Below are 112,445 nucleotides of genomic sequence, written 5' to 3' on the forward strand. Positions count from 1 at the left end.
GCGTCTATAGTGCTTTCTTACGCAACAGCCGACTTGGCCGACCGAGAAGGCTGCGATACCATCCGACTCCCCAACGGACTCCCGCCAGGACGACGCGATGAACCGAGTGTTGTACCCAGGTACCTTCGACCCTATTACCAAGGGCCATGGCGATCTGGTCGAACGCGCCGCGCGCCTGTTCGACCACGTAATCATTGCCGTCGCCGCCAGCCCGAAGAAAAACCCACTGTTCCCGCTGGAACAACGTGTGGAACTGGCCCGCGAGGTCACCAAGCACCTGCCTAACGTGGAAGTGGTCGGCTTCTCGACGCTTTTGGCGCACTTTGCCAAGGAAAAGAACGCCAACGTGTTCCTGCGCGGCCTGCGTGCGGTCTCGGACTTCGAGTACGAGTTCCAACTGGCCAACATGAACCGCCAGTTGGCACCGGACGTCGAGAGCCTGTTCCTGACGCCGTCGGAGCGCTACTCCTTCATTTCCTCGACGCTGGTACGGGAAATTGCGGCGTTGGGTGGTGACATCAGCAAGTTCGTCCACCCGGCCGTGGCCGATGCGCTGACCCTGCGCTTCAAGAAATGACCCGCGGGCTGCGACTCGCTTCGCAGCCCGGCACAGCGCAGTCCATCGCGCCCGCGTGCACTGCGCTCGCCAATGCGGCACAATTGCGCCCATACGTTTTCAGATGCCCGGGCTCAACGCCCCGGCAGGAGCCCGCATGTCCCTGATCATCACCGACGACTGCATCAATTGCGACGTCTGCGAACCCGAATGCCCGAACGAGGCCATTTCCCAAGGCGAGGAGATCTACGTCATCGACCCGAACTTGTGCACCCAGTGCGTCGGCCACTACGACGAACCGCAGTGCCAGCAGGTTTGCCCGGTGGATTGCATCCCGCTGGATGAAGCCCATCCGGAAACTGAAGAACAGTTGATGGCGAAATATCGCAAGATTACTGGCAAGGCTTGAGCCAGGTGGCTTTGCAGTGTTTGTGCCGGCCCTATCGCGAGCAGGCTCGCTCCCACAGGGATTAGCTGTGCTCACATAATTTGTGTCTTGAGCAAAATCCCTTGTGGGAGCGAGCTTGCTCGCGATAGGGCCATCAGCAGCACCCAAGATCCAACAGCCAGCCTCACTCCTGCCGCTCGAACCCCTCCCCCACACACCCCAGACACCGCACGAACGTGGCCTTCGCCGGGTCCACCACCAGCGCCTTCCCCGCATCGCTGACCCCGCCGCCCAACGCGGTAAACGGCAGGGACACCACAAATGCCCCGGTTCCAATCACCGTGGCGACGAGCAGCAACGGACGAGCGATCAGCAGGTCGCCGAGCATGGCGAAGGCCGGCGGGTTCTGGATGGTGTAGCGCGGGTCGCCGCTGCCGCTGTTCGCCAGGGCAGGCAAACCGACACTCAGCAGCAGCGCAAGAACGACAGGTCGAAACAGATTCATGGGGCGGTCCTTCGGCTTAGCAGCAGTATGACTACTGACTATAGACCGTAGGACGAATCAGCTCTGGCAGCGCGGACACCAGACGCTAGCGCGCTGGCCCAGGCGAATCTCCCGCAGCCCCGTGCCACAGACCTTGCACAGCTCCCCGCCCCGACCGTAGACGAACAGCTCCTGCTGGAAATAGCCGGGCTGGCCGTCTCCACCGATGAAGTCCCGCAACGTAGTGCCACCGCGCTCGATGGCATGGGCGAGGATGCGCTTGATCTCGATCGCCAGCTTCAGGTAACGCGCCCGGGAAATGCCTCCGGCCGCCCGGCGCGGGTCGATCCCGGCGGCGAACAGCGCCTCGGTCGCGTAGATATTGCCCACGCCCACCACCACCACGTTGTCCATGATGAACGGTTTGACCGCCATGGAGCGCCCCCGCGAGAGCTGGAACAACCGTTCGCCATCGAACAAGTCGGTCAACGGCTCGGGACCAAGGCGAATCAATAATTCGTGATTGAACGGGTCGAGGCTCCAGAGCATCGCGCCAAAGCGTCGAGGGTCGGTGTAGCGCAGGGCCAGGCCGGACTCCAGCTCGATGTCCACGTGCTCGTGCTTGGCGGCAGGCATGCCCACCTCCACCAACCGCAGGTTGCCGGACATGCCCAGATGGCTGATCAACGTACCGACCTCGGCATTGATCAACAGGTACTTGGCACGCCGCTCCACCTGCACGATGCGCTGGCCCGAGAGCCGCACATCGAGGTCTTCCGGGATCGGCCAGCGCAGGCGACGGTCGCGGACCACCACGCGGCTAACCCTCTGGCCTTCAAGATGGGGCGCGATGCCGCGACGGGTGGTTTCGACTTCCGGCAGTTCTGGCATGAGGTTCTCGAGTCAGGCGAAGCTGCGCACTCAACGAGAGGCGAGGTCGCGAATTTCCTGTTTCTGGGTCTGGAAGTCGTATTCCGACAAACCGATGTAATCGAGCACCAACGGCCCGACACACGCCCACTCATGGTCTTCGGCCTGATTGCCGAGCACCCGATGGGACGCACAGATATTCTCGGACATTTTCAGGATCGCCAGCAGGTTTTTCAGCTGGCTGTTATTGCGTGAAGACTCGTCGCTGAAGATCGCCAGGGCGTTGTGGTGGTTGGCGATGGCCTGGCTGACGTGATCCGGCAGGCGCCAGGACTTGGAGGTGTAGTAACCGACCACAGCATGGTTGGTGTTGAACACGCGGTTCTCGGTGTCCACCACCCGGCATTCGGCGCTGGCATTGGCGTAGGCCTCTTCCAACACGCCCATGTAGTTGGGGAACTGCTTGAGCATCAGCGGTACGCCGCAGTCGTGGAACAAGCCCAACGCATAGGCTTCGTCACCATTCTCCAGGCCGACCCGCTTGGCCAGGGTCAGGCTGGTCATCGCCACGTCCTGGGCGGTATCCCAGAAGCGATTCAGGGTGACGATGGCGTCGTCGTGCAGCTCGCCCTTGATCGACTGCGCATTGATCAGGTTGATGATCGAACGGCTGCCCAACAGGTTCACCGCACGCTGGATCGAGGTGATCTTGTTGCGCAGGCCGTAATACGGCGAGTTGACGATCTTGAGCAAGGCCCCCGAGAGGCCCGGATCCTGGGAGATCAACTTGGCGATGGTCTCCAGGTCCGGGTCGGGCATGTACTGTTCCATCTGCAGATCCACCATGATCTGCGGCTGGGGCGGCACACTGATCCCTTGCAGGGACTGTTGGATCTGTTCGGCGGAAAGTTCTTGGGACATGAGTACACACTCTGGGTCAGGTGGGGATTCTAACCCTTAAAGATGGATCCGATACACCGCCGGGTAGATCGGCGGAACTTTCATCCAGGCATCGGCTTCGGACTTTACAGGGCCGACAGCCAAGCCTGCCTACAGGCTTGAGTCGGCAGTCCAGTCACTCAGCTTGAGGAGATTTATTCATGCCAGGCTCCCTGAACAGCAAACGTGTCGCCATCCTGGTGACCGACGGTTTTGAACAAGCCGAACTGACAGGCCCCCAGCAGGCGCTGGAACAGGCCGGCGTCAAAGTGGACATCGTTTCGGCCCGTGAAGGCCAGGTCAAGGGTTGGAACCATGACCAGCCGGCCGACGACTTCCCGATTGACCTGACCTTCAAGGCCGCCAATGTCGAGCAGTACGACGCCGTGGTGCTGCCCGGTGGCGTGCAGAACTCCGACACCATCCGCATCGACCCCGACGCGCAGAAACTGGTCAAGGGTTTCGAGGCGGCAGGCAAGCCCATTGCGGTGATCTGCCATGGCGGCTGGCTGCTGGTGTCGAGCGGGCTGGTCAAGGGCAAGACCATGACCAGCTACAAGACCCTCAAGGATGACCTGGTCAATGCTGGCGCGAACTGGGTCGACCAGGAAGTGGTCAAGGACGGCACGTTGATCAGCAGCCGCCAGCCCGATGACATCCCGGCATTCAACCGCGAGTTGCTCAGCGCGTTGTCCGCTTGATAACTCGAGGCCACTGCCAAACTGTCGAGCCGGGGACACGATGTACCTGTGGCGAGGGGATTTATCCCCGCTGGAGCGCGAAGCGGTCCCCAAAATAGCTGGCTCGGTCAGGCTAATGCATCGCGTTCCCAGGTTTTAGGGCTGCTTCGCAGCCCAGCGGGGATAAATCCCCTCGCCACAGGTTCCGTGTTCGGCTTGCCGACAGGGCGTGCGCCCACGTTTCATCGCCCTTCAAACCCGCCGTACACTTCAACACGGTATACTCCCGCTCTTTTTTCCGGAGCGACGTCATGTCCCTGCCTAGCCTGCGCCTCAAAGCCAACGCCGACCGTCGCCTGCGCGCCGGCCACCTGTGGGTCTACAGTAACGAAATCGATGTAGCGGCCACCCCTCTGCACGGCTTCAAGGCCGGCGACCAGGCCATCCTCGAGGCCGCCGGTGGCAAGCCGCTGGGCATCGTCGCGATGAGCCCCAACAACCTGATCTGCGCCCGCCTGTTGTCCCGTGACGTGAAGCTGCCGCTGGACAAATCCCTGCTGGTGCATCGCCTCAACGTAGCGCTGTCGTTGCGCGAACGCCTGTTCGACAAGCCGTTCTATCGCCTGGTCTACGGCGATTCCGACCTGCTGCCGGGCCTGGTGGTCGACCGTTTCGGCGATATCCTGGTGGTGCAGATCGCCTCCGCCACCATGGAAGCCCACAAGGACGACGTGATCGCCGCCCTGACCCAGGTGCTCAAGCCCAGCGGCATCCTGTTCAAGAACGACTCCGCCGCCCGCGATGCCGAAGGCCTGAACCGCTACGTCGAGACTGTGTTCGGCCTGGTGCCGGAATGGGTCGCCCTGGAAGAGAACGGCGTGAAGTTCGAAGCGCCGGTCATGGAAGGCCAGAAAACCGGCTGGTTCTACGACCACCGCATGAACCGCGCACGCCTGGCACCCTATGCCAAGGGCAAGCGCGTACTGGACCTGTTCAGCTATATCGGCGGCTGGGGCGTGCAAGCCGCAGCGTTCGGCGCCAGTGAAGTGTTCTGCGTCGATGCCTCGGCCTTTGCCCTCGATGGCGTCGAGCGCAACGCCGCGTTGAACGGCTTTGCCGAGAAACTGACCTGCATCGAAGGCGATGTGTTCGAGGCCCTGAAGGAGCTCAAGGCCAGCGAAGAGCGTTTCGACGTGATCGTGGCCGACCCACCGGCCTTCATCAAGCGCAAGAAGGACCTGAAGAACGGCGAAGGCGCCTATCGCCGCCTCAATGAGCAAGCCATGCGCCTGCTCAGCAAGGACGGCATCCTGGTCAGCGCGTCGTGCTCGATGCACCTGCCCGAAGACGACCTGCAAAACATCCTGCTGACCAGCGCCCGCCATCTGGACCGCAACATCCAACTGCTCGAGCGCGGCGGCCAGGGGCCGGACCATCCGGTACACCCGGCCATCGCCGAAACCCGCTACATCAAGAGCATTACCTGCCGGTTGTTGCCCAACAGCTAAGGCCGGGCGGGGCCAGGACAGTCGCCCTGCGCCCCCCTGTCGAGTGACACCCCAATCGCAGCCTTGGCTGCGATTTTTTTTGCGTGTCCGAATAAGTCTGTAGGAAAACCCCCACGCAATTACCAGAGCCGTCCTACTCAATCTCCCCATCACTGGCGGACATGACGCATTAGGATCGAAAACTCCCCTCAGGTACGCCTTGGAGTGCCACATGACTGATCCGCAAAACCGCCTGGCCGCCCGCAAACTGGGCGCCGTCGGCCTGTTGCTGACGCTGACCTTGCTGGGTGTGTTTCCGATAGATGTGGTGCTGCCCTCGTTCCCTGCACTGTCCGAGCATTTTCAGAGCCCATCATCCGATATCGCCCTGTCCGTCAGCCTGTTCGCAGTGGGTATCGCCCTTTCGCAACTACTGATCGGTCCGCTCTCCGACGTCATGGGGCGGAAAAACCTGCTGTTGATCGAAATCACCGTATCAGCCGTTGGAGCAACAGGTTGCATGCTTGCCGACGCCTACTGGTCTTTTTTGCTGTTCCGTATTGTCCAGGCCTTGGGGTGTGGCTGTTTCGTGCTATCCCAAGCGCTGATCCAAGATCTGTTCACCGGTCGGGAACAGCAGCGACTGCGGATCCTCCTGGTCACCTGCGGCGGCATCTTCATTTCCGTTTCGCCCCTGGCCGGCACCGTCCTGCAAAGCTGGATGGGCTGGCGAGGCAGCTTCCTGATGTTCATTGCCTTGGCAATTTGCGTATTCGCATGCGCCTGTCGTTTGCTTGAGCGCTCCCCGGCCGGCAGTCAACCCAGGCATTTCAATTTCATCGCATCCTATCGAAAGGTCTTGGGCGACTTCAGTTTCATGGCTTATTGGCTAACCTCGGCGCTGGCTTTTTCCTGCCACTTTTCGTTCATCGTCATTTCGCCGCTGGTCCTGATCGACCAGTTGCACTTATCGCCCGAGGCTTTTTCGCTGGTACTGCTGGGCTATGGGCTGGCCTATATTGGCGGCGGACTCGTCGCGACCATGCTGAGCAACCGAATCGACCCGCAGACGCAAATCATAATGGGGCTGGGCCTGATCCTCGCCGCAGGTCTCCTGATGCTGGGGCTCGCCAATCACCTGGGCTTGTCAATCACCACTCTGTTACTGCCCATGATCGTGTGCACCGCCGGGACGACCATTGCCCGGGCGGCAGCCAATAACCAAGCCATGACTCTGTTTCCGGCGCAGGCCGGCACGTCTGCCTCAGCCGGCAGCGTGCTGATCTTCATCGTCGGCGGGCTGACCAGTGCAACCATCAGCCTTACCCCGCTGGATATGCAGGTCACGCTAGCCCTGTGCCTGATGTTGCTCAGCCTCCTGGGGCTGGGGCTCAATACCCTGGTCCGACAGCGTAACAGCAGGTTGTTGGTCGGCTGAACCCTGCCAGTCGTCATCCCAAGCGCGACATTGGCGTCCGATCAGCGCTTTGCGTCATTTCATCCTGGCGCCAGCGGTGTAGAATCGCGACATTCATCGCCATTCATCCCCGGCGGGTTTATGAGCTCATGCTGAGGCGCGCAGTGATCCTGCAAAGTCATCGGCCACTTCCGGACACACGGCCAAACCCGGGTGCTCCAGACGTCGACAGAAGCTCACTTCCCCTTTGATATCTGATTAGCCGCCCGGAGTGCTCCATGCCTGATTACCGCTCGAAAACATCCACCCATGGCCGCAACATGGCCGGCGCCCGTGCCTTGTGGCGCGCCACGGGGATGAAGGATGACGACTTCAAGAAGCCGATCATCGCCATTGCCAACTCCTTCACCCAGTTCGTACCGGGCCACGTGCACCTCAAGGACCTGGGCCAATTGGTCGCCCGGGAAATCGAACGCGCCGGCGGCGTTGCCAAGGAATTCAACACCATCGCCGTGGACGACGGCATCGCCATGGGCCACGACGGCATGCTCTATTCGCTGCCGAGCCGCGAGATCATCGCCGACTCCGTGGAATACATGGTCAACGCCCACTGCGCCGACGCCATCGTGTGCATTTCCAACTGCGACAAGATCACCCCAGGCATGCTCATGGCCGCCCTGCGCCTGAACATCCCGGTGATCTTCGTCTCCGGCGGCCCGATGGAAGCCGGCAAGACCAAGCTCGCCAGCCATGGCCTGGACCTGGTCGATGCCATGGTCATCGCCGCCGACTCCAGCGCCTCTGACGAGAAGGTTGCCGAGTACGAGCGCAGCGCCTGCCCGACCTGCGGCTCGTGCTCCGGCATGTTCACCGCCAACTCGATGAACTGCCTGACCGAAGCCCTGGGCCTGGCCCTGCCCGGCAACGGTTCGACCCTGGCCACCCACAGCGACCGCGAACAGCTGTTCCTGCAGGCCGGCCGGACCATCGTCGAGCTGTGCAAACGCTACTACGGTGAGAACGACGAGTCGGTACTGCCACGCAACATCGCCAATTTCAAGGCGTTCGAAAACGCCATGACCCTGGACATCGCCATGGGCGGTTCCACCAACACCATCCTGCACTTGCTGGCCGCTGCCCAGGAAGCCGAGATCGATTTCGACCTGCGCGACATCGACCGCCTGTCCCGTCACGTGCCGCAACTGTGCAAGGTCGCACCGAACATCCAGAAGTACCACATGGAAGACGTGCACCGTGCCGGCGGGATCTTCAGCATCCTCGGTTCCCTGGCCCGTGGCGGCCTGTTGCACACCGACCTGCCGACCGTGCACAGCAAGACCATGGCCGAGGCCATCGCCAAGTGGGACATCACCCAGACCACCGACGAAGCCGTGCATCACTTCTTCAAGGCTGGCCCGGCAGGCATTCCGACGCAAACCGCGTTCAGCCAGTCGACCCGTTGGGAAACCCTGGACGACGACCGTGAAAACGGCTGCATCCGCAGCGTCGAGCACGCCTACTCCAAGGAAGGCGGTCTGGCCGTGCTGTACGGCAACATCGCCCTGGACGGCTGCGTGGTGAAGACCGCCGGCGTCGACGAGTCGATCCATGTGTTCGAAGGCAACGCGAAGATTTTCGAAAGCCAGGACAGTGCCGTGCGCGGCATCCTCGCCGACGAAGTGAAGGCCGGCGACATCGTGATCATTCGCTACGAAGGTCCGAAAGGCGGCCCGGGCATGCAGGAAATGCTCTACCCAACCTCCTACCTGAAGTCCAAGGGCCTGGGCAAAGCCTGCGCCCTGCTGACCGACGGCCGCTTCTCTGGCGGCACCTCGGGCCTGTCCATCGGCCACGCCTCGCCGGAAGCGGCGGCTGGAGGTGCCATCGGCCTGGTGCGCGATGGCGACAAGGTCCTGATCGACATTCCGAACCGCTCGATCAACCTGTTGATCAGCGACGAAGAACTGGCCGGGCGCCGCGTCGAACAGGACAACAAAGGCTGGAAGCCGGTGGAAGTGCGTCCGCGCAAAGTCACCACCGCGCTCAAGGCCTACGCCCTGCTCGCCACCAGCGCCGACAAGGGCGCGGTGCGGAACAAGGCGATGCTCGACGGCCTGTAAGCGTCGTTAGCCGCAATAAAAATGCCCCGCCAAGTGCGGGGCATTTTCTTTGCGGTGATACAGGTCACAGATGATCAACTGTGGGAGCGAGCCTGCTCGCGATAGCGGCGTATCAGCCAAAGAAAATGCCGCTGACCTGACGCCATCGCGAGCAGGCTCGCTCCCACAGGGTTGGTGAGTTCATCCGCAACCCGGGTTTACTGGATATCCTCGGGCTTGACGATCACCCAGTTCTTGTCCGCCGTCACCGGTAGCCCTTCCTTGGCCTGGGCCGCAGCGTGCTTGGCCATCATGCCGTTAATCTGGGTCATGTATTTGTCCTTGCGGTTGACCCACAGGTGAATGCCGCCCTTGGCCACGTCCACATCGTGGAACAGCATGTAGCCGTCACTGCTCGGTGTGTCACCCGCCACCAGCACCGGTTTTTTCCATTCGTCGATGTAGGTCAGGATCGCCGCGTGCTTGCCGGCCATCCAGGTCGCCGGGGTCCACAGATAAGGCGTGTATTCCAGGCCGAGGTTGGCCTTCTCGTCATATTTGCCAGCGGTGATCTGTTTGCGAGCGGTGGTCAGCTCGCCGGTCTTGCGGTCCTTGAGCAGCGTGGTCACACCTATCACGTTCTGCGGCTTGAGGTTGTAGCCGTACTTCGGATCGGAGGCGACCATGCGCACCAGCTCTTCCGACGCCGCGGTCATGACATAGACCTCGATGCCGTTTTCCATCAGCTTGTTGTACAGCTCGGCCTGGCCGGTGAAGATCTTGGGCGGGTTGACGTTGTACTGGACCACTTTGTCGCCGTCGTAATAGGTGGTCGGCACGGGCTTGCCGGACGCCATCAGCTCATCGACATACCCCTTGAGCTCCTTGAGGGTAAAACCGGAAAACACCTGGGCCACCCACGGGTAGCAAACCATGTCGTCCACTTCGCACAGGCGATAGTAATAGCTGAACAGACTTTCCTTGTGGTCAGCCGTGTCCTTGAACGGCATCAGTTTCAAGGACGGGTCCAGGCTTTCACGGGTGATGAGGCCCTTGTTCTCCATGAACGGCAGCAACGATTCTTCAAGGTCGTAGCGGTAACTGGTGTTGTCCATGTCGAACACCGCGTAGTTACCCTTGTTGGCGTTGGCTGCGATCATCGCGTCCAAGGCCTTGGCCTGCTCGGCCGGCCAGTGCTTGAGTTCGGTGGCGAGCACTTGGCCGGCAAGGCCCAGGCTCAAGGCGACAGCGAGAAAACGAGGTACGAGCTTCATCGGCATTCCTCCCAGGTTTGAAGAACTCGACGCTAACAAATGCCTGTGACAGTCCTCGCCTGTGGGCGACCGCTTACATCTTGATAGCGCCAGCGACATACCCGTAAACGTCACTGCCTTATTCCATAAACGACAATCTACATGCGTTTTTAGTATTAATTCATTAGTTATCAGGCTGTTAGGCTTCCCGGCTCACAGTCGCGGCTTCGGGCGACTGGCACGTCTTATCGGAGTCTCTTTAGATGAATCTGCCGCTGATCCTCAATCTGCTGGTATTCCTCGCCTTGCTGTTCGGCCTGGCGCAAACCCGTCACCGCACCTGGAGCCTGGCCAGGAAGGTGCTGCTGGCGCTGGTGCTGGGCGTGGTGTTCGGTATTGCCCTGCACACGATTTACGGCGCCGGCAACCCGGTGCTCAAGGCCTCGATCGGCTGGTTCGACCTGGTGGGCAACGGCTACGTACAGTTGCTGCAAATGATCGTCATCCCGCTGGTCTTCGCCTCGATCCTCAGCGCCGTGGCCCGTCTGCATAACGCTTCGTCCCTGGGCAAGATCAGCTTCCTGACCATCGGCACGCTGTTGTTCACCACCGCCATCGCCGCGCTGATCGGCATCGGCCTGACCAACCTGTTCGGCCTCACCGCCGAAGGCCTGGTGGCCGGTACCCAGGAACTGGCGCGCCTGCAGGTGATCCAGAGCGACTATGCCGGCAAGGTCGCCGACCTGAATATCCCGCAGTTGCTGCTGTCGTTCATTCCGCAGAACCCCTTTGCCGACCTGGCCCGGGCCAAGCCGACCTCGATCATCAGCGTGGTGATTTTCGCCGCGTTCCTCGGTGTCGCGGCGTTGCAGCTGCTCAAGGATGAAGTGGAAAAAGGCCAGAAAGTGATCAACGCCATCGACACCCTGCAAAGCTGGGTGACGCGCCTGGTGCGCCTGGTGATGAAGCTCACCCCGTACGGCGTGCTGGCCCTGATGACTAAGGTGGTAGCTGGCTCCAACTTGCAGGACATCATCAAGCTCGGCAGCTTCGTGGTGGTGTCGTACCTGGGGCTGGGCCTGATGTTCGTGGTCCATGGCCTGCTGGTGTCCGCCGCCGGGATCAACCCGCTGCGGTTTTTCCGCAAGATCTGGCCGGTGCTGACCTTCGCCTTCACCAGCCGCTCCAGCGCCGCGACCATCCCGTTGAGCATCGAAGCCCAGACCAGCCGCCTCGGCATCCCGCGGGCGATTGCCAGCTTCAGCGCCTCGTTCGGCGCCACCATCGGCCAGAATGGTTGTGCCGGTCTTTATCCAGCCATGCTGGCGGTGATGGTCGCGCCGACCGTGGGCATCAACCCGCTGGATCCGCTATGGATCGCGACGCTGGTGGCGATCGTGACGTTGAGTTCGGCCGGGGTGGCCGGGGTCGGTGGCGGCGCCACATTTGCCGCGTTGATCGTGCTGCCGGCCATGGGCTTGCCGGTCGCGCTGGTGGCGTTGTTGATCTCCGTCGAGCCACTGATCGACATGGGGCGTACGGCGTTGAACGTCAGCGGCTCGATCACCGCCGGGGCGATCACCAGCCAGGTGATGCAGCAGACCGACAAGGCCCTGCTGGATGCCGACGAGCATGGGGAGTTGGTGCACGCTTGATTTAGCGGCGCCTGTTAGATCGCTATCGCGAGCAAGCTCGCTCCCACAGTTAACCGAGTTGTACCAGGAAAAATCGGTCGACTGTGGGAGCGAGCTTGCTCGCGATGCTTTTAGCGCTTCTCCCACACCTCAAAGCTGTAGGCTGGCTTGTCCCCTTCGGCCGGGTTCGGCTGGTTCGACACCAGCTTCCACTGGCTCGAATCAAATTGCGGAAACCACGCATCCCCTTCCGGGCTCAGCGCCACGCGGGTCAGGTACAGCCGATCCGCCTGCTCCAGGGCCTGGGCGTACAGCTGGGCACCGCCGATCAACATCAACTCGTCGACGCCCTGTTCCAGCGCCCACGCCTCGGCCCGCGCCACTGCTGCCTCCAAGGAGGAAAACACTTCGGCGCCCTCCAGCACCAAATCCGGCTGACGGCTGACCACGATGTTCAAGCGCCCCGGCAGCGGTCGACCGAGGGAATCCCAGGTCTTGCGCCCCATGATGATCGGTTTGCCCAGGGTGGTGGCCTTGAAGTATTTGAAATCCCCTGGCAGGTGCCAGGGCATGCTGTTGTCGACGCCGATCACACGGTTTTCACCGAGGGCTGCGATCAGGCTTAAGGGGAGAGTTTTGTTCATGGCCGCGAGGATACCAGAGGCTCGGCGTACCCCGACAGGCATCACAGCGGTTATGCTCAACCCTCATTCGAGCAACGGAAGCGCCCGTGACAGCACTGCAGAACCTCTGGTTGACCGAGACAATACGCCTGCGCGAAGAACACGCCGGCCCGCTCGAGGACCAGGAAGCCAATCGCCTGGCCCGTGCATCAGGCGGCGATCTATCCACGCGCATCCGCCACCGCGCCCGCTGGCTGGCCGAGCGCGATGGCCTCACCGAGGCCCTGCGCCATTGGCTGCAAGGGGCACGCCTGGCGCTGATCGCATTGGCGCTGCTCGCCATCATCAGTGGCGCCGGCCTGGGGTTTGCCGCACTTGGCGACGGGCAAACCCCGGTCAACGTGTTCTGGGCCCTGGGCAGCCTTTTGGGGCTGAACCTGATTCTGCTCATCTCCTGGGCCCTGGGCCTGATCTTCGCCGGTGAGCAAGGTGCCGCACTGGGGCGCCTGTGGCTGTGGCTCAGCGAAAAACTCGCCCGCGATGCCAAGGCCGCCCAACTGGCGCCGGCCCTGCTGCTGTTGCTGCAAAGGCATAAACTCAATCGCTGGGCCCTCGGCGTGTTGGTCAATGGCCTGTGGCTGCTGGCGATGCTCAGTGCGCTGGTCATTGTGTTGCTGCTGATGGCGACCCGGCGCTATGGCTTCGTCTGGGAAACCACCCTGCTGGGCAGCGACACCTTCGTCGCCATGACCCAGGCCCTCGGCGCCCTGCCCGCACTGCTGGGCTTCAGTGTGCCGACCGAGGAGATGATCCGCGCCAGTGGCGACGCCGCGCTGAACGTCGAGAGCGCCCGCCAGGCCTGGGCCGCCTGGCTGGTGGGCGTGCTGCTGGTCTATGGCGTGGTGCCGCGCCTGGGCCTGGCGCTGCTGTGTCTGTGGCACTGGCGGCGTGGTCGGGCCACGCTGCGCCTGGATTTGAACCTGCCGGGCTACGCCCAATTGCGTGAACGGCTGATGCCCAGCAGCGAGCGCCTGGGGGTCAACGACGCCGCACCCGCGCAATTGCACGCCATCGAAAATGCGGTCAGTGCAATGGACAGCGACGGCGCGCTGCTGGTGGCGATCGAACTGGACGACCGACCCTGGCCTCCCAAGCTGCCCGAAACCGTGAAAAACGCCGGCATCCTCGACAGCCGCGAGTCGCGCCACAAACTCCTCGAACAACTGTCACGCTTTCCTCCGGCACGACTGGCCATTGCCTGTGATCCACGGCGTTCACCGGATCGCGGCAGCCTGGCGCTGATCGCCGAGCTGGCCCGCAGCGCCAGCGCCACCCGCGTCTGGCTGTTGCAGGCGCCGCCCGGCGAAGCCCTGGACGCCGAACGCCTCGGGGACTGGCACACTGCGCTGCAACAGTTGCAGCTGCCCTTCGCCGACTGCATGCCCTTGAACTGGTTGGAGACCGGCCATGACTGAGCCCATGAAGCCGCTGAAGCTGGCCGTGGTCGGTCACACCAATGTGGGCAAGACCTCACTGCTGCGTACCTTGACCCGCGACGTCGGCTTCGGCGAGGTGTCCCATCGCCCGAGCACCACCCGGCATGTCGAGGGTGCGCGCTTGTCGGTGGACGGCGAAGCGCTGCTGGAGCTGTACGACACACCGGGCCTGGAGGACGCCATCGCCCTGCTCGATTACCTCGAGCGCCTGGAGCGCCCGGGTGAACGCCTGGACGGCCCGGCACGCCTGGCCCGTTTCCTCGAGGGCAGCGAGGCCCGGCAGCGCTTCGAACAGGAAGCCAAGGTGCTGCGGCAACTGCTCGCCAGCGACGCCGGACTGTATGTGATCGATGCCCGGGAACCGGTGCTGGCCAAGTACCGCGATGAGCTGGAAGTCCTCGCCAGTTGTGGCAAGCCGCTGCTGCCGGTATTGAATTTCGTCAGCAGCGCCCACCATCGCGAGCCCGACTGGCGCGAAGCCCTGGCGCGCCTGGGCCTGCACGCCCTGGTACGGTTCGACAGCGTCGCCCCGCCCGAGGACGGCGAGCGACGCCTGTATGAAAGCCTCGCACTGTTGTTGGAAAGTGCCCGTGGGCAATTGGAACGCCTGGTCACTGACCAACAGGCCCAACGCCTGGCCCGTCAACAGAGTGCGGGACGCTTGATCGCCGAACTGCTGATCGACTGCGCCGCCTGCCGCCGCAGCGTAGCCAGCGACGCCGAACTGGAACGCGAGGCCATCAGTGAACTGCGCAACGCGGTGCGCCAGCGCGAGCAGCGCTGCGTCGAGGCCCTGCTCAAGCTCTACGCTTTCCGGCCCCAGGACGCTGCCGCCAGCGATCTGCCGCTGCTCGACGGGCGCTGGGGCGACGACCTGTTCAACCCCGAGACCCTCAAGCAACTGGGCGTGCGGGTCGGCGGCGGGATCGCGGCGGGCGCGGCGGCCGGGGCCGGCGTCGACTTGCTGGTGGGCGGCCTGACCCTTGGCGCCGCCGCCCTGGCCGGGGCCATTGTCGGCGGCACCCTGCAAACCGCCCGCAGCTATGGCAACCGGCTGATGGGCAAGCTCAAGGGGCAACGGGAATTGACAGTGGACGACAGCGTGCTGCGCCTGTTGGCCCTGCGCCAACGCCAACTGCTGCAAGCCCTCAACCAGCGCGGCCACGCGGCGATGGACAGCATCCGCATCGCCACACCCCAGGACAAGACCTGGCGCGAAGGCAAGCTGCCCGAAGCCCTGAACAAGGCCCGGGCGCATCCACAATGGTCATCCCTCAATCCCCAGGCACGGTTGAGCCAGGCGGAGCGGCAGGAGCAGATTGAGCAGTTGGCGCAGCGGCTCTAGATAACACAAATCCTGCTTGGGACCATGGTGCCCCCTGTGGCGAGGGGATTTATCCCCGCTGGGGTGCGAAGCGCCCCCAAATGGTTGGCCACGATTAACCTGACACACCGAGGTGACAGGTTTTGGGGCTGCTACGCAGCCCAGCGGGGATAAATCCCCTCGCCACAAAAGCGATCGGCACCTGAGCAGTTATTCGTTGCTCAAGGCCTTGAGGGCCGCTGCCGCGTCAGCCAATTCCAACTCATTGAACACCCGCACCCCATGGCGCTTGAGCAACGCCGCCGTCACGCCTTCGCCACTGACCTTCACACCGCTGAACGTCCCGTCATAGGTCAACAGGTTTCCGCACGACGGGCTGTTGGCCTTGAGCACGGCGATCTGGATGCCATGGGTACGCACCAATTCCAGCGCTTGATTCGCACCGGACAGAAACTGCGCACTCACATCCTCGCCTTCGGTGGTAATCACCGCCGCCTGGCCGTCGAGCACTTGCCCGCCCTGCCCGCCAGGAATCTCCGCCGCCGCCCGAGGCGTAGGCAAGCCGCCGGCGACTTCCGGGCACAACGGCACGACCCGCCCCTCGTCGAGCCACTGCTGGAGTTGATCGAACGGCCCACTGGCACCACCGTCGTAGCGCACGCGATGCCCGAGCAGGCAGCGACTGACCAGGATCTTTTCCATCGTCAGAACAACTCGTTGCCGCGACGGCGGAACCAACCGGTCAAGGACAGGCGATCGCGGGTGGCGGGCAGGACTTCATGGGGGATGTCGCCCGACAGGAACACCACCAGGCAACCGCCAATGGGCACCACGTCGTGCTCCACGCCATCGTCCAGGTACATGCGTAACTGGCCGCCATGTTCCGGCAACCAATCGTCGTTGAGGTAGAGCACCGCCGACACCGTGCGCCGGTCGTCATCGCGAAAGCGGTCGACGTGCTTGAGGTAGAACGCCCCCGGTGGATAGAGGGCGAAGTGACTTTCGAAATCTTCCAGGCCCAGGAACAGCCCTCGATTCATGGCCTCGCGCAGGCTGCCCATCAGCACCAGGTATTGGTCGCAGGCTTGCGCCTGGCCGGGTTCGATCCACTGGATGCGATCACCCCGGATGCCTTCGCGGATCTCCGAGAACGGCCCGCGCCCGACCGCTGCCGGAGCCAGTTCGCCCTCGGCGGCACGCTGGCGGCATTCGGCCGCCAGGGCACGGGTCAGCGCCTGCGGCAGGAAGAGGTTCTGCTGCGACCAGCCGCGCTCGGCCAAGTCGTCGACGATACGTAACAGCAGCGGGTGATCAGAAGGTATTTGCATGGCGCGCATAGTATGCCTGTGCCTGCAAAACCGACAGCGACGCTCGGCAGGTTTTTTGCCGCCAGATAGCACCGCCGTACGAACTTGATACGAATTCTCGACAAGACCCCACACCCCACGGAGAATAGTCGGCTGCTGACAGGAGTCCCTATGCGCCGTTTGCTTTTCTCACTGTTGATGTTCTGCGTTTTGCCCGCCTGGGCAGACAGCTACGACCAGTTGTACAAGGTCGCCGGTTGGCCGGAACAGCGGGCGCATTTCAATGATGCCTTGAGCGCCGCCCAGCAGCGCTACCAGAGCAGCCTGCCGCCGGCGGTGTTCCAGGCGCTGGTGAACAACAGCAATCAACGTTTCGCCCCCCAGGCCATGGACCAGCGGGCCGAGGCGCAAATGCGCAAGAATCTTCGCGACCCTCAAGCGGCCCTGAACTTTTTCCAATCACCTTTGGGCCGCAAGGTCGTGGCGGCCGAGTTGCTGGCGACCCGACGCGATCAATTGGCGAAAAACGCCAAGGGCCTGCCGAAGATGCAAGCCAGCGACAACCGCCTGTTGATCATCGGTCACCTGGCCCAGGCCCTGCCCGCTCGCGAGGCCGGCGCCGAAGTCAGCCTGGCGATCGCTGGCGTGGCAGCCGACAGCCTGAGTTCGATGATCCCGGGGCTCTTGGGCGCTGGTCAGGCCCAGGGCATGTTGAACGGCCAGCGCCAACGGCTGATGGAACAGATCGGCGCGGACCTGAACAACACGCTGCTGTACGTCTACCGTGACCTCACGGATACCGAGCTGGAAGAGTTCGCCACCTTCGCCGAGTCGACCGAGGGCCAGGCTTATTATCAGGCGGCTTTGGCAGCGATTCGGGCGGGGTTGGCGGTGGGGCAGAATCTCGGGCAGTAGCTCTTCTGTGCCCCTGACACCGCTATCGCGAGCAGGCTCGCTCCCACACTGGGTCTGCGACGATCACAAAACCTGGGTTCACTTAAATACCCTGTGGGAGCGAGCTTGCTCGCGATGGCAATAACCCAGTCACCGCCGAACCCGGCTCATCCGCTTCGTCAAAAACCCAAACATCTCCTTCCGTATCGCCAGCGCCTCATTCGCCAAATGATGACGCCCCTCGGGCAACATCAATATCTGCGGCCGGTCGAACTTGCTGCGCAGCACTTGCAGGTTGTGCACCCAATCCACCGTCATGTCCGCCTGCCCCTGCACGATCAACGGCTGGCGTGGGCTGCTCGGGGCGGCTTCGATACGCTTGATCCATTGCCCCAACGCACCCACCCAAGCGGTGGGCAGGCGCAGAGGTTGCAACGGGTCGGCTTGCAGGAAGGGCAGGAACTGCGGGTCGGTGGAGTTCTCGCTGAAACGCCGGGCGATACCGGTCACGAACGGCTTGAGCAGGTAATAACTCAGGCGCGACCAACCCCAGGCCCGCGGCCGCACCAGGGGTGACAGCAGGATGACCTGGCCTTGGGCCGGGCTCTGTGCGCCCTGGTTAAGCACGTGATCGACGACGATGGCCCCGCCGGTACTTTGGCCGCACAGGTGCCAGGGTTGCGGCAGGTCCAGCGTCCCGGCCTCGGCCAACAGGCCCTGCAAGGTGGCCTGGTACTCGGCAAAATCCTCGATGCTGGCGCGTTCGCCACTGGACAGGCCGTGGCCCGGCAGGTCGCAGGCGATCACTGCGAATTTCTGCTCCAGGGCCCACTCGATCAAGTGCCGGTAAAGCCCCATGTGATCGTAGTAACCGTGGAACACAAACAAAGTCGCCACGGCTTTTTCCGGCCACCAGACCTGGCTGACCAGTTCATAGCCTTTTATCTCGAAACACCCCAACCCCCTGCGCAACGCACGTTGGGGGAAGTCCAGCCCATAGAACCGTTGATAAGCCTGTGCTTGTTCCGACAGGGGTTGCCACTGTGCCAAGGGTTGCAGGCTGGCACGCAGGAGATCGGGGTCGAAAGTGACAGGCATCAAGGTTTCCAGGCATGGGCGCATCGCGCGAAACAGACTTTACAAGCCTGCGATATTCATCTGTCGCGGCAGGCATGGCAAGCTACGCGGCTTCAGAGGATCGACTCCATGCGCCCATCCCACCGCACGACCTTGCTCGCCAGCCTGCTTGCCCTCGGATGCGCCATCGTATTGTGGGCGGCCTACGACTGGTTCCAGGGCCGTTTCCTGCGGGCTTTCAGCCAACACACCGCGGTGTTTTCCGGCGATCCTCTACGCCTGCCTGTCGATCTGGCCGGCCCTGGCGCGATACGCCTGGTGCACTTCTGGGACCCGGCATGCCCGTGCAACGTCGGCAACCAGCAGCACCTTTCCGAGCTGATCGATAAATATGTACCGCAAGGCGTCGAGTTTTATGCGGTACAAAAAGCCGGCAGCCAAGGTCGGCTGCCGGCCACGTTGAGCAGCTTGAAAACCCTCCCGGCGCTTCCCGGATCGAACCAGATTCCCGCCAGCCCGGCCGTGGCAATCTGGGATCGCAGCGGCAAACTGGCGTACTTCGGCCCCTACAGCGAAGGCCTGACCTGCAACTCGAGCAACAGCTTCATCGAACCGATTCTGGAGGCATTGAGCATTGGCCGGGAAGTTGATGCTACTCACACGTTGGCGGTGGGCTGTTACTGCCCATGGTCGGTTTCAAACTGACAAATTAACTACAACACGTATTGCCGGCTTGCTCTTGGGCGACGCCACAAAGTTAAGCCCAGTACTCGCCTCTAGAGCTCTTACTCAAAGTAAAGGCCTGAGCTGAACCGTTTGTCGGATCCAATTTTTCCCCAAGACGCGATTGCCCCTCCTTTTCGGCCTGTGCCCCGTGCCAGGCGGGTTGTGCAGGGCATTTGACGCCTGCCGACCGTTTAGCTGAATCGATTAACAGCGGCCGTGCCAGCATGAACTTTTTTTTAATCTCTTCTCTAAACCTCGTAACCAACAAAATGTTGATTTCCAGTGCAGTCGCGCGGCGGCGCTAACTCGAGGAAGTTTTACACGCCTTTTCATCTTTCAACTTGTCGACCTTCCTAAACCAAACAAGAATGGAATCGTCAGTGATGCAAAAGCTGCTATGCGCTGCACTTTCCAATCCCCATAAAGAAGACGCCCTCAACCTCGAGGCGTTTGTCCAATGTGTCGCCCCGCTCATGATCGACGTGCTGCTGCGCGGCGAAACTGGCACCGGTAAAGACACGCTGGCAGAAAAGATCCATCGCATGTCGGGTTGCTCCGGCAAGTTCGTTGCGATCAACTGCGCCGCCATCCCCGAAACACTCGCCGAGAGCCAGCTCTTCGGGGCCAATACCGGCGCGTATACCGGCGCCAGCCAAAATCGCGCGGGGTTCGTCGAAGCCGCGCATAACGGCACGTTGTACCTGGACGAAATCGACAGCATGCCGTTGGGCCTGCAAGCCAAGCTGCTGCGTGTCCTGGAGTCGAGGACGGTCCAGCGGCTGGGCTCGACCCAGAATATCCCGGTGAACATGCGGGTCATCGCCTCCGCCCAGTGTCCACTGGGGGAAATGGTCGAACGCGGCGAGTTTCGCCGGGACCTTTATTTTCGCCTGAACATCATCAGCCTCAAGCTGCCCCCTCTGCGCAGCCGCAAGGAACGCATCGTGCCGCTGTTCCAGTCGCTGGTGCGGCGGGAGGCCCAGGCACTTGACCGACCCTATGTAGCTCCCTCACCAGCGCTGTTGCGCCAACTGCTCGGCTACTCCTGGCCTGGAAACATCCGCGAGCTGCAATCCGCCGCCAAGCGATATGTGCTCGGCTTGCCGGCACTGCCCCGCGCAGAACCACTGGAACACAACAGTTCAACGCTCAAGTTGAAGGAGCACCTGCAGCAGTTCGAGAAAATCCTCATCGAGGACTGCATGCGCCGCCACCATCATTGCATCGACAAGGTCATCGCCGAACTGGGTATCGCCCGGCGCACCCTGTATTACCGAATGAAGTGCCTGCAAATATCGACGAGTTGAGTGGGATCGGTGGAACCGTTTACGCAACGGTCGCCACTTAACCATCGAGACGCTCACGATCGTCTCGCCATTCCACAACCCGGAGATACGACTATGAGTTTTGGTGGACTTTCTCTCGCGGCTTCCACGGCTGCCATGCAGCAGATGGACGCGACCTCGGCTGCGATGACAACCATGAAATCCGAATTCGACCAGAAGAAACTGGTCGCAGACACCATGAACGCAATCGCGGCAGGGTCGATGGACACCGCAACCAAAGCCATCACCGCCATGGGGGAGGCATCCAAAGGCATACGATTCTGACCCATCCGCTTCAGTCCCCGCTTCGGCGGGGCAACCTCAAGCGCGATGCGCAGGAGGCCCTATGCACATTGACTTGCCAGACAGCCTTCGTGCTCTCAGAGACCTGTCCCATGACGAGCCCACGCGGCGCCCTGCCCAGACTCCACCGGGCCTGGCGAACGTGGTCGCCGAGCACCTGGCATTGCATGGGGCCGGCGACCGGTTGCGGGAGTCGCTCGTCCAGTGGGGCGACGAACAGGGTTCGACGGGCGGACAGTCTCGCTTTGGCTGGCGCAACCCCCAGGACAGATTGGCCGCGGAGACCGCAGACCCTTTGCGCCTGGTGCTGGAAGACATCCTGGAAGAGATCAACAGCGGCACCGGTTCCAACCTCGATGTCGACATCGATGACGCCTATTCCAATGAAGACCTGTTCAACGATCTGGCCCAGATGTTCGCCCATCGCCGGCAACCCATCGGTGACAATGATCTGGACAGCCAAAGCGATTTCGGCAGTGCCAACAACCCCTTCTGTGGCGCGTTGTTCGGTGCCTGGGAAATGGAGGGCGATCACGCCACGCGGCGCGGTCGTCATGACGCGAGCCTGTCGCTGCTGCTCAAGATCATCGCGGTCCTGGGCCGAAGGAAACTGTTGACGCTACTGGACATCGACGAAGGTGACGGCCAGGCGCGCTATGAACCGGACGACCAGGACCTGTTGTTCGAGATCGCGGCATTCATGGACCAGCACCCGACGCGCTATCCCCCACCGGCGACCCTCGACGCAGAACGGTGGACATGGACCGAACGCATTGCCCGCGGCACGGCACTGGACGCTCGCGAAACTCGCTTGTTCCAGCTTGCCCTGGAAGAGCTGGATTTCGCCCTGGCCCGCCTTGCCGGCCAACAGGCCCCGATACGCCAGCGCGTGCGCCGCAGCCGGGAAGAAATCGAGTTTCACCTGAGCGTCACCGGTAGCGCTCGCAACGTCTTGAGGCTGATGTGCGCCTGAAGGCACCCGCTCTTTGAATTCCAGCCATTGAAACAGGAGATATTCCGTGGACGTACATGCCATCGACCCCAGCAACCTCGCCTCCACTTCCGCCAAAACGAGCGCCAGGCCACAGGCCAGTGCCGAAACCAGCGATGTCAGTTGGTTCAACGCACAAATGCGCGAGAAAGCCCCCGCCCCGGACAGCGAAAACAATGTCGCGGCACGCATCATTGACTCGTTGTCGAGTCGCTCCGGCGAATTGCAGCGTCTGGATGATCGCGCCAACCGCGACATGATCAAGGCCGTCCGCACCGCCGACCCGCAAGATATGTTGCAGTCGAACCGGTCATTATCATCCTTCCACCTGGAAAGCCTGATGACCGCGAAAATAGTCAGCAAAGGCTCCCAGGCCATCGAGAAGCTCACCAATCTTCAGTAAAGGGAAGGCCGGTCATGTCCATGCGCGCGTTCTCAACACTGTTGCTGTGTCTGCTGCTCACCGGTTGTGACGAACGGACGGCGCTGCACAGCCATCTTTCCGAACAGGATGCCAACGAAGTGATCGCCGAGTTGGCGAACAAGAACGTGGAGGCGAGCAAGCAAGTCGATAAAGACGGACTGACCGTACTGGTCGAGCCTGCCGACATGAACAGCGCCGTCCAAGTCCTCGAAGCCGCCGGCCTGCCGCGTCGGTCCCGCTCCAGCCTGGGGGAGATCTTCCGCAAGGAGGGGGTCATTTCCACGCCGATGGAAGAGCGTGCCCGCTACATCTACGCGCTGTCCCAGGAGCTCGAATCGACGCTTTCACAAATAGATGGCGTGGTGCTCGCCCGGGTCCATGTGGTCCTGCCGGAACGGGTGGCCCCGGGTGAGCCGGTCCAGCCCGCATCGGCCTCGGTCTTCATCAAGCACACCAGTGCCCTGGACCCCGACAGCATTACCCCGCGTGTGCGTAACCTGGTCGCCAGCGGGATTCCCGGCATGGCCGACGCCACTCAGAACCCGACCAAGTTATCGGTGGTATTCGTGCCCGCCGCACCCTATCAGGAACAGCGCAAGATGGCGTACTTCGGCCCCTTTCTCATGCAGGCCGATGACATCGGTTACTGGCGAACGGTGACCGTGGCGGCAAGCATCGCCTTGCTCGCCATCCTGATGGGCGCCCTCTATGGCCTCTATCGACTATGGCGCCAAGGCGTGTTGGTGCTGCCACGGTTTCTCGAGCACAAGCTCGCCAAGCCAACCGGAGCGCCCGCCGCACCTCAAGGCAGTGCGACACCTGGGCTGTTTGCCGTGAAACCCCCGGGGGCCAAGCCCGGCAGTAACGGTACCGCCGCATGACGGCGGAAATTGAATGGGTTCGCTGGTGGAGCCAGGCTTGGCGCGAAGCAGACCGGGACTGGTATTCATCGACGCTTTGCCTGCTGACCGCACCGCAAATCGACGCCCTCGCCCGGGGGCACCATGCCGCGCTTGCACGTAGCTTCGGCATGACCCCCTGCATGCCACCCCAACCCAGTCCGGCGCTGCAATCACTGTTCTGCGGTACACCGCGGACCTTGTTCCTTGCCTGCGAATTGGTGGCGAGCACTTGCGCACCGTTAACGGCAACGCCGGCACTTTCCACGCAAGACCGGGCCTGGTGCGAGCGCACCGCCAAAGCCCTGCGGCCGGGACACTGGCTCGAACAAGGCCAGGATCCGCTCGCACTGCTGCGCGCCTGGCTGGGTGAACGGGTCTGGGAACGTGCGCGCCTGGCGTTCCCACGCGACAGAATCATCACCATCGAATCGGTGAGCGCCCCTCAACCGCCAGCCGCCAAGCTGAACACGCTTTGGCAGTCCGCCTGCTGGAAGGCTGAGCAAAGCCTGGCAGCCCCGGCCCCTATCCAAACGGAGAAACACGATGCTCGCTCGGCGTTCGCTTGAACTGCGCCCCGATGGCCAAAGCCTGTCGCAGCCCTATATCGCCCGCGAAACCCTGGTGGATTGTGCCCGCGCGCAGGTCGTCCTCGAACAGGCCCAGGCCCAGGTTGCGCAATGGCTTGAACGCGCCAGCACAGAGGCGGACGCGTCCGTGCTTGAGGCTCAAGCTCGATTCTGGGAAAAGGCCGAGACCTTGCTCGCCGCCTGGGAAGCCCAGCGCCAAGCCATGTGGGAGCGGATCGAGACAAGCGCCGCACACCTGGTCAACGAAGCCCTGGGGACGCTGTTGAACGAGGTCCCGGAGCAGGCACGCATCGATGCGCTCGTCCGCCAACTGGCGTCGCGCCAGGACGACCCGGTCAGCGCCACCCTCCGCTGCCATCCCGAAGACCTGGCGAGCCTGACGCAGAGCCTGGGCACCGATGGCAAGCGCCCCTGGACACCGGTGGCGGATGCCGACATGGAACGACATCAACTGAAGCTGGAAACGCCAGGCGGCACATTCCTGCTCGACTGGCCCTCCGCTGTCAAAGCCTTGCGCCTGCCTGATCCACCACACATCCCTGCAAACTGACCCTCCGCTATCGCGAGCAGGCTCGCTCCCACAGGGGATTTGTGCTGGCTGCGATGTCTGTGAACCCCCCGGAAAAACTGTGGGAGCGAGCCTGCTCGCGAGACGGCGGCACATCCAACATCACCGCAAGCTGACCCAACGCTATCGCGAGCAGGCTCGCTCCCACAGGGGATTTGTGCTGGCTGCGATGTCTGTGAACACCCCGGAAAAACTGTGGGAGCGAGCCTGCTCGCGAGACGGCGGCACATCCAACATCACCGCAAGCTGACCCAACGCTATCGCGAGCAAGCTCGCTCCCACAGGGGATTTGTGCTGGCTGCAATGTCTGTGAACACCCCGGAAAAACTGTGGGAGCGAGCCTGCTCGCGAGACGGCGGCACATCCAACATCACCGCAAGCTGACCCAGCACAGTCACCCCCAACGCCAACTGACCCACCATCATCACAAGCAAACCACACTTCCCCAGGTTTTTTTCCTCATATGCGCGGAACCGCCAATGGCATGACCACCACTCACATCGTGAACATGCCTAACCCAGAGGAACCGCCCATGTCTTCCGCCGATGCCGTCCAGCGCCGCCTCGACACCTACTTCCAACGCGCGACCGACAACGTCAACAACGCTGCGATGAACGCGGCAGAAACGCAGTCGCTCGACGACATGCATTCATTCCTGACCAGCATGAACGGCATGTCCGTCGCGGTGAACGCAGCGACTCAACAGACCACTGCCCATCACAACCTCGCCAAGGCGATCATCGATGCAATGCCATGAGCTGCGAACACAGCTCACCCGCTGGAGCGCCAGCGTCGATGGCCCGGAGCACTTCGGCCTTGTCATCGACGATGGCGAGGCGACCTTCAGCAAGCTCGACGAGGCCTTGCTGGTATCGGTCGAGCTGACCGTCCCGATGACCCATGAGGTGGTTCTGGAAGACCTGCTTCGGCTGGCGCACCCAAGCCTCTCGCGATTTCCCGGCGCGCTGGCCCGTTCGCCGCAGGACGGGCGTTTATGGCTGCTGACGCAACTGGCGCCGGACGGGCACATCGACGACCTCATCGAGGCACTCGAAGCACTGCTCAACCAGCGCGATACCTGGCAATCCATTCTCAATAAAGACCAACGTGCCGCTGCGGCGCCTGTAGCGCGACGCCTCTCGCACTCTCACTTGCTCGGAACAGGAAACCGCCATGCCTAACAGGTGGCTTACGCCGTACCGCTTGATGACCGCAGGCAGGGTACACCTTGGCCAGTCGATCCCACGCCGCTGGGCGAAACCTTCGCTGGTCGCACTGGCATTGATCGGTGCGCTGGGCGCGGGCCTGCCGGCACAGGCGGCCATACCGACCGACTGGAAGAACACGCCTTACGCCTACGACGCCCAGAGCACACCGCTGGCCAAGGTACTCGGCGATTTCGCCAACACCTTCGCGGTGCAACTGGTGATCGATGGCACGGTGAAAGGCACCGTCGACGGGCGGATGCGCGCTGAAAGTCCCCAGGCGTTCCTCGACAGGCTCGGCCTGGAAAATCGCTTCCAGTGGTTCATGTACGGCAACACGTTGTACGTCAGCCCCTTGCAGAACCAGGACTCCACGCGCCTGGAAGTGTCCGCTGACGCCGTACCGGACATGAAGCAAGCCTTGACCGACATCGGCCTGCTGGATTCGCGTTTCGGCTGGGGTGAATTGCCCGACGAAGGCGTGGTCCTGGTATCCGGCCCGGAACGCTATGTACGCCTGGTGACGCAGTTTGCCGAAGCACGCAAGACCCCCGAGGAAAAACAGGAAGTGATCAGCTTCCCATTGCGCTATGCCACCGCCGCCGACCGCAACGTCAAGTACCGCGGCGAGACACTGGTCATTCCCGGAGTCGCCAGCATCCTGAAAGGTTTGCTGGAAAGCCGCAGCGCCGTGTCGGGCGGCATGCAGACGGCCTCGCCCCAAGCGTCGTTCCAGAACATGCAGGCCCAGCAATCGGCGACCATGGGCAACATCGAACAATTGGCATTGAACGGCATGGGGCGCCCGAACACCAACCGCGTACCGTCTGGCGCGAGCGGCGGTGGAGGCGGCCGGGGCAAGATCCGCGTCGAGGCCGACGTGCGCAACAACGCGGTGCTCATCTACGACGCGCCCAAGCGGCGGGAAATCTACACGCCGTTGATTCGCGATGTGGATGTACCGCGCAAGCTGGTGGAGATCGACGCGATCATCCTCGACATCGACCGCACGCAACTGGCCGAGCTGGCCTCGAACTGGAACGTCGAGAGCGGCGATCTGATCGGTGGAGCCTCGATGATTCGCCCCGGCGCCAGCTCGACGGTGTTCATTCAGGACTACGGCGATTTTTCCGCGCAACTGCGTGCCCTGGAGGGCCGTGGCCTGGCCTCGGTGGTGGCGAACCCATCGGTTCTGACCCTGGAGAACCAGCCGGCGGTCATCGACTTCAGCCGCACCGAGTACATCTCCGCCATCGGCGAGCGCGTAGCCACCGTCGAGCCGATCACGGCGGGCACCAGCTTGCAGGTCGTGCCCCATGCCATCGAGACCGGGGGGCGCAATCAGATCCAGATGTCCCTGGACATCGAAGACGGCCGCATCGAACCCTCGGAGGTCGGCCAGCAGACGCCCAGCGTACGTCGGGGCGTGGTCAGCACCCAGGCTGTCATGGGGGAAAGCCGGTCGCTGGTGGTCGGCGGATTTCATACCGAAGAGACCGGCGACAACCTCGAACGGGTGCCATGGCTGGGTCGCATCCCGCTGATCGGGCCGCTGCTGTTTTCCTCGACCACCCGCGAGACCAGCCGCCGCGAACGGGTCTTCATCCTGACACCGCGCCTGATCGGCGACCAGGTCGACCCGGCCCGCTATATCTCCGCCCTTGATCGCGAACAGGTCGACAGCGCCATGGCCCGCCTGGAAGAGCGTCGCAACGGCACCCGTCCCATCGGCCGTATCGAAGTCAGCGATGTGCTCGCCCAACTCGCCGACGGCAACATTCCGGCCACGTTCAAGCAGGCTGCGTCGATTCCTTATTCGCCCGACACCTTGTGCGCGCTGCAACCCGGGCTATCGCTGGACGCTGCACGGGCGCAATGGTTCGCAGGTGCCGATTACGGCATCGCCGTGGGCGTGGTACGCAACGACGGCCAGCAGCGGTTGCGCTTCGACGAGGCGAGCTGCGGCAGCCGCTGGGCCCTGGCCACCTCCGCCTGGCCGAAGGTGTGGCTCGAGCCCGGCGAGGAAACCGAAGTGTTCGTGGTCATGAAACAACCCACGCGCACGCCAGGCGGCGAGCGCCCTTCTCTTCTGCAAACCAGTGCGAGGACCCTGCCATGAGTCGGACGCCACTGTTGCTCGTTTTATTGCTGAGCCTGCCGGTGTTCGCCGGCTGCGCGAACCGCTCAGGCTGCCAGGGCGATGCCTGCAGCCGCGCCGAACCGGACAACGGTCGGCTGGTGATCTGGTGGTCGCCCGGCATGCGCGGCGGCCTTGGCTCCCCCGAACACCCACTGGACCATACGGTCGTCCCATTGGAGAACTGAAACGCTATGTCTTTTTCGGTACACAGCGTGAGCACTCGCCAGGCCTTCCAGAAGAACATCATCGCCGGCATCGCGACGTATTGGGAAATAGCCCCGGGCATTGAATTCTGTCTGCGACGCGAGCCTCACAGCGTCGGGCTCGCCTTACAGATACAAAGCCAGGCGCTACGCACAAACCAGATCCAGCATGCGCTCGAACGACGCTTCGCCCACCCGACCGACTACGCGCAGCTGTTCGTGTTTCTCGATCCGCAGCGAGCGCTCGTGGTCTGGCAGGCACTGCCCGAGACGCCGCTGTCCACTGAACTGCTCGATGAAATCCAGTCCAGGCAGTTGTCGCTGCTGGGCCTGGAGGAGCTCGACGATTACTCGGTCACTTATTGAACGACACGATGACCCCTCTTTGGGGACATGTTTAACCTGTGGCGAGGGGATTCATCCCCGCTGGGCTGCGTAGCAGCCCCAAAGAGCTGATCACATCAACCTGATACACCACGGTGGCAGGTTCAGGGCTGCTTCGCAGCCCAGCGGGGATAAATCCCCTCGCCACAACGGTTCATGACATTTTTTGCATTGAGGGAGGTTTCCATGACTGTCGCACCGCTTGCCCAGCGCTTGATCTCGGCCCTCGCGCAACACCTGCATGCGGACTTGCAACTGGAAGGTGGCGTGTGTGCGCTGTATGACACGAGCAACCGCGAAGCCGTGGTCATCGAGCTGCCCGATCACGGCGACGTCGCTATCCTTCATTGCTCGATCGATGTCCCTGCCCACGCCCCCGGCCTGCACAAGCGCTTGCTGGAGCTCAACTTTCGATTGGACCTGCTCGGCGGCAGTTGGCTGGCGCTGGACGATAAGGGCAGCGTTCGCCTGTGCGCCCATTGCCCGCTGGCGATGCTCGACGAGGCGCGGTTCTGCCATTGGATCGTGGGTTTCATCGCCCAGGTCGGCGAGGTTCGTGCGCGCTTGGCGGTGCCTGCAATGCCCAGTGGCCCGCGTCCGGCCTCGCTGAACGCAAGCCGCACCCGACTGGGGTAGACGGTGGTTGGTGCAGATGCACATCGGCCCCATCGGACAACACCCCCGGGGTCGATGTACACCCTCCACCTTATCGAAGCTTCATCGCCTCGCCACCCTCCTGCATGACTTTCCTCGCGCTGTCCATGAAGCCCTTGGTCACCTCGGTCACCGTATCGCTCATCAGCTTGGCCATGTCGGCGGAGCTTTTAATCAGCATCATGGCGCTCTGGCGCTCTTCCATCTTCATCTGTATATCGAACTGCTTTTCCATCAACTCCTTTTGACGGGTTTCCATCTCGCTCATGAAAGAGTCCGGAGTGCGCGATGCCGAAGTGGCGCTGGACGTTTGCGCGTCATCCAGCGGTTGAGCTTCATTCGGCGCCGCCGCGTGGTTGGCGTCCCGCGTGCGGGTACGGCCACGCTGATGCACCGCAGGGGGCGTCGAGGAGGAGCGTCCCCGTGTGTGCAGGCTTTGGCTGCCCTGGCGCTGCTGCGCCTCACGGGGTCGTTGGCTCAGCGAGGGCGAGCGCGAGGGCGATAAGCTGTCGGCGCCGTGCAGGGCACCTGTGCCCCTTAGGGGGTTCGTCAGGGAACTGGGATCAGGCATGGAAATCCTCCACGAGTCGATGTGTGGTGAGCACTGTCGGCAGGCCGGTATCGGCCGGACGAACCTGGCTCACTACCTGAGTGGCAACCACATGTGCATCGGTTCCATCGACCTCAACGCAGGTTCAATTCCGGAATCTCGATCACCTCGCCCTTGGCCTCGTCATCCAGCTCGCGCAGCACCCGATAAATGTGCGCAACCGCCTGGAGCGTTTCCCGAGGGATATAACCGCCGACGTCTTCGCGGTAGATCGTTCGTGCCAGCCAGATGCACTGGATGACCGGGACCCGCGCCGCCTTGGCCCGTTCGATCAGCGCCCGAGCCTCGGCATCGACGCCTTTGACGATCAGTTGCGGCAGCGGCGTTTCCTCGGGGCGATACAAAAGCGCCACGGCAAAGTGGGTGGGGTTGACCACCAGCATGTCGGCCTCCTCCACCGGCTTGGTTTCTTTGTTGACGGGCTGGTCGACCAATTGCCGGGCCAGGCTGCGGCGATGCATTTTCACGTGCGGGTCGCCTTCCATTTCCTTGAACTCCTTGCGCACCTCCTCCTCACTCATGCGCAGGCGCTTGGCGAAGAAATATTTCTGCAGGCCAAAGTCGAGAATCGCCAGCACCAGCAATACACCCAGGCAAACGTGCATGATGTGCCGAAACAGGCTGGCCAACCCGCGCCAATAGCTGTGCAAATCGCCGTTGACCAGGCTGATCAACGAGCCGAGTGCCGGCAGGGTCACCAGATAAATCACGCTGCCGATAAACACGGCCTTGACCAATCCCATGAACAGGTTGATCAGCGCCTGGCCGGAGAACATCTGCTTGGCCTGGTTCATCGGGTTCAAGCGGTTCGGGTCAGGCTGCAGGGCTTCGGGGGCGAACAGGAAGCCGAACTGTATCCAACCGGCCACCAGGCGCGTGACGATCGCCAGCCCCACGGTCATCAAGGTGAAATTGAGCAGCACGCCACCAGCATGAGCCAAGGTTTCCTCGAAGGCCCGTACGAAGTCGACATCCAGCCGGTGCAGCGGGAACGCCACCAGGTCTTCCAACGCCTGCATGCTGTCGTCGGCCTGGGTCAATGCCACTTCGGTGATCGCCGCGAGCACCAGCAGGCTACTCAAGTCCTGGCTCTGGCCGACCTGGCCTTTGTTGCGCGCGTCGCGAATCTTCTTGGGCGTCGCCCGCTTGGTCTTTTCGCCACTGTCTTCGCTCATGGGCGAAGCCCTCCTTCAGGGCGCCTGCAACAACAAATGGAGCAGATGCCGGATTTCGCCATAGCGGCCAAGACGGCCCGTCATCGCGTCCCACAGGGTGGGCAGGTAGAACAGCAGGAAGCCCAGGCCGATCAGGCTCTTGGCCGGCATGGCGAGGACGAATACCTGCAATTGCGGGCTATACAGGCTGAGCAGCGCCAGGCTGAACTCCACCAGCAACAGCAAGCCGATAAAGGGCGCCGCGTAGAGCATCATGTGCATGAACATTTCGGCGAGCAGCCCGAGAAACACGCCGAAGCCATCCGCGCCAGGCAATGGAAACCAGACGGTGGGCGACCACACCAGGTAGCTGTCCCAGATCACCTGGGTCAACGTGCCAATGCCCAGGGTGGCGACCAGCAGCAGGATCGTCATTTCCTTGAACAGGTGGCCCAGGGGGGTGGTGTCGGTGCCGAGCGCCGGGTTCAACTGACCACCGATGAGCGCGCCGCGCTGGTTGTCCAGCAAGGCGCCCACCGATTCGTACAACCAGAACGGCATCGCCAGCAGCACCCCGAGCAAGAAACCCAGCACCAGCTCCTTGAACATCAGACCGGCCAGGGACAGCCAATTGACCTGGGCGTCGATCAGCGCCTGGCGAATACCGGGCGCCGGCAACATGCCCAGGGCAAACACCACGGCATGGCGCGGCAAGCCTCGCAGGTGCTGGAAGCAAAACACCGGGACCAGGTAAGCGACCGGGTAAATGCGCGCCATGCCGAGCGCGATCGACAGCAGCAAGTCGAAGTACGGGACGAAAGCCTGGGCCGTCATCAGGTGTTGGCCATCATTTCGAATGCCCGGCGCAGCAGTCCCAGCAATTCCACGCCGATCCAGCGACCGGTGACCAGCAAGGTCAGCCCGACCGCCACCAGCTTGATGCCGAAGGGCAAGGTCTGGTCCTGGATCTGCATCAAGGCCTGCACCAGGGAGGTCAACACGCCGACGATCACCGCCACGATCAAGGGCGGCGCGGAGAGCAGGACCACCAGCAACATGCCTTCCTTAAACAACGTCAGCGCGTCCATCGCACGTCCTCAAAGATAGGAATAGAAGAGGCTGTCGAGCAATTGCGTCCAGCCCTGCACGAGGACAAAAATCAGCAGCTTGAGCGGCAATGAAATGGTCATGGGCGCGACCATCTGCATGCCCAGCGCCAGCAGCAGGTTGGATACGATCAGGTCGATGACAATGAACGGGATGTAGATCAGGAAGCCCATCTGGAAGCCGGCCTCAAGCTCCGACAGCATGAAGGCCGGGATGAGTAGCATCAGGTCGTCGCGACTGGCCTGCTCGGCGCGTTCCTTGGGCCACATCCGCTGGGTGTTTTCCAGCAGGTGAGCGAGGATGTCCGGGTTGGTATTGCGCGACATGAACGCCTGCAGCGGTTTTATCGCGTTCAGGGCAGAACCTTGCAGTGCCTCGGTACTGCTGAAATCCAACGGTCGCTCCTTCAACTCTTCGGCGATGTTGTGACCGACCGGCGCCATGATGAACAGCGTCGCGGCCAGCGCAATGGCATACAGCGCCATATTGGGCGGCACTTGCTGCACGCCGATGGCGTTACGGGTGATCGTCAGCACGATGGCTATCTTGAGAAAGGCACTGCAGATGATCAGCAGCAGGGGGACCAACGAGATCCCACCGATGAACAGCGCCAGCAGAAAGGGGTCGACCCCCTGGAAGCTCATCCAGCCACATCCACGCGAGCGATCTGCAGGCCCAACCGGCCATCGACCTCCACCAGCTCGCCATGGGCCAGGGCCCGTTCGCCATAGAACAGCGCCGCTGTTCCCGGTGTCACGCCCTGCACTTGCAGCACCGCGCCGGGCGCCAGGTTGCGCAGTTCGCCCAGGGTCAGGCTCAAGTGACCGCAGCGGATCGTAAGCGCCAGCGGCAGGTCGTCGAAGCGCTCGGGCAGATCGGCAGCAGCCGGTTCCATCATCGGCGCCTCCTCGGTTTCAGCGGCGGCATAGTCCAACGCCGGTTGATCGGCCGCCTCGGGGGCCTGGGCCTCAGGTTCGTAGCGGGCGGTATCGTCCCAGTCCGGCGTCAGGATGTCGGTGTCGGCGGTGGTGCTCATAACGGTCTCCTCCAGAGCGAGCAAGGTCAGGCGCAACGGTGCGGCACGGCTGTGTACCCGCACCTGCAAACAATGCCGGCCCAGGCGAATCAGCCCTTGGCCGGATGAGTCGAACAAGGCGGTTTCCGGCACCAGCACATCACCGGGACGCAGCGCCGCCAACTGCCCGGCAGCCAGTGCCAGGCGTCCCAGTTCCAGCGGAACATGCAGCGCAAAACCGTCGATCCCTGGTGCGGTACGCCGCTGCCAAGGGGCGGCGCGAAGCAGCCCCAGCAGGACCGAACCGGGCATTTGCAGATGGCTCGTGACGCGCGCCGCCCCCAGTCTCACGTCGAGCCGGCAGGCGATGCCGGGCACGGCAGGCTCGGCCGTTGGCTTGAGAAAGCCGAAGGCCAGGCGCAGGGGCTCGCTCAGGGTTTGCTGGAACAGCGACCAGAACCACGTGTCGTCCGGGCCGGGTTCGGCGGGCAAGACCACCGGGCATTCCCCGAACAGGCTGAGCACCGCGCCGGGCTCATCCAGGGTGAAAGCACCATGGGCACAGGCCAGCACACACGGCGCTCCCCCAGCGGCGCCGTCCGGCGTCAGTTCCAGCAGGCCCGTGTCACCCGCCACCTCGAAGGGCAAACTGACGCCGATCCCCAATAGCCGCCGGGCAGTGGCGTCCTCGATGCCCACAAGCGGTAGCGCCAGTGCATGGACGGTCATATCGCGCCTGCCTCTTCTTCCCGCGCCACGCGCACGCTCACCGGCTGGCCCAGGCTCTGGGTCAGCGCGTCTTCGAGGCGGCCGGATCGACTCGACAACCGCGCCTGTACGTCTTCATTTTCGCTGTTCAGGCCGATGTCCCACCCGGACGCCCCGCCCAGCCGCCGGGCGGACACCTTGATGCGGCCCAGATTGGGCAGGTGCAGCAGCAGGTCCAATTGCTGGTCGAGCGTGGCGCGCAAGCGTGGCGTGAGCTGGTCGACAAACGCCTCCACTTCGCTGTTCTCCAAACTGACCAGGCCCGCCAGCGAACCGGTGCCCGCGGTGTCGTCCTGGGTACCGCCCCGTGGCGCATCGACCCACTGGCGAAACCAGTAACCGTCACTGCGTCCCGCCATTACGTCGGGGTCGAGCCCGGTTGTAGACACAGAGTCACGCGCCGCCGGACGGATGGCCCGGCTCACCTGGGCGGACGGTTGCTCATACGCCCGAGGCGAATGCCGAACGGGAGCGGCCGGGGGGTTGTTGTGCGGTGTCGGCCCACTGCGCACGGTACGGTCATTCATCGCTGGGGATCTCCACCAAGTGCTCCATCATTGCGCTGAGCTTTTCCAGATCACGCCGGCGCCCTTGTAGCCGCTGCTGGGCGGCGGCCGTGTGCTGTGCCTGCTGCGCCTGTTCAGCGTCCAGTGCCTGCAATGCCTGCGCTTGCTCGGCCAGCTCGCCGATCAAACGTCGCTCCTGGGTACTCCAGGCATTGAGTTCACTCACGCTCAGCGCCCGGCCACAGTGCTCGCCATACAACGCTTCGCGCTGCACCGTCTGCTGCTCGCTGGTCGCCTGCATGCGCGCCCGCGCGGCGACCACCGCCGCTTCGCGCTCGCGCAAAAGCTCACGCTGTTGGCGCCATACTCGTTCAGCTTGCGCTTCACGGTGGCGGCGAATCGGCGCCAGGGCGTCCAGATCAACCCGGGACATAAGCGGTCAACTGCTGCAGGTGAGCGAACGTGGACGCGAACGGCTCCGGCTCACGCAGGTCCTGGCGCAGGAAGGCGTCCAGTGCTCCATGGGACTCCACCGCCAGGTCGGTCAAAGGGTCGGCGCCGGCCTGGTATTCGCCCAAGCGCAACATCAGTTCGATTTGCTCATAGGCCGACAGCAATCGACGCAGATTGATGCCCGCCCGCAGGTGCTCTGCCTCGGCCACGTTGGCCAAGGTTCGCGACAGGCTGGCCAGCACGTCGATAGCCGGGTAGTGGCCGCGCTCGGCGAGCTTGCGCGACAGCACGATGTGACCGTCGAGCAGCGACCGCACTTCATCCGCCACTGGATCGTTCATGGAGTCCTGCTCGATGAGCACCGTATAGAACGCGGTGATGGCGCCCTCGTTGGTCAACCCGGCGCGCTCGACCAGGCGCGGCAGCAAGCTGTAGACCGACGGTGGCAGGCCGCCGCGCCCCAGCGGCTCGCCGGCGGCCAGGCCGATTTCACGTTGGGCCCGGGCGAAGCGGGTCAGCGAATCGATGAGCAACAGGACGCGCTGGCCTCGGGCACGAAAGCCCTCGGCCAAGGCTGTCGCGGTGAACGCCGCACGGGCCCGTTCCATGCTCGATCGGTCGGAGGTGGCGCACACCAGGACCGCACGGGCACGCAGTTCATCATCCAGCTCATGGTCGAGGAACTCGCGCAGTTCGCGCCCACGCTCACCGATCAGGCCGAAGACGATGACATCGCAGTCAACGTTCCGGGCAATTTCCGCCAGCAGCGTGGTCTTGCCGCAACCGGCGCCGGCGAACAGCCCCACACGCTGGCCTTCACCCAGTGTCAGCGGCCCGTCGATGGCCCGTACGCCGGTCATCAAGGGCCGTTGGATACGCGGCCGCGCGGTGGGCGCCGGGGCCTCGCCAATCACCTGTGAAGCTTGCAGCACGTGTGGTCCGGCAAACGCCCCGGCGCCGCCGTCCACCAGCGGCCGGCCGAAGCCATCCAACACCTGGCCCAGCAACTGCGGCCCCACGCACACCCGATGGGGCATGCCCAGCGGCTCCACCGCCGCACCGACCCGGACGCCTTCCAGGCCGCCCAGGGCGCTGAGCAAGGCATCGTGCTGGTCGAAGCCGACGATCTCGGCGAGCAGCGGCTCCCGGGCGTCGCGCTCGACTCGGCAGAGGTCGCCGATCTGTGCCCCTGGCAACCGGCACTGCAACAGGATGCCGCTGACCCGCTGCACCCGCCCACGCACCATGACCGGCGCGAAGCGACGCAGGTGCGCCAGTTGCCCGGCCTCCCAGGCCGCCAGTCGCGCGATGGCCGCCTGCGTCATCACCACGTGACCTCGTAGCGTTGGTCACCCTCGAAGGTGACTTTGCCGCTGTCGATGGCGGTCAAGCGCAGGCCATCGATCTGGTCGCCCAGGAACAGCCGACGTCCATCGGCCGTAACCACATGGCCACGCTTGCCACCGACGATCTGGGCGATCTGGAACGGCAGTTGCGTCAGCCGCTCCTTCACGCTGGCCGTGATCCCGATTGGCGTCTCGTAACGATCGTGGAAACGCTCGATCAAGCGCTCGACCATCGCCAGGCGTGGGCGCGGCAGTTCGCCCACCAGGACCAACTGGTCACCCTGGCTCTCGACCCGCACACCAGCGCCCAGATCACGCTCCTGCAACATGCGATCGAGTTCCAGGCGGACCGCCTCGACATTGTCCAATGCCACTTTGCTGTGCTTGAGCTGCTGGGCCGGGCTGCGCGCCACAGGCTGCGCCGGCTGGCTGGTAAAGGCCCAGGCGCTGGAGGCAACAGTAATCACCGCCGCGGCGATTGCCAGGCGCTTGGGCCACGATGGCCGCACGACGGGTTTCGGGGTTTCCCGCGCCGTCGTCAGATGCGCAGCGTCATCCAACGCCGCCTCTTCGGGCCAGGGCTGATCGGCCGGGGCCAGGCACAGCCAGACGCCTGCCACGGCAAACGGGGCATTGCTCTGCAAGGGCTCGGCCGGCGCCCAAGGTTGGCCTTGTCCATCGCAAACCGTCCCCTCCAGCAGCTCCAGCAGCCATTGGCCCTGCACCTGCCGCAGGCCAACGTGACGCCCACAGATGCCCGGATCGTAAAGCGCCAGGTCGGCATCCTCCGCCGCCCCGATCACCCATTGCTCGCCCACCAGCGGCAACGCCGCACCTCGGTGCAGACCACTCAAGACACGCAGTTCGAACATGGCCAGTTCCTCAAGGGGCGACAGACGCTCGCCCACATTCCGGTTGTACGACGGGGCACCGGCGGCGCCCGTCCTCTGTCACAGCCAGGCCATCGACCGCACCTGGATTTGCATCGTTACGTGGAGGCTGCGCTGCCGGCGCGCCAAGACCTGCCGTCACGCCGCGTCCTCCACTTGTAGTTTTTCCTGCTCGAGGTCAAAACGCCCCAGCACGGTGACCTGGGCATTGCTGTGCAACTCGCTGAAAGCGAGCACGGGCACGTGATTGAATTCGTCGCGCAACAAATCGCGCAGCGGTGCCCGCAGGTCTTGCGCCACCAGCAGCACGGCCACGCGCTTGGCGCGCAACGGGAAGCCTTCGCGCAACTGCATGACCAAGGCGCGGGTATGCAGGCTTTCCAGGGCAAAAAAGGTTTCCGTCTGGGTCTGGCGCAGCGCGTCGCGCAACAGGCCCTCGGTTTCCGGGGTCAACAGCCACACGTGCAGGCCGTCTTCGTCGCGGTACTGGTGATAGATCTGCGACTTCAGGGCGATGCGTGCGTAGTCGGTCAGCGCACCGACGTCACGCTCGTGCTGCCCATGCTCGATCAGGGACTCGGCGATCAGACGCACCGCTCGCAGCGGGACACCTTCGCCGGCCAGGCGCTGGAGCACGGCGGCGAAACGGGCCAATGGCATGGTTCTCTGCAGCTCCTGCACCAGCTCGGGCTGACCCGCTTCGAGCCAACTGAGGATCGACTTGCTCTCCTGGAGTCCCAGGAATTGCGGGCCCGTGGCAAACATGGCGCGGCTCATCCGTTCCACCAGTAATTCGCCGGCAGGCACCGCCTCCACTCGCTCGTCCGCCAGCAGCGGATCGTCAGGCGTCAGCCATAGCCACTGATGCTCGTCACGCACCTCGCTGCCGACCTGCACGTCGCGCGGTTCGAACGGCAGCGGCCCGCGCGCCACGGCCACACGTTCACCGAAAGTGGCGCGCAACATCGGCACCTCGTGCACGCAGAAGCGGAACTCGTCGTCCTCCAGCAGCACGCTGTATTCGATCTCAAAGGGCGGCAGGGTCAGGCCAAAGCCAGCCACCAGGGCATTGCGCTTCTTGCGGATCGCCTGGATGACGTCCTCGGCCGCCGCGTTGCCTTCCATGGCTTTGGAAAACTGCAAAAGATAGGCTCGGGTCGGGTCGAAGCTGCGCAGGTCTTCGGCACCGTTTTGTGCCGGGGCGATGACCTCCGTCGGCTGGTCGCCCTGGCGTGCCTGCCGGGCACGCGCGTACAACTGGAGGATGCCTGCGGTGCCGGTGATCAGGGCAATGACAATGAACACCAGCGTCGGCATGCCGGGCAAGGCCGCAAAGCCGAGCATGCCCACCGACGCGATCACCCAGGCCTTGGGTTCGGCGGTCAACTGCTGGGCGATTTCCTTGCCCACGCTGCTACCCGCCGGCTGCCCTTCCGGCGACACCCGGGTGATGATCATGCCCGCGGTGAGGGAAATCAGCAGTGCCGGAATCTGCGCGATCAGACCATCACCGATGGTCAACACGGCATACAGGTGCATCGATTCGGACGCGCCCATGTCGTGCTGCATCATGCCGACCGAAAAGCCGCCGATGAGGTTGATCACGACGATCACCAAGCCCGCGATGGCGTCGCCCTTGACGAACTTCATCGCCCCGTCCATCGCACCGAACAGCTGGCTTTCCTTGTTCAATTCCTCGCGCCGCCGCCGGGCTTCGCTGACATCGATCAGGTTCGCCCGCAGGTCGCTGTCGATGGACATCTGTTTGCCCGGCAACGCGTCCAGGGTGAAACGCGCCGCCACTTCGGCGACCCGCTCCGACCCCTTGGTAATCACCAGGAAGTTGACCACCGTCAGAATGAGGAAGATCACCAACCCCACCGCCAGGTTGCCGCCCACCACGAAATTGCCGAACGCCTGGACGATATGGCCGGCGTCGCCCTGGAGCAGGATCAATCGGGTGGTCGCCACCGACAATGCCAGCCGGAACAACGTGGTCAACAGCAGCACCGCCGGAAACGAGGAAAACGCCAGCGGCCGTGGCAGGTACAGCGAGAGCACGATCAGCAGACAGGAGATACAGATGTTGATCGCGATCAGCGCATCGACCACCGCGGTCGGCAAGGGCAGGATCAGCATGAAGACAATGCCCAGCACCACGAACGCCCCGACCACCTCGATGCGCCGCACCGCTTCGTTGGCGACTTTGTTCAACAGGGCGATCATGAGCGCGCTCCAATCACCGGCGCGGCGGTCTGGCTTCGGGGCTCGCCACGGGAACGCTCATCGAGCAGCACCAACAGATTCTTCAACGCGGTCTGTCGGCTTTTGCCATCACGCCAGAGGGGGAGCGGCAAACGCTTGAGCAAGGGATACAGACCGTTCAGGGAGACCAGTTGGTCGCGCTCCTGGTCGCCCCCCAGCTCACGCCCGATGCGCCGCACTTCCGCCGCTGACAGGCCACTGCTGACAAACCCCAGCATGCGCTGGAGCAACAACACGGCGGTGAGCTGGCTGGCCGGACAGCTGTAGGCCAGTTGCTCCAGCAAACGGCGACAGCTGTGCAGGACACTGCCCAGTTGCGTCGAGGCCGCCAGGCCGATCAACAACGTGCGCAACAGCGCGGTAGGGCGTGAAGGCGTATGCGCGGCGATGTCGTCAGCCAGTGCCCGGCGCATCATGTCCAGCCCCGGCACGAACGCCGCCTCGCCAAACAGGCCAAGCAATGCTTGCATCATGGTGGGCAATGACTGCTTGAGCACCACGGTGTCGTAGTAGAGCCGCCGTACCGCCTGGCGCAATTCGGGATCGCCGCCCGCAGCGCGCAATGCCTCGGCGATGTTCATGCCCGCCTGGATCTGCGCGCCATAACGCTCGCGCAATAGCTGCAGGTAATCGCGAGCGCGCTGGGCTTCGACGAGACGCCCTTGCACCTCGGCATCGCGCAATGTTTGTTGCAGGATCAGGTCGGTACGGGCCGGGTCTCCACCAGTGGACTGCACCACTTCTTCAAGCACCGGCTCGCCACACAACAACAGACCCGCCTGGGCGGCCATAGCCCCCAGGCTCTGCTTGCCTGGATGACCGAGTTGGTCGTACCACTCCTCCAACTGCTCGCGCGTCTCGACCCGCACCTGGCCCACCTCACTGCGAGCATTGCGAATGCGCCGCTGGCTCAGCGCCTTGGTATTGCGCTCCACGTGATGGCTGAAGGTCATGCCGACCTCTTCCATCGAATTGGACTGCACGGCCTGGAACGATTCGACAGGCTTGCCCATGCCCACGACGGCCGAAGCGGCCTGGGCAAGATTGACGGCAATACGCGCATTGGTCGGGGCTTCTACTTTCATGATGGCCGTGAGCATGGTTTCGGACGCTCAGTGGGTGGCGGTGATCCGGCATTCGGTTCCATCGGCGGCCATGGCCTTTTCTGACCGGTTCGAGAGAGCTTCCCGACCAAGCGTTCGCTCGGTGCAATTTCATGCAGTGGGGCTTGGGACGGCTGTGCATGCCCTTGCACAAATAGAGCAAAAGCACTAGATAAAAACACTTATTTATCAAACAGATAACTAACAAATTTGGCTTGGCACAGGTCCTGCTGACAGGGGAAACGTCGACATTTGCATCGACGCTACGGAACCTACTCAGAGGGATTTATTGATGAACAGCCTGAATCTCATGGCCCCCCCGCAAACCTCCCCGGCACCCACGGGTGCGCCAGGCATCTGCTTCGGCGAGGAACGCAAACTGCGTCTGTTTGTGCAAAAACGCGTACTCAACCAAGACGACGCCGACGACATCATCCAGCTCACCTACCTGGAAGCCTGGCGTAACCAGCAGAAGTTCAAAGGGCTGGCAAAGCAGGACACTTGGTTGTGCGGTATCGCCCTGAACCTGATCCGCAACCATTTCCGCCGCTTCTACGCACAGCCGCCGCTGAGCACTTTCGATGAAAGCGAGTTCAACGAGTCCAGTGACGACATTGATCTGAGTGAACTGTGCGACAACCGTCGGTTGCTGGACCGTACGCTGATCGCCATGGACGCACTGCCCAAGGACATGCGCGATACCCTGTGGACCGCCGTGGACACCGAAAGCAGCTATCGCGACGCTGCCGAACGGCTGGGCGTACCCATTGGCACCGTGCGTTCAAGGTTGTTTCGCGCGCGTGAACAACTCAAGCGAAGCGTCTACGGAGAAGCCCGGCCATGACTCAGAATCGTTTGAACAGCCGGCCCGACCTGCCACGCGGCGTGCGCCGCTACACCCCCGACGACTTGCCGGTGATGACAGATATCTTCAACGAAAGCGCTCTGGGGGGGACCAGTTCCCCTGTACTCAGAGCGTTTTCCCTGAAGGAAATGACGTTCTTCGTCGACTGTTTCGTCAAGGAGGGCGATCCGATCTACGTGCTCGAACGCGCTGGCGAAGTCGTCGCCTGGTTGATCGTCAATCGCTTTTGCTGGGGTGCCCAGGCCTGTCGATTGACCGGTGAAGTGTCGATCTACGTGCGCAACGACCACATCGGCAGCGGCGTCGGCATTCGCCTTGGCCAAGCCGCGGTGGTGTTGGCCAAACGGTATGGTTTCGAGACGCTGGTGGCCTGGATCATCGAGCACAACGAGGCCAGCAAACGCGGCGTACAAGGGCTTGGCGCGACGCAATGGGGACGCTTTCCAGGGATCGCCCGGTTCGCGGATAACCGTGCCGACGTTGTGCTCTATGGACTGCACCTGACGCCAAGCGACACGATACCCACCACCCTTTCAGCGCCGGCGCAAAACGAGGAGGCCAGCCTGGCGTGAGTCCACGGCTCGTCCGGCGGGACGTTGGACGAGCCGTTTTTCTATCCGGCAAAGGCCTGTGCCACTTTCTGCACAGGTCACAAACAACGTTACTCACTCAGGGTTTATTCGGTCCATTGTGGCGAGGGGATTTATCCCCGCCGGGCTGCGCAGCAGCCCCAAAAAGGTTGGCTGCGACCAGCCAGGCACGCCACGGCGGCAGGCTTCAGGGCCGCTTCGCAGCCCAACGGGGATAAATCCCCTCGCCACACACTCATACGCCCTCTCAAGTAAACCGCATGCACCGTCACCAGGGCTTCTCCCGGCAAGCAACCGCTTCAGTCCACCGACCAACACACCGGCAACGCCTCCGGCCCCCTGAAGTTGGGTACGTAGCGCCAACGCACGGCGCCGGGATCGACCGCCAATTGCAGCCCGGGGCAACGCCGAAGAAGCGTATTCAATGCAATTTCCAGCTCCTGCCGGGCCAGCGAGGCGCCCAGGCAGTAGTGAGTGCCCTTGCCGAAAGACATATGTGGGCAGACCGGGCGAGCGATGTCGAGCGTGTCAGGATTTGCACACAGGGCTTCGTCACGATTGGCCGACCCCACCACCGCCATCAGCAGTTGCCCGCGCAACAAACGCTGCCCGCCCAGTTCGGTGTCACGGGTGACGAAGCGGACCATCGCCCGCTCCACCGACGAGTCATAGCGCAAAAGCTCTTCGACCGCGCCGGGCATCAGCGCCGGGTCGTCACGCAAGCGCGCCAGCGCCTTCGGGTGCTGCACGAGCATGTGCACGGCATTGCCGATCATCGACGCCGATGTTTCGTGCCCGGCGATGATCAACAAAGCGATCATGCTGCACAGCTCACTTTGGCTGAGCCTGCTGCCCTCTTCCTCGACCTGCACCAACGCCGAAACGAGGTCGTCGCCCGGCTGCGCCCGACGCTGGTCGATCAACGCAAGCATGTAGCCGGCGAATTCGTTGTAGCAACGCTGCAACTCGCTCAGGTCGTGGCCCACTTGCTGGACGATCATGTGGGACCAGCGGCGGAAATCGTCACGGTCTTGCGCGGGGACGCCAAGCAATTCGGCGATGACGGTGATCGATAACGGGAATGCATATTGGCTCACCACGTCCATTCGCCCGCTCGACCGCACGGGCTCCAGCAACGTCTCGGCGATCTGCTCGATACGCGGCCGCAGGGCGTTCACCGCCTTCAACGTGAAGGCCTTGTTGACCAGGCGACGCAAGCGGCGATGACTGTCGCCATCGCGGTTGAGCATGTGTTCGTTAAGGAACGCGATCGATTGCTCGCCACCGAGCATCGCGGCGAACTGCGCATCGATCCGCGACGGGTCACGGGCGAAGCGCTCGTTATCCAGCAGCACCTCCTCGACCTCCCGGGCTCCGGTGACGTACCACATCGGCAACTGCCCTTGCGCCTGGCTGAGGAACACCGGGGCCGCCTGGCGCAGCGCCGCATAATGCCGATAGGCCTCGCCGCGAAACGCGTCGCTATTGAAATCAAGGGTACGCTCGTAAGCCATGAACACTCTCCGGGGGCATGAATCGTTGCTCCTTGAGTGGCAGGGCTGACCAAAAAGATCCCTGTGGGATCCGGACCTGTCGGTGAACCGTTTGCACGACCAGCGTCACTCAAGGAAAAACACCAACCCTTGCGTGGAGCTGACATGACGCGTGCACTTGCTATCCATGGTCAATGCGACACCCGCTTCGAACCGGTCAAAGAGGCGTTTATCCGACTGATGCAGAGCCCTTTCGAACGCGGTGCCGCCCTTTGCATCCAGATTGACGGCGAAACCGTTATCGACCTGTGGGCCGGCATTGCCGGGCCGGAACCGGACAGCCATTGGCAGCGCGACACGCTGCTCAATCTGTTTTCCTGCACCAAGCCCTTCACGGCGGTAGCGATCATGCAACTGGTCGGTGAAGGGCGCCTGGATCTGGACGCGCCGGTCTGCCACTACTGGCCGGCCTTCGCCAACGCCGGCAAAGCGTCGATCACCCTGCGCCAGGTGCTTTGCCACCGCGCCGGGCTGCCGGCGCTGCGCACGCCCCTCGCACCGGAAACCCTCTACGACTGGAACACCATGACGGACCTGATCGCCGAGGAGCATCCCTGGGCCGCGGCGGGGGAACAGCAGACCTATTCGCCCTTGCTGTTTGGCTGGATCCTCGGCGAGCTGCTACGTCGGGTGGATGGCCTGACGCCGGCGCAAAGCATTCACCGACGCGTGGCAGTGCCGCTCGGGCTGGATTTCCACATCGGTCTGGACGACGCGACCATCGCTCGCTGCGCCTACATGGCGCGCACCAAAGACGAGATCGACGATGAGGCCTTTGGCCGGGTGCTGAACGACGTGCTCACCGCGCCGACCGCCATGAGCGCCCTGGCCTTTGCCAACCCGCCGATGGTGCTGGGGCGCAGTAACGAACCCGGCTGGAAACGCATGACCCAGCCGGCGGCCAACGGACACGGCAATGCCCGCAGCCTGGCGGCGTTCTACACCGGCCTGCTCGACGGGCGCCTGCTGGAGTCGCCGCTGCTCAACGAAATGCTGTGCGAACACAGCGCCGAGTACGACCCGACCATCCAGACTCCAACCCGTTTTGGCCTGGGCGTCATGCTCAACCAGCCGGATGTGGCGAACGGCAGTTATGGCATGGGCAACGAAGCGTTCGGCCACATGGGCGCCGGTGGCACCATCGGCTTTGCCGACCCTGAACGCGGGGTGGCGTTCGGCTTCGCCTGCAACACCATTGGCTCCTACGTCTTGATGGACCCCCGCGCACGCGGCTTGGCCAATGTCGCGATGGGCTGCCTGTAGATCCCGGATGGAAGAATCAGTAGCCCGGCTGGCGCGGATCGATCGTTCCCACGCTCCTGCGTGGGAATGTCGCCAGGGACGCTCCGCGTTCCGCTTCTGGAAGGTGACGCAGAGTGTCACAGGATGCATTCCCACGCAGAGCGTGGGAACGATCGATATGGGGGGATGATCGGCTCAAACTCCTGGCGGCGCGGCCACCTCCGCCACCTGCGGCTCGGCCCCTCCAGTATCGGGTGCGGCGACCACTTGCTCTTCGCTACCGGCCACGTGGGGCAGCGCCGCCTTGCCGATCATGTCCGGTTGAGCCAGCAACCTGCGCGACGCTTCCAGGGGCATCAACAAGCGCCCCCTGGCCCGGCCACGCGCGGCAGGGTTGAGCATGCGCAACTCTCGCTCATGAACACCGGACAACAGCGCCAGGTGCGCCAGGTCCACAGGCTGCGCCAAGGCAACCATCTGGAAGTACGGCTGGTCAGCGATGGGCGCCAGGCTCACGCCATAGTCCGCGGGCGCATTCACCAGTTGCGACAGCGCCAGCAACCGCGGCACATAGTTCTGGGTCTCGCCGGGCAACGACAGGTTCCAATAGTTGGTCGCCAGGCCACGGGCGCGATTGCGCGTGATGGCGTCGCGCACCCGCCCTTCCCCGGCGTTGTAGGCCGCCAGCGCCAGCAGCCAGTCGCCGTCGAAGTAATCGTGCAGGTAGGACAAATAATCCAGGGCAGCCCGCGTCGATGACGGAATGTCCCGGCGCTCGTCGTAATCGCCTCGCTGCTGCAATTGGTAGCGGCGCCCCGTGGCGGGAATGAATTGCCATAGGCCCAGGGCTTGGGCCGGTGATTGGGCATTCGGATTGAACCCGCTCTCGATGGCCGGCAGCAGTGCCAGTTCCAGCGGCATGTTGCGCTTGTTCAGCTCGCCAACGATGAAGTGCAGGTAACGGCTGCCGGCACGCCCGGTCTGGGTGAGAAAAGCCGGGCGATCCATCAGCCAGCGGCGCTGCTCATCGACGCGCGCTACGCCCTGGGTCTTGGCCTGCAAGGAAAACCCCTGGCGCATGCGCGCCCACAGGCTACCGCCGCTTTGCGGGGCTAACTCGCCGATCTGGATGATGGTGTCCGTAGGCGCCGGCTCCAACCAGCGCAGTTGCGAGCGGTAAGGCTCGTTGGCGGAAGGATCGCCGATGGTCAACTGCGGTTCGAGGTGCTGGCAGCCATACAGCAAGGTCCCCATGGCCAGCATGGACAACCCTTTGGGGACGAATCGAAGGGCCGGCAAAGGTGCAAGTGATCGGGACATGGGCGGTCAACCTTGAATGAGGTGGCGCCATTGGGTGGCAGATCACAGGGCAGCGGTTCCACGCAGGTCACCCGGCGCGCCGGCATCGGGCGGCAGCGGCGCTCGGTTGGAACCGAAATGCCGCAGGTGTCACTCACCATGGGCAGCAGGCGCTCGTCGGCGCCTGGATGACAATACGAGGTCAATCATGGCGTCACCCACCTATTGCAAGCTGATCGATCAGCTTTGCGCCCTCACGATGATTCCAACCCCGTCAGCGTTCTACGAACAGGCGAACCTGTCGGTCAAGGATGTCGACTTTTCCCTGAAACACACCCCTGGCGTGGGCGAGGGAGATGTCTTCATCTACTGCAGCTTCGGGCCGTTGCCCGTGGCGAATCGCGAAGCGGTCCTGCAACGGTTGCTGGAAACCAACCTGTACCTGCTGAGCGGGGCGTTCTGCCCGTCCCTGTCTTACAACCGCGACAGCGAACAGGTGATCCTGATCGGCCACGTTCCCCTGGAAAACCTCGCAGCCGAACGCCTGCTCGGGTTGATGGGCGGTGCCGCTGAAATGGCGCTGATTTGGCGAGATGGCTACTTCTTCGACGGCGCCAGCCCAAACGACGCCGCCAAGGCTACCCAGCACAAACCCACCCCCCGTAGCACCGGGCTCAACAGCGCCCTGTCAATCTAGGAGAGCACGACATGCCAGATTTATCAGTAGGACGAAGCACCGGCTCGGCGGCGTTGCACCAGCAGGACGACCGCATAATGCCGGTGGGAACCAGCCTGTCCGAACAGGTTCGCCCCTCCACCAATCCCCTGGTGCCTTATCACTTCGAAGGACAAGCGACCGACAAGACCCAGCAAACACTCAGGACCCGGCAGCAACGCCTGACAGGGCTGGTCAACAGCCTCGGCAAGAAAAACCCCGAAAGCGACCCCATCGGCTATGCACGCGAGCACATGACCCTGGAAGGCACGGCATTGGGCTATGCGCCCGGCACAAGCTATCAAGACATACAAAAGCACCTGGCTGAACTCGGCGGCACGCCTCACCCGATGCTGTCGGGCCAGGAAGAAACCGAAGCATTCGTCCAGGACTTCAACGAGTACCTGGGCAAGAACGATAAGGACAGGAAGGAAAGCGGTGGCTTCGGCGCGGTCTGGGACAAACACTGCGCACGCGTGGGCGATACCCTCGGCGCCTACCATTCGTTATGCCAGGAAGTGATCGACAACACACCGGAAGGTGATCGCCAGCCTCTGCAAAACAGTCATGACGCCTTCCGCGGTTACGCAAAGGGCGTCATGCAAGCCATGACGCAAGAGCTGCCCACGCGCTTGAATACCTTCATGGAAAGCCGAATCGAGCATACGCGCAGTGCAATGAACAACGAGGGCCTTTCCCAGCCCGAACGAGACCAGGCGACCACTGAACTGAACCAGCTGCTCAAGGTTCAGGAGGAGTTTGAAGACTTTCAGGAAAATGAGGACAGCAAGCCTAGCGAGCTGACTAAAGCGACGAAGAAAAACGAAACGTTGGACACGGCGCTGAAGAACGTCGGACGCCAGGACTATGTTGCTGACCTCAAGACCACGAGCGGTTTTGTAACCGGCCTGGCGGTGTTCGCCGGGGCGGGGATCCCGCAGGGCGTGGCCTCTGCGGGCCACTTTGGCGCAATCACTGCGTCGATCGATGAGACAATGGCCGACGCCTCCTACGGCAAGCATGTCGCGGCGACCTCGACTGTCCTTGGCACCGCACACAAAGTGATCAGCGACGGCATCCGTCCATTCGTCCAGGTCGTGGTCGACAAGACCATCGGCGCGGGTCTGGCAAAGGTCGATCCGCTAGCGGTGTACCCCAAGGCCTTGCAAGTCGTCACGCAGAACGGGCAGCGGGTCGCCAACCCTGCACTCGATGCGCGCAATCTCGCGCAGGAGCAACAGCGCAACGAATTCACGCTCAAGCAGAACGCGAACAACTTCGGCACCGCGAGCGGCGACTTCACCGGCTACCTCGCCTTCGGTGCCGCTCACGCAGTGCGGGACACCATCGACCAGTTCACCTCAGTCAACGCTGGTGGCATCGTCGCCCGCACAGCGGCCTCCGCCGTAGGCGGCACCTTCATGGCCGGCGGCCAGGCCGTGGCAAAATACGCCCAGACCCATGGTGACGAGGAGATTCCTACCTACCGGGTCACCAAGGAAAACCGCAACTGGAGCGAACTCCTGCCCAAGGCGTTTTCCGAAGCGACAGGAAAGCTCAACCCACTCAACATGGCCAATGTCAGCGACCTCACCAACCGGATCGTCGGCGTGGGCGAAGGGATCGCCATGCGCACGGCGGTGGGCGACGCCGCCGCGGTGGGTGAGGATCCGGAAGTGCGGGAAAAAATGGAGCAGATCGTCACGACCTTCTTCTCCTCCGGCCTGACCCTGCTCCCATTCTTTGCCAATAGCGTGGCGGCACCGCTCGAAAACAAGGCGCTGGCCGGCAAAGACGACCTGACCCAGCGAGCCAAGGTACCGCTGCAAAACGTTGCACATCCAAACCGGGACAGCCTGCCCCACACCCAGCCCGCAGGCTGGCGGCGGGACCTTGAAAACACCTACCACGTGACGCGCGGCCTTACCCAGATCATTCCGCAAGCCACTATCGCCGGGCTTAACCTGGGGGCCGACAAGATTCAGAGCATGGCAACACGGCCTAAAAATCCTGGCGCCGGCGACAATATGGAGCTGGCGGAACGCGGCGAAGCGCGGCCCCAGGGCGGGCCGTCCAATGAAACTGCACCTACCCCCCGGCCAAGCTGATGAACCCGTCGGGCCTTCCTTCGATGGCTCGACGGTCAACGGCTGAAACCTCCCTTCTATAACCGGCCGCAGGAGCCCCCTGCGGCCGGCCCTCGCGACACACGCCGACTCACATCCCTTTGCGCTTCGACGACGGCAGACGTGATTGCTGTGCCGATCAACGATAGCCTTGCGATTCTCCGCGCCGCTTATACTCCGACCCGCACGACGGTCTGGTGCAAATCCCTCCGACGGGCGATACGCCGGGAAGCAGCCGTATGCTAAACAGGGAATCAACAGCGAGACCATGGGACCGCTGTCACCAGAATAAGGAATCACCATGAAGCGCACCCTCATCGCCTTCCTGTCACTGGTCGTCACCGCGATCATCGTCGCGGGCGGCTACCTCTACAGCAAGCAACCCACCCGCCAGGGCACGGTGCAGTTGCAAGGGCTGCATGGCTCGGTGACGGTGCGCTACGACGAACGCGGGGTGCCGCATATCCGCGCCGAAAACGAAACCGACCTGTACCGCGCCCTCGGCTATGTCCATGCCCAGGACCGGCTGTTTCAAATGGAGATCATGCGACGCCTCGCCCGTGGCGAGCTGGCCGAGGTGCTGGGCCCCAAACTGCTCGACACCGACAAGTTGATGCGCAGCCTGCGCATCCGCGAGCGCGCCGCGACCTATGTGACCGAACAGGATCCACAATCCCCGGCCTGGATCGCCATGCACGCCTACCTGGACGGGATCAACGCCTATCAGGACAGTCACACCCGGCCGGTGGAATTCGATGTGCTGGGCATTCCCAAGCGCCCCTTCACCGCCGAAGACACCGTGAGCATTACCGGCTACATGGCCTACAGCTTCGCCGCCGCGTTCCGTACCGAACCCCTGCTGACCTACGTGCGCGATGTGCTGGGTGCCAACTACCTGAACATTTTCGACCTCGACTGGCAGCCTCAGGGCGTGCTGGCCGAAGGTCGCAAGGGTGGCCTGCCGCTGGCCGCCGCCGACTGGAAAGACCTCAATGCCCTGGCCCGCCTGAGTGAGCAGGCCCTGGCCGACAACGGCCTGCCGCAGTTCGAAGGCAGCAATGCCTGGGCGCTCTCCGGCAGCCGCACCCACAGCGGCAAGCCTTTGCTGGCCGGCGACCCGCACATCCGTTTTTCCACGCCTTCGGTGTGGTACGAGGCGCATTTGTCGGCCCCGGGCTTCGAACTCTATGGGCATTACCAGGCGCTGCTGCCCTTTGCGACGCTGGGCATGAACCGGGATTTCGGCTGGAGCATCACCATGTTCCAGAACGACGACCTGGACCTGGTCGCCGAGAAGATCAACCCGGACAATCCCGAGCAGGTCTGGTATCGCGGCCAATGGGTCGACATGACCCGTAGCGAACAGCAGATCGCGGTCAAGGGCCAGGCGCCGGTGACGCTGGTGCTGCGCCAGTCGCCCCACGGCCCGATCGTCAACGATGCCCTCGGTGCGAACGCCGGCAAGACCCCGGTCGCCATGTGGTGGGGGTTCCTGGAAAGCCGCAACCCGATCCTCGAAGCCTTTTACCAGCTCAACCGCGCCGATACCCTCGCCAAGGCCCGTGGCGCTTCGGCCAAGATCCACGCACCGGGGTTGAACGTGGTGTGGGCCAACGCCAAGGGGGACATCGGTTGGTGGGCCGCCGCGCAACTGCCCAAGCGGCCGGCCGGCGTGAAGCCCGGCTTCATCCTCGATGGCAGCAGCCCGGAGGCGGAAAAGGAAGGCTTCTATCCATTCAGCAGCAACCCGCAGGAAGAGAACCCGGCGCGGGGCTACATCATCTCGGCCAATTTCCAGCCGGTGCCAGCCAGCGGCATCGAGATCCCCGGTTACTACAACCTCGCCGACCGTGGCCAGCAACTCAACCATCAGCTCAGCGACAAGCAGGCGAAATGGGACCTGGAAACCACCCAGAAACTGCAACTGGGCACCACCACCGCCTACGGCCCTCGCCTGCTTGCGCCTTTGTTGCCGGTGTTGCGTGACGTGGTCAGCGACCCTCAGGAGCGCAAATGGGTAGAGCAACTGGCACAGTGGCCGGGCGATTACCCACTGGACTCCACCAGTGCAACGCTGTTCAACCAGTTCCTGTTCAACCTGGCCGACGCGGCCCTGCGCGATGAGCTGGGCGACGGTTTCTTCGACACCGCACTGTCGACCCGGGTGATCGACGCGGCCCTGCCACGCCTGGCGGCCTCCGGGGACTCTCCATGGTGGGATGATCGCACGACCCTTGGCACGGAGACCCGCGCCGACACCGTGAAAAAGGCCTGGGACAAGAGCCTCGTTCACCTGAAGGCCACCCTCGGCGAAGACGCCACGCAATGGCAATGGGGCAAGGCCCACACCTTGACCCATGGCCACCCGCTGGGCCTGCAGAAACCCCTGGACCAGATCTTCAACGTCGGCCCGTTCGCCGCGCCGGGCACCCACGAAGTGCCCAACAACCTCTCCGCCAAGATCGGCCCGGCACCGTGGCCAGTGACCTACGGGCCTTCGACCCGGCGCATCATCGACTTCGCCGACCCGAGCCACAGCGTCACCATCAACCCTGTCGGCCAGAGCGGCGTGCCGTTCGACAGGCATTACGAGGACCAGGCCGAGGCCTACATCGAGGGGCTGTATCACCAGGCGCACCTGGCCGAGGAAGAAGTGACGGCCAATACCCATGGCACCTTGAAACTGCTGCCGGCCCGGGCGCCCTGAATCGGGCGCGCAGGTCTTTTTCATCACCACCCGGGCTTGATCGTCATGGATGGTCAAGACTACAGGGGCTAAATCCCGTCTCTTCCATAGGAGTCAACGCTATGTTCAATAACTGGTCCGAACTGCTGCCCACCATCAAGAGCGCCTTTGGCGCCCTGGGCAAGAGCAATCCGAAGATGGTCAAGGCTTACATGGCCCTGGACGAAGCCGCGGCTGAAAACAACGTGCTCGATGCCAAGACCCGTGAACTGATCTCCATCGCCGTGGCCATCACTACGCGCTGTGACGGTTGCATCGGCGTACACACCGACGCCGCCATCAAGGCCGGCGCCACCCGCGAAGAAATCGCCGCCACCCTGGCCACCGCCGTGTCATTGAATGCCGGCGCGGCGTACATCTACTCCCTGCGAGCCCTGGAAGCCCATGACGCGTTGAAGAAGTGAGGGGCTGACACCTACGCCAGCGCGCCGAAATTCAGCCTGAATCGCTGCGGCGTCACGCCCAACCTGCGATTGAATACGCTGCGCATGTGCTGGGCATCACGAAAGCCGCATTGCCAGGCCACGGTCTTGAGCGGGGCGCGGGTGCTTTCCAGCATCACCCGCGCCGCGTCCACCCGGGCCTGCTCGACGAACTCCGCTGGCGTGATCTTCGCTTCCCGGGTGAACACCCGAGAGAAGCTGCGCGGGCTCATGTTCACGGCATTGGCCAGGTCGGCGATGGTCAGGTCACCGTTCAGGTGCGCCAGTACATAGGCCTGGACCTGGGCCACGGTGGACGTCGGCTCAGCGTGGGGTGCGAGAAAAGGACTGAATTGCGACTGCCCGCCCGCGCGCTGGGTAAACACCACCAGCCGCTTGGCGACACTCAGCGCCACGTCCGGCCCATGGTCCTGGGCCAGCAGGAACAACGACAGGTCGATGCCTGCGCTGACCCCGGCGGAGGTGTAGAGCTGGCGATCCTGCACATACAAACGATCCGCTTCGACCCGGGTCGAGGGACACAGCTGCGCCAGCGCCGCGGCGTCACCCCAATGGGTGGTGACGGTCCGCCCCTCCAGCAATCCAGCCCGGGCCAGCATGAAAGCGCCATTGCAGATCGACCCAAAGCGCCGGGCTCGTCCACAGGCCTCCCGCAGCCAGGCATCGAATCCTGCCCCAAGGTGCATGAACGGCAGCTGCGGCCCGCCCGCGACCAACAGCAAGTCGTAGGCCTGCCGAGCCTCGCTGAAATGCCGATGGGCATTCAGGGACAAGCCGTTGGAGCAGGACATCGCGCCACGCTCGGCGCCGATCACTTCAAGCCGATAGTGATCCTCGGCGACCAGGAACCGATTGGCTTCGCTGAACACGTCCATGGGCCCGGTAACGTCCAGCGACTGGACGCCAGGGAATACCACGACGGCGACGACTTTCTGCATGGTGCTCGCTTGCCTTCGAGTGGAACGACTCCAGCACCCTAGCCAATTCGCGTCCCGGAAGCCATCTGGCACGAAACCCAGGTTTATTGGCAAGGATCGCAGCCATGGGAACATTGTCCGGCTACCTTGCGGCGAACAGACTGGAACCCTCGGCGCCGCACTGGCCCATCGTCAAGAGGAGAACAGCATGAACAGCATCGCCGGCATCAAGATCCCCGACAGCACCCTCGCCCGCGCCACCACCGAATACATCCGCGATATCGAATCCGACTTGCTGTACCACCACTCCCGCCGGGTATTTCTGTTCGGCGCCTTGAGTGGCCAGCGTCGGCAGTTGGCCTATGACCCGGAGTTGCTGTATGTCGGTGCGATGTTCCACGACCTGGGCCTGGTGGAGGGTTATCGCAGCGATGATGAGCGCTTCGAAGTGGATGGTGCGAACGCGGCCGCGGCGTTCCTCAAGCCCTACGGGTTGAGCGATGACGACATTGAGCAGGTGTGGCTGTCGATTGCCTTGCACACTACGCCGGGCGTACCCAAACATCTGCGCCCCACGGTGGCCCTGGTGACCGCTGGCGTGGAAATGGACGTGCTGGGCATGGACTACGCCGCGTTTCCCGCCGCACAGCGCGACGCCGTGGTGCACGCTCATCCGCGTGGGGAAGGGTTCAAGGAGTGCATCATCTGCGCCTTCGCCAACGGTTTGCGGCATCGTCCGCAGACCACCTTTGGCAATGTGAAGACCGATGTGCTGGTGGATCAGGAGCCGGGGTTCAAACCGATGAACTTCGTGGAGGTGATCCGTACTTCGCCTTGGCATTCGTAGCCAGCACGCCCCACCGCTATCGCGAGCAGGCTCGCTCCCACAATGGGATCTGCGTTCGACCGCGGATTTGTAGGCGAACAAAAAACTGTGGGAGCGAGCCTGCTCGCGAAAGCGATGCATCAGCCAACATGAATGTTGGATGTACCTCCGTCTTCGCGAGCAAGCCCGCTCCCACATTAGGCGCCAGTCTCGGGTCAGACCGGTGCGGTCTCGGCCCGGCGGACTTCCGGTTGTTTCCAGGAGTCGGCGGCGCTTTCTTCGATGGCTTGCTGGATCGCGCGCTTGCGATTTTCTTCGGCGCGACGGCTGAAGTACCAGACCAGGAAGGTCACCAGCGACACGGCCAGCAGGATCAGGCTCGCCACGGCGTTGATTTCCGGTTTTACCCCCAGGCGTACCGCCGAGAATACTTCCATCGGCAAGGTCGTCGAACCAGGGCCGGAAACGAAGCTCGCCAGCACCAGGTCGTCCAGGGACAACGCGAAGGACATCATGCCCCCCGCCGCCAGTGACGGCGCGATCATCGGGATGGTGATCAAAAAGAACACCTTCCATGGCCGCGCACCGAGGTCCATGGCCGCCTCTTCGATGGACAGGTCCAGCTCACGCAAGCGCGCCGAGACCACCACCGCCACATAGGCCGCGCAGAACGTGGTGTGAGCGATCCAGATCGTGACGATGCCACGTTCCTGGGGCCAGCCGATCATCTGTGCCATGGCCACGAACAGCAGCAACAGCGACAGGCCGGTGATCACTTCCGGCATCACCAACGGCGCAGTGACCAGGCCACCGAACAGCGTGCGGCCCTTGAAGTGGGTGATGCGGGTCAGCACGAAAGCCGCCAGCGTACCCAGGGCCACTGCGGCAATCGCCGTGTAGCAGGCGATTTCCAGCGAACGCACCACCGAGCCCATCAACTGAGTGTTGTCCAACAGGCCGACGTACCACTTGATCGACCAACCGCCCCATACCGTCACCAGTTTCGAGGCGTTGAACGAGAAGATCACCAGGATCAGCATCGGTGCGTAGATGAACAGCAAACCCAGCACCAGCATCAGGCTTGAAAAACTGAAGCGCTTCATTCCTTGCCCTCCATTTCTTTGGCCTGACTGCGGTTGAACAGGATGATGGGCACGATCAGGATCGCCAGCATCACCACTGCCAGGGCGGATGCCACCGGCCAGTCGCGGTTATTGAAGAATTCCTGCCACAGCACTTTGCCGATCATCAGGGTTTCCGGGCCGCCCAGCAGTTCCGGGATCACGAACTCGCCCACCACGGGGATGAACACCAGCATGCAACCGGCGACGATGCCGTTCTTGGACAGCGGCACGGTGATTTTCCAGAAACTGTTGAAGGTACTCGAACCCAGGTCCGACGCGGCTTCCAGCAGGCTGGGGTCATGCTTCACCAGGTTGGCGTACAACGGCAGGATCATGAACGGCAGATAGGAGTAGACGACGCCGATATAGACCGCCAGGTTGGTGTTGAGGATTTGCAGCGGTTCGCTGATCCAGCCCATGCTCAGCAAGAAGCCGTTGAGCAAGCCGTTGTTGCTGAGGATGCCCATCCACGCATAGACGCGGATCAGGATCGCGGTCCAGGTCGGCATCATGATCAGCAGCACCAGCACCGTTTGCATCTCTTTACGGGCGTTGGCGATGCCATAGGCCATCGGGTAGCCGATCAGCAGGCACAAGACCGTGCTGATCAGGGCCATTTTCAGCGAGCCGAGGTAGGCGGCGATGTACAACTCGTCCTCGCTCAGCATCGCGTAGTTGGCGAGGTTGAGCAGCACCTGCAGTTTCTGGTCGACGTAGCTGTAGATCTCGGTGTACGGCGGAATGGCCACATCGGCTTCAGCGAAGCTGATCTTCAGGACGATGAAGAACGGCAGCATGAAGAACAGGAACAGCCAGAGGAAGGGCACCCCGATGACCAGTTGGCGGCCACCGGGCGTTATTCGGTCGAGTCGGCGTTTGAGTTTGCGCATGTTCATGAGCGAAGCACCACGCCGCTGTCGTCTTCCCACCAGACGAACACCTGGTCGCCCCAGGTCGGCCGCTGACCACGGCGTTCGGCGTTGGCGACGAAGGACTGCACCAGCTTGCCGCTTGGCAATTCGACGTAGAACACCGAGTGACCGCCCAGGTAGGCGATGTCATGGACCTTGCCGCTGGACCAGTTGTTCTCGCAAGTCGGCTGCTCGGCGGTGACCAGCAGTTTTTCCGGGCGAATGGCGTAGGTCACGGACTTGTCCTGCACCGAGGTGCTGATGCCGTGGCCGACGTAGATGTTGCGGTCCAGATCCTTGCAGGTCAGCACCGCGTGGCCTTCAGCGTCGTCCACCACTTCGGTCTCGAAGATGTTGACGTTGCCGATGAACTCGCAAACCAGCCGGCTGGTCGGAGTTTCGTAGATGTCGATCGGGCTGCCGATCTGGGCGATCCAGCCCAGGTGCATGATCGCGATGCGCTCGGCCATGGTCATGGCCTCTTCCTGGTCGTGGGTCACCATGACGCAGGTCACGCCAACCCGCTCGATGATCTCCACCAGTTCAAGCTGCATTTGCGAGCGCAGCTTCTTGTCCAGGGCACCCATCGGTTCGTCGAGCAGCAACAGCTTTGGCCGCTTCGCCAGGGAACGGGCCAGGGCCACGCGCTGGCGCTGACCACCGGAAAGCTGGTGCGGCTTGCGCTTGGCGTACTGGCTCATCTGCACCAGCTTGAGCATTTCGGCCACGCGGGCATCGATCTCGGCCTTCGGGATCTTGTCCTGTTGCAGGCCGAAGGCGATGTTCTGCGCCACGGTCATGTGGGGGAACAAGGCATAGGACTGGAACATCATGTTGATCGGCCGCTCATAGGGCGGCATGTCGGTGATGTCCACACCGTCGAGGAAAATCCGTCCCTCGGTGGGCCGCTCGAAACCGGCCAGCATGCGCAGCAAGGTGGATTTGCCCGATCCCGAACCGCCGAGCAAGGCGAAGATCTCGCCTTTCTTGATTTCCAGGGACACATCGTCCACGGCAATCGTCTCGTCGAACTTCTTCGTGACCCGGTCGATTTTGACCAGCACCTGCTTGGGTGTCTGGTCGCCCTCGAGGGCTTTCTTATAGGCGCCGGAGGCAACTGCCATTTACGAAACTCCCACAGAATTTGCAGTTCGCCCCACGCGGACGAACCTAAGAGTGTTGACGTTATTTACCCGACTTGACCTTGGTCCAGCTGCGGGTCATGAGTCGTTGGATCTTGGGCGGCAACTCGGAGTTGACGTAGAGCTTGTCGACGACCGCTTGCGGTGGATAAACCGCTTCATCGGTGCGTACTTTCTGGTCCATCAGCTCGCCAGCCTTCGGGTTTGGATTGGCATAACCGACGGTGTCGCTGACCTGGGCGATCACCTCAGGCTTGAGCACATAATTGATGAAGGCATGGGCCTGCTTGACGTTGGTGGCATCACGCGGGATCGCCAGCATGTCGAACCAGAGGTTGCCGCCTTCCTTGGGGATCACGTAGGCGATTTCGACGCCTTTGCCGGCCTCGCTGGCGCGGGCGCGGGCCTGGAAGATGTCGCCGGAGAAGCCGGCGGCCACGCAGATCTCGCCGTTGGCCAGATCGGAGATGTACTTGGAGGAATTGAAGTAAGTCACGTAAGGCCGGATCTTGAGGAGCTGGGCCTCGGCCTTCTTGTAGTCTTCAGGGTCTTCGCTGTTGGGGTTCAGGCCCAGGTAGTTGAGCATCGCCGGGATCATCTCGTCGCCCGAATCGAGGAACGAAACGCCGCAGCTGGACAGCTTCTTGATGTTTTCCGGCTCGAACAGCATGGCCCACGAGTCGATCTTCTCGACGCCCAGGACTGCCTTGATTTTCTCGACGTTGTAGCCAATGCCGTTGGTGCCCCACAGGTAAGGCACGGCGTACTGGTTGCCCGGGTCGTTCTTTTCCAGGCGCTTGAGCAGCGCAGGGTCGAGGTTGGCGTAGTTGGGCAACTGCGCCTTGTCGAGCTTCTGGAACGCCCCGGCCTTGATCTGCTTGCCCAGGAAGTGGTTGGACGGCACGACCACGTCGTACCCGGTACGCCCGGCCAACAACTTGCCTTCCAGGGTTTCGTTGGAGTCGAACACGTCATACACCGGCTTGATGCCAGTGGCTTTTTCGAAATCCGCCAGGGTGGTCTCGCCGATGTAGTCCGACCAATTATAAATATGCACGGTGGAGGCAGCCTGGACGCTGACGGCGAGCGTCAGGCCGGCACCGGCCAGCAAGGCGTTGCGTAACAAAGAAAAGACTGGCACGTGGAGGTCCTCTTAAATAGTTGGGCCCAAGTTGCCCCCGTCACTTGGCCAAGAGAGGCCCTGCAACAAAACCGGCGCGCAACTTACCCTCGATAAACCGATCCAGCAAAACTTTTAGTTATTTAATTGCTCCTGTTGCCGCCGCCGCGATGACAGCGACAACAGGAAGATGCTTCCGGCCGGCTTACTTACCGGATTTGATCTTGGTCCAGCTGCGGGTCAGGATCCGCTGGGTCGCGGACGGCAGATCGCTGATGGCATACAGCTTGGCCTTCACTTCATCCGATGGATAAATGCTCGGGTCACCGGAGATTTCCTTGTCCACCAAAGCGGTGGCAGCCTTGTTGCCGTTAGGGAAGCGCACGTTGTCGGTGATCTCCGCCATGATTTCCGGCTGCATGATGAAGTTCATCCATTTATAGGCGGCTTCGACATTCTCGGCATCCTTGGGAATGGCGACCATGTCGTAGAACGAACCGGCACCTTCCTTGGGAATGGTGTAGGCCACTTTCACTTTGCCGCCAGCCTCGGCAGCACGGCTCTTGGATTGCTCGATATCACCCGAGTAGCCCACGGCTACGCAGATGTTGCCGTTGGCCAGGTCGGAAATGTATTTGGACGAGTGGAAGTAACCGATCGATGGACGCAACTTGAGGAACAGCGCTTCGGCCTCGGCCAGTTGCTTCTTGTCCTGGGTGTCGGTCGGGTAGCCAAGGTAATGCAGGGCCACCGGAATCATTTCGGTTGGCGAATCGAGGAAGCTCACGCCGCAGCTCTTGAGCTTGGCGATGTTCTCCGGCTTGAGCAGGGTGTCCCAGGAATCGATCTTGTCCACGCCCAATGCGGCCTTGACCTTCTCGGGGTTGTAACCGATGCCGATGGTGCCCCACATGTAAGGGAAGGCATGTTTGTTGCCCTGGTCGCTGGCATCGCCGACAGCCTTGAGCAGGTCGGTGTCCAGGTTCTTCCAGTTCGGCAGCTTGGACTTGTCCAGCTCCCGGTAGACACCGGCCTTGATCTGCTTGGCCAGGAAGTTGTTCGACGGCACCACGATGTCATAACCGGACTTGCCGGCCAGCAACTTGGCTTCCAGGGTTTCGTTGCTATCGAACACGTCGTAGACAACTTTGATCCCCGTTTCTTTCTCGAACTTGGCAACAGTGTCCGGCGCGATGTAGTCGGACCAGTTGTAGACGTGCAGCACTTTATCGTCCGCCTGAACGGCACCCGCCATCACGCCCATCAGGGACATGGCGAGGAGGGTCTTGCCAGCTATCTTCATACCTAATGTCTTCATGCCTAATGCCTTCATGAAAAAGTGCTCCAGTTATTCTTCTTAGCCACAGTTCAGTAGCCGACTCTCTGGCAACTTGAACAGGCGGTAGTCTGGCAAGTTACAGGGCAGGCTTTCAACACAAGCCCGGCCTTTTGTTCACGCCGGGCGAGGCCCTTGCAGGCACCTCGCTCAGAGCCTAGCACTTAGCCTTGCAACGCACTGAGCGTCAGGTCCAGGCATTGCCGCGCCTTGGTCACCAACTCATCGATCTCGGCCTTGCTGATTACCAGTGGCGGCGCAATGATCATGGTGTCACCCACCGCGCGCATGATCAGCCCGTTATCGAAACAGAACTGCCGGCAGATCATGCCCACGCCCTTGCCTTCGTAGCGCTTGCGCGTGGCCTTGTCCTGGACCAGTTCGATCGCACCCAGCAAACCGACCCCGCGCACTTCACCCACCAGCGGATGATCGTTCAGCTCCCGCAAACGCTTCTGCAAATAGGGTGCCGTTTCAGCATGGACACGCTCGATGATCTTTTCGTCGCGCAGGATGCGGATATTTTCCAAGGCCACCGCAGCGGCCACCGGGTGACCGGAATAGGTAAACCCGTGGTTGAAGTCACCGCCTTCGTTGAGCACCGCGACCACGTCGTCGCGCACGATCAGACCGCCCATGGGGATATAGCCGGAGGTCAGGCCCTTGGCGATGGTCATCATGTGCGGTTTCAACCCGTAGTGATCGGTACCGAACCACTCACCGGTACGGCCGAACCCGCAGATCACTTCGTCGGCCACGAACAGGATGTCGTACTTGGCGAGGATTTCCTTCATGCGCGGCCAGTAGCTGTCGGGCGGCACGATCACGCCGCCGGCACCCTGGATCGGCTCGGCGATGAAGGCACCGACGTTGTCCACGCCGATCTCCAGGATCTTTTCTTCCAACTGGTTGGCCGCCCAGACGCCGAACTCTTCGGGGCTCATGTCGCCGCCTTCACCGAACCAGTAGGGTTGGGCGATGTGGACAATGCCCGGGATCGGCAGGTCGCCCTGTTCGTGCATATAGGTCATGCCGCCCAGGCTCGCGCCGGCCACGGTCGAGCCGTGATAACCGTTCTTGCGGCTGATGATGACTTTTTTGTTCGGCTGGCCCTTGATTGCCCAATAGTGGCGGACCATCCGTAGCATGGTGTCGTTGCCTTCGGAGCCGGAGCCGGTGAAGAACACGTGATTCATGCCTTCAGGGGCGATGTCGGCGATGGCTTTGGACAATTCCAGCACCGGCGGGTGAGCGGTCTGGAAGAACAGGTTGTAGTACGGCAGCTCGCGCATCTGCTGGCTGGCGGCATCGGCCAGTTCTTCGCGACCGTAACCGACGGCCACGCACCAGAGCCCGGCCATGCCGTCGAGGATCTTGTTGCCTTCACTGTCCCAGAGATACACGCCTTTGGCGTGAGTGATGATGCGCGGGCCTTTCTCTTTGAGCTGCTTGAAGTCGCTGAACGGCGCCAGGTGGTGATCGTTGCTCAGGGCCTGCCATTCACGGGTTTGCGGGTTATTGCGGGTCATGCCAATTCTCCTGTTATCGGTGGGGGCGAAGCTGCCTCAGGCAGCTCCGCCCGGCGCTTCAGACGGCAAAGAGCAGGAATTCCCGCTCCCACGAACTGATCACGCGCTTGAAGTTTTCATGCTCGGCCCGCTTGACCGCGACGTAGCCTGTGATGAATTTCTTGCCCAGGTATTTCTCGATGGTGGTGCTGTTTTCCATGCGTTCCAGAGCGTCTTCGATGGTCAGCGGCAAACGCAGGTTGCGGCGTTCGTAGCCTCGGCCCACCACCGGCGCGCTCGGGTTGATGCCTTCGACCATGCCGATGAAGCCACACAGCAGGCTGGCGGCAATCGCCAGGTACGGGTTGGCATCGGCGCCCGGCAAGCGGTTTTCCACCCGACGGTTCTGCGGCCCGGCATCCGGCACGCGCAGGCCCACGGTGCGGTTCTCTTCGCCCCACTCCACGTTCACCGGTGCCGAGGTGTCGGGCAGGAAGCGGCGGAACGAGTTGACGTTGGGGGCGAACAGCGGCAACAGCTCGGGAATGAACTTCTGCAGGCCACCGATGTGGTGCAGGAACAGATCGCTCATGGTCCCGTCGTCATTGGAGAAGACGTTCTTGCCGGTTTCCTTGTCGATGATGCTCTGGTGCAAGTGCATCGCGCTGCCCGGCTCGCCGGTCATGGGCTTGGCCATGAAGGTGGCCGCCACGTCATGCTTGAGCGCCGCCTCGCGCATGGTGCGCTTGAACACCAGGATCTGGTCGGCCAGGGACAGGGCATCGCCATGACGGAAGTTGATTTCCATCTGCGCCGTACCGTCCTCGTGGATCAAGGTATCGAGGTCCAGCTCCTGCAATTCGCACCAGTCATAGACGTCTTCGAACAGCGGGTCGAATTCGTTGGCCGCTTCGATCGAGAAAGACTGACGACCGGTTTCCGGGCGGCCGGAACGGCCAATGGGCGGTTGCAGCGGAAAGTCCGGGTCGTCGCTGCGCTTGGTCAGGTAGAACTCCATTTCCGGCGCGACGATCGGCTGCCAACCCTTGTCGGCGTAGAGCTTGAGCACCTTCTTGAGCACGTTGCGCGGCGACAGCTCGATGGGATTGCCCTGCTTGTCGTAGGCGTCGTGAATGACCTGGGCGGTGGGCTCGATGGCCCAGGGCACAAGGAACACTGCGTTCTCGTCCGGGCGACAGATCATGTCGATGTCGGCTGGGTCGAGCAGTTCGTAATAGATGTCGTCTTCGACATAGTCGCCCGTAACGGTCTGGAGCAGAACGCTCTCGGGCAGGCGCATGCCTTTCTCGGCGATGAACTTGTTGGTCGGCGAGATCTTGCCCCGGGTGATACCGGTCAGGTCGCCAATCATGCATTCGACTTCTGTGATCTTATGGTCTTTCAACCAATCGGTGAGCTGGTCGAGGTTGTTACTCATAAATGCCTCTAGGCGTGAGTTTCCTGACTGCTATTAGTCGTCAGGCGTTGTTTGACGCATCGGCGTCGCGTTGTGTTGCCCTTGCTCGGCAGGCATCGCCAAATGCCTGGAAAATCGCAAGGTAGTGCGGGTTAGAGCTTACCTCCCATTCAGGGTGCCATTGCACACCTAAAGCAAAAGCCTTGCCTCCTGGCACCGAAACAGCCTCGATCAGGCCATCGGGCGCCACCGCTTCGACCCGTAACCCGGGCGCCAGCCGCTCGATGCCCTGGCTGTGGATCGAGTTGACCTCTATCAGTTGGGGCAGACCCAGGCCTGCCAGTACACCGCCGGGCTGGATATGCACGGCGTGGGCAGGACCGTATTGGACATCCACCGCTTGAGTGTCGTCTTCACGATGATCGATGAAGGTTCCGACTTCATGAACTTTCTGATGCAGGCTGCCGCCAAAGGCTACGTTCATCTCCTGGAACCCACGGCAGATGCCCAGCACCGGAATGCCGGCAGCGACAGCGGCGCGGATCAGCGGCAAGGTGGTGGCATCCCGTGCAGGATCATGAGCAGTGCCCGGCGCGCTGGCGGGGCCCTGATAATGAAAAGGTTCTACATTAGAAGGAGAGCCGGTAAAAAGAATGCCGTCCAGGGCGTCCAGAATATCGGACGGCGTGAACAGATCCGCCAGGGACGGAATCAGCGCTGGCAAGCCCTTGGCGGCTGTCGCGACAGCCCGGGAATATTTATCGCCACTGATGTGATACGCATGCAGACCAATCTGCCTGGAGCAGGTGGTGACGCCGATTAACGGCAGGCGAGACATGAAGCACCCCGGTATTATTGCTGTTATGGGTTTGAATCGAGCTTAGCCTTGTTCATTTTTTTACACAACACCCCCGTAAAAAATACAACACGGCCCGCTCAAGCCTGCGGGCGCCAAGCCCGACAAAGGGGAAAAAACGCCCTAAATTGCCTCAAAAAAGCCCCACAGGTGCTTTTTTAGGGCAAAAAAGGCCCTGCTTGACTTCGGCATGCCGTTCGGGTTGACTGGGTTTCGAAGAGATCAATGATTGATATTTTTAACAACAAAGGTGTTGCATCATGTCGGTACCCCCGCGTGCCGTTCAGCTTAACGAAGCGAACGCGTTCCTTAAGGAACATCCTGAGGTTCTGTACGTTGACCTTCTGATTGCGGATATGAATGGTGTGGTGCGCGGCAAGCGCATAGAACGCACCAGCCTCCACAAGGTTTACGAGAAAGGCATCAACCTGCCGGCCTCCTTATTTGCCCTGGATATCAATGGCTCTACGGTGGAAAGCACCGGCCTGGGCCTGGACATCGGCGATGCTGACCGAATCTGCTATCCAATCCCTGACACCCTGTGCAACGAGCCTTGGCAGAAGCGCCCCACCGCGCAACTGTTGATGACCATGCACGAACTCGAAGGCGAGCCTTTCTTCGCCGACCCGCGTGAAGTCCTGCGCCAGGTCGTGACCAAGTTCGATGAACTGGGCCTGACCATCTGCGCCGCATTCGAGCTGGAGTTCTACCTGATCGACCAGGAGAACGTGAATGGACGCCCACAACCGCCCCGCTCGCCGATCTCCGGCAAACGCCCGCACTCGACACAGGTCTACCTGATCGATGACCTCGACGAATACGTCGATTGCCTTCAGGACATTCTGGAAGGGGCCAAGGAGCAAGGCATTCCCGCCGACGCCATCGTCAAGGAAAGTGCCCCGGCGCAGTTCGAAGTGAACCTGCACCACGTGGCCGACCCGATCAAGGCCTGCGACTACGCGGTCCTGCTCAAGCGCCTGATCAAGAACATCGCCTACGACCATGAAATGGACACCACCTTCATGGCCAAGCCGTATCCGGGCCAGGCGGGCAATGGTCTGCACGTCCACATTTCGATCCTGGATAAAGAGGGCAAGAATATTTTTGCCAGCGAGGATCCCGAGCAGAACGCCGCACTGCGTCACGCGATCGGCGGTGTGCTCGAGACCCTGCCCGCGCAGATGGCTTTCCTCTGCCCGAACGTCAACTCCTACCGTCGTTTCGGCGCACAGTTCTACGTGCCGAACTCGCCGACCTGGGGCCTGGACAACCGCACCGTGGCCTTGCGCGTTCCTACCGGCTCGGCCGATGCCGTGCGCCTGGAACATCGCGTTGCCGGCGCCGACGCCAACCCGTACCTGCTGATGGCCTCCGTGTTGGCGGGCGTGCATCACGGCCTGGTCAACAAGATCGAGCCCGGTGCGCCGGTGGAAGGCAACAGCTACGAGCAGAACGAGCAAAGCCTGCCGAACAACTTGCGCGATGCCCTGCGCGAGCTGGACGACAGCGAAGTCATGGCCAAGTACATCGACCCGAAATACATCGATATCTTCGTGGCCTGCAAGGAGAGTGAGCTGGAGGAGTTCGAACACTCCATCTCCGACCTTGAGTACAACTGGTACCTGCATACCGTGTAAGCGGTTGCGGTAAAAAGAAACGCCGCAGGCCTTATGGCCTGCGGCGTTTTTTTATGTATTTGGGTGAATGGCCGCCTTCGGCGGATCGCGAGCAAGCTCAGCTCCCACAGGGGTTCTTTGTGATCATTTGACCTGATTCACAATGTATTGCTCTATGGGAGCAAGGCTTGCCCGCGATGAGGGCTCGGCAGACAACACAGAAATCGACTCGTACAATGCCCGGCAGCCCCGCAGGAGAGCTTCATGACACGCATCGCCACACCCCGCAAACCCCGCGCACGCAGCCAGGCCCGGATCGACACCATTCTGGATGCCGCCCGTGCGCTGCTTGCCGCCGAAGGCGTGGCCAGCCTGTCGATCTACAGCGTCGCCGAGCGCGCCGGGATCCCGCCCTCTTCCGTGTACCACTTCTTCGCCAGCGTCCCGGCCCTGCTCGAAGCCCTGACCGCCGACGTCCACGCTGCCTTTCGCGCCTGCCTGCAAGCACCGATCGACCACGCCGCGTTGAACCACTGGCACGACCTGTCACGGCTGGTGGAGCAGCGCATGCTGACCATCTACAGCCAGGACGCCGCCGCCCGCCAATTGATCCTGACCCAGCATGGCCTGACCGAAGTCACCCAGGCCGACCGTCAGCATGACCTCGAACTGGGCGCCCTGATGCATAAGGTTTTCGACCACCATTTCGAGCTGCCAAGCCTGCCCGGCGACGTCGACGTGTTCGCCCTGGCCATGGAGCTGGGCGACCGTGTCTATGCGCGCTCGGTACAACAACACGGCCAGATCACCCCGCGCATGGCCGAAGAAGGCATGCGGGTGTTCGATGCGTACCTGGGGCTTTATCTGCCACCGTATTTGCCCAAGCGCCCTGATTGATCGTTCCCACCCAGAGCGCGGGAACGAAAAAGCCCCGAAGGGCTCACGCCGTCCGGGGCTGTGGGTGGAGCATCGCTCACAACTTGGCGATAGACACCTCGGTGGATTTGACGAAGGCGATCACTTCGCTGCCGATCGCCAGCTCCAGCTCTTTGACCGAGCGTGTGGTGATGACCGAAGTGACGATGCCCGAAGCGGTCTGCACATCGATTTCCGACAGCACGTCGCCTTCGACGATTTCCTTGATGGTGCCTTTGAACTGGTTGCGTACGTTGATGGCTTTGATAGTCATGGTGTCGATTCCTGTCTGGATGAAGTTATTGCGCCCAACGCAGTTGCGTGGGCAAGGGTGAAACGGGTTCGGGTTCCGGCGGTTGGCCGGGCAAGGACAGCACTCGGTTGAGGACTTCGGTTTCCAGGCTCGCCAGGCGATGAGAGCCGCGAACCCGTGGGCGTGGCAGGTCGATAGCCAGGTCGAGGCCGATCTGGCCGTCCTCGATCAGGATCACCCGGTCGGCAATCGCCACCGCCTCGCTGACGTCGTGGGTCACCAGCAACACGGTGAAGCCATGCTGCTGCCAGAGATTTTCGATCAGTTGCTGCATTTCGATACGGGTCAGGGCGTCCAGCGCCCCCAAGGGCTCGTCGAGCAGCAACAGGCGTGGCTGATGAATCAGCGCACGGGCCAGGGCCACCCGCTGTTTCTGTCCGCCGGAAAGCGCCGCCGGCCACTCATGGGCGCGGTCGGCCAAGCCCACCGCCTCCAGTGCTTGCAACGCTTGGGGACGCCAGTTGCCCTTTAGCCCGAGGCCGACGTTATCGATGATTTTTTTCCAGGGCAGCAATCGCGCTTCCTGGAACATCAACCGCGTGTCCTGTTGCGCGGCACTCAACGGTGCCGAACCCGCCAGCAATTGGCCGTCGGTGGGTTGATCGAGGCCGGCCAGCAAGCGCAGCAAAGTACTTTTGCCACAGCCACTGCGACCAACCACGGCCACGAACTGCCCGGCCGGGATATGCAGGTCGATGTCCCTCAGCACTTGGCGCGAGCCGAAGGTTTTTTGCAGCTTGCGCACAGCCAGCGGAATGCCTCGCAGCAGGCGCGGAGGTTGTTGGGCGGTCATACGGCACCTCCCTTGTTCACTTGATACGCCGGATGCCAGCGCAACCAGACCCGCTCAAGCCCGCGGGCGGCAAGATCGGCCAATTTGCCCAGCACGGCGTACAGGAGAATCGCCAGCACCACCACATCGGTCTGCAGGAACTCCCGGGCATTCATCGCCAGATAACCAATTCCGGAACTGGCCGAGATGGTTTCCGCCACGATCAGCGTCAGCCACATGAAGCCCAGCGCAAACCGCACGCCCACCAGGATCGAAGGCAAGGCGCCCGGCAGGATCACTTGGCGAAACAGGCTGAAGCCGGACAAGCCATAGCTGCGGGACATTTCCACCAGCGCCGGATCGACGTTGCGAATCCCGTGATAGGTGTTGAGGTAGATGGGAAACAGCGTGCCCAGGGCCACCAGGAAAATCTTCGCCGACTCATCGATGCCGAACCACAGGATCACCAGCGGAATCAGCGCCAGGTGCGGGACGTTCCGGACCATTTGCACGGAGCTGTCCAGCAAGCGTTCGCCCCATTTCGACAAGCCGGTGATAAAGCCCAGGGTAAGGCCGATGCCGCCGCCAATCAGGAAACCGACCGCGGCCCGCCAGCCGCTGATGGCCAGGTGCGTCCAGATTTCGCCACTGCGCACCAGGTTCACCCCAGCTTCGATCACCGCCACGGGTGCCGGCAGGATCCGCGTGGATAACCAACCCGCCGACACCGACAGTTGCCAAACCGCCAGCAATAGCAGCGGCACCGCCCAGGGCGCGAGATTGTGGATAATTTTCTTCATGGCCGCCTCAGCTCTGGGACGCGGCTTTGGGAAGAATATCGTTGGCGACCATTTCACCGAACGGGCTCACATAGCCCTGGCTCTTCGGCAACTCCGGGCGCTCCACGTCCAGGTGCGGGAACAACAGTTCCGCCACGCGATAGGACTCTTCCAGGTGTGGATAACCGGAGAAGATGAAGGTATCGATGCCAAGGTCGGCGTATTCCTTGACCCGCGCCGCCACGGTCGGGCCATCACCCACCAACGCCGTTCCGGCACCGCCGCGCACCAGGCCGACACCGGCCCAGAGGTTGGGACTGACTTCCAGCTTGTCGCGACTGCCACCATGCAAGGCGGCCATGCGTTGCTGGCCCACCGAATCGAAGCGCGCCAGGGAGGCCTGGGCGCGGGCGATGGTGTCGTCGTCCAGGTGAGAGATCAGCCGGTCGGCCGCTTGCCAGGCTTCGGCGTTGGTTTCCCGCACGATCACATGCAGACGGATGCCGAAGCGTACGGTACGGCCGAGCTTCGCGGCCTTGGCCCGCACTTGTTCGATCTTTTGCGCGACGGCTGCGGGTGGCTCGCCCCAGGTCAGCACCATTTCCACCTGTTCGGCGGCCAGGTCCTGGGCAGCTTCCGACGAACCGCCGAAATACAACGGCGGACGCGGTTGCTGGATCGGCGGATAGAGCAGCTTGGCGCCCTTCACGCTGATGTGCTCACCGTCATAATCCACAGTCTCGCCTTCCAGCACCCGGCGCCAGATGCGGGTGAATTCCACTGACGCCTGGTAGCGTTGCTCGTGGTCCAGGAACAAGCCGTCGCCAGCCAGTTCGTCCGGGTCGCCGCCAGTCACCAGGTTGAACAGCGCACGTCCGCCGGACAGCCGGTCGAGGGTCGCGGCCTGGCGCGCCGCCACCGTCGGGGAAATGATCCCGGGGCGCAGGGCAACGAGGAACTTCAGGCGCTGGGTCACCGGAATCAACGAAGCGGCCACCAGCCAGGAATCCTCGCAGGAACGCCCGGTGGGAATCAGCACGCCGCCGAAACCCAGTCGATCCGCCGCCTGGGCGACCTGCTGCAGGTAGCCGTGATCGACGGCGCGGGCGCCTTCAGCGGTGCCAAGGTAATGGCCGTCGCCGTGGGTAGGCAGGAACCAGAAAATATTGAGGCTCATGGAGTGGTCTCCTAAGGAATCGAATTACTGCGCTTTCGCAACGGCCGCCGGCGGCGTCCAGATCACGTCCTTGATGCTCAAGGGCTTGGGAATCAATTTGAGCTGGTAGAAGCTGTCGGCGATTTTCTGCTGCGCCGCCACCACTTCCGGCGTGAGGAACAACGCCCCATAGCCTTGGCGTTTCACCGACGTCAGGGTGATGTCCGCCGGTAGGCCGAGCAGTGGCGATACCTGCTTGGTCACGTCTTCAGGGTTGGCCTTGGACCACTCCCCCACTGCGCGCACTTCTTCCACCAGCGTCGTGATGACCTGGGGATTTTTTTGCGCATAGGGTTTGGTGGCGAGATAGAACTGGTGGTTATCGACGATGCCTTTGCCATCACGCAGGGTGCGTGCCTGCAACTGTTGTTCAGCGGCAGCCTGGTACGGATCCCAGATCACCCAGGCGTCCACGCTGCCACGTTCGAATGCGGCGCGGGCGTCGGCCGGCGGCAGGAAAACGGTCTGGATGTCGGAATACTTGAGGCCGGCATCCTCCAGCGCCCGCACTAACAGGTAGTGGACGTTGGAGCCTTTGTTCAACGCGACTTTCTTGCCCTTGAGGTCTTGCACCGACTGGATCTCCGACCCCTTGGGCACCAGGATCGCCTCGCTGGTAGGCGCTGGCGGTTCGTAGGCGACGTAGAGCAGATCAGCGCCTGCGGCTTGGGCAAATACCGGCGGGGTTTCACCGGTCACGCCGAAGTCGATGGAACCGACGTTCAAGCCTTCCAGCAGCTGCGGACCGCCGGGGAATTCAGTCCATTGCACATCCACGCCTTGGGCGGCGAGACGTTTTTCCAATGAGCCCTTGGCCTTGAGCAGCACCAGGGTGCCGTACTTCTGATAACCGATCCGCAAGGTTTCGGCTTGGGCTTGGGTGATGACGCCGAGGGACACAGCCGCAGCAAACAGAGCGACCAGCCCGCGACGCAAAATGACAGTGCGCATGGCGCCTCTCCTTTTTGCTGTGGGGTTTTGGCTGCACCTGCTTGGCCGTTGGCGGCTGAGTAAGGTGAGTGAATCAGTGGTGTTCCGGGTTCAAATGCTCCAGCGAGCACTCAACAAACGTTCGTTCAATACACTGGGGTCCAGCGGCCTGGGCCGACGGGCCATGGCGCTGAAAAACTGTTCCAGCGCTTCGTCCAGGCGCTGTTGCAGGGCCGGCGCCAACTGCGCCTGGGCGCTGCCTTCGCCATAAGCGATCTGGCTGTCTTCGGCAAAGATCCCGTGGAGCATTTCCTGGGCCTTGAGCGCCGACAACACTGGCTTGAGGGCGTAATCCACCGCCAGCATGTGGGCGATGCTGCCGCCGGTTGCCATCGGCAACACCACTTTATGGGCCAGGGCGCGCTCAGGCAGCAAGTCCAGCACGGTCTTCAGCGCACCGGAAAAAGACGCCTTGTACACCGGCGTGGCGATCAACAGGCCGTCGGCATTTTCGATTTGCTGGAGCAGATCGACCACCTTCGGGCTATCGAAACGGGCATGAAGCAGATCTTCGGCCGGGAAATCGCGCACCTGATAGCTCACAACCTCCACACCTTGCTGCTGCAACCAGCGTTGCGAGCGCTCCAGCAGCACCCCGGAGCGGGAGCGTTGGCTGGGACTGCCACCAAGTGAGACGACCAACATGCCTACCATTCCTTAACTGTCACGTGCGATTCGCGGCGGGCGATCTCGCTGCATGGGTCAAACCATAACAGGGGATTAATATATCTTTAAATCATATTTATTCATTTGGTTATTCGATATAGAGATATATAAATTGCCTTATTCAAGGCATTAAAAAAGGCCGTCGGAACGGCCAAAACCCTTGGTGCACAGAAATCCCTTTGTGGGAGCGAGCCTGCTCGCGATGGCGTCGGATCTGCCAGCAGCGATGTCGACTGATAGACCACTATCGCGAGCAGGCCCGCTCCCACAGGTCCAGGTTTTGCGTCAGCGATTGGGCTGCGGGGTGAGGCGCAGGTAGGGCTTCACGGCGCGGTAGCCCTTGGGAAAGCGCTGCTTGAGTTCCTCTTCATCCTTGAGCGACGGCACGATCACCACTTCATCACCGTCCTGCCAGTTGGCCGGGGTGGCGACTTTGTAGTTATCGGTCAGTTGCAGGGAATCGATCACTCGCAGGATTTCGTTGAAATTGCGCCCGGTACTGGCCGGGTAGGTGATGGTCAGACGAATCTTCTTGTTCGGATCGATCACGAACAGTGAACGCACGGTCAAGGTGTCGCTGGCGTTGGGGTGGATCAAGTCGTACAGGTCCGATACCTTGCGGTCGGCATCAGCCAGGATCGGAAAATTGACCACGGCGTTCTGGGTCTCGTTAATGTCCTCGATCCACTTGTGGTGCGAGTCCACCGGGTCCACCGAAAGAGCAATGGCCTTGACCCCGCGCTGGGCGAATTCGTCCTTGAGCTTGGCGGTCAGGCCCAGCTCGGTGGTGCATACCGGCGTGAAGTCCGCCGGGTGGGAAAACAGCACACCCCAGCTGTCGCCGAGCCATTCGTGGAAGCGAATCTTGCCGGCGCTGGAATCCTGTTCGAAGTCGGGGGCGATGTCGCCAAGTCTGAGGCTCATGGTGCGGCTCCTGGATGAGGTTGTTGTGAGCCCAACTTTGCACCGGTTTTGATTGCTTTAAAAAGAATAAATATCCATTTATCTAGATCTTTAGTGAATATAAAAAACTGTTCACTGGCACCATTCCGCATACCGGCCCAAGATCGATTCCGAGGTTTCGAGAAGGCCTCGAGTTGCTGAAAGAGGAGAAGTTTCGAGGAAGGCTACAGGGGTGGGCCCGACTCGAAAACGTAAAAGCCCCGCCCGGCGTGTTGCCGGGCGGGGCTTTTTTTGTTTTGTACCCACACTACGGAAATTATTGAGGCGATTTCAGGACGAGCGGCTAGGATAGGCAGGATGAACACTCAAGCCTTGCTGACTCATCTGCAAAACCATCTCCCTGGACTGCTGGCGGTTTACCTGTTCGGTAGCCATGCACAGGGCACCGCTGGGCCTGACAGTGATGTCGATTTGGCTGTGCTCTTGTCCGGCGAAGTTGATCCTGTGTCGTTATGGCAACTTTCAGGTGATTTGGCGGATATCGCCGGCAGTCCGGTGGATCTGATCGATCTACGCGCGGCAACGACCGTCATGCAATACCAGATCGTGACCCGAGGCCAGAGACTCTGGGCCAGAGACGTACAGGCGGGATTGTTCGAGTGTTTCATTCTCAGCGAAAAAACCGCTCTCGATGAAGCTCGGGCGGGATTGCTCAAGGATATTCAGGAAGAAGGCAGCGTGTATGGCCGATGACGTACTGATCAATAAAGCCGCCAGTATCGAACGTTGCGTCGCCAGGGTACGGGAGGAATACGAGAAGGATCCCGCTACGTTTGCCACCGACTTCACTCGCCAGGATTCGGCAGTCCTGAACATTCAGCGTGCGTGTGAAGCGGCACTGGATATGGGACAGCATTTGATTCGCCGTGAACGACTGGGTGTCCCGCAAAGTGCCCGCGATACATTCGAGTTGCTTTTCCAAGGGGGCTGGATGCAAGAGGGTCTGGTGAAAAACCTGAAGAACATGGTGGGTTTCAGGAATATCGCCGTGCATGACTACCAAGCCCTGCAACTGCCGATCATGGTCGCGATCATCACCGGACATCTGGATGATTTTCTAGCGTTCAGCGCATTCATTCTGCGTAAGGACGCGCTGGAGTCCAAGGTATAAAGCGAGCTCCGGCTCGTTGAGCCAAAAACGCAAAAGCCCCGCCCGGCGTGCTGCCGGGCGGGGCTTTTTTTACTTCGCTACGTCTTACATGAAGTTGTAAGTGTAGTTGAAGATCAGGCGGGTCTGATCCTGGTCGGCAATACCGGTGCTGCTGCCACGGTATGTACCGTGACGCAGGGTGGTGCCGAAGCCTTTCAGAGGGCCTTGCTGGACGACGTAGTCCAGGCGCATGTCACGTTCCCACTCGGACGAGTCGCTGCCGCCGGTAGCCGACTTGATGTCATCACCGTGCAGGTAGGCAATCGAAGCCTTCAGGCCTGGGGCACCCAAAGCCGTGAAGTCGTAGGAGTATTGACCGAAGGTGGTGTTTTCACCGGCACGGACAAACGCGTTGATCATGCTGTCGGTGAACAGGTAGAAGCTGGAACCACCCGCGCCTTCGTTACGACCGGCGTCATTGAGCAGGCTGCCCTGGTTCAGGTAGACGAAGCCACCATCATCACCGACTTGTTGGTGACCCAACAGGAACGCGCTGCCACCCAGGGTGTAAGTGAACATGGCGCTCCAGGTCTTGTTATCGACCTCGCCTGGGTTCTTGGCATAGCCACCGTTGTTGTTGAAGCGATAGCCCGCATCGCCGTTGCGGCCATCCGAGCTGCTGTCGAAGTAACGCAGGTCAGTCTTGAAGGACTGGCCTTCGCTGATCGGGAAAACATGTACTGCGCCCAGGAAGTGCTGCTTGTAGTAATCCTGCAGGTTGGCGTAGTAGTACTGCAGCGTCAGGTCCTTGGTGACCTTCCAGTCGGCACCGGCATAACGGAACTGGTTGCTGTCCTCAGTACCACCGGCCACTGCCAAGCCTGTGCTGTTGCTGCCCGCACGGCCCACGGCGTGTTCCAGCTGACCGGCGTTGAACGTCACGTTGTCCAGGTCCTTGGAGGTGATGGTGCCACCTTCGAAGGTTTGCGGCAGCAGACGACCGTCGCTGGCGACCAGGATCGGCAGGTTAGGCGCCAGGGCACCACCCAGGTGGGCTTCGGTCTTGGAGAAAAGCGCCTTCACGTTGCCAGACAGACGGCTCCAGTTGTGTACGGCAGAGCCATCTGAATCGCTTGGAACGAAGGAGTTGTTATCCGGGTGATGGCCTTTGCCGCCATCGAGGTGGATACCGACCAGTGCCTGGGCATCGATACCGAAACCAACAACACCTTGAGTGAAGCCGGACTTGTAGTCGAACTTCAGGCCAGTGGCCGTCTCACGCTGGTCATTGCCGCCTTCGCGGTTATCGTTATCAAAGTAAAGGGTGCGGGAACTGACAGACGCTTTGCTGTCTTCGATAAAACCAGCGGCGCCTGCCTGCTGCGCCAAAACCCCAACGGCCACAGCCAGGGCCAAGGTGGACTTCTTCATGCTTCGCTCCTCTCGTTTTCTAATTCTTGTGTGTCTTTGGTTCCGGATCGAACGCCCGGATTCCGCGGATGCGCGATTAGCGCCAGACCGTGACTGACAAGTCAATCGTAACCATTTGTGAGTACGACTATGGTCTAACCCCCACTACACCGGTCCGCAGGATAATGGATTCTCTATAATTCCAAAAAGAATTGTTTCAACAGTTTTCAGCTCTTTTCGACATATGGTTGCCATCAAAGCGTCATCAAGCCGAGACAAGGCTTATCGGCGCCGTTGAGGAATCCTGAAGCGTGTTTCGTCGCAACGGTGGTCAGGCGTACCAACGCTCGTACATGCCGCGATCTTGAGCCCTCCCAGACTAGTCGCTCATTGTCTGAAATCAAGAAGACCGCGGCAGCACGGGTTTTTAGACGGGTCGCTCAGAGCGCTTTTTCGAAGATCTTCGAATTACGCTGATAGTTGTAGAGCGACGCCCGCGCGGCCGGCAGACGGTCGACGCTGCTGGGCTCGAAACCGCGTTCGCGGAACCAGTGGGCAGTCCGGGTCGTCAGTACGAACAGCGTCTTGAGCCCTTGGGCGCGGGCCCGGGTTTCGATCCGTTCCAGCAGCTCATCGCCCCGGCCACCGTGGCGGTACTCCGGGTTCACTGCCAGGCAGGCCAGCTCCCCGGCATCCGAATCGGCGATCTGGTACAGCGCCGCACAGGCGATGATCATGCCTTCGCGTTCGACCACGCTGAACTGTTCGATCTCGCGCTCCAGCACTTCGCGGGAGCGACGCACCAGGATCCCCTGCTCTTCCAGCGGGCTGATCAGGTCCAGCAGCCCGCCGACATCCTCAATGGCCGCTTCGCGTACCACTTCGAATTGCTCCTGGGCCACCAGCGTGCCGCTGCCATCGCGGGTGAACAGCTCAGCCAGCAGCGCACCGTCCTCGGCATAACTGACGATATGGCTGCGCGCGACACCGCCACGACAGGCCTGGGCCGCCGCATCCAGCAGTTCGGCCTGATAGTCGCTGCCCAGGCGCTGCATATGGCCCGGAACCTGTTGCGGACGCAATTCGCGAACCAGCCGCCCGTCCTCACCGATAAGCCCCTGCTCGGCCCCGAACAGCAGCAGCTTGTCGGCCGCCAGGTCGATGGCCGCCCGGGTGGCGACGTCTTCGCAGGCGAGGTTGAAGATCTCCCCGGTGGGTGAATATCCCAACGGCGACAGCAGCACGATGGAGCGTTCGTCCAAAAGGCGATTGATGCCCTTGCGATCGACCCGACGCACTTCACCGGTGTGGTGATAATCCACGCCTTCGAGCACACCAATGGGACGTGCGGTGACCAGGTTGCCGCTGGCGACCCGCAGCCGCGAGCCCTGCATGGGCGAGGACGCCATGTCCATGGACAGGCGTGCCTCGATAGCGATGCGCAGTTGGCCGACCGCATCGATCACGCATTCCAGTGTGGCGGCATCGGTGATGCGCATGCCGTGGTGATAATGGGGCGTCAGCCCCCGTGCAGCGAGGCGGGCCTCGATCTGCGGGCGCGAACCGTGGACCAGCACCAGGCGCACGCCGAGGCTGTGCAGCAGCACCAGGTCATGGACGATATTGCCGAAGTTAGGGTGTTCCACCCCGTCGCCGGGCAGCATGACGATGAAGGTGCAATCGCGGTGGGCGTTGATGTAGGGCGAAGCGTGACGAAGCCAATTGACGTATTCGGGCATGAACCTGGACCTGTAATAAATAACAGCCAAAAAAAGACGAAACAGAACGCACAACGGGCTGGTGGTTATCGTCGGAACAGGCTTGGCGACACGCGCGCTCTCCTCATGTGATGAATACGGGCCCGCAAGGGGGCAATTTAACCGGCCGTGGCCGGCGTCAGACAGTAATGACCGATCAACTGCCGCAACAGCTGTACGGTAGGTAGCAAACGTGACATTTCAAGGTACTCGCCCGGTTGGTGGGCACAGGCGATATCGCCGGGACCGAGTACCAGGGTTTCGCAGCCAAGGCGCTGAAGATAAGGCGCTTCGGTGCCGAACGCCACTGCTTCGGCTCGATGGCCGGTGAGTCGCTCGGCCACCCGTACCAGTTCGCAGTCCTCGACCTGCTCGAACGGCGGCACTTCGGGGAACAGCGGGGCGTAGTCGATCTTGACCTTATGGCGCTCGGCGATGGGGTCGAGCTTCTGCTGGATCGCCGCACGCAACACTTGCGGGTCCATGCCGGGCAAGGGCCGCAGGTCGAATTCCATGGAGCACTGCCCGCAAATCCGGTTGGGATTGTCGCCGCCGTGGATGCAGCCGAAGTTCAGGGTCGGCTGCGGTACGGTGAACTGCGGGTTACGGAATTCACGCTGCCATTGCAGGCGCAGGCCACGCAGTTCGCCCATGGCATCGTGCATGGCTTCCAGCGCGCTGTGGCCCAGGCTCGGGTCGGAGGAATGACCGCTGCGCCCAAGAATATCGATGCGCTCCATCATCACGCCTTTGTGCAGGCGAATCGGCCGCAGGCCGGTCGGTTCACCAATCACCGCCGCGCGCCCCAGTGGTCGTCCGGCATCGGCCAGGGCCCGGGCGCCGGCCATGGAGCTTTCTTCGTCGCAGGTGGCGAGGATCAGCAGCGGTTGCTTGAACGGTTGGTCCAGCAGCGGCTTGACCGCTTCAATGACCAGGGCGAAAAAACCCTTCATGTCACAACTGCCCAGGCCGACCCAACGGCCATCGACCTCGGTGAGCTTCAACGGGTCGGTCTGCCAAAGCGCGGCGTCGAACGGCACGGTGTCACTGTGACCCGCCAGCACCAGGCCGCCGGGACCGCTGCCGAAACTGGCCAACAGGTTGAACTTGCCCGGGCTGACCTGCTGGATATCGCAGGAGAACCCAAGCTCCGTGAGCCAGCCTGCCAACAGCTCGATCACGGTGCTGTTGGACTGGTCGAGCCCAGGCTGGGTACAACTGACCGAAGGCGCGGCGATCAGGGCAGCGAATTGATCTTTCATGGACGGCAAAGGCATCGCTGACTCCGGGCTTACAGATTGATGTCCATCATAGAACCATCTGGCGCAAGGAATAAACCGCCGCAGCACCTAGGGTGGACGAGTCCTGTACACTGCACGACCTTGGCAGCCACACCTTCCCCCGGCTGCACACCCGATCCCTGGATTTTCCGGCCATGCAGAAAGAAACCGAAATCAAACTCCGCGTCAGCCGCGAGACCCTGGCAGCCTTGCGCGAGCATCCGCTGCTGAAAAAACGCAACAAGAGTGGCTGGGAACGCCACGAACTGATGAACCAGTATTTCGACACGCCAGAGCGTGACCTGGCCCGGGCCAAGGTCGCCCTGCGCTTGCGTCGCGACGGCGAAGACGTGATCCAGACCCTCAAGACCCGCGGCCAGAGCGTCGCCGGCCTGTCCGAGCGCAATGAGTACGACTGGCACCTGCCCAAGGCCAAGCTCGACCTGAAGAAGCTCGACGGCGAATGCTGGCCCGAGGCCTTGACCGAACTGGACAAGAAAACCCTCAAGGCCATCTTCACCACCGATTTCGTTCGCGAACGCGCTGAAATCGCCTGGGGCCGTGGCAAAAGCAAGGTGGTCATCGAAGCCGCCCTGGACCTGGGCCATGTCGTGGTCGGCAAGCAGAAGGAAGAGATCTGCGAGCTGGAGCTGGAGCTGCGCGAAGGCGAACCCGCCGCCCTGCTGGAACTGGCAGCCGAACTGGCCGCGACCCTGCCGTTGATGCCTTGCGACATCAGCAAGGCCGAGCGTGGCTATCGCCTGTATGACGCAGGCAGCTATGCCCTGAGCCTGCCGGCCCCGCAACTGACCGCCGAAACGCCGCTGGACGACGCCTTCGCCGCGCTGAGCTGGCATTTGCTCGGCAGCAGCCAGCGCCTGGCCGAGCAATACCGCTTCAACGGCCACTGGCGCCTGTTGCAGGACTGGGTGGAAAACCTCGCCGAACTGCGCGCCCTGCTCAGCAGCCTCGGCCAGGCCGCGCCGCGCCAATCGACCCACGACTTGCGCCTGGCCCTGGACGCGTTGCTGGAAGACTGGCGCCCGCTGGTCCAGGCCGGCCTGGATGATGAAGACGTGCGCAAGGCCGCGCCGGAACAGTTCCTCGAAGAGCTGCAAGACCCGCGCTGGGGCCTGTTTTCCCTCAACACCTCACGCTGGCTGCTGGCTCGCAGTTGGGCCGCCGAGCGCAACACCCGTGGCAATCGCCAGGGCGCGGCGCAACTGGGCAGTTGGCTGTCGCGCCTGCTGGGCGAAGAGTCCTCGTCCCTGCAATTGCAACGCTATCAGCAGCAGCCGGAAGACCTCGCCGAGCAACTGCCGCGCATCGAACGCATCCAGGCCTGGCTCCACCACGCCCGTCATGTGCTGGAGATCCCGGAAATGGACCGCCTCTACGGCGAGTTGAACAAACTGGCGCAACTGGCCAACCAGCCGATCACCGACGAAACGCTGGATGCACGCAAGCAACAGGCGATTGCGGTTTATCAGAATCGGGCTTGGAAGACTTTGCTGCGTCTGTAACATCGCCATCGCGAGCAGGCTCGCTCCCACATGGGATCTCTATTTGCCGAAGATCCATTGTGGGAGCGAGCCTGCTCGCGATGTGGCCAGCACAGACACCGCAGGACAGCTCAGCGCACCACCGGCAAACTCGTCGTCGACTTGATCTCCGACAGCGCCACGATCGAGTTCACCTCCTGGATCCCCGGCACCATCGACAGCTTCTCGAAAAAGAATCGCTCATAGGCCTCGATATCCGCCGTGACGATGCGCAGCAGGAAATCCACCGAGCCCATCAGCACGTAACACTCCAGCACCTCGGGAAAGCCGCGAATCGCCTCGGTGAACTCGGTGAAATTCGAACGTCCATGGGCGTTGAGTTTGATTTCGGCGAAGATCTGCGTATTGAGGCCGATTTTCTTGCGATCCAGCAGCGTCACCTGACCACGAATGATGCCCTCCTCCTTCATCCGCTGGATCCGCCGCCAGCACGGCGATTGCGACAAACCCACCTGCTCGGCGATCTGCGCACTGGACAGCGAGGCATCTTCTTGCAGCAGTGCCAGTATCCTGCGGTCGTAGGCGTCCAACTCACTATGCATAATCAAACCCACAATGATTGATTTAGAGAATCAGGCAATTCGAAACACCGCCAATTTCACGCATCTTAGATAAGAAATACCCCACGACGCATGTAAATATTTCTCCCGCCCCCAAGGAGACCGAACATGCCCCCACTCGAAGCCGTTGCCCTTGCCCCGACCCGCGCCGATGCCTGGCACGCCGCCAATACCCATTGCCGGGCGCGGTACCAACTGCTGGCCGAAGCCGAGCCGGACTTACTGTGCCGGGCGTTGAACCTGTTTGCCTTGCAGGGCCTGACGCCGCAGCAGGTTCATGTCGAGCGCCTCGACGATCTGCTGTCGCTGGACATCGTCATGGACGGGCTGAGCTGGCACCGTGCCCAAGTCATCGCGGAAAAATTACGTAACTTGATCAGCGTCTGCTCGGTGGACCTGCAAGATGCTGATATTGCACGGGTTGGGCCGGCCCAAGCAGCGGGATGAACCTCCACGGGCAAGATTTCGCAACGCATTGGTCGGGTAGTGGCCCAACGGTCCATAGGGTCGGGACTATTCTTTTGCACACCGAGCGAGGACGCCGAAGCGTCTGTATCGCGGCTTTGCTGCAATTGTCCAATAGGAACCCGCATGTCCACCAAACACGCCACTCAGGACCGCTGGCTGGACCTCAACGATCTGCTGCGCCAACTGGTCGCCCAGGGCTTCATCAGCCAGGATTCAGCCGAAACCGCGCTTAACGCCCGCCGACGCCACAGCGCCAATGCCCAGTTGCATCCCCTGGAGTTCATCGCCAACCAGCACCTGGACGACCTCAGCCGCCCCGGCAAGCGCCTGGACCTGGAGAGCCTGACCCTATGGTTGTCCCAGCAGGCCGGCCAGCCCTACATGCGCATCGACCCGTTGAAAATCAACGTCGCGGCCGTGACGCCCTTGATGTCCTATGCCTTTGCCCAGCGTCACAAGATCCTCGCGGTGGCGGTCGATCGTGACGCCGTCACCGTCGCCAGCGCACAACCTTACGTCAGCAGTTGGGAAGCCGACCTGACCCACGTGCTCAAGCTGCCGATCAAGCGGGTGGTCGCCAACCCGGTGGACATCCAGCGCTTGAGCGTGGAGTTCTATCGCCTGGCCAAATCGGTCAGCGGCGCCACCACGGTCGACCAGCAGCCGAGCAACCTGAGCAATTTCGAACAGTTGCTCAACCTGGGTGCCAGCGACCAGGAGCCGGACGCCAATGACGCCCACATCGTCAATATCGTCGACTGGCTGTTCCAGTACGCCTTCCAGCAGCGCGCCAGTGATATCCACATCGAACCGCGCCGCGAGCAGGGCACCGTACGGTTTCGCATCGACGGGGTGCTGCACACCGTCTATCAGTTCCCGCCGCAGGTCACGATGGCGATCGTCAGCCGCCTCAAGAGCCTGGGGCGGATGAACGTCGCGGAAAAACGCAAACCCCAGGACGGCCGGGTCAAGACCAAGACCCCGGACGGCGGCGAAGTGGAATTGCGCCTGTCGACCTTGCCCACGGCGTTCGGTGAAAAAATGGTCATGCGGATCTTCGACCCGGAAGTGTTGCTCAAGGACTTCGACCAGCTCGGTTTCTCCGCCGACGACCTGCGCCGCTGGCAGGACATGACCCGCCAGCCCAACGGCATCATCCTGGTAACCGGGCCTACCGGTTCCGGCAAGACCACCACCCTCTACACCACCCTCAAGAAACTGGCGACGCCGGAAGTGAACCTCTGCACCATCGAAGACCCGATTGAAATGGTCGAGGCATCCTTCAACCAGATGCAGGTCCAGCACAACATCGACCTGAGCTTCGCTGCCGGGGTGCGAGCGCTGATGCGACAAGACCCGGACATCATCATGATCGGCGAGATCCGCGACCTGGAGACCGCTGAAATGGCGATCCAGGCGGCGCTCACCGGGCACCTTGTGCTGTCGACGCTGCACACCAATGACGCGCCGAGCGCCATCAGTCGCCTGCTGGAGCTGGGTGTGCCCCATTACCTGATCAAGGCCACCGTGCTCGGGGTCATGGCCCAGCGGCTGGTGCGCACCCTATGCCCGCAGTGCAAGGCCCCCCTGACCCTGGATGAAGATGACTGGCAGACCCTGACCCGGCCCTGGCAGGCACCGCTGCCGAGCAATGCCCAACAAGCCGTCGGTTGCCTGGAATGCCGCGACACCGGTTACCGCGGCCGCGCCGGCGTCTACGAAATCATGCAACTGACCGACAGCGTCAAGGCCTTGATCCACCCCGACACCGACCTGTTGGCGGTGCGCCGCCAGGCCTTCAAGGAAGGCATGCGCAGCCTGCGCTTGTCGGGGGCACAAAAGGTGGCGGCTGGCTTGACCACAGTCGAGGAAGTGCTGCGGGTTACGCCACAGAGCGAGCAGAAGTAGTTGTGGCAGCACCTGTGGCGAGGGGATTTATCCCCGCTGTGGGAGCAAGGCTTGCCCGCGATGAAGATAACGCGGTCTCCCTGGGAAGCAAGGCGCCTGCATCGCGAGCAAGCGTTGCTCCCACATAGGGAAGATAGTGGCCGCTTGCCCTACACTCAGGGCTCACAGGTCCAACTCAATTCGCACAGGGAACCGTCATGCAGATCGGTAGCGTACTTCTACTTTTCATCGGCCTCGTGGTCGCCATCCTGTTCATGGGTTTCAAGGTCGTGCCCCAGGGCTACCAATGGACTGTCGAGCGGTTCGGGCGCTACACCAACACGCTCAAGCCCGGCCTGAACATCATCATCCCGGTGATGGATCGCATCGGGCGCAAGATCAATGTCATGGAAAGCGTACTGGACATCCCGCCCCAGGAAGTCATTACCGCCGACAACGCCACAGTGCAGATCGACGCCGTGTGCTTCTTCCAGGTGGTCAATACGGCCCAGGCGGCCTACGAGGTCAACAACCTCGAACACGCCATCCGCAACCTGTTGCAAACCAACATCCGTACCGTGCTGGGGTCCATGGAGCTGGACGCGATGCTGAGCCAGCGTGACGGTATCAACGAAAAACTGCTGCGCACCGTCGATGAAGCCACGGCGCCATGGGGCATCAAGATCACCCGGATCGAGATCAAGGACATCAGCCCACCGGCCGACCTGATGGCCGCCATGTCGGGGCAGATGAAAGCCGAACGTATCAAGCGTGCCCAGATCCTCGAAGCCGAGGGCCTGCGAGCGTCGGCGATTCTCACCGCCGAAGGCAAGAAGCAGGCGCAAATCCTCGAGGCCGAGGGCAGCCGCCAGGCCGCGTTCCTGGAATCCGAGGCCCGCGAGCGCCAGGCACAGGCCGAAGCACTGGCCACCCAGGTGGTGTCTCAGGCGATTGCCGACGGCAACGTCCAGGCCGTGAACTATTTCGTCGCGCAGAAATACATCGATGCGCTGGGCAAGCTGGCTTCGGCCAACAACAGCAAGGTGATTCTGATGCCGCTGGAAGCCAGCCAGGTCATCGGTGCGGTCGGCGGCATCGGCGAGATCGTCAGGGCCACCTTCGACAGCAAGAAAGCCTGAGGCGCGCCTATGTGGGAGTTTCTGCAACACATGTCGTATTGGGACTGGCTGGCGCTGGGCGTCATCCTGCTGATCCTTGAAGTGTTCGGCGCCGGCGGCTACTTGCTGTGGATCGGCATGGCCGCCGCCGCGGTCGGCGTGCTCACGTTCATCCTGCCGCAGATGTCGTGGGAGATGCAGTTCCTGTTGTTCGGCCTGTTCGCTATCGCGACAGCACTGTACTGGTGGCAGCGCCAGCGCAGCGCTGTGCGCCAAAGCGACCAGCCGCACCTGAACCTGCGCGGCCAGGAGCTGATCGGCAAGGTTTTCCCGGTTCATGAAGCGATTGTCGATGGCCGTGGCAAGATCAAGGTGGCCGACAGTGTCTGGCTGGCCAAGGGGCCCGAGTCGGCCGTTGGCACGCGGGTCAGGGTAGTGGCACAGGAAGGCGCGGTGCTGCAGGTGGAACGGGCTGACTGACAAGTCATGGAACTGAATAGAGGCGCAGGTAATCCAAAGTCATAGTTAACCCAGTGGAGTCACCTATCATGCGTCTCAAACTTGCTGTCGCTACCCTAGCCTTGCTGTCTCTTCCTGTTGGCTCGGCAATGGCCGACACGTTTTGGCGTAACGTCATCTCATCCGGCGCGACCACCGGATCCACCTACCTGACCTTCAAGGATCACAAGCTGATCGTCGCTGCCCAGGACGATGCCGGTAGCTTCGTTGCCAGTGATGGCGGTATTCGTGGCCCCTACCTGGAAGCGGCGATGCAAAAAGTTCGTGCCGACAACCCAGGCCTGCAAGCCACCGACATGGAGCTGGCCAACGCGATCCTGGCGAAAAACGCCGTCGCCCAGGACTGATTCCCAGCCCATAAAAAATGCCGCTCGATGAGCGGCATTTTTTTGCCCGGTGAACATCCCAAGGCTGCCCCCAATATCCTGTGGGAGCGGGCTTGCTCGCGAAAGCGGCGTATCAGTCAACAATACTGAACCTGACACACCGCTTTCGCGAGCAAGCCCGCTCCCACATTAGATCCGGGTTATTCGCCGATAGCGGACTTATAGCCGGCCGCGTCGAGCAACTTGTCCAGGTCGGCCTTGTTCTCTGGCTTGAGCTTGAAGATCCAGGCGCTGTACGGCTCGGAGTTCAGCAGTTCCGGCGAACCGCCCAACTCCTCGTTGACCGCGATCACTTCACCTGCAATCGGGGAATAGATATCGGAAGCGGCCTTGACCGACTCAACCACACCGGCCTGGTCATTTGCGGAAAACACCTTACCAACCTCGGGCAACTCGACAAATACCACATCGCCCAAGGCTTCCTGCGCATGATCGCTGATGCCCACGGTGACGCTACCGTCAGCTTCCAGGCGTGCCCACTCATGGCTTTCGGCAAAATGCAAATCGGTAGGGATAAAACTCATACTCTGTGTCCTCAAGAGAAGTGTCAGCGGCCAGCGGCCCGCCGCAAAAGGTTAGATCAGGGTTTTGCCATGGCGGACGAAGGTCGGCTTGACCACCCGTACCGGATACCACTTGCCGCGAATTTCTACCTCGGCACGGTCGGCGGTAGCCATCGGAACACGTGCCAGGGCGATCGACTTGCTAAGCGTAGGAGAAAAACTACCACTGGTGATCTCCCCTTCGCCAACATTGGCGATGCGAACCACCTGATGGGCGCGTAAAACGCCGCGTTCTTCCAGCACCAGCCCGACCAGTTTGTGCTGCACGCCGCTGGCAAGCTCGGTTTCCAGCGCACTGCGCCCGATGAACTGACGGTTCGCCGGTTCCCAGGCGATACTCCAGGCCATGTTCGAGGCCAACGGTGAAACATCCTGGTGGATGTCCTGGCCGTAGAGGTTCATGCCGGCCTCCAGGCGCAAGGTATCGCGGGCGCCGAGGCCGATGGGCGAAATGCCGGCACCTACCAGGTCGTTGAAGAAACTCGGCGCCTCCTGGGCAGGCAGGACGATTTCCAGGCCATCCTCGCCGGTGTAGCCGGTCCGGGCAATGAACCATTCGCCGTCGGCGCGACCTTCGAAAGGCTTGAGTTGCTGGATGATTTGCCCACGCTGTTGCGTCACCAGTTCAGCGATCTTCTGCCGGGCCTGGGGGCCCTGGATCGCCAGCATCGCCAGTTCGGGTCGCTCATGCAGCTGCACATCGTAGTCACCGAGCTGTGCCTGCATCCAGGCCAGGTCCTGATCGCGGGTCGAGGCGTTGAAGACCAGCCGATAACCGTCTTCGACACGGTAGACGATCATGTCGTCGACGATGCCGCCGCGCTCGTTGAGCATCGCGCTGTACAGGGCACTTCCTGCGTCCTGCAAACGATCGACGTCATTGGCCAGCAAACGCTGGAGCCAGGCCTTGGCCTGGACGCCTGCGACATCGATCACGGTCATGTGGGAGACATCGAACACACCGCAGTCGCGACGCACCTGATGGTGTTCTTCGACTTGCGAGCCGTAGTGCAAAGGCATATCCCAACCGCCAAAATCGACCATCTTCGCGCCGAGGGCGAGATGAAGGTCATACAGAGGCGTACGCTGTCCCATGGGTTTCTCCTTCCGGGCTTGGCGAAGGTGCGGACGGGCACTGCGTAGCGCGAACGCCTGAAAAAAGGAGTTTTCTGACGCTCTCAGTTGCCCGGTCCGACAGACGGACCGCACCGAATGCCGCGCATTGTAGCCGCATGAGGTAGGACTGGCACCTAGCTGTTTCGATGGGCCGAACGTCGTATCAATCCGATGACCGGCAATAACCCAACCAACACCAGGGTCAGCGCCGGCAGCGCGGCCCGGGCCCACTCCCCTTCGCTGGTCATTTCGAAGATCCGCACCGCCAGCGTGTCCCAGCCGAACGGGCGCATCAGCAGGGTCGCGGGCATTTCCTTGAGCACGTCGACGAACACCAGCAACGCCGCGCTCAAGGTGCCGGGCAACAGCAACGGCAGATACACTTTGAAAAACAGTCGTGGCCCACTGACCCCAAGGCTGCGTGCCGCTTCGGGCAAGGACGGGCGAATTCGCGCCAGGCTGCTCTCCAACGGTCCGTAGGCCACGGCCAGGAAGCGCACCAGATACGCCAGCAACAGTGCCGACAGGCTGCCCAGCAACAACGGCTTGCCTGCACCGCCGAACCAGGTCGACAGCGGGATGACCAGCTCACGGTCCAGAAAGCTGAATGCAAGCATGATCGACACCGCCAGCACCGAACCGGGCAAGGCATAGCCCAGGTTCGCCAGGCCGACGCCAGCACGAATGGGGCGGGTCGGCGCGAGCCGCCGGGCGAACGCCAGCAACAAGGCGACGCAAACGGTGATCAGGGCGGCCAGGCCTCCCAGGTAGAGGGTGTGAAGGATCAGCCCGGCATAACGCTCGTCCAGGTCAAAGCGACCGCGCTGCCAGAACCACACCACCAACTGCACCACCGGAATGACAAATGCACAGGCAAAGACCAGGAAGCACCAACTGCTGGCTGCCACGGCCTTGAGGCCGCGCAACGTGTACAGAGCCTTGACCCGGGGCCGCTCGTTACTGGCTCGGTGGGCACCGCGGGCCCGGCGTTCACCGTAGAGCACCAGCATCACTGCCAGCAACAACAGGCTGGCCAGTTGGGCGGCGCTGGAGAGGCTGAAGAAGCCGTACCAGGTCTTGTAGATGGCGGTGGTGAAGGTGTCGAAGTTGAAGACCGATACCGCGCCGAAATCCGCCAGGGTTTCCATCAGCGCCAGCGCCACGCCCGCACCGATAGCCGGCCGGGCCATCGGCAACGCCACGCGCCAGAACGCCTGCCACGGCGACTGCCCGAGCACCCGGGCAGCTTCCATCAACCCCTTGCCCTGGGCCAGGAAGGCACTTCGCGCCAGCAGATAGACATAAGGGTAAAAGACCAGCACCAGTACCAGGATCACCCCGCCGGTGGAGCGCACCCGGGGCAGGCGCAGGCCGCTGCCGAACCATTCACGCATCAGCGTCTGCACGGGGCCGGCAAAATCCAGCAGGCCAACGAAGACAAACGCCAACACGTAGGCCGGAATCGCGAACGGCAGCATCAAGGCCCAGTCGAGCCAACGTCGCCCCGGGAACTCACACAGGCTGGTGAGCCAGGCGAGACTGACACCCAGTAACGTCACCCCGAAACCCACCCCGAGGATCAATGTGAGGGTATTGCCCAACAGACGTGGCATCTGGGTGTCCCACAGGTGGGACCAGATCTGTTGGTCGATGCTCTGCCAGGACAGCAGCAGGACGCTCAGGGGCAACAGGACCAGCGCGGCGATGGCGAAGACCAGGGGGTACCAGCGGCGTTGGGCGGGGTGGGCCAAGGAAAACTCTCATTAAACAAATAGTCACGTGGCGAGGGAGCTTGCTCCCGCTGGGCTACGAAGTAGCCCCCAAAGTTCCGGACCATGGCCCGCAGATACTCTGGGAGGGCTTCGCCCTCCAGCGGGAGCAAGCTCCCTCGCCACATGTTATCAATGAACTGAACAGGACTGGTCTCAGTTCCAGCCAGCGCGATCCATCATGCGAATGGCTTCAGCCTGGCGTTTACCCGCGACTTCCACCGGCAGGGTATCGGCCTTGAACTTGCCCCAGGCTGCCACCTCCCTGGAAGGCTCCACCTTCGGATTGGCCGGGAACTCCTGGTTCACGTCGGCGAAGATGCTCTGCGCCTCTGGCGTGGTCATCCATTCCACCAGCTTCTTCGCGGCCTCCGGATGCGGTGCATGCTTGGTCAAGCCTATACCCGAAAGGTTGATGTGCACGCCACGGTCGGCCTGGTTCGGCCAGAACAGCTTCACCTTCAGGTCCGGCTTCTGCTGGTGCAAGCGGCCGTAGTAGTAGGTGTTGACGATGCCGACATCGCACTGGCCAGCATTGATCGCTTCAAGCAGTGCAGTGTCGTCGGAGAACACGTCGGTGGACAGGTTCCTGACCCAGCCCTTGAGGATTTCCTCGGTTTTTTCCGCGCCGTGGGTTTCGATCAGCGTGGCGGTCAGGGACTGGTTGTAGACCTTTTTCGAGGTCCTCAGGCACAAGCGGCCTTCCCACTCTTTGCCAGCCAACGCTTCATAGGTGGTCAATTCATTCGGTTTAACCCGGTCGGTGGAGTAGACAATGGTCCGGGCCCGCAGGCTCAAACCGGTCCAGGCGTGGGAAGAAGCACGGTATTGAGAGGGGATGTTGGCGTCGATCACCGGGGAGGTGAACGGCTGGAGAATGCCCATCTGCTCGGCCTGCCAGAGGTTGCCGGCGTCGACGGTGAGCAGCAGGTCGGCGGTGGCGCTCTCGCCTTCGGCCTTGATCCGCTGCATCAGCGGCGCTTCCTTGTCGGTGATGAACTTCACCGACACGCCGGTCTTCTTGGTATAGGCATCGAAGACTGGCTTGATCAGCTCGTCGATACGCGAGGAGTAGACCACCACCTCATCGGCGGCCTGGGCAGCAGTCGTACCGATCAGGGTCAAGGCGAGGGCGGACAGCAGGCGCTTGGGTGCCGACATGGGGGCGGTCTCTCGAGGATGAAGTGCGCAAATGATAAGGACTCACATTTGGCTTCTCAATCGAACAGTGGGTGGACACATTTCCAAATGTTGCAGCTATGAGATGTACTGTGTTTTTGCATCCGCAATCGCGGGCAAGCCTTGCTCCCACAAAAGCTCGTCCCACAATGCACACCAGTGGGAGCAAGGCTTGCCCGCGATGAGGCCTTTGCCCCCAACAAAAATCTAAGCCTTGGCCAAATCCGGCAAATCCCCAATCAACCCCAGCGCTTCGCGCACGAACAGCGCCTTGGCCTCAGGCATGCGGTCTACCAGCTTCAGCCCGGTATTACGCAACCAGCGCACCGGCAACGGATCGGCCTGGAACAACCGCTCGAACCCCTCCATGGCCGCCATCAGTGCCAGGTTATGGGGCATGCGTCGCCGCTCGTAGCGGCTCAACACCTTCACATCCGCCAGCCGTTCGCCACGTCCAGCCGCTTGCAACAGCACTTCGGCCAGTACGGCGGCGTCGAGGAAACCCAGGTTCACGCCCTGCCCGGCCAAAGGGTGAATGGTATGGGCGGCGTCGCCGATCAGCGCCAGCCCTTCGGCCACGTAACGCTTGGCATGCCGTTGGCGCAGGGGCACGCAAAGTCGCGGGTCGGCACTCACGACCGTACCGAGCTGGCCTTCGAAGGCCCGTTCCAGTTCGTTGCAGAACGCTGTGTCGTCGAGCGCCATCAAGCGTTGCGCTTCACCAGGGGTGGTGGACCAGACGATCGAGCACCAGTGGTGCTGGCCATCACGCTCAAGTGGCAGGAACGCCAGCGGACCGTTGTCGGTGAAGCGCTGCCATGCCGTCATTCGATGGGGCCGGGCGCTACGCACGCTGGTGACGATGGCGTGGTGCAGGTAATCCCATTCCCTCGTCGCCACACCGGTCAGGCGCCGCACAGCTGAATTCGCGCCGTCGGCGGCAATCACCAGCGGTGCTCGCAAGGTACGGCCATCGGCCAGGGTCAGCAGCCAGTCGTCACCGGAACGGCGCATCCGTTCCAGCCGGGCATTGGCCAGCAGGCCCAGGTCGCAGTCATGCAATCGATCCAGCAAGGCGTCCTGCACGACGCGGTTTTCAACGATGTGCCCAAGCGCCTCGGCATGCAGGCTGGCGGCCGAAAAATGGATCTGCCCAGTGCCGCTGCCGTCCCAGACGTGCATATCGGTGTAGGGGCTGGCCCGCCGGGCGGTGATACCGTCCCAGACGCCCAGGCGATCGAGAATCCGCTGGCTGGCCGTCGACAAGGCACTGACCCGGGGCTCGAACGCGGCCTGGGCATCGAAGGGTTTGACGCTCATCGGGCTGCCGTCGAGCAGAAGCACTTGCAGGCCACTGCCCTGCAACGCCAGCGCCAGGGCGCTGCCGACCATACCGGCGCCGACAATCAGCAGATCTGCACGCAATTCCATGCTCTAAGCCTGTTTTGCTGGCGACATCAGCCGCCCATGAAAAGAAATGACAGCCCCGTCCTCAAACATCGGGACGCGTCCCCAGCCCCATGGCCTGGCGGGCGAACCAACGCTTGGCCGGAGGCAGCAGGTCGAGGCCCAGCAGGCCGAGGTTACGCCCCAGGGACACCAATGGCAGGCTGCTGGCGAACAAGCGCGTGACCTGGTCGGAAAACCCGACGGTCAGGGCCTGATCCATTCGCTGGCGCTCGCGGTAGGCTTGCAGCACGGCAAAATCCCCAGGCTCGCTTTCACTGTCGAGCAAGGCATCGGCCAGGGCCTGGGCGTCGCGCAGGGACAGGTTGAACCCCTGCCCGGCAATCGGGTGCAGGCTGTGGGCGGCGTTGCCGAGGATCGCCAAGTGCGGACGTACCTGCTCTTCGGCCTCCACCAGTGCCAGCGGATACAGATGTCGCACGCCCACCTGCTTCAGCGTACCCAGGCGATAACCGAACACACCCTGCAATTCGCTGAGGAAGCTGCGCTCGTCGAGGGCCGCCAGCCGTTGCGCGTCCATGCCCTGACGGGTCCAGACCAGCGCGCAACGATTCTCCGGCAGCGGCAACAAGGCCATCGGGCCGTCATCGGTGAAGCGTTCGAAGGCCATGCCGTTGTGGGCTTCGCTGGGGGTGATGTTGGCAATCAACGCACTCTGGTCATAAGGCCGATTACGCACGCCGACGCCCAGTTGCTCGCGCAGCCCGGAGCGGCCGCCATCAGCCAGTACGGCAAGGTCGCACTCCAGGGTGGTTTCGTCGTCGAGGGTCAGGCGATAACCGCCGACCAGCGGTTCCATCCGAGTGACCTGCGCCGGGCAGCGCCAACTGACCACTTCGTTATCCAGAGCTTGCCACAGGCACTGTCCGAGCCAGGCGTTCTCCACCACGTAACCCAGGGCCGGCACGCCTTCTTCCATGGCCGACAGGCGCGCCGTGGAGAATCGCCCGCGATCGGACACGTGGATCTGTTTGATCGGCTCGGCGCGACGGGAAATTTCCTGCCAGACGCCCAAGCGTTGATAGATCTGCCGGGCCCCGTAGGACAACGCCGAAGAACGGGCGTCGTAGCTCGGCTGCCAGGCATGGCCGGGGGCGAAGGGCTCGATCAGCATGATCTTCCAGCCCCGGGCCTTGGCACCGGCCTGCAGCGCCAGGGCCAGGCTCGCACCGACCAGGCCGCCGCCAATGATCGCCAGGTTGACCCGGCTCATGCCGCTTGAGTCCGGGCGGCGGCCATCAGGGCCTCGATGTCGGCGACCGTTTTCGGCACGCCCTGGCTCAGGATTTCACAACCGGTTTTGGTCACTACCACGTCATCCTCGATGCGCACGCCAATGCCGCGCCATTTTTTCGCTACGCTGCGGTTGTTCGGGCTGATGTAGATGCCCGGCTCCACCGTCAGGGTCATGCCGATCTCCAGTACCCGCCACTCGCCGCCGACCCGGTACTCGCCCACGTCATGCACGTCCATGCCCAGCCAGTGGCCGGCGCGGTGCATGTAGAACGCCCGGTAGGCTTCGCTGGCGATCAGTTCGTCCACTTCGCCTTGCAGCAACCCCAGGCGCACCAGGCCTTCGGTAATGACCCGGACTGTCGCTTCATGGGCCTGGTTCCAATGCTTGTCCGGCGCGATCTGGGCAAACGCGGCTTCCTGGGCGGCCAGCACCACTTCGTAGATCGCCTTCTGCTCGGGTGAAAACTTGCCACTGACCGGCCAGGTACGGGTGATATCGCTGGCATAGCAGTCGATTTCACAGCCGGCGTCGATCAGCACCAGATCGCCATCCTTGAGCGGCGCGTCGTTCTGCTGGTAATGCAGGATGCAGCTGTTGCGCCCCGACGCGACGATCGAGCCATAGGCCGGCATCTTCGCCCCGCCCTTGCGGAACTCATAATCGAGCTCGGCTTCGAGGCTGAATTCATGCAGCCCCGGGCGAGCCGCCTGCATCGCCCGGACATGCGCCTGGGCGGAAATCCGCGCCGCTTCGCGCATCACTTTCACTTCTGCCGCCGATTTATACAGGCGCATGTCATGCAGCAGATGATCCAGGGCAACGAATTCGTTCGGCGGCTGGGCACCGAGGTGAGCCTTGGAGCGAATCACGTTGATCCACTCCATCAGGTGTCGGTCGAATTCAGGGTTGCTGCCCATGGCCGAATACACCCGGTCGCGGCCTTCGATCAGGCCCGGCAGGATGTCGTCGATGTCGGTGATGGGAAATGCGTCGTCGGCACCGTAGTCACGGATCGCGCCTTCCTGGCCGGCGCGCAGGCCATCCCACAACTCACGTTCGGCGTTGCGCTCGCGACAAAAGAGGATGTATTCGCCATGGGCCCGGCCGGGCATCAGCACCAGCACCGCTTGCGGTTCGGGAAAGCCGCTGAGGTACTGGAAGTCGCTGTCCTGGCGGTAGACGTGCTCGACGTCACGGTTGCGGATCGCAACGGCGGCGGCGGGCAGGATTGCGATGCTGTTGGGTTCCATCTGCGCCATCAGGGCCTTGCGGCGACGGCTGTATTCCGATTTCGGGATATGAATCATGGGCAGACGGTGTTCCCTCTAAAAATTAATGCAAGGATGGCTTGGGGGCCGCTGCATCGGTTTTCTTGGTCTCGGTGAACAGCAGCAATGGCGCGACCCGCAGGTACTCCATCACTTCCATGTAGTCGCTTTCGCCGTCATCGGACTCTTCCAGGGCATCCTGGACCTGGGAGATCGCCGCCAAGTCCTGCAACACTTCCTTGGCCTCTTCGCTCAAGGCGTATTCGCGGCGGGTCAAGCCAAAGCCGGCGAGGAAGCCCTGGCACCACTGGCCCAGCGCAACGGCGCGTTCGGCCAGGGGGGCGTCGTCAGTGGGCAGCAGCAGGACGACGGTCATGTCGTCGCTGGTCAGTTCGCCCTTGACCATTTCCTGCAGGCCGATGAGCGCGTTACGGACGTTGTCCGCCGGCTCGCCTTCCAGCAGCTCGGCGGCGTCGGCCAACCAGCCGTTGGCATCGAAACCGGCGCCGGCGCAGCTGCGACCGAGCAGCAGGCCATGCAGTTCGGCAGGCGAGACAGGATGACCGCTGGTGCTCAGCAGGGTGGCGAATGCTTGATACGGGGAATTCTGAATGGGCATGGGCAGCTAGGCGCCAGACGGCGCTATGTCTAGAATGGAGGCCTTGTATCCTACATCGACAGACTCGCCAAGACTATCAGAGGCTGTACGACCTACATCCCTCCATCAGACACAATCTTCAGTGGACACAATGGAAGACACCGACCTGCAAGCGCTGATGGCCAGACTCGAGTTGCTAATTGACCGGGTCGAGCAACTTAAGAGCCAAAACGGACTCCTATTAGCTCAGGAAAAGACCTGGCGCGAGGAACGCGCGCACCTCATTGAAAAAAACGAAATCGCCCGGCGTAAGGTCGAATCGATGATTTCGCGCCTCAAGGCCCTGGAGCAAGACTCATGAGTTCAAGCAATAGCGTTACCGTGCAGATCCTCGACAAAGAATATTCGATCATCTGCCCCCAGGAAGAGCGCAGCAACCTGGTGAGCGCCGCCCGCTACCTGGACGGCAAGATGCGTGAGATCCGCAGCAGCGGCAAAGTCATCGGCGCCGACCGCATCGCCGTGATGGCCGCCTTGAACATCACCCACGACCTGTTGCATCGCCAGGATACGCCAGACGTACAGGTCAGTGGCTCGACCCGTGAACAGGTGCGCGACCTGCTCGATCGGGTGGATCTGGTGCTCGCCACCGATCCAGACGTCAGCAAGGGCTGATTCGCGAGGCTGCCTGGGGTATACTCGCCTCACTCCCTGGGGTGCTTGCCAGTTGGTGATGTCCCTGAGCCGATACGCACAACCACGGGGGTTGCACGTTGGGGCCGGTGTGCATGTCCGCTTGACGGAAAGCCTTAACGCCCCCTGCAACTTCCACCTTGAACTTTCGGGTTCAAGGGCTAAGCCGACAGCGGTTCATCCGGGGAGCCTGACTCCAGACAATGCCAGTCCATGCGGACTGGCATTGTCGTTTCTGGCGCAGGCATTTCTGAGCGTCCTGTTTTGCGGTTACGCTGTGCTCCGTCGCCGACTCCGTGAAGCATCGATATGACCGAACCCGCGCTGCTGCCCCGCCCGCAACTTCGACGCCTGCTGCGCCAGGCCCGTCGTGCCCTGACACTCGCCCAGCAACGGCAAGCCGCCCGCGGGCTGTACAGACAACTGGCCCAGCATCCGCTGTTTCGCCGTGCGAAACACATCGCCCTGTACCTGCCCAACGACGGTGAGATCGACCCGCGCCTGCTGCTGCGCGCGGCCCAGCGCCGGGGCAAGGCCACTTATCTGCCGGTGCTCAGCCCGTGGCCACAGACCAAGATGGTGTTCCAGCGCATCCACGCTGGCGAAAAAATGCAGCCCAACCGCTTTCGTATTCCTGAACCGCGCAAGAACATCGCCCGCCAGCGCAAGGTCTGGACATTGGATCTGGTGTTGTTGCCACTGGTGGGGTTCGACGATGCGGGAGGCCGGCTGGGCATGGGCGGTGGCTTTTATGACCGTAGCCTGGCGTATCTGGCGCGACGCAAGCAGTGGCGCAAGCCGACGCTATTGGGGCTGGCCCATGAATGCCAGAAAGTCGAACGATTGGCGCAGGCAAGCTGGGACGTGCCGCTGCAGGGAACGGTCAGCGACAGGCATTGGTATATCGCGGGGTAGGCGCCGCGGTAATCAGCGGCGCCAGGAAAGCAGGCTCAGCGTTTGAGCGATGGCGCGGGTTGGGTGATATCCACCGGCGCCTCGGTCTTGTTGGCCCACAGGCTTTGGGCGTAACCCGTGGTCACGACACCCAGACCGAACAGAATGACCAAGATCCACAACAAATCCGGTTTGCGTTTCATCGATTGCCCCCCTCAAGGCATATCACACACGATGACAGCAGCGGTTTTCTTATTGGCCGTGCAGCAGCGTCAAGCTTGGAAGGCCGGCATTTTGCGGCAACCTGCGGCGACACGCAAACTCTGGCGTCAACCGACTGTCGGTTTGTCATAAAATCGCTGAACTATTTTTTTCAACACCGCCAAGGAGTAGCAATCATGGCCTATTGGCTGATGAAATCCGAGCCCGACGAATTATCCATCCAAGGTTTGGAAAAACTCGGCCAGGCCCGCTGGGACGGGGTTCGCAACTACCAGGCGCGTAATTTCCTGCGGGCCATGGCGGTGGACGATGCGTTCTTTTTCTATCACTCCAGCTGCCCCGAGCCAGGCATTGCCGGAATCGGCCGGATCGTCCGCGCGGCCTACCCTGACCCAACGGCGCTGGAATCCGACAGCCATTACTTCGACCCCAAGGCCAGCCCGGATAAAAACCCCTGGACCGCGATCGACGTGGCCCATGTCGAGACCTTCCCCCGCGTGCTGAAGCTCGACTACCTCAAGCAACAGACTGCCCTGGCTGAAATGCCGCTGGTGCAGAAAGGCTCGCGGCTGTCGGTGATGCCTGTCACGGCCGAACAATGGGCAGCGGTCATTGCGCTACGCTGATCGCCGATGAGTTGATGGATATCAAGCGCGGTCGGTCGTTGATCCTGCAGACTTCGATGCTACAGCCGCAGGATGCCGGACATGTCGACGAACCATCGTACCTCTCGCTTTTTTGCCCTCGCCTTGATGACCGTGTTGCTGGCCGCCGGCGGTTTCGGCTATTGGAAATCGCGCCACGATCGCCTGCCGGAAGGCCTGAGCATGGGCAACGGCCGCCTTGAGGCCACCGAGGTCCAGATCGCCAGCAAGACTCCCGGGCGCCTGGCCGAAGTTCAGGTCGACGAAGGCGACAGCGTCATCAAGGGCCAAGTGCTGGCGCGCATGGACACCCGCACCCTGGAGGCCCAGCGCAACCAGGCCGAGGCCGAAGTCGTGCGGGCCCGGCAGAACCTCGCCGCCACCGAAGCCAACGTGCAACTGCGCCAGAGCGAACAATTGCTCGCCCATCAAGAACTCAAGCGAACCCAGGAACTGTTCAAGCGCGGTTACGCCAGCGGCCAGGTCCTCGACCAGCAACAAGCTAGCGTCGACACCGCCAACGCTGCGGTCAACGCCGCCCGGGCCCAGGTATCGGCGGCGAATGCGGCCATCGGCGCGACCCTGGCCCAGGTGGCCCAGCTCACCAGCGAAATAGATGACAGTACGTTGCGCGCGCCCCTCGACGGTGTGATCCAGTTGCGCCTGGCCGAGCCCGGTGAAGTGCTGGGGGCAGGCGGTCGAGTATTGCTGATGATCGATCCGAACGACCAATACATGAACCTCTATCTGCCGGCGTCGGTGGCGGGGAAATTGGCAGTGGGCGACGAAGCACGGCTGTTGCTCGACGCCCTGCCCGAGCGACCGTTACCAGCCAAGATCAGCTTCGTCGCGGCCAAATCCCAGTTCACCCCGAAAGAAGTCGAGACCCGTGATGAGCGGCAGAAACTGGTGTTCCGCGTCAAAGTCCGCCTGACCCGCCCCGGCGAAGTGCCCCAGGCCAAACCCGGCATGCCCGGCGCCGGCTATGTACGCACCACCCCCATCGACTGGCCGGCCAACTTGCAATGAGCGCCCCCGCCGACGAGGCATTGCGCGTCTCGGGTCTCGAACACCGCTACGGCCAGCATGTGGCGCTGAGCGATATTACCTTCAGCCTGCCCGCCGGCACTCGCTGCGGCCTGATCGGCCCGGACGGTGCCGGCAAATCGAGCCTGCTGGGTCTGATTGCCGGGGTGAAGAAGCTCCAGCACGGCCAACTGGACGTGCTCGGCGCCTCGATCGATGATCGACGCCATCGCAGCACCCTCTACCGACGCATTGCCTTCATGCCTCAAGGGCTGGGGGGCAACCTTTACCCGGACCTGTCGATACGCGAGAACATTCAGTTCTTCGGCACGCTGTTCGGGCTATCACGGGCTGAATGCGAACAACGCATGGGCACCTTGCTGCTGGCCACCGATCTGCAGCGTTTTGCCGACCGCCCGGCGGGCAAACTGTCCGGCGGCATGAAACAAAAGCTCGGCCTGTGTTGCGCGCTGATCCATGAACCGGATCTGCTGATTCTCGATGAACCCACCACGGGTGTGGACCCGCTGTCCCGCCGACGCTTCTGGGAACTGATCGAGGACGTGCGCCGACAACGGCCGCAACTGACCCTGCTGGTCGCCACGGCGTACATGGAAGAGGCCGAGCAATTCGAGCACTGCCTGATGCTCGACAATGGTCGCTTGATCGCCAAGGGCTTGAGTGCGGAACTGGCCAAGGTTTCACCGGACGGCAAGCTCGATTCGGCCTTCACCCATTTCCAGGGCGACAGCGGCCATGACGCCGAACCGCTGGTGATCCCCCCCAGGACCGCCAACACTACCGACATTGCCATCCAGGCCCACAACCTCACCTTGCGCTTCGGCGATTTCACCGCTGTCGATAACGTCAGCTTCGCGATTGGTCGCGGTGAAATCTTTGGCTTCCTGGGTTCCAACGGTTGCGGCAAGACCACCACCATGAAGGTGCTGACCGGGCTGATCCCCGCCAGCGAAGGCAGTGCCCGGCTGCTGGGCAACCCGGTCAACGCCAAGGACCTCGCCACCCGCAAGCGAGTGGGGTTCATGTCCCAGAGCTTTTCGCTCTATGGCGAACTGAGCGTGCGCCAGAATCTGGAACTGCACGCCAAGCTGTTCGATCTGCCCACTGCGGACAGCCGCCAGCGCATCGACGAACTGATCCAGCGCTTCAACCTCCAGGAACTGGCGGACCAAACGTCCGGCGCGCTACCTCTGGGCCTGCGCCAGCGTCTGTCCTTGGCGGTGGCGGTGTTGCATCGCCCGGAAGTCCTGATCCTCGATGAGCCGACCTCAGGTGTCGATCCGGCGGCGCGGGATGATTTCTGGCGGCTGTTGATCGAGTTGTCTCGCGAACAGGGCGTGACGATTTTCCTTTCCACGCACTTCATGAACGAGGCCCAGCGCTGCGATCGCATTTCGCTGATGCATGCCGGCAGGGTCCTGGCCTGCGACACGCCAGCGGCCTTGCAGGCGCAGTTCAACGGGCAGACGCTGGAAGCCGCGTTCGTCACCTGCCTGGAAAACGCCCAGGGCCAGACGCAACAAGACGCCGCCCCCGTGACCCTCGACAGCGCCAGCGCCCCCCGGGACCGGCGCGGCCTGAGCCTCGGTCGCCTGTGGGCCGTCGCCAGCCGGGAAGGCAAGGAGCTGCTGCGCGACAAGGTGCGGATGGCATTCGCCTTGCTGGGCGCCTTGTTCATGATGGTGGTCTTCGGCTTCGGTATTTCCCTCGATGTAGAGAAACTGGCCTTCGCCGTGTATGACCAGGATCAGAGCCCGCAAAGCCGAGCCTACCTGGAAGCGTTCCGCAGCTCACGCTACTTCGAGGAGCAGCCGATCATCCGCGACGCGAAGGAGCTGCATCGACGTTTGCAGCGCTCGGAGATCAAGCTGGCCCTGGAAATCCCCCCCGGTTTCGGTCGTGACCTTTACGCCGGCCGCCAGCCGACGGTGGGCGCCTGGCTGGACGGCGGCATACCGTTTCGAGCCGAGACCAGTCGCAACTACGTCCAGGCGGTGCACCAGGCCAACCTTGAGCAACTGGTTGAATCCAGCAGCCGCGCGCCCATCCGGCAACCCAGTGCGAAGCTGGAGACGCGCTTTCGCTATAACCAGGACGTGGTCAGCGTCAACGCCATCGGCCCGGGGGTCATGGCACTGATCCTGGCATTCATTCCGGCCATGTTGACGGCGCTGGGCATCGTGCGGGAGAAGGAGCTGGGCTCGATCACCAATTTCTACGCCACGCCGCTGACCCGCCTGGAATTCCTGCTGGGCAAACAAGCGCCCTACCTGGCGGTCAGCCTGATCAACCTCGCCCTGCTGACAGCGATGAACCGCTGGCTGTTCGGCGTGCCGTTCAAGGGCAGCGGCCTGACGCTGGCGGTGGGCGGCCTGCTCTATGTACTGGCGACCACCAGCATGGGGCTGCTGATCTCGGCGTTCACCCGCACCCAGATCGCGGCGATCCTCGGCACCATGATCATCACCAGCCTGCCGACCATCCAGTTCTCGGGGCTGATCGTGCCGCGCTCATCCCTGGAGGGTGCCGCTTCGGTGATGGGCCAGTTGTTTCCCGCTGGTTACTTCCTGGATATCGCTGTCGGCACCTTCACCAAGGCCCTGGATCTGCGCCAGCTATGGCCGCAATGCCTGACGCTGGGCGGTTTTTTTCTGGGCTTCACCGGGCTCAGCCTGATCATGCTGAAAAAGCAGGAGGCCTGATGCACACGCTTTCACATATCTGGCGTCTTGGGCTCAAGGAACTGACCAGCCTGCGCTACGACTCCGTTCTACTGCTGTTCCTGGGCTACGCCTTCACCGTGGCGATCTACATGCCGGCCGCAGGCTCAGTGATCGGCGTGCACAACGCCAGTGTCGCCATAGTGGACGAAGACCAGAGCCATCTCTCGCGCCAACTGGCCCAGGTCCTGCAACCGCCGGAGTTCCAGAGCCCGGTAGCACTGCCCTACGCCGAACTGGACAAGGTCATGGACAGTGGCCGCTACACCTTTGTCATTAACGTGCCCGCCAACTTCCAGGCCGACCTGCTCGCAGGACGCGAACCGACGCTGCAACTCAACGTCGACGCCACGGCCATGAGCCAGGCGTTCATGGGTGCCGGCTACATCGGACGGATTTTCCAACAGGAACTGACAACCTACGCCGGCCAGGCACAAACGAGCGAAGCAACGCCCGTGAGGCTGACCACGCGTTCGCTGTTCAATACCAATCTGGAAGGTGGCTGGTTCCTGGCGGTGATCCAGATCGTCAACAACATCACGATCCTGGCCATCATCCTGACGGGCACGGCGCTGCTGCGCGAGCGCGAGCACGGCACCCTCGACCACTTGCTGGTGCTGCCGCTGACAGCATTGGAAATCATGTTGGCGAAAATCTGGAGCAACCTGCTGGTGGTGGTGCTGTGCACCTGGGCGTCGCTGGAAATCATCGTCAAGTTCGCCCTGGGGGTTCCACTCGCCGGCTCCATGGTGCTCTTCCTGCTGGTGACCGCACTCTACTTGTTCGCCAGCACCTCACTGGGCGTCTTCCTCGCCACCCTCGCCCGTTCGACGCCGCAATTCGGTTTGCTGGCGATCCCGGTCATCATCCCGATGCTGCTGTTGTCGGGCGGCAGTACACCGCTGGACAGCATGCCGCAATGGTTGCAATGGGTGATGCAGGGCTCACCCTCGACGCATTTCGTCAGCCTCAGCGCGGCGATCCTGTTCCGTGATGCCGGCCTTGGCGTGATCTGGCCAGACCTGCTGGCACTGGCGGCCATCGGGTTGTTGTTCTTTGCAATCGCCCTGGGCCGGTTTCGGAAAAGCCTGGCGTCTTGACGAAAAAAAGCAGCCGTTGGCGGCGCCTGGATATCCGGGCACTGCCAAAGGCTGCGATAAAGGCGGTTTATTGAATGATCAGGTTGTTGAACAACAGATCGTCGACCATCGGCTTGCCGGTTTCGTCGTTCATGACCTGCTGGGTCTGCTTCAACGCTTCCTGGCGCAATTTTTCCTTGGCTTCGAGGTTGTTCATCGTCTCGGTGGTCTGCTGGGCGAACAACGCCACCAGCTGGTTACGAATCAGCGGCTCGTTGGCCTTGACCGCCGCAGCCGCGGCGTCACCGGTCACGCGCAGGGCCACATCGGCCTTGTAGACCTTCAGCTTTGCCGTGCCGTCCAGGCCATAATTGCCCACGAACGGCGGGCTGAGGGTGATGTAGCTGACTTTCGGCGCCTCGCCCTCTTTCGCTTCCTTGGCCTCTTCGGCCATCGCCGCCACAGGCAACGACAGGGCCAGCATCAACATGATCCACGCTTTCACAATTGATTCCTCATCCGGTTTGCGGCCCAGCATACCGCCCCGCCGTTCAAGCACAAGCTTATGGCCGGCTATCAGGGCGAGGCATGCTCGTTGACCCGTTGTCTCTCACACCTACACTTATCGGCCATCACTCCCAAAGGAATAGCCCTGATGAAAGCCGTGCTGTGCAAAGAATTCGGCCCCGCCGAATCGCTGGTGCTGGAAGACGTCGCCAGCCCCATCGCGAAGAAGAACGAAGTGCTGCTGGACGTGCATGCCGCGGGGGTGAATTTCCCTGACACGCTGATCATCGAGGGTAAATATCAATTCAAGCCACCCTTCCCGTTTTCCCCTGGCGGCGAAGCGGCGGGTGTCGTCAGCGAGGTGGGAGAGAAAGTCAGCCACTTGAACGTTGGCGACCGGGTGATGGCGCTGACCGGCTGGGGCAGCTTTGCCGAACAGGTGGCGGTGCCTGGCTATAACGTGCTGCCGATCCCCGCGTCCATGGACTTCAACACCGCGGCCGCTTTCAGCATGACGTACGGCACCTCGATGCACGCCCTAAAGCAACGGGCCAACCTGCAACCCGGCGAAACCCTGTTGGTGCTCGGCGCCTCCGGCGGTGTCGGCCTGGCGGCCGTGGAAATCGGCAAGGCCATGGGCGCCCGGGTGATCGCCGCCGCCAGCAGCGCGGAGAAACTCGCTGTGGCAAAAGCGGCCGGCGCCGATGAACTGATCAACTACAACGAAACCAGCCTGAAGGATGAAATCAAGCGCCTCACCGACGGCCAGGGTGCCGACGTGATCTACGATCCGGTGGGTGGCGACCTGTTCGACCAGGCCATCCGTGCCATCGCCTGGAACGGTCGGCTGCTGGTGGTCGGCTTCGCCAGCGGGCGCATCCCCGAACTGCCGGTGAACCTGGCCCTGCTCAAGGGCGCCGCCGTGGTGGGCGTGTTCTGGGGCTCCTTCGCCCAACGCCAACCCCAGGACAACGCCGCCAACTTCCAGCAACTGTTCGGCTGGTTCGCCGAGGGCAAGCTCAAGCCGCTGGTGTCACAGGTGTACCCGCTGAGCAACACCGCCCAGGCGATCAATGACCTGGGGCAGCGCAAGGCGGTGGGGAAGGTGGTTGTGCAGGTGCGTTGAAACAGCGCCGGACAAAAAGGCCAGAGCCACCGATGAGGTGGCTCTGGCCTTTTTCTTTTTAATTACCCCCCACTGGAATTCTCAGCAGCATAAATAAAAACTGATTTGGCGGTAGATATATACCGCATCCTCGCCGAAAAAATACGCAAACCTTCTTCGCACACAACAGCACCCCGCAGCAGCAGGGCGCCATTCAGTAACGGATAAGCTGACATGGATAAGTCATATGTGCGATGCAAATACATATTTAGGGCCTCATAAACAATTGGGACCCGGCTCATACGAAATCGGTCCTTTATCGATCAAAGGTAAAAATTTCACTGGGGGATATTTCCAAGGAGCTTGGGGGCCGTACGAGGGACCTCCTAGAGGGGTCACTAGAAGTTCAAAGAGACACAACGCGTCTATCCCCTACGCGTGGGACGACATTATGAGAGAGCGTATAGCCAATAGCGAAGCCATCGATGCCGAGTATCGCAACACTTTCATAAAACTTACCGAAATAACTACAAAAGAACTCGAACAGGCAAAAAGATCAGCGATAGGCGCCCGCCCACTTTCACCGTTGGAAAAAGCAAAGACTGAGCAAGAGGCAACGCTAAAGGTTATTCAGTCCAAAGAGTCCGAGTATCAGGCACGCACCAAAAGCGCTTACTCGCTGTATGGTCACAATCCATTCTTCCTGATGAAGGAGTTGTCTTTCAAAAGAATAATGGAAAGCCTGCAAACCTCCCCACCCAATATCGTCGTCGCTTACTCAGCGATCGATAACGCGTACCGATCAGCGTTAGAGCTGAAACGGCTTTCATTGCAAAAAGACATTCTTGCTGGACAACTGGAACAGGCATCAAAAAAGTCGAGCAGGCTGCTGTCATAGCTGGGCAAAAGGACTCCGCATCAGCAGTAAATGAAAACCTTAGGATTATCAATCAAGAAAAAAACATTCACCTCCAGCTTCTACCAAGCCTCTTACTAAACAAAGTCTCATCGACACTGGGCGCAACAGGCGGGCTAACCACCTCCCAGTCGCTTAGAAACTACAAAGCAGCCTTAACCAAGATCATTACAACTGAGCGAGCAGCTATCGCCGCTTTTGCGAAAGCCAATCCGAACATCAAGCCTCCCTTGAGCAAACCTGAACTCGAAGCCCTCAACAATCTTGTTGCGCTACAGGCAAAAACAAATTTAGGAAAGCGATGGCAGGATTATCATGTATCTCTTCTTCACTCAGAATCCGTTCGACATTTAATAAAAACAACTAACGCCTTTACCGGACTCATCGACCGGGCTTTAGCAGCCGAACGCTTACAAGAACAGCTACGCGTTGCAGCCGAGAAAAAAGCACAAGCACTAAAGCAAGCGCAAGCCCGAGCTGCGGCGCAACGAGCCGAACAAGAACGAAAACAGAACATCGCGGCGGCATTGGCGGACCGTTTCAATGAGCTGCTCCATCAGTTCAACCACGCCCAGCCTGAAGACATCAATCAAAAACTGCCTTGGATGCAGCAAAAACATCGGGAACTGTCTATCGCGCACCAGGACGCAACCGAAGCAGAGCATGCAGCGGGCGATCTTTACAATGTATCGCGGAGTGATTCACGAAGGACGTCGCTGCGTAAAGCACAAGCCGATATCGACGCGACTTTTCGGTTGAAACATCACATCGAAAATATACAGCTATCCACCGTCAGCGGCGCGATGGCCTCTGCGCGGCCACTCATGACGACTCCCGATGGCCTGATCGCTGGGTTTGAGGGTTCACCCGTTTCGCTGCAAGGCGCCATCGATCTACTGAAGAAAGCGAGTACCACCCTGGCGGGTGGTCCATTGGCGGTATTTGGCGTGGCAATATCCTATTCTCCGACAATCGGCAATAGCGAGCTTCAGCGTAATCCAGTGGTGATTAGCATTCCGCTGTCCCAACTGGATGAGAATTTCAAACTAACCCCAAATACTGAAACAGACCATTTACCGCTTCGCGTCGTGTCATCGGTTCGTGGGGAGCATACTCAGCTTTATCTTTCACCGACCGGTGGAAATTTATCCAGCGAGGTTCGGATCAGATACGTAACACTTGATCCAAACACCAATCTTTTCACTTTTACCACAGAAGGGATTCTTCCAAGAACGCTGACTTGGACACCAAACAACCCACCAGGGGATAACCTTCTTGGATCAACCGAGTTACCTGCGACGCAGCAGGAAATCAAGATCCTTCCAGGGGCCAGAATTACCCAGATAGAGGGAAGAATAAACGAGCATCCAACCTGCGATGACGCTGACATTGACGATTATGTGCTGGTATTCCCAATGGAATCGGGAATTCAGCCAGTCTATGTCATGGCGAGTCGTACCGGGCCGCGTTATGAGCCAGGGACAGTGACTGGAGCAGGTGCGGAGGTTGGGGAAGATTGGCTAGGAAGTAGCGAGCACGGCGCTGGTGCCCCCATTCCTCGCGAGATAGCAGATCTACTTCGGGGTCAGGACTTCAGAGACTTTGATGCCTTCCGAGAAAAATTTTGGAGGTGGGTAGCCGATGATGAAAAACTATCAAAACAGTTTAGTAGATCCAATCTGAAACTAATGCGTAATGGCTCTGCCCCGTTCACAACTCCAGACGGCCACGCAGGTGAAAGGAACAAATTTGAAATTCATCATATACAATTGATTTCCAAGGGCGGAGCAGTTTACGATTTGGACAATCTAAGCATCATGACACCTAAAAAACACGTTGAGCTTCACAAAAAAGGAACGAAGCCATGATCTTTAAAGAAAAAATCGAGGACTATACCGAAGCGGAGTTCCTATCCTTTCTTAAGGAATTTTTCGAAGACAATAACCAACTTACTGGAGATGAGCTCGGTGAGTACACCAGTAAACTTGTAAAGCATTTTGAAAAGGTTACTGAGCACCCGGAAAAATCCGCACTTATTTTCTACCCTAAACAAGGTCGAGAAGACAGTCCGGAAGGAATTCTGAATGAAATTAAAATCTGGCGAGAACAAAACGGAAAACCCGGTTTCAAGCCAGAGTAAACAATGGCGTCATCACCCTCGCGATGACGCCCCTCACTACCAAGACTAAAGCAATTCGCGAATCTCCTTCGGCAGCATCCGCATATACCGTGCTGCAGGGAAACTCCCGCAGCGCTGCACAATTGAAGGCAAGAGCCTGTTGAACCGGGCGATCAAGGCCAGGCGCTCGGTTTCCGGTAGCTGTTTAACGAGAAACGCATTGGATAGGTAAAGGCGCGTGTAGTGGAACGGGAGCAAGTCCTGTACCCATAGCTGGTCCTTGGCGTGTGCGTTGATGTCCGAGCATTTCCAGGTCTTGATCCATTTATTGGCATCTAGTTGCAAGCCATCCAGGCGGAACTCGAAAGGCGCTACGACCTGCGTCTGCGCCGGGTGTTCGTGATCCACCGTCCAGGGCTTGAAGCGCCATTGGCTCACGGCCTCCCGTGCGGCCTCGGCAAATTCCGGATGATCGCTGTGCAGGATCGCGATCTCATCGACACGGCCATCGGCATGCACCATGAAACCGATCCGGGCCACACCCGTTATCCCCTTCTGGTACAGGGACGTCGGGTAATCCGGCTTCGGATTGTGTTCGGGCACCAGCAACACCTCAGTTGCCCCGCTCATGCCTGACAAGCACAGCAACAGCATCACCACACACCACCTCATACCCCTACCCCTCACCTGAATTCAGAGACGTAAAGGGTAAAGACCATGACTCATGGGCCCTATAGCGAGACTTCCCATTTGGGCGAAGGATGTTTCCCACCGCTTTGCCCCGTTTTCACCGATACGGGGCATGAAAGGGCTTTGCGAAGACATTTCCTACGGCGCCCTTCGCTTATGCCTGAGCAATATGTTCACTTAAGAACATGACTAATCGAAATTTCCGCTGTTTATGCGACAACGAGCAATGCTATTTTCGGTAACGAAACTGTAACATTCGCATCCGCCACCATAACAAGAACCTGGAGCACTTGAATGTTTGCTTTCTTTCGTCCCGCCCCCCATCAGGCAGCCCTGCCTGATGAAAAAATAGACAGCACCTACCGACGCCTTCGCTGGCAGATCTTCGCCGGGATCTTCATTGGCTACGCCGGCTATTACCTGCTGCGCAAGAACTTCTCTCTGGCCATGCCGTACCTGATCGACGAGGGTTACACCCGTGGCCAGCTGGGCCTGGCCATGTCGGCCATCGCCATCGCCTACGGGCTGTCGAAGTTCCTGATGGGCCTGGTGTCCGACCGCTCCAACCCACGCTACTTCCTGCCCTTCGGCTTGTTGGTCTCGGCGGGGGTGATGTTCGTGTTCGGTTTCGCGCCTTGGGCAACCTCCAGCGTGACCATGATGTTCATCCTGCTGTTCATCAACGGCTGGGCCCAGGGCATGGGCTGGCCGCCAAGCGGACGGACCATGGTGCATTGGTGGTCGCAGAAAGAACGCGGCGGCGTGGTGTCGGTGTGGAACGTGGCACACAACGTCGGCGGCGGCCTGATCGGCCCGTTGTTCCTGCTGGGAATGGGCTGGTTCAATGATTGGCACGCGGCCTTCTATGTGCCCGCCGCTGTAGCGCTCGCCGTTGCCGTGTTCGCCTTCGTGACCATGCGCGACACCCCGCAATCGGTGGGCCTGCCGCCGATCGAGAAATACAAGAACGACTATCCGGAAGGCTACGACGCCAGTCACGAGAACGAATTCAGCGCCAAGGAAATCTTCGTCAAATACGTGCTGCGCAACAAAATGCTCTGGTACATCGCCATGGCCAACGTATTTGTCTACCTGCTGCGCTACGGCGTGCTGGACTGGGCGCCGACCTACCTCAAGGAAGCCAAGGGCTTCACCGTGGACAAGAGTTCCTGGGCCTATTTCTTCTACGAGTGGGCGGGTATTCCCGGCACACTGCTGTGTGGCTGGATGTCGGACAAGATCTTCCGCGGCAACCGTGGCCTGACGGGCATGGTGTTCATGGCCCTGGTGACCGTGGCAACGCTGGTGTACTGGCTGAACCCGGCCGGCAACCCGACCGTCGACATGATCGCCCTGGTTTCCATCGGTTTCCTGATCTACGGCCCGGTGATGCTGATCGGTTTGCAGGCACTGGAACTGGCGCCGAAGAAAGCCGCCGGTACCGCCGCAGGCTTCACTGGCTTGTTTGGTTACCTGGGTGGTTCGGTCGCGGCCAGTGCCGCCATGGGCTACACCGTGGATCATTTCGGCTGGGACGGTGGTTTTGTGCTGCTGATCGGTGCCTGCCTGCTGGCGATGGCATTCCTCGCGCCAACCTTGTGGCACAAGCAAATCGCCAGTCAGAGCCGCGAAGCGGTGGCCTGATCCAGCGCTGATTTGCAGCGCTTGAGCCGCGCCTCCAGATTCCGATCTGGCATGGCGTGGCTACGCAGGGCGTGGATGGTCTGCTCGACGTAATCGCGAGTGGTGCCGTAACGCCCGCAGGCGCTTTCGAACACCTGGCTCAGCACATGGTCCGGCAAGTTGCCGGCATAGCTGGGCAGGTGCCGCTCCAATACAAACCCCAAGGCTTGCACCCGGCTGCCATCCTCGAGACGGCAACTGAGCCAGTGCGGGCGATAGGACGGGACCGGCATCTCGCGCTGCCAGAGGGCAAACAGCGAATCCTCGAGATTCTCCTGCGGCAACCGGTAGGCGAAACCGCTGCACGAACCGCCGCGATCCAGCCCGAACACCAACCCCGGCAACTCCGGCGTACCACGGTGTTCGTGAGACCACAGGTACAAACCGCGATGATAACCATGGACCCGGCCACGCATCCGCTCCACCGCCGTGCATTCCGGCCGCCAGATCAATGAACCGTACGCGAACAGCCAGACCGGACCGCCCTGGTGGAGACTCATGGTCGATTGCATCGAGGCGAGCAATTGCTCACGGGTCAGTTGAGGCCCCAGGTCGAGCCTTGGTGGGTACAAGGCACAGGTAATGGCGGATTCGATAGCGGTCATGGCCGGTAGCGGTTGGCTCCTCGCAGGTTGAAAAGTAAATGGGGGTCGTCATGGGGTTGACGTTCACGGGGATCAAGGCAAGTTAAATGCCATCCACTCCCTATATACGTTATCGGTATCTGGCCCAAGGACTAAATATCGAAACGAAATATATGAAGTTATATCGATGAGTGGACAGTGGCGAGGGAGCTTGCTCCCGTTCGGTTGCGCAGCGACCGCAAAGTGTCGGGGCCGCTACGCAGCCCAGCGGGAGCAAGCTCCCTCGCCACAAAAGCACTTCTCAAGAGGGAGGGGGTGCGGTTTATGCCCGCGGCGCATACGCAAACACATCGGCACGCATCTGGTGGGCGTCCATCCCGGCTTCCACCAGCGCATCGAGCGTGGCGTAGATCATGGCCGGCGAGCCACTGGCGTAGACGTGGACGCCGGAAAGATCGCTGATGTCCTCGCACACGGCTTCATGGAGCATTCCGCAGCGACCTTCCCAACCGCACAAATCGCTGACGACTTTGTGCAGGAACAGGTTCGACAGTTTTTTCCATTCATCCCAATGCTCGATTTCATAGAAATCTTCCGGCCGCCGCACGCCCCAATACAGATGCACCGGATGCTTGAAACCCGCGGCCCGGCAATGCTCGATCAGGCTGTGCATCTGCGCCATGCCGGTGCCGGCGGCGATCAGCACCAACGGGCCGTCCGGCAGCTCGGACAAATGCGTGTCGCCAAAAGGCATTTCGACGCGCACGCTGGGGTTGCGTCGCAGTTGCTCCAGCAGCGCCTGTGCACTGCTTTCGCGCACCAATACATGCAACTGCAGTTCGCGCCCGGAATGCGGCGCCGAGGCCAGGGAGAACGCCGATTTTTCGCCGTTTTCCCGTTCGATCATCAGGTACTGCCCGGCGTGATAACGCGGTGGCTTGCCCGCCGGCGCACGCAGGCGCACTCGCCAGACATCGCCCCCCACGTCGGCACACTCGATCACCTGGCACGCCAGGTTGCGTACCGGCAGTTCACCCGGCGCCAGCACGCCATCCCACAACACCACGCAGTCCTCCAGCGGTTCGGCGATGCAGGTGAAGATCTCACCGTGATCGCGCACCTCGCCAGCCTGTTCCACACGGCCCTCCACCAGCAACGCACCACAGACGTGGCAGTTGCCGTTGCGGCAGCTTTGCGGGCATTCGTAGCCCAGGCGCCGCGCGCCATCGAGAATCCGCTCGGCGGGCCGTATCTCCAGCACCGCCCCGGAAGGCTGCAAGGTTACACGCATCAATCTATTCCTAACTGATTCCAGATGGCATCGATCCGTTGGGTAACGGCTTCATCCTTGACGATAACCCGGCCCCACTCACGAGTGGTTTCACCGGGCCATTTATGCGTGGCATCGAGCCCCATCTTCGAACCCAGGCCAGACACCGGCGAGGCGAAGTCGAGGTAGTCGATCGGCGTATTCTCGATCATCACCGTATCGCGCTTGGGGTCCATGCGCGTGGTGATGGCCCAGATCACGTCGTTCCAGTCCCGTGCGTTGATATCGTCGTCGGTGACGATAACGAACTTGGTGTACATGAACTGTCGCAAAAACGACCAGACCCCAAGCATGACCCGCTTGGCGTGCCCCGGATACGACTTCTTCATGGTCACCACGGCCATCCGGTACGAACAGCCTTCCGGCGGCAGGTAGAAATCGGTGATTTCCGGAAACTGCTTCTGCAGGATCGGCACGAACACTTCGTTCAGCGCCACGCCGAGAATGGCCGGTTCATCGGGCGGACGGCCGGTGTAAGTGCTGTGGTAAATCGGCTTGATCCGATGGGTGATGCGCTCGACGGTGAACACCGGGAAGCTGTCGACTTCGTTGTAGTAGCCGGTGTGGTCGCCGTACGGGCCTTCATCGGCCATTTCGCCGGGATGGATCACCCCTTCGAGGATAATCTCGGCGGTGGCCGGTACTTGCAGGTCATTGCCACGGCACTTCACCAGCTCAGTACGGTTGCCGCGCAACAGGCCGGCGAACGCATATTCGGAGAGACTGTCCGGCACAGGCGTGACGGCGCCGAGGATGGTCGCCGGGTCCGCGCCCAGGGCTACCGACACCGGGAATGGCTGGCCGGGGTGTTTTTCACACCACTCGCGGTAGTCCAATGCACCGCCGCGATGGCTCAGCCAGCGCATGATGACTTTGTTGCGGCCTATCACCTGCTGACGATAGATGCCCAGGTTCTGGCGGTCCTTGTTCGGGCCTTTGGTGACAGTCAGGCCCCAGGTGATCAGCGGCCCCACGTCGCCCGGCCAGCAGGTCTGCACCGGGAGCATGGCCAGGTCGACATCGTCGCCCTCGATCACCACCTCCTGGCAGATCGCGTCCTTGACGACCTTGGGCGCCATGGCAATGATCTTGCGGAAAATCGGCAGCTTGGACCAAGCGTCCTTCAGGCCTTTCGGCGGCTCGGGCTCCTTGAGGAACGCCAGCAGCTTGCCGATTTCGCGCAGCTCGCTGACGGCTTCGGCCCCCATGCCCAAGGCCACGCGCTCCGGCGTGCCGAACAGGTTGCCCAGCACTGGAATGTCATAACCCGTCGGGTTTTCGAACAACAGCGCCGGGCCTTTCGCGCGCAGGGTGCGGTCGCAGACCTCGGTCATTTCCAGGACGGGGGACACCGGCACCTGGATGCGCTTGAGTTCGCCGCGCTGTTCCAGACCGCTGATAAAGTCGCGCAAGTCGCGATACTGCATGCAAAAGCCTCATGGTGGCCGTGGCGTTCGGGGGCCCGAGTTTAACGCCGCCCGTCCAGAATAGTGAATGCACAGATAGCAAAAAGCCGGGTTTCCCCGGCTCTTGCTGGCCTGTCTTGGCGATTTACTTGCGTTTCATCGACAGGAAGAACTCATCGTTGGTCTTGGTCGTCTTCAGCTTGTCGACCAGGAACTCGATGGCGGCGACTTCATCCATCGGATGCAGCAGCTTGCGCAGGATCCACATGCGCTGCAACTCGTCGTCGGCGGTCAGCAACTCTTCGCGGCGCGTACCGGAACGGTTGATGTTGATGGCCGGGAACACACGCTTCTCGGCGATACGGCGATCCAGAGGCAGCTCCATGTTGCCGGTGCCCTTGAATTCCTCGTAGATCACTTCGTCCATCTTCGAACCGGTTTCAACCAGCGCGGTGGCGATGATGGTCAGCGAACCGCCTTCCTCGATGTTCCGTGCGGCACCGAAGAAACGCTTCGGCTTTTCCAGCGCATGGGCATCGACACCACCGGTCAGCACCTTGCCGGAGCTCGGGATCACGGTGTTGTAGGCACGGGCCAGACGGGTGATGGAGTCCAGCAGGATCACCACGTCTTTCTTGTGCTCGACCAGGCGCTTGGCCTTCTCGATCACCATTTCGGCAACCTGCACGTGGCGGGTCGGCGGCTCGTCGAACGTCGAGGCGACCACTTCGCCGCGCACGGTGCGCTGCATCTCGGTCACTTCTTCCGGACGCTCGTCGATCAGCAGCACGATCAGGTGAACTTCAGGGTTGTTACGGGCGATGTTGGCCGCGATGTTCTGCAGCATGATCGTCTTGCCCGCCTTCGGCGGCGCCACGATCAGGCCGCGCTGGCCTTTGCCGATGGGTGCGCACAGGTCGATGACACGACCGGTGAGGTCTTCGGTGGAACCGTTGCCGGCTTCCATCTTCATGCGCACGGTCGGGAACAGCGGGGTCAGGTTCTCGAAGAGAATCTTGTTCTTCGCGTTTTCCGGACGGTCGAAGTTGATGGTGTCGACCTTGAGCAGCGCGAAGTAGCGCTCGCCTTCCTTCGGAGGGCGGATCTTGCCAACGATGGTGTCACCGGTGCGCAAGTTGAAGCGACGGATCTGGCTCGGCGAGACGTAGATATCGTCTGGGCCGGCAAGATAGGAAGCGTCTGCGGAGCGAAGGAAGCCGAAGCCGTCCTGGAGAATCTCCAGCACGCCATCACCGGAGATTTCCTCGCCGCTTTTCGCGTGCTTCTTGAGCAGGGAGAAAATCACGTCCTGCTTGCGCGAACGGGCCATATTTTCTATGCCCATCTGTTCGGCCAATTCGAGCAGTTCGGTAATCGGCTTTTGCTTGAGTTCAGTCAGATTCATATAGGAATGACGTAATCATTTATGGAGGGGGGAAATTAAGCTTTTGGCTTAATGAGGCCGCGCCGCAGAGAAGGCGACAGGATCGCGTACTTATTCGAAAGGAGAGCGTCGGCGACGGCTTGCAGGGGGCAATGGAGAAACCAGTGCGGGGCCGAATGTACCACCTGGGTTTGCAAGCGTCTAGCCCCGAATAACGAAAAAGCCCCGCGATTTGCGGGGCTTTTTCAGTGGCATTCGGCGCTTAGATGTTGGCGTCGAGGAAAGCAGCCAGTTGCGACTTCGACAGCGCACCCACTTTGGTGGCTTCGACGTTGCCGTTCTTGAACAGCATCAGGGTCGGGATACCACGCACGCCGTGCTTGGCCGGAGTCTCCTGGTTTTCATCGATGTTCAGCTTGGCAACGGTCAGCTTGCCTTTGTAGGTCTCGGCAATCTCGTCCAGGACCGGGGCGATCATTTTGCAGGGACCGCACCACTCAGCCCAATAGTCGACCAGTACCGCGCCTTCGGCCTTGAGTACGTCAGCCTCGAAGCTAGCGTCGCTAACGTGTTTGATCAGATCGCTGCTCATGGAAATCTCCGGGGTTGTCAGCAAAAAAACGTGGCCCATCATAGCGGCCCTTCCCAGGTTCAGGAAGCCGCAGTTGATTGAGTCTCGCTATGGCGGTCAATGGCGTTGGGTATCGCCGCCGTCACGAAGCAGTGGGGGCGACGAAGGAAATCCCGGTACGCAGCGCAGCGTTACGTACATGTTCCTGCATGGCTTTTTGCGCGGCGCCCGAAGCGCGACGGGCCAGGGCGCGAAGGATCTTGCGATGCTCCTGCCAGGTCTCCATCGCCCGCTCCGCCCTGATGAACGGTAGTTTCTGGCTTTCCAGGAAGATGTCGGCGCTGGCGGTGAGGATGCTCAGCATCGCCTGGTTGCCGCTGGCCAACAGGATCCGTCGATGAAATTCGAAATCCAGTCGTGCGGCGGCGTCGAAATCCCCGATCTTCAACTCCCGGCGCATGGCCTCGATATTGTCTTGCAGCGCGTCGAGCTCG

The 112,445-nt window shown here is 61.7% G+C and carries 113 protein-coding genes and 1 other RNA gene (1 of these 114 running past the window's edge); 55 read left to right on the forward strand and 59 right to left on the reverse strand.

The window, feature by feature from the left end:
* The first annotated feature begins 97 nt into the window (after positions 1–97).
* Together coaD and PBDP_RS28145 are read left to right on the forward strand one after the other, a co-directional pair.
* Positions 98–577, forward strand: coding sequence for a pantetheine-phosphate adenylyltransferase (coaD, locus tag PBDP_RS28140; protein ID WP_109752438.1), 480 nt, complete (start codon positions 98–100; stop codon positions 575–577).
* A 136-nt stretch (positions 578–713) separates the two neighbouring features.
* Positions 714–965, forward strand: coding sequence for a YfhL family 4Fe-4S dicluster ferredoxin (locus PBDP_RS28145; RefSeq protein WP_003206534.1), 252 nt, complete (start codon positions 714–716; stop codon positions 963–965).
* A 163-nt stretch (positions 966–1,128) separates the two neighbouring features.
* On the opposite strand, the gene PBDP_RS28150 is transcribed toward PBDP_RS28145, so the two are convergent.
* From PBDP_RS28150 to PBDP_RS28160, 3 genes are read right to left on the reverse strand one after another with little or no spacing between them, the layout of a single operon-like run.
* A complete protein-coding gene (locus tag PBDP_RS28150; protein WP_176688962.1) occupies positions 1,129–1,449 on the reverse strand; it encodes a multidrug transporter in 321 nt (106 codons plus the stop codon).
* A 57-nt stretch (positions 1,450–1,506) separates the two neighbouring features.
* Positions 1,507–2,319 carry a bifunctional DNA-formamidopyrimidine glycosylase/DNA-(apurinic or apyrimidinic site) lyase gene (gene mutM, locus PBDP_RS28155; RefSeq protein WP_212801580.1) on the reverse strand — a complete coding sequence of 271 codons (813 nt, stop codon included), beginning with the start codon at positions 2,317–2,319 and terminating at the stop codon, positions 1,507–1,509.
* Positions 2,320–2,349: 30 nt separating this feature from the next.
* Positions 2,350–3,165: an HDOD domain-containing protein gene (locus tag PBDP_RS28160; protein ID WP_162893932.1), complete on the reverse strand. Its 816-nt coding sequence runs from the start codon at positions 3,163–3,165 to the stop codon at positions 2,350–2,352.
* 233 nt (positions 3,166–3,398) lie between these two features.
* On the opposite strand from PBDP_RS28160, the gene PBDP_RS28165 reads away from it, so the two are divergent.
* The 4 genes from PBDP_RS28165 to ilvD all read left to right on the forward strand — a co-directional run bounded on the left by PBDP_RS28165 (position 3,399) and on the right by ilvD (position 8,941).
* The gene (locus PBDP_RS28165) at positions 3,399–3,938 is read left to right on the forward strand and encodes a type 1 glutamine amidotransferase domain-containing protein (protein ID WP_163856274.1); all 540 of its coding nucleotides are present in this window, start codon (positions 3,399–3,401) and stop codon (positions 3,936–3,938) included.
* A 290-nt stretch (positions 3,939–4,228) separates the two neighbouring features.
* Complete coding sequence (locus PBDP_RS28170; protein WP_003206543.1) at positions 4,229–5,425, forward strand: class I SAM-dependent rRNA methyltransferase; 1,197 nt, start codon at positions 4,229–4,231, stop codon at positions 5,423–5,425.
* 211 nt (positions 5,426–5,636) lie between these two features.
* Positions 5,637–6,842: an MFS transporter gene (locus PBDP_RS28175; protein ID WP_212801581.1), complete on the forward strand. Its 1,206-nt coding sequence runs from the start codon at positions 5,637–5,639 to the stop codon at positions 6,840–6,842.
* Between the two features lie 257 nt (positions 6,843–7,099).
* Positions 7,100–8,941: a dihydroxy-acid dehydratase gene (gene ilvD / locus PBDP_RS28180; protein WP_109752447.1), complete on the forward strand. Its 1,842-nt coding sequence runs from the start codon at positions 7,100–7,102 to the stop codon at positions 8,939–8,941.
* 197 nt (positions 8,942–9,138) lie between these two features.
* On the opposite strand, the gene PBDP_RS28185 is transcribed toward ilvD, so the two are convergent.
* Positions 9,139–10,194: an HAD family hydrolase gene (locus PBDP_RS28185; RefSeq protein WP_116833675.1), complete on the reverse strand. Its 1,056-nt coding sequence runs from the start codon at positions 10,192–10,194 to the stop codon at positions 9,139–9,141.
* Between the two features lie 242 nt (positions 10,195–10,436).
* Between PBDP_RS28185 and PBDP_RS28190 the strand changes: the two genes are divergently transcribed.
* Complete coding sequence (locus PBDP_RS28190) at positions 10,437–11,828, forward strand: L-cystine transporter (protein ID WP_212801582.1); 1,392 nt, start codon at positions 10,437–10,439, stop codon at positions 11,826–11,828.
* Positions 11,829–11,938: 110 nt separating this feature from the next.
* Here the strand turns inward: PBDP_RS28190 and PBDP_RS28195 are convergent, their stop codons facing one another.
* On the reverse strand, positions 11,939–12,451 hold the full coding sequence (locus PBDP_RS28195) for a dihydrofolate reductase (RefSeq protein WP_212801583.1): 513 nt from the start codon (positions 12,449–12,451) through the stop codon (positions 11,939–11,941).
* A gap of 86 nt (positions 12,452–12,537) precedes the next feature.
* Between PBDP_RS28195 and PBDP_RS28200 the strand changes: the two genes are divergently transcribed.
* Positions 12,538–13,905 (forward strand): DUF2868 domain-containing protein, encoded by a 1,368-nt coding sequence (locus PBDP_RS28200; RefSeq protein WP_212801584.1) that lies wholly within the window; start codon positions 12,538–12,540, stop codon positions 13,903–13,905.
* Positions 13,898–15,271, forward strand: coding sequence for a GTPase/DUF3482 domain-containing protein (locus PBDP_RS28205; RefSeq protein ID WP_212801585.1), 1,374 nt, complete (start codon positions 13,898–13,900; stop codon positions 15,269–15,271). Before PBDP_RS28200 ends, PBDP_RS28205 begins: the two co-directional genes overlap by 8 nt.
* Positions 15,272–15,460: 189 nt before the next feature.
* Here PBDP_RS28205 and PBDP_RS28210 read toward each other — a convergent pair whose 3' ends face one another.
* Together PBDP_RS28210 and PBDP_RS28215 are read right to left on the reverse strand one after the other, a co-directional pair.
* Entirely contained in the window at positions 15,461–15,952 is a 492-nt protein-coding gene (locus PBDP_RS28210; RefSeq protein ID WP_212801586.1) for a 2-thiouracil desulfurase family protein, read from the reverse strand.
* A gap of 2 nt (positions 15,953–15,954) precedes the next feature.
* The gene (locus tag PBDP_RS28215; RefSeq protein ID WP_212801587.1) at positions 15,955–16,587 is read right to left on the reverse strand and encodes a 2OG-Fe(II) oxygenase; all 633 of its coding nucleotides are present in this window, start codon (positions 16,585–16,587) and stop codon (positions 15,955–15,957) included.
* 141 nt (positions 16,588–16,728) lie between these two features.
* On the opposite strand from PBDP_RS28215, the gene PBDP_RS28220 reads away from it, so the two are divergent.
* On the forward strand, positions 16,729–17,472 hold the full coding sequence (locus tag PBDP_RS28220) for a DUF2059 domain-containing protein (protein WP_109752461.1): 744 nt from the start codon (positions 16,729–16,731) through the stop codon (positions 17,470–17,472).
* A 129-nt stretch (positions 17,473–17,601) separates the two neighbouring features.
* On the opposite strand, the gene bipL is transcribed toward PBDP_RS28220, so the two are convergent.
* Positions 17,602–18,549, reverse strand: a complete 948-nt coding sequence (gene bipL, locus PBDP_RS28225; protein ID WP_212801588.1) for a phospholipase BipL — start codon at positions 18,547–18,549, stop codon at positions 17,602–17,604.
* 108 nt (positions 18,550–18,657) lie between these two features.
* On the opposite strand from bipL, the gene PBDP_RS28230 reads away from it, so the two are divergent.
* From PBDP_RS28230 to PBDP_RS28295, 14 genes are all read left to right on the forward strand, one after another.
* Positions 18,658–19,233, forward strand: a complete 576-nt coding sequence (locus PBDP_RS28230) for a DUF6436 domain-containing protein (RefSeq protein ID WP_109752464.1) — start codon at positions 18,658–18,660, stop codon at positions 19,231–19,233.
* A 404-nt stretch (positions 19,234–19,637) separates the two neighbouring features.
* A complete protein-coding gene (locus PBDP_RS28235; protein WP_116833683.1) occupies positions 19,638–20,561 on the forward strand; it encodes a sigma 54-interacting transcriptional regulator in 924 nt (307 codons plus the stop codon).
* A gap of 93 nt (positions 20,562–20,654) precedes the next feature.
* A complete protein-coding gene (locus PBDP_RS28240; RefSeq protein WP_109752469.1) occupies positions 20,655–20,864 on the forward strand; it encodes a type III secretion system major pilin HrpA in 210 nt (69 codons plus the stop codon).
* A gap of 61 nt (positions 20,865–20,925) precedes the next feature.
* Positions 20,926–21,855 (forward strand): type III secretion protein, encoded by a 930-nt coding sequence (locus PBDP_RS28245; protein ID WP_204334233.1) that lies wholly within the window; start codon positions 20,926–20,928, stop codon positions 21,853–21,855.
* Positions 21,856–21,901: 46 nt separating this feature from the next.
* Complete coding sequence (sctI, locus tag PBDP_RS28250) at positions 21,902–22,276, forward strand: type III secretion system inner rod subunit SctI (RefSeq protein ID WP_109752471.1); 375 nt, start codon at positions 21,902–21,904, stop codon at positions 22,274–22,276.
* A gap of 14 nt (positions 22,277–22,290) precedes the next feature.
* Positions 22,291–23,178 carry a type III secretion system inner membrane ring lipoprotein SctJ gene (sctJ, locus tag PBDP_RS28255; RefSeq protein WP_212801589.1) on the forward strand — a complete coding sequence of 296 codons (888 nt, stop codon included), beginning with the start codon at positions 22,291–22,293 and terminating at the stop codon, positions 23,176–23,178.
* Positions 23,175–23,765: a type III secretion protein gene (locus PBDP_RS28260; RefSeq protein WP_163856264.1), complete on the forward strand. Its 591-nt coding sequence runs from the start codon at positions 23,175–23,177 to the stop codon at positions 23,763–23,765. The genes sctJ and PBDP_RS28260 overlap by 4 nt, the downstream gene beginning before the upstream one ends.
* The gene (gene sctL / locus PBDP_RS28265; protein WP_134926259.1) at positions 23,743–24,336 is read left to right on the forward strand and encodes a type III secretion system stator protein SctL; all 594 of its coding nucleotides are present in this window, start codon (positions 23,743–23,745) and stop codon (positions 24,334–24,336) included. The genes PBDP_RS28260 and sctL overlap by 23 nt, the downstream gene beginning before the upstream one ends.
* A 550-nt stretch (positions 24,337–24,886) precedes the next feature.
* A complete protein-coding gene (locus PBDP_RS28270) occupies positions 24,887–25,111 on the forward strand; it encodes a type III secretion protein (protein WP_109752478.1) in 225 nt (74 codons plus the stop codon).
* On the forward strand, positions 25,098–25,535 hold the full coding sequence (locus PBDP_RS28275) for a type III secretion system chaperone (protein WP_109752480.1): 438 nt from the start codon (positions 25,098–25,100) through the stop codon (positions 25,533–25,535). Before PBDP_RS28270 ends, PBDP_RS28275 begins: the two co-directional genes overlap by 14 nt.
* The gene (gene sctC, locus PBDP_RS28280; protein WP_109752481.1) at positions 25,528–27,678 is read left to right on the forward strand and encodes a type III secretion system outer membrane ring subunit SctC; all 2,151 of its coding nucleotides are present in this window, start codon (positions 25,528–25,530) and stop codon (positions 27,676–27,678) included. Before PBDP_RS28275 ends, sctC begins: the two co-directional genes overlap by 8 nt.
* Positions 27,675–27,884 (forward strand): HrpT family type III secretion system protein, encoded by a 210-nt coding sequence (hrpT, locus tag PBDP_RS28285; RefSeq protein WP_024619913.1) that lies wholly within the window; start codon positions 27,675–27,677, stop codon positions 27,882–27,884. The genes sctC and hrpT overlap by 4 nt, the downstream gene beginning before the upstream one ends.
* A gap of 6 nt (positions 27,885–27,890) precedes the next feature.
* Positions 27,891–28,268 (forward strand): hypothetical protein, encoded by a 378-nt coding sequence (locus PBDP_RS28290; RefSeq protein ID WP_212801590.1) that lies wholly within the window; start codon positions 27,891–27,893, stop codon positions 28,266–28,268.
* Between the two features lie 204 nt (positions 28,269–28,472).
* Positions 28,473–28,922, forward strand: a complete 450-nt coding sequence (locus PBDP_RS28295; protein WP_109752485.1) for a type III secretion system chaperone — start codon at positions 28,473–28,475, stop codon at positions 28,920–28,922.
* Between the two features lie 70 nt (positions 28,923–28,992).
* On the opposite strand, the gene PBDP_RS28300 is transcribed toward PBDP_RS28295, so the two are convergent.
* The 12 genes from PBDP_RS28300 to PBDP_RS28355 form a co-directional block, all read right to left on the reverse strand.
* On the reverse strand, positions 28,993–29,511 hold the full coding sequence (locus tag PBDP_RS28300) for a type III effector (protein ID WP_176688952.1): 519 nt from the start codon (positions 29,509–29,511) through the stop codon (positions 28,993–28,995).
* 113 nt (positions 29,512–29,624) lie between these two features.
* Entirely contained in the window at positions 29,625–30,725 is a 1,101-nt protein-coding gene (sctU, locus tag PBDP_RS28305; RefSeq protein WP_116833690.1) for a type III secretion system export apparatus subunit SctU, read from the reverse strand.
* Between the two features lie 15 nt (positions 30,726–30,740).
* A complete protein-coding gene (gene sctT / locus PBDP_RS28310) occupies positions 30,741–31,538 on the reverse strand; it encodes a type III secretion system export apparatus subunit SctT (protein WP_109752489.1) in 798 nt (265 codons plus the stop codon).
* Positions 31,538–31,792, reverse strand: coding sequence for a type III secretion system export apparatus subunit SctS (sctS, locus tag PBDP_RS28315; protein ID WP_003206603.1), 255 nt, complete (start codon positions 31,790–31,792; stop codon positions 31,538–31,540). The genes sctT and sctS overlap by 1 nt, the downstream gene beginning before the upstream one ends.
* Positions 31,793–31,801: 9 nt before the next feature.
* Positions 31,802–32,455: a type III secretion system export apparatus subunit SctR gene (gene sctR / locus PBDP_RS28320; RefSeq protein ID WP_116833691.1), complete on the reverse strand. Its 654-nt coding sequence runs from the start codon at positions 32,453–32,455 to the stop codon at positions 31,802–31,804.
* Positions 32,452–33,555: a type III secretion system cytoplasmic ring protein SctQ gene (gene sctQ / locus PBDP_RS28325; protein ID WP_212801591.1), complete on the reverse strand. Its 1,104-nt coding sequence runs from the start codon at positions 33,553–33,555 to the stop codon at positions 32,452–32,454. The genes sctR and sctQ overlap by 4 nt, the downstream gene beginning before the upstream one ends.
* The gene (locus tag PBDP_RS28330; RefSeq protein ID WP_212801592.1) at positions 33,552–34,121 is read right to left on the reverse strand and encodes a type III secretion protein; all 570 of its coding nucleotides are present in this window, start codon (positions 34,119–34,121) and stop codon (positions 33,552–33,554) included. Before PBDP_RS28330 ends, sctQ begins: the two co-directional genes overlap by 4 nt.
* Positions 34,114–34,533: a type III secretion system stalk subunit SctO gene (sctO, locus tag PBDP_RS28335; RefSeq protein WP_109752496.1), complete on the reverse strand. Its 420-nt coding sequence runs from the start codon at positions 34,531–34,533 to the stop codon at positions 34,114–34,116. The genes PBDP_RS28330 and sctO overlap by 8 nt, the downstream gene beginning before the upstream one ends.
* Entirely contained in the window at positions 34,520–35,878 is a 1,359-nt protein-coding gene (locus tag PBDP_RS28340) for a FliI/YscN family ATPase (protein ID WP_109752498.1), read from the reverse strand. The genes sctO and PBDP_RS28340 overlap by 14 nt, the downstream gene beginning before the upstream one ends.
* Positions 35,878–36,771, reverse strand: a complete 894-nt coding sequence (locus PBDP_RS28345; RefSeq protein ID WP_163856249.1) for an FHA domain-containing protein — start codon at positions 36,769–36,771, stop codon at positions 35,878–35,880. The genes PBDP_RS28340 and PBDP_RS28345 overlap by 1 nt, the downstream gene beginning before the upstream one ends.
* Before the next feature lie 156 nt (positions 36,772–36,927).
* A complete protein-coding gene (gene sctV, locus PBDP_RS28350; protein ID WP_109752501.1) occupies positions 36,928–39,015 on the reverse strand; it encodes a type III secretion system export apparatus subunit SctV in 2,088 nt (695 codons plus the stop codon).
* Positions 39,012–40,154: a TyeA family type III secretion system gatekeeper subunit gene (locus tag PBDP_RS28355; protein WP_178082467.1), complete on the reverse strand. Its 1,143-nt coding sequence runs from the start codon at positions 40,152–40,154 to the stop codon at positions 39,012–39,014. The genes sctV and PBDP_RS28355 overlap by 4 nt, the downstream gene beginning before the upstream one ends.
* A gap of 295 nt (positions 40,155–40,449) precedes the next feature.
* On the opposite strand from PBDP_RS28355, the gene PBDP_RS28360 reads away from it, so the two are divergent.
* Positions 40,450–41,001, forward strand: a complete 552-nt coding sequence (locus PBDP_RS28360) for an RNA polymerase sigma factor (RefSeq protein WP_109752503.1) — start codon at positions 40,450–40,452, stop codon at positions 40,999–41,001.
* On the forward strand, positions 40,998–41,594 hold the full coding sequence (locus tag PBDP_RS28365) for a GNAT family N-acetyltransferase (RefSeq protein ID WP_109752505.1): 597 nt from the start codon (positions 40,998–41,000) through the stop codon (positions 41,592–41,594). The genes PBDP_RS28360 and PBDP_RS28365 overlap by 4 nt, the downstream gene beginning before the upstream one ends.
* A 317-nt stretch (positions 41,595–41,911) precedes the next feature.
* Here PBDP_RS28365 and PBDP_RS28370 read toward each other — a convergent pair whose 3' ends face one another.
* Positions 41,912–43,126 carry a cytochrome P450 family protein gene (locus PBDP_RS28370; RefSeq protein WP_109752508.1) on the reverse strand — a complete coding sequence of 405 codons (1,215 nt, stop codon included), beginning with the start codon at positions 43,124–43,126 and terminating at the stop codon, positions 41,912–41,914.
* 144 nt (positions 43,127–43,270) lie between these two features.
* Here PBDP_RS28370 and PBDP_RS28375 point away from each other — a divergent pair, with 144 nt between their 5' ends.
* The gene (locus PBDP_RS28375; protein WP_116833696.1) at positions 43,271–44,428 is read left to right on the forward strand and encodes a serine hydrolase domain-containing protein; all 1,158 of its coding nucleotides are present in this window, start codon (positions 43,271–43,273) and stop codon (positions 44,426–44,428) included.
* A 174-nt stretch (positions 44,429–44,602) separates the two neighbouring features.
* On the opposite strand, the gene PBDP_RS28380 is transcribed toward PBDP_RS28375, so the two are convergent.
* A complete protein-coding gene (locus tag PBDP_RS28380; protein ID WP_212801593.1) occupies positions 44,603–45,727 on the reverse strand; it encodes a transglycosylase SLT domain-containing protein in 1,125 nt (374 codons plus the stop codon).
* Positions 45,728–45,914: 187 nt separating this feature from the next.
* On the opposite strand from PBDP_RS28380, the gene PBDP_RS28385 reads away from it, so the two are divergent.
* The 4 genes from PBDP_RS28385 (at position 45,915) to PBDP_RS28400 (ending at position 51,697) form a co-directional block, all read left to right on the forward strand.
* Positions 45,915–46,403: a type III secretion system chaperone family protein gene (locus PBDP_RS28385; protein WP_109752514.1), complete on the forward strand. Its 489-nt coding sequence runs from the start codon at positions 45,915–45,917 to the stop codon at positions 46,401–46,403.
* Between the two features lie 11 nt (positions 46,404–46,414).
* Entirely contained in the window at positions 46,415–48,529 is a 2,115-nt protein-coding gene (locus PBDP_RS28390; protein ID WP_212801594.1) for a type III effector, read from the forward strand.
* Between the two features lie 319 nt (positions 48,530–48,848).
* The gene (locus PBDP_RS28395) at positions 48,849–51,254 is read left to right on the forward strand and encodes a penicillin acylase family protein (protein ID WP_212801595.1); all 2,406 of its coding nucleotides are present in this window, start codon (positions 48,849–48,851) and stop codon (positions 51,252–51,254) included.
* Positions 51,255–51,355: 101 nt separating this feature from the next.
* Positions 51,356–51,697 (forward strand): carboxymuconolactone decarboxylase family protein, encoded by a 342-nt coding sequence (locus PBDP_RS28400; RefSeq protein ID WP_014340738.1) that lies wholly within the window; start codon positions 51,356–51,358, stop codon positions 51,695–51,697.
* An 11-nt stretch (positions 51,698–51,708) separates the two neighbouring features.
* Here PBDP_RS28400 and PBDP_RS28405 read toward each other — a convergent pair whose 3' ends face one another.
* Positions 51,709–52,674 (reverse strand): GlxA family transcriptional regulator, encoded by a 966-nt coding sequence (locus PBDP_RS28405; RefSeq protein ID WP_163856239.1) that lies wholly within the window; start codon positions 52,672–52,674, stop codon positions 51,709–51,711.
* A 187-nt stretch (positions 52,675–52,861) separates the two neighbouring features.
* Here PBDP_RS28405 and PBDP_RS28410 point away from each other — a divergent pair, with 187 nt between their 5' ends.
* Positions 52,862–53,500 (forward strand): HD domain-containing protein, encoded by a 639-nt coding sequence (locus PBDP_RS28410; protein WP_109752521.1) that lies wholly within the window; start codon positions 52,862–52,864, stop codon positions 53,498–53,500.
* A 194-nt stretch (positions 53,501–53,694) separates the two neighbouring features.
* On the opposite strand, the gene PBDP_RS28415 is transcribed toward PBDP_RS28410, so the two are convergent.
* The 8 genes from PBDP_RS28415 to PBDP_RS28450 all read right to left on the reverse strand — a co-directional run bounded on the left by PBDP_RS28415 (position 53,695) and on the right by PBDP_RS28450 (position 62,875).
* Entirely contained in the window at positions 53,695–54,582 is an 888-nt protein-coding gene (locus tag PBDP_RS28415) for an ABC transporter permease subunit (protein WP_109752523.1), read from the reverse strand.
* Positions 54,579–55,499, reverse strand: coding sequence for an ABC transporter permease subunit (locus tag PBDP_RS28420; RefSeq protein WP_212801596.1), 921 nt, complete (start codon positions 55,497–55,499; stop codon positions 54,579–54,581). Before PBDP_RS28420 ends, PBDP_RS28415 begins: the two co-directional genes overlap by 4 nt.
* Positions 55,496–56,638, reverse strand: a complete 1,143-nt coding sequence (locus PBDP_RS28425) for an ABC transporter ATP-binding protein (protein WP_109752527.1) — start codon at positions 56,636–56,638, stop codon at positions 55,496–55,498. Before PBDP_RS28425 ends, PBDP_RS28420 begins: the two co-directional genes overlap by 4 nt.
* Before the next feature lie 61 nt (positions 56,639–56,699).
* Positions 56,700–57,797, reverse strand: coding sequence for a polyamine ABC transporter substrate-binding protein (locus PBDP_RS28430; protein WP_109752529.1), 1,098 nt, complete (start codon positions 57,795–57,797; stop codon positions 56,700–56,702).
* A gap of 184 nt (positions 57,798–57,981) precedes the next feature.
* Positions 57,982–59,079 (reverse strand): polyamine ABC transporter substrate-binding protein, encoded by a 1,098-nt coding sequence (locus PBDP_RS28435; protein ID WP_109752530.1) that lies wholly within the window; start codon positions 59,077–59,079, stop codon positions 57,982–57,984.
* 197 nt (positions 59,080–59,276) lie between these two features.
* The gene (locus tag PBDP_RS28440; RefSeq protein ID WP_014340744.1) at positions 59,277–60,641 is read right to left on the reverse strand and encodes an aspartate aminotransferase family protein; all 1,365 of its coding nucleotides are present in this window, start codon (positions 60,639–60,641) and stop codon (positions 59,277–59,279) included.
* A 58-nt stretch (positions 60,642–60,699) separates the two neighbouring features.
* Positions 60,700–62,058 carry a glutamine synthetase family protein gene (locus PBDP_RS28445; protein WP_109752532.1) on the reverse strand — a complete coding sequence of 453 codons (1,359 nt, stop codon included), beginning with the start codon at positions 62,056–62,058 and terminating at the stop codon, positions 60,700–60,702.
* A gap of 40 nt (positions 62,059–62,098) precedes the next feature.
* Entirely contained in the window at positions 62,099–62,875 is a 777-nt protein-coding gene (locus PBDP_RS28450; RefSeq protein ID WP_212801597.1) for a gamma-glutamyl-gamma-aminobutyrate hydrolase family protein, read from the reverse strand.
* 278 nt (positions 62,876–63,153) lie between these two features.
* Between PBDP_RS28450 and PBDP_RS28455 the strand changes: the two genes are divergently transcribed.
* Complete coding sequence (locus tag PBDP_RS28455; RefSeq protein ID WP_109752536.1) at positions 63,154–64,530, forward strand: glutamine synthetase family protein; 1,377 nt, start codon at positions 63,154–63,156, stop codon at positions 64,528–64,530.
* Positions 64,531–64,773: 243 nt separating this feature from the next.
* Positions 64,774–65,406, forward strand: coding sequence for a TetR/AcrR family transcriptional regulator (locus PBDP_RS28460; protein ID WP_212801598.1), 633 nt, complete (start codon positions 64,774–64,776; stop codon positions 65,404–65,406).
* Positions 65,407–65,482: 76 nt separating this feature from the next.
* Here PBDP_RS28460 and PBDP_RS28465 read toward each other — a convergent pair whose 3' ends face one another.
* The 7 genes from PBDP_RS28465 to PBDP_RS28495 all read right to left on the reverse strand — a co-directional run bounded on the left by PBDP_RS28465 (position 65,483) and on the right by PBDP_RS28495 (position 71,084).
* Positions 65,483–65,698 carry a TOBE domain-containing protein gene (locus tag PBDP_RS28465; RefSeq protein ID WP_003177394.1) on the reverse strand — a complete coding sequence of 72 codons (216 nt, stop codon included), beginning with the start codon at positions 65,696–65,698 and terminating at the stop codon, positions 65,483–65,485.
* A gap of 25 nt (positions 65,699–65,723) precedes the next feature.
* Positions 65,724–66,530 carry an aliphatic sulfonates ABC transporter ATP-binding protein gene (gene ssuB, locus PBDP_RS28470; RefSeq protein WP_116833702.1) on the reverse strand — a complete coding sequence of 269 codons (807 nt, stop codon included), beginning with the start codon at positions 66,528–66,530 and terminating at the stop codon, positions 65,724–65,726.
* Positions 66,527–67,309: an aliphatic sulfonate ABC transporter permease SsuC gene (ssuC, locus tag PBDP_RS28475; RefSeq protein WP_212801599.1), complete on the reverse strand. Its 783-nt coding sequence runs from the start codon at positions 67,307–67,309 to the stop codon at positions 66,527–66,529. Before ssuC ends, ssuB begins: the two co-directional genes overlap by 4 nt.
* Before the next feature lie 7 nt (positions 67,310–67,316).
* Positions 67,317–68,465 carry an FMNH2-dependent alkanesulfonate monooxygenase gene (gene ssuD / locus PBDP_RS28480; protein WP_109752544.1) on the reverse strand — a complete coding sequence of 383 codons (1,149 nt, stop codon included), beginning with the start codon at positions 68,463–68,465 and terminating at the stop codon, positions 67,317–67,319.
* 24 nt (positions 68,466–68,489) lie between these two features.
* Positions 68,490–69,455 carry a sulfonate ABC transporter substrate-binding protein gene (locus PBDP_RS28485; RefSeq protein ID WP_212801600.1) on the reverse strand — a complete coding sequence of 322 codons (966 nt, stop codon included), beginning with the start codon at positions 69,453–69,455 and terminating at the stop codon, positions 68,490–68,492.
* Positions 69,456–69,545: 90 nt separating this feature from the next.
* Entirely contained in the window at positions 69,546–70,139 is a 594-nt protein-coding gene (gene ssuE, locus PBDP_RS28490) for an NADPH-dependent FMN reductase (RefSeq protein ID WP_063323891.1), read from the reverse strand.
* 306 nt (positions 70,140–70,445) lie between these two features.
* Positions 70,446–71,084, reverse strand: a complete 639-nt coding sequence (locus PBDP_RS28495; protein ID WP_024617266.1) for a peroxiredoxin — start codon at positions 71,082–71,084, stop codon at positions 70,446–70,448.
* 336 nt (positions 71,085–71,420) lie between these two features.
* On the opposite strand from PBDP_RS28495, the gene mntA reads away from it, so the two are divergent.
* Positions 71,421–71,816, forward strand: coding sequence for a type VII toxin-antitoxin system MntA family adenylyltransferase antitoxin (mntA, locus tag PBDP_RS28500; RefSeq protein ID WP_109752548.1), 396 nt, complete (start codon positions 71,421–71,423; stop codon positions 71,814–71,816).
* A complete protein-coding gene (gene hepT, locus PBDP_RS28505) occupies positions 71,806–72,234 on the forward strand; it encodes a type VII toxin-antitoxin system HepT family RNase toxin (RefSeq protein WP_109752550.1) in 429 nt (142 codons plus the stop codon). The genes mntA and hepT overlap by 11 nt, the downstream gene beginning before the upstream one ends.
* An 84-nt stretch (positions 72,235–72,318) precedes the next feature.
* Here the strand turns inward: hepT and PBDP_RS28510 are convergent, their stop codons facing one another.
* The 3 genes from PBDP_RS28510 to argE all read right to left on the reverse strand — a co-directional run bounded on the left by PBDP_RS28510 (position 72,319) and on the right by argE (position 76,657).
* Positions 72,319–73,644, reverse strand: coding sequence for an OprD family outer membrane porin (locus tag PBDP_RS28510; RefSeq protein WP_116833703.1), 1,326 nt, complete (start codon positions 73,642–73,644; stop codon positions 72,319–72,321).
* A gap of 419 nt (positions 73,645–74,063) precedes the next feature.
* Entirely contained in the window at positions 74,064–75,362 is a 1,299-nt protein-coding gene (gene argA / locus PBDP_RS28515) for an amino-acid N-acetyltransferase (protein ID WP_109752554.1), read from the reverse strand.
* Positions 75,363–75,499: 137 nt separating this feature from the next.
* Positions 75,500–76,657, reverse strand: coding sequence for an acetylornithine deacetylase (gene argE, locus PBDP_RS28520; RefSeq protein WP_116833704.1), 1,158 nt, complete (start codon positions 76,655–76,657; stop codon positions 75,500–75,502).
* 158 nt (positions 76,658–76,815) lie between these two features.
* Between argE and PBDP_RS28525 the strand changes: the two genes are divergently transcribed.
* Positions 76,816–78,183, forward strand: coding sequence for a CYTH domain-containing protein (locus tag PBDP_RS28525; RefSeq protein ID WP_109752558.1), 1,368 nt, complete (start codon positions 76,816–76,818; stop codon positions 78,181–78,183).
* Between the two features lie 110 nt (positions 78,184–78,293).
* Here the strand turns inward: PBDP_RS28525 and PBDP_RS28530 are convergent, their stop codons facing one another.
* Positions 78,294–78,764 carry an Lrp/AsnC family transcriptional regulator gene (locus PBDP_RS28530; RefSeq protein ID WP_109752560.1) on the reverse strand — a complete coding sequence of 157 codons (471 nt, stop codon included), beginning with the start codon at positions 78,762–78,764 and terminating at the stop codon, positions 78,294–78,296.
* 126 nt (positions 78,765–78,890) lie between these two features.
* On the opposite strand from PBDP_RS28530, the gene PBDP_RS28535 reads away from it, so the two are divergent.
* From PBDP_RS28535 to PBDP_RS28555, 5 genes are all read left to right on the forward strand, one after another.
* Positions 78,891–79,229, forward strand: coding sequence for an ACT-like domain-containing protein (locus tag PBDP_RS28535; RefSeq protein ID WP_109752561.1), 339 nt, complete (start codon positions 78,891–78,893; stop codon positions 79,227–79,229).
* Positions 79,230–79,373: 144 nt separating this feature from the next.
* A complete protein-coding gene (gene tfpB / locus PBDP_RS28540) occupies positions 79,374–81,158 on the forward strand; it encodes a type IV pilus assembly ATPase TfpB (RefSeq protein WP_109752563.1) in 1,785 nt (594 codons plus the stop codon).
* Positions 81,159–81,355: 197 nt separating this feature from the next.
* The gene (locus tag PBDP_RS28545) at positions 81,356–82,276 is read left to right on the forward strand and encodes an SPFH domain-containing protein (RefSeq protein WP_014340768.1); all 921 of its coding nucleotides are present in this window, start codon (positions 81,356–81,358) and stop codon (positions 82,274–82,276) included.
* Positions 82,277–82,285: 9 nt separating this feature from the next.
* Positions 82,286–82,735, forward strand: coding sequence for an NfeD family protein (locus PBDP_RS28550; RefSeq protein ID WP_109752565.1), 450 nt, complete (start codon positions 82,286–82,288; stop codon positions 82,733–82,735).
* A 65-nt stretch (positions 82,736–82,800) separates the two neighbouring features.
* Positions 82,801–83,121 (forward strand): DUF2388 domain-containing protein, encoded by a 321-nt coding sequence (locus PBDP_RS28555; RefSeq protein ID WP_170846005.1) that lies wholly within the window; start codon positions 82,801–82,803, stop codon positions 83,119–83,121.
* A gap of 179 nt (positions 83,122–83,300) precedes the next feature.
* On the opposite strand, the gene gcvH is transcribed toward PBDP_RS28555, so the two are convergent.
* The 8 genes from gcvH to PBDP_RS28595 form a co-directional block, all read right to left on the reverse strand.
* Entirely contained in the window at positions 83,301–83,684 is a 384-nt protein-coding gene (gene gcvH / locus PBDP_RS28560; protein ID WP_109752567.1) for a glycine cleavage system protein GcvH, read from the reverse strand.
* A 51-nt stretch (positions 83,685–83,735) separates the two neighbouring features.
* Positions 83,736–84,818 (reverse strand): glycine cleavage system aminomethyltransferase GcvT, encoded by a 1,083-nt coding sequence (gene gcvT / locus PBDP_RS28565; protein WP_109752569.1) that lies wholly within the window; start codon positions 84,816–84,818, stop codon positions 83,736–83,738.
* A gap of 155 nt (positions 84,819–84,973) precedes the next feature.
* Positions 84,974–86,590, reverse strand: coding sequence for an ABC transporter permease (locus tag PBDP_RS28570; protein ID WP_109752571.1), 1,617 nt, complete (start codon positions 86,588–86,590; stop codon positions 84,974–84,976).
* 174 nt (positions 86,591–86,764) lie between these two features.
* Positions 86,765–87,769, reverse strand: a complete 1,005-nt coding sequence (locus tag PBDP_RS28575) for an extracellular solute-binding protein (RefSeq protein ID WP_109752573.1) — start codon at positions 87,767–87,769, stop codon at positions 86,765–86,767.
* A gap of 225 nt (positions 87,770–87,994) precedes the next feature.
* A complete protein-coding gene (locus PBDP_RS28580; RefSeq protein WP_212802547.1) occupies positions 87,995–89,212 on the reverse strand; it encodes a 2-octaprenyl-3-methyl-6-methoxy-1,4-benzoquinol hydroxylase in 1,218 nt (405 codons plus the stop codon).
* 67 nt (positions 89,213–89,279) lie between these two features.
* On the reverse strand, positions 89,280–90,467 hold the full coding sequence (gene ubiH / locus PBDP_RS28585) for a 2-octaprenyl-6-methoxyphenyl hydroxylase (RefSeq protein WP_109752576.1): 1,188 nt from the start codon (positions 90,465–90,467) through the stop codon (positions 89,280–89,282).
* The gene (gene pepP / locus PBDP_RS28590) at positions 90,464–91,798 is read right to left on the reverse strand and encodes a Xaa-Pro aminopeptidase (protein WP_109752578.1); all 1,335 of its coding nucleotides are present in this window, start codon (positions 91,796–91,798) and stop codon (positions 90,464–90,466) included. The genes ubiH and pepP overlap by 4 nt, the downstream gene beginning before the upstream one ends.
* A 25-nt stretch (positions 91,799–91,823) precedes the next feature.
* Complete coding sequence (locus PBDP_RS28595; protein ID WP_212801601.1) at positions 91,824–92,378, reverse strand: YecA/YgfB family protein; 555 nt, start codon at positions 92,376–92,378, stop codon at positions 91,824–91,826.
* Positions 92,379–92,508: 130 nt separating this feature from the next.
* Here PBDP_RS28595 and PBDP_RS28600 point away from each other — a divergent pair, with 130 nt between their 5' ends.
* The 4 genes from PBDP_RS28600 to PBDP_RS28615 all read left to right on the forward strand — a co-directional run bounded on the left by PBDP_RS28600 (position 92,509) and on the right by PBDP_RS28615 (position 93,965).
* Positions 92,509–92,718: a TIGR02449 family protein gene (locus tag PBDP_RS28600; RefSeq protein WP_003177365.1), complete on the forward strand. Its 210-nt coding sequence runs from the start codon at positions 92,509–92,511 to the stop codon at positions 92,716–92,718.
* The gene (locus PBDP_RS28605; protein ID WP_039590276.1) at positions 92,715–93,032 is read left to right on the forward strand and encodes a cell division protein ZapA; all 318 of its coding nucleotides are present in this window, start codon (positions 92,715–92,717) and stop codon (positions 93,030–93,032) included. Before PBDP_RS28600 ends, PBDP_RS28605 begins: the two co-directional genes overlap by 4 nt.
* A 30-nt stretch (positions 93,033–93,062) precedes the next feature.
* A non-coding RNA gene (gene ssrS / locus PBDP_RS28610) (6S RNA) lies at positions 93,063–93,242 on the forward strand.
* Between the two features lie 117 nt (positions 93,243–93,359).
* Positions 93,360–93,965 carry a 5-formyltetrahydrofolate cyclo-ligase gene (locus PBDP_RS28615; protein WP_212801602.1) on the forward strand — a complete coding sequence of 202 codons (606 nt, stop codon included), beginning with the start codon at positions 93,360–93,362 and terminating at the stop codon, positions 93,963–93,965.
* 35 nt (positions 93,966–94,000) lie between these two features.
* Here the strand turns inward: PBDP_RS28615 and PBDP_RS28620 are convergent, their stop codons facing one another.
* Complete coding sequence (locus PBDP_RS28620; RefSeq protein ID WP_162893876.1) at positions 94,001–94,147, reverse strand: hypothetical protein; 147 nt, start codon at positions 94,145–94,147, stop codon at positions 94,001–94,003.
* Between the two features lie 195 nt (positions 94,148–94,342).
* Here PBDP_RS28620 and PBDP_RS28625 point away from each other — a divergent pair, with 195 nt between their 5' ends.
* The 4 genes from PBDP_RS28625 (at position 94,343) to PBDP_RS28640 (ending at position 99,677) form a co-directional block, all read left to right on the forward strand.
* A complete protein-coding gene (locus tag PBDP_RS28625; RefSeq protein WP_109752580.1) occupies positions 94,343–94,792 on the forward strand; it encodes an EVE domain-containing protein in 450 nt (149 codons plus the stop codon).
* Between the two features lie 81 nt (positions 94,793–94,873).
* Positions 94,874–95,839: an HlyD family secretion protein gene (locus tag PBDP_RS28630; RefSeq protein ID WP_212801603.1), complete on the forward strand. Its 966-nt coding sequence runs from the start codon at positions 94,874–94,876 to the stop codon at positions 95,837–95,839.
* A complete protein-coding gene (gene rbbA / locus PBDP_RS28635; protein ID WP_212801604.1) occupies positions 95,836–98,559 on the forward strand; it encodes a ribosome-associated ATPase/putative transporter RbbA in 2,724 nt (907 codons plus the stop codon). The genes PBDP_RS28630 and rbbA overlap by 4 nt, the downstream gene beginning before the upstream one ends.
* Positions 98,559–99,677: an ABC transporter permease gene (locus PBDP_RS28640; RefSeq protein ID WP_109752583.1), complete on the forward strand. Its 1,119-nt coding sequence runs from the start codon at positions 98,559–98,561 to the stop codon at positions 99,675–99,677. Before rbbA ends, PBDP_RS28640 begins: the two co-directional genes overlap by 1 nt.
* 67 nt (positions 99,678–99,744) lie before the next feature.
* Here the strand turns inward: PBDP_RS28640 and PBDP_RS28645 are convergent, their stop codons facing one another.
* Entirely contained in the window at positions 99,745–100,161 is a 417-nt protein-coding gene (locus tag PBDP_RS28645; RefSeq protein WP_109752954.1) for a flagellar basal body-associated protein FliL, read from the reverse strand.
* A 150-nt stretch (positions 100,162–100,311) separates the two neighbouring features.
* Between PBDP_RS28645 and PBDP_RS28650 the strand changes: the two genes are divergently transcribed.
* The 4 genes from PBDP_RS28650 (at position 100,312) to PBDP_RS28665 (ending at position 104,324) form a co-directional block, all read left to right on the forward strand.
* Positions 100,312–101,289 (forward strand): NADPH:quinone oxidoreductase family protein, encoded by a 978-nt coding sequence (locus tag PBDP_RS28650; protein ID WP_109752584.1) that lies wholly within the window; start codon positions 100,312–100,314, stop codon positions 101,287–101,289.
* Positions 101,290–101,719: 430 nt separating this feature from the next.
* The gene (locus PBDP_RS28655; protein WP_212801605.1) at positions 101,720–102,166 is read left to right on the forward strand and encodes a hypothetical protein; all 447 of its coding nucleotides are present in this window, start codon (positions 101,720–101,722) and stop codon (positions 102,164–102,166) included.
* Between the two features lie 248 nt (positions 102,167–102,414).
* On the forward strand, positions 102,415–104,052 hold the full coding sequence (locus tag PBDP_RS28660; RefSeq protein WP_212801606.1) for a pyocin-S2/colicin E7-DNase domain-containing protein: 1,638 nt from the start codon (positions 102,415–102,417) through the stop codon (positions 104,050–104,052).
* On the forward strand, positions 104,049–104,324 hold the full coding sequence (locus PBDP_RS28665; protein ID WP_025569754.1) for a bacteriocin immunity protein: 276 nt from the start codon (positions 104,049–104,051) through the stop codon (positions 104,322–104,324). The genes PBDP_RS28660 and PBDP_RS28665 overlap by 4 nt, the downstream gene beginning before the upstream one ends.
* A 45-nt stretch (positions 104,325–104,369) precedes the next feature.
* Here PBDP_RS28665 and PBDP_RS28670 read toward each other — a convergent pair whose 3' ends face one another.
* Positions 104,370–104,957 (reverse strand): energy transducer TonB, encoded by a 588-nt coding sequence (locus PBDP_RS28670; protein ID WP_349306135.1) that lies wholly within the window; start codon positions 104,955–104,957, stop codon positions 104,370–104,372.
* A 330-nt stretch (positions 104,958–105,287) separates the two neighbouring features.
* Here PBDP_RS28670 and glpT point away from each other — a divergent pair, with 330 nt between their 5' ends.
* On the forward strand, positions 105,288–106,637 hold the full coding sequence (gene glpT, locus PBDP_RS28675; RefSeq protein ID WP_109752590.1) for a glycerol-3-phosphate transporter: 1,350 nt from the start codon (positions 105,288–105,290) through the stop codon (positions 106,635–106,637).
* Here glpT and PBDP_RS28680 read toward each other — a convergent pair.
* The 6 genes from PBDP_RS28680 to PBDP_RS28705 form a co-directional block, all read right to left on the reverse strand.
* A complete protein-coding gene (locus tag PBDP_RS28680; RefSeq protein ID WP_109752592.1) occupies positions 106,613–107,281 on the reverse strand; it encodes a gamma-glutamylcyclotransferase in 669 nt (222 codons plus the stop codon). The genes glpT and PBDP_RS28680 overlap by 25 nt on opposite strands.
* A gap of 301 nt (positions 107,282–107,582) precedes the next feature.
* Entirely contained in the window at positions 107,583–108,551 is a 969-nt protein-coding gene (locus PBDP_RS28685) for a CDP-6-deoxy-delta-3,4-glucoseen reductase (protein WP_212801607.1), read from the reverse strand.
* Positions 108,551–110,017, reverse strand: coding sequence for a 4-hydroxy-3-polyprenylbenzoate decarboxylase (gene ubiD / locus PBDP_RS28690; RefSeq protein WP_014340789.1), 1,467 nt, complete (start codon positions 110,015–110,017; stop codon positions 108,551–108,553). Before ubiD ends, PBDP_RS28685 begins: the two co-directional genes overlap by 1 nt.
* 124 nt (positions 110,018–110,141) lie before the next feature.
* Positions 110,142–111,401 carry a transcription termination factor Rho gene (gene rho / locus PBDP_RS28695; RefSeq protein ID WP_003206716.1) on the reverse strand — a complete coding sequence of 420 codons (1,260 nt, stop codon included), beginning with the start codon at positions 111,399–111,401 and terminating at the stop codon, positions 110,142–110,144.
* 241 nt (positions 111,402–111,642) lie between these two features.
* A complete protein-coding gene (gene trxA / locus PBDP_RS28700) occupies positions 111,643–111,972 on the reverse strand; it encodes a thioredoxin TrxA (protein ID WP_003206727.1) in 330 nt (109 codons plus the stop codon).
* 121 nt (positions 111,973–112,093) lie between these two features.
* A protein-coding gene (locus tag PBDP_RS28705; protein WP_109752596.1) for a FadR/GntR family transcriptional regulator crosses the window boundary here: on the reverse strand, positions 112,094–112,445 show its final stretch. It continues 356 nt past the right edge of the window; the window shows 352 of its 708 coding nt (coding positions 357–708); its start codon lies off the right edge, out of view; its stop codon occupies positions 112,094–112,096.

The sequence above is a fragment of the Pseudomonas sp. St290 genome (assembly GCF_018325805.1).
GTDB lineage: Bacteria > Pseudomonadota > Gammaproteobacteria > Pseudomonadales > Pseudomonadaceae > Aquipseudomonas > Aquipseudomonas bijieensis.

Coding starts and splice junctions, on each gene's coding strand:
- coaD (WP_109752438.1), top strand. CDS start 98: ATGAACCGAGTGTTGTACCCAGGTACCTTCGACCCTATTACCAAGGGC.
- PBDP_RS28145 (WP_003206534.1), top strand. CDS start 714: ATGTCCCTGATCATCACCGACGACTGCATCAATTGCGACGTCTGCGAA.
- PBDP_RS28150 (WP_176688962.1), bottom strand. CDS start 1,449: ATGAATCTGTTTCGACCTGTCGTTCTTGCGCTGCTGCTGAGTGTCGGT.
- mutM (WP_212801580.1), bottom strand. CDS start 2,319: ATGCCAGAACTGCCGGAAGTCGAAACCACCCGTCGCGGCATCGCGCCC.
- PBDP_RS28165 (WP_163856274.1), top strand. CDS start 3,399: ATGCCAGGCTCCCTGAACAGCAAACGTGTCGCCATCCTGGTGACCGAC.
- PBDP_RS28170 (WP_003206543.1), top strand. CDS start 4,229: ATGTCCCTGCCTAGCCTGCGCCTCAAAGCCAACGCCGACCGTCGCCTG.
- PBDP_RS28175 (WP_212801581.1), top strand. CDS start 5,637: ATGACTGATCCGCAAAACCGCCTGGCCGCCCGCAAACTGGGCGCCGTC.
- ilvD (WP_109752447.1), top strand. CDS start 7,100: ATGCCTGATTACCGCTCGAAAACATCCACCCATGGCCGCAACATGGCC.
- PBDP_RS28185 (WP_116833675.1), bottom strand. CDS start 10,194: ATGAAGCTCGTACCTCGTTTTCTCGCTGTCGCCTTGAGCCTGGGCCTT.
- PBDP_RS28190 (WP_212801582.1), top strand. CDS start 10,437: ATGAATCTGCCGCTGATCCTCAATCTGCTGGTATTCCTCGCCTTGCTG.
- PBDP_RS28195 (WP_212801583.1), bottom strand. CDS start 12,451: ATGAACAAAACTCTCCCCTTAAGCCTGATCGCAGCCCTCGGTGAAAAC.
- PBDP_RS28205 (WP_212801585.1), top strand. CDS start 13,898: ATGACTGAGCCCATGAAGCCGCTGAAGCTGGCCGTGGTCGGTCACACC.
- PBDP_RS28210 (WP_212801586.1), bottom strand. CDS start 15,952: ATGGAAAAGATCCTGGTCAGTCGCTGCCTGCTCGGGCATCGCGTGCGC.
- PBDP_RS28215 (WP_212801587.1), bottom strand. CDS start 16,587: ATGCGCGCCATGCAAATACCTTCTGATCACCCGCTGCTGTTACGTATC.
- PBDP_RS28220 (WP_109752461.1), top strand. CDS start 16,729: ATGCGCCGTTTGCTTTTCTCACTGTTGATGTTCTGCGTTTTGCCCGCC.
- bipL (WP_212801588.1), bottom strand. CDS start 18,549: ATGCCTGTCACTTTCGACCCCGATCTCCTGCGTGCCAGCCTGCAACCC.
- PBDP_RS28230 (WP_109752464.1), top strand. CDS start 18,658: ATGCGCCCATCCCACCGCACGACCTTGCTCGCCAGCCTGCTTGCCCTC.
- PBDP_RS28235 (WP_116833683.1), top strand. CDS start 19,638: ATGCAAAAGCTGCTATGCGCTGCACTTTCCAATCCCCATAAAGAAGAC.
- PBDP_RS28240 (WP_109752469.1), top strand. CDS start 20,655: ATGAGTTTTGGTGGACTTTCTCTCGCGGCTTCCACGGCTGCCATGCAG.
- PBDP_RS28245 (WP_204334233.1), top strand. CDS start 20,926: ATGCACATTGACTTGCCAGACAGCCTTCGTGCTCTCAGAGACCTGTCC.
- sctJ (WP_212801589.1), top strand. CDS start 22,291: ATGTCCATGCGCGCGTTCTCAACACTGTTGCTGTGTCTGCTGCTCACC.
- PBDP_RS28260 (WP_163856264.1), top strand. CDS start 23,175: ATGACGGCGGAAATTGAATGGGTTCGCTGGTGGAGCCAGGCTTGGCGC.
- sctL (WP_134926259.1), top strand. CDS start 23,743: ATGCTCGCTCGGCGTTCGCTTGAACTGCGCCCCGATGGCCAAAGCCTG.
- PBDP_RS28270 (WP_109752478.1), top strand. CDS start 24,887: ATGTCTTCCGCCGATGCCGTCCAGCGCCGCCTCGACACCTACTTCCAA.
- PBDP_RS28275 (WP_109752480.1), top strand. CDS start 25,098: ATGCAATGCCATGAGCTGCGAACACAGCTCACCCGCTGGAGCGCCAGC.
- sctC (WP_109752481.1), top strand. CDS start 25,528: ATGCCTAACAGGTGGCTTACGCCGTACCGCTTGATGACCGCAGGCAGG.
- hrpT (WP_024619913.1), top strand. CDS start 27,675: ATGAGTCGGACGCCACTGTTGCTCGTTTTATTGCTGAGCCTGCCGGTG.
- PBDP_RS28290 (WP_212801590.1), top strand. CDS start 27,891: ATGTCTTTTTCGGTACACAGCGTGAGCACTCGCCAGGCCTTCCAGAAG.
- PBDP_RS28295 (WP_109752485.1), top strand. CDS start 28,473: ATGACTGTCGCACCGCTTGCCCAGCGCTTGATCTCGGCCCTCGCGCAA.
- PBDP_RS28300 (WP_176688952.1), bottom strand. CDS start 29,511: ATGCCTGATCCCAGTTCCCTGACGAACCCCCTAAGGGGCACAGGTGCC.
- sctU (WP_116833690.1), bottom strand. CDS start 30,725: ATGAGCGAAGACAGTGGCGAAAAGACCAAGCGGGCGACGCCCAAGAAG.
- sctT (WP_109752489.1), bottom strand. CDS start 31,538: ATGACGGCCCAGGCTTTCGTCCCGTACTTCGACTTGCTGCTGTCGATC.
- sctS (WP_003206603.1), bottom strand. CDS start 31,792: ATGGACGCGCTGACGTTGTTTAAGGAAGGCATGTTGCTGGTGGTCCTG.
- sctR (WP_116833691.1), bottom strand. CDS start 32,455: ATGAGCTTCCAGGGGGTCGACCCCTTTCTGCTGGCGCTGTTCATCGGT.
- sctQ (WP_212801591.1), bottom strand. CDS start 33,555: ATGACCGTCCATGCACTGGCGCTACCGCTTGTGGGCATCGAGGACGCC.
- PBDP_RS28330 (WP_212801592.1), bottom strand. CDS start 34,121: ATGAATGACCGTACCGTGCGCAGTGGGCCGACACCGCACAACAACCCC.
- sctO (WP_109752496.1), bottom strand. CDS start 34,533: ATGTCCCGGGTTGATCTGGACGCCCTGGCGCCGATTCGCCGCCACCGT.
- PBDP_RS28340 (WP_109752498.1), bottom strand. CDS start 35,878: ATGACGCAGGCGGCCATCGCGCGACTGGCGGCCTGGGAGGCCGGGCAA.
- PBDP_RS28345 (WP_163856249.1), bottom strand. CDS start 36,771: ATGTTCGAACTGCGTGTCTTGAGTGGTCTGCACCGAGGTGCGGCGTTG.
- sctV (WP_109752501.1), bottom strand. CDS start 39,015: ATGATCGCCCTGTTGAACAAAGTCGCCAACGAAGCGGTGCGGCGCATC.
- PBDP_RS28355 (WP_178082467.1), bottom strand. CDS start 40,154: ATGCTCACGGCCATCATGAAAGTAGAAGCCCCGACCAATGCGCGTATT.
- PBDP_RS28360 (WP_109752503.1), top strand. CDS start 40,450: ATGAACAGCCTGAATCTCATGGCCCCCCCGCAAACCTCCCCGGCACCC.
- PBDP_RS28365 (WP_109752505.1), top strand. CDS start 40,998: ATGACTCAGAATCGTTTGAACAGCCGGCCCGACCTGCCACGCGGCGTG.
- PBDP_RS28370 (WP_109752508.1), bottom strand. CDS start 43,126: ATGGCTTACGAGCGTACCCTTGATTTCAATAGCGACGCGTTTCGCGGC.
- PBDP_RS28375 (WP_116833696.1), top strand. CDS start 43,271: ATGACGCGTGCACTTGCTATCCATGGTCAATGCGACACCCGCTTCGAA.
- PBDP_RS28380 (WP_212801593.1), bottom strand. CDS start 45,727: ATGTCCCGATCACTTGCACCTTTGCCGGCCCTTCGATTCGTCCCCAAA.
- PBDP_RS28385 (WP_109752514.1), top strand. CDS start 45,915: ATGGCGTCACCCACCTATTGCAAGCTGATCGATCAGCTTTGCGCCCTC.
- PBDP_RS28390 (WP_212801594.1), top strand. CDS start 46,415: ATGCCAGATTTATCAGTAGGACGAAGCACCGGCTCGGCGGCGTTGCAC.
- PBDP_RS28395 (WP_212801595.1), top strand. CDS start 48,849: ATGAAGCGCACCCTCATCGCCTTCCTGTCACTGGTCGTCACCGCGATC.
- PBDP_RS28400 (WP_014340738.1), top strand. CDS start 51,356: ATGTTCAATAACTGGTCCGAACTGCTGCCCACCATCAAGAGCGCCTTT.
- PBDP_RS28405 (WP_163856239.1), bottom strand. CDS start 52,674: ATGCAGAAAGTCGTCGCCGTCGTGGTATTCCCTGGCGTCCAGTCGCTG.
- PBDP_RS28410 (WP_109752521.1), top strand. CDS start 52,862: ATGAACAGCATCGCCGGCATCAAGATCCCCGACAGCACCCTCGCCCGC.
- PBDP_RS28415 (WP_109752523.1), bottom strand. CDS start 54,582: ATGAAGCGCTTCAGTTTTTCAAGCCTGATGCTGGTGCTGGGTTTGCTG.
- PBDP_RS28420 (WP_212801596.1), bottom strand. CDS start 55,499: ATGAACATGCGCAAACTCAAACGCCGACTCGACCGAATAACGCCCGGT.
- PBDP_RS28425 (WP_109752527.1), bottom strand. CDS start 56,638: ATGGCAGTTGCCTCCGGCGCCTATAAGAAAGCCCTCGAGGGCGACCAG.
- PBDP_RS28435 (WP_109752530.1), bottom strand. CDS start 59,079: ATGAAGATAGCTGGCAAGACCCTCCTCGCCATGTCCCTGATGGGCGTG.
- PBDP_RS28440 (WP_014340744.1), bottom strand. CDS start 60,641: ATGACCCGCAATAACCCGCAAACCCGTGAATGGCAGGCCCTGAGCAAC.
- PBDP_RS28445 (WP_109752532.1), bottom strand. CDS start 62,058: ATGAGTAACAACCTCGACCAGCTCACCGATTGGTTGAAAGACCATAAG.
- PBDP_RS28450 (WP_212801597.1), bottom strand. CDS start 62,875: ATGTCTCGCCTGCCGTTAATCGGCGTCACCACCTGCTCCAGGCAGATT.
- PBDP_RS28455 (WP_109752536.1), top strand. CDS start 63,154: ATGTCGGTACCCCCGCGTGCCGTTCAGCTTAACGAAGCGAACGCGTTC.
- PBDP_RS28460 (WP_212801598.1), top strand. CDS start 64,774: ATGACACGCATCGCCACACCCCGCAAACCCCGCGCACGCAGCCAGGCC.
- PBDP_RS28465 (WP_003177394.1), bottom strand. CDS start 65,698: ATGACTATCAAAGCCATCAACGTACGCAACCAGTTCAAAGGCACCATC.
- ssuB (WP_116833702.1), bottom strand. CDS start 66,530: ATGACCGCCCAACAACCTCCGCGCCTGCTGCGAGGCATTCCGCTGGCT.
- ssuC (WP_212801599.1), bottom strand. CDS start 67,309: ATGAAGAAAATTATCCACAATCTCGCGCCCTGGGCGGTGCCGCTGCTA.
- ssuD (WP_109752544.1), bottom strand. CDS start 68,465: ATGAGCCTCAATATTTTCTGGTTCCTGCCTACCCACGGCGACGGCCAT.
- PBDP_RS28485 (WP_212801600.1), bottom strand. CDS start 69,455: ATGCGCACTGTCATTTTGCGTCGCGGGCTGGTCGCTCTGTTTGCTGCG.
- ssuE (WP_063323891.1), bottom strand. CDS start 70,139: ATGTTGGTCGTCTCACTTGGTGGCAGTCCCAGCCAACGCTCCCGCTCC.
- PBDP_RS28495 (WP_024617266.1), bottom strand. CDS start 71,084: ATGAGCCTCAGACTTGGCGACATCGCCCCCGACTTCGAACAGGATTCC.
- mntA (WP_109752548.1), top strand. CDS start 71,421: ATGAACACTCAAGCCTTGCTGACTCATCTGCAAAACCATCTCCCTGGA.
- hepT (WP_109752550.1), top strand. CDS start 71,806: ATGGCCGATGACGTACTGATCAATAAAGCCGCCAGTATCGAACGTTGC.
- PBDP_RS28510 (WP_116833703.1), bottom strand. CDS start 73,644: ATGAAGAAGTCCACCTTGGCCCTGGCTGTGGCCGTTGGGGTTTTGGCG.
- argA (WP_109752554.1), bottom strand. CDS start 75,362: ATGCCCGAATACGTCAATTGGCTTCGTCACGCTTCGCCCTACATCAAC.
- argE (WP_116833704.1), bottom strand. CDS start 76,657: ATGCCTTTGCCGTCCATGAAAGATCAATTCGCTGCCCTGATCGCCGCG.
- PBDP_RS28525 (WP_109752558.1), top strand. CDS start 76,816: ATGCAGAAAGAAACCGAAATCAAACTCCGCGTCAGCCGCGAGACCCTG.
- PBDP_RS28530 (WP_109752560.1), bottom strand. CDS start 78,764: ATGCATAGTGAGTTGGACGCCTACGACCGCAGGATACTGGCACTGCTG.
- PBDP_RS28535 (WP_109752561.1), top strand. CDS start 78,891: ATGCCCCCACTCGAAGCCGTTGCCCTTGCCCCGACCCGCGCCGATGCC.
- tfpB (WP_109752563.1), top strand. CDS start 79,374: ATGTCCACCAAACACGCCACTCAGGACCGCTGGCTGGACCTCAACGAT.
- PBDP_RS28545 (WP_014340768.1), top strand. CDS start 81,356: ATGCAGATCGGTAGCGTACTTCTACTTTTCATCGGCCTCGTGGTCGCC.
- PBDP_RS28550 (WP_109752565.1), top strand. CDS start 82,286: ATGTGGGAGTTTCTGCAACACATGTCGTATTGGGACTGGCTGGCGCTG.
- gcvH (WP_109752567.1), bottom strand. CDS start 83,684: ATGAGTTTTATCCCTACCGATTTGCATTTTGCCGAAAGCCATGAGTGG.
- gcvT (WP_109752569.1), bottom strand. CDS start 84,818: ATGGGACAGCGTACGCCTCTGTATGACCTTCATCTCGCCCTCGGCGCG.
- PBDP_RS28575 (WP_109752573.1), bottom strand. CDS start 87,769: ATGTCGGCACCCAAGCGCCTGCTGTCCGCCCTCGCCTTGACCCTGATC.
- ubiH (WP_109752576.1), bottom strand. CDS start 90,467: ATGAGCCGGGTCAACCTGGCGATCATTGGCGGCGGCCTGGTCGGTGCG.
- pepP (WP_109752578.1), bottom strand. CDS start 91,798: ATGATTCATATCCCGAAATCGGAATACAGCCGTCGCCGCAAGGCCCTG.
- PBDP_RS28595 (WP_212801601.1), bottom strand. CDS start 92,378: ATGCCCATTCAGAATTCCCCGTATCAAGCATTCGCCACCCTGCTGAGC.
- PBDP_RS28600 (WP_003177365.1), top strand. CDS start 92,509: ATGGAAGACACCGACCTGCAAGCGCTGATGGCCAGACTCGAGTTGCTA.
- PBDP_RS28605 (WP_039590276.1), top strand. CDS start 92,715: ATGAGTTCAAGCAATAGCGTTACCGTGCAGATCCTCGACAAAGAATAT.
- PBDP_RS28615 (WP_212801602.1), top strand. CDS start 93,360: ATGACCGAACCCGCGCTGCTGCCCCGCCCGCAACTTCGACGCCTGCTG.
- PBDP_RS28620 (WP_162893876.1), bottom strand. CDS start 94,147: ATGAAACGCAAACCGGATTTGTTGTGGATCTTGGTCATTCTGTTCGGT.
- PBDP_RS28625 (WP_109752580.1), top strand. CDS start 94,343: ATGGCCTATTGGCTGATGAAATCCGAGCCCGACGAATTATCCATCCAA.
- PBDP_RS28630 (WP_212801603.1), top strand. CDS start 94,874: ATGTCGACGAACCATCGTACCTCTCGCTTTTTTGCCCTCGCCTTGATG.
- rbbA (WP_212801604.1), top strand. CDS start 95,836: ATGAGCGCCCCCGCCGACGAGGCATTGCGCGTCTCGGGTCTCGAACAC.
- PBDP_RS28640 (WP_109752583.1), top strand. CDS start 98,559: ATGCACACGCTTTCACATATCTGGCGTCTTGGGCTCAAGGAACTGACC.
- PBDP_RS28650 (WP_109752584.1), top strand. CDS start 100,312: ATGAAAGCCGTGCTGTGCAAAGAATTCGGCCCCGCCGAATCGCTGGTG.
- PBDP_RS28655 (WP_212801605.1), top strand. CDS start 101,720: ATGAGAGAGCGTATAGCCAATAGCGAAGCCATCGATGCCGAGTATCGC.
- PBDP_RS28665 (WP_025569754.1), top strand. CDS start 104,049: ATGATCTTTAAAGAAAAAATCGAGGACTATACCGAAGCGGAGTTCCTA.
- PBDP_RS28670 (WP_349306135.1), bottom strand. CDS start 104,957: ATGCTGTTGCTGTGCTTGTCAGGCATGAGCGGGGCAACTGAGGTGTTG.
- glpT (WP_109752590.1), top strand. CDS start 105,288: ATGTTTGCTTTCTTTCGTCCCGCCCCCCATCAGGCAGCCCTGCCTGAT.
- PBDP_RS28680 (WP_109752592.1), bottom strand. CDS start 107,281: ATGACCGCTATCGAATCCGCCATTACCTGTGCCTTGTACCCACCAAGG.
- PBDP_RS28685 (WP_212801607.1), bottom strand. CDS start 108,551: ATGCGTGTAACCTTGCAGCCTTCCGGGGCGGTGCTGGAGATACGGCCC.
- ubiD (WP_014340789.1), bottom strand. CDS start 110,017: ATGCAGTATCGCGACTTGCGCGACTTTATCAGCGGTCTGGAACAGCGC.
- rho (WP_003206716.1), bottom strand. CDS start 111,401: ATGAATCTGACTGAACTCAAGCAAAAGCCGATTACCGAACTGCTCGAA.
- trxA (WP_003206727.1), bottom strand. CDS start 111,972: ATGAGCAGCGATCTGATCAAACACGTTAGCGACGCTAGCTTCGAGGCT.